Here is a 109851-nt window from a genome sequence, read left to right as displayed (position 1 = left end):
TCGACATTGCGCTTGGTGAGCTTGTTGCGCAGGATGTCTTCGACCTGCGTGAGCTGAAAGTCGGCATCGCCGAACATCGTGATCTCTTTGTCCTTGAGCTCGATGGCGGCGGAGGTGCCTTTGAAGTCGAAACGGGTGCCGATTTCCTTGGCAGAGGTGTCAACGGCGTTGCGCACTTCGACCATATTGGGTTCGCAAACGGTATCAAACGAGGGCATGGCTTGAAAAAGTCAAAGGTTACAGATGAGACAATTGTCCCATGATCCTGGAGAAAAATGTCCCTCTGCAGCCGTACAACACGTTCGGCATCGCCGCCAAGGCGCAGGCTTTGGTGCGGGTGCGCTCAGAAGCCGATCTCTTGGCTGTTTTAGCGGAGCCTCAGCTGGCCACCTTGCCCCGGCAGGTGCTGGGCGGCGGCAGCAACATCGTGCTCACGGGGGACGTCAAGGCGCTGGTGCTGAAGATGGAGGTGCCCGGCTTGCGCCTGGCGTCTGAGACCGACAAACACTGGATTGTCGAAGCTGGGGCAGGCGTGGACTGGCACGAGCTGGTGGCCTGGACGCTGGACCAGGGTTACCCGGGCCTGGAAAACATGGCCCTGATCCCGGGCACCGTGGGCGCTTCGCCCGTACAGAACATTGGCGCTTATGGCGTGGAATTGCAGGACCGCTTTGACTCGCTCGACGCCATGGACATGTTCACGGGTGAGCTGTTCAGCCTGAACGCTGCGCAGTGCGGTTTCAGCTACCGCGATTCGGTGTTCAAGCATGCATCGGGCGGCCCCGAAGGCCTGGGCCTGGCCGGGCGGGCCGTCATTTTGCGGGTGCGCTTTGCGCTGCCCAAACGCTGGAAGCCCGAGCTGGGCTACCTGGACCTGGAGCGCAAGATGGCCGAGACGGGCATCCGCAGCCCCGATGCCCGGCAGATTTTTGACTGGGTGGTGGCGATCCGCCGCGCCAAACTGCCTGACCCCAAGGTGATCGGCAACGCGGGCAGCTTTTTCAAGAACCCCACCGTGACCCCCGAGCAATGCGCCGACATCATCGCCCGCGACCCCAAGGTGGTGCACTACCCCATGCCGGATGGCACCATCAAGCTGGCGGCAGGCTGGTTGATCGACGCCTGCGGCTGGAAAGGCAAGACCGTAGGCCATGCCGGGGTCTACGACAAGCAGGCGCTGGTGCTGGTCAACCGGGGTGGGCCCGAGAACCCTTGCACGGGTGGTGAGGTGATGACCTTGGCCAAGGCGATTCAGACCAGCGTGTACGAGCGGTTTGGGATTCGGTTGGAGCCGGAGCCTGTGGTGATTTGAGGCTTGTTCGTGGTGGTTTGCCGCGCCGGGTTAAGGCCTGAGTGGTCGGCCTCATTCTCGCTGCGCTCGCCAAATCGGCCGATCCGCTCAGGCCCTAACCCGGCGCTGCGTTGATTGATCAACGAACAGTCCAGGTGTTTCGTCAGCGCAGCCTTGGCACTGCGGCCAGCCGGATCAGCCGATTTGGCGAGCGAAGCGAGTATGAGGCTGACCGGCTGGCCGCAGTGGCAAGGCGGACAACAGCTACAAAACCAAGCAAGACAATAAAAAACGGCCCGAAGGCCGTTTTTTATGGAGGTGCCAAAAGCATCACTTCTTGCCGTTGCCATCCAGCTTGTAAATGTGCGGACCATCGCCGACCGACAGCAAGCCCGTGTGGGCGTAGATGCCCAGCTTGGCGCGGGTGTCGGTGATGTCGAGGTTGCGCATGGTCAGCTGGCCGATGCGGTCGAGCGGGCTGAACGGTGCGTCTTCCACCTTTTCCATCGACAAACGCTCAGGGGCGTAAGTCAGGTTGGGTGAGTCGGTGTTCAGGATGCTGTAGTCGTTGCCACGGCGCAGTTCCAACGTCACGGTGCCGGTTACGGCGCGGGCCACCCAGCGCTGGGCGGTTTCGCGCAGCATGATGGACTGTGGGTCGAACCAGCGGCCTTGGTACAACAAGCGACCCAAGCGCAGGCCATTGATGCGGTACTGCTCGATGGTGTCTTCGTTGTGGATGCCGGACACCAGACGCTCGTAGGCGATGTGCAGCAATGCCATGCCGGGGGCTTCGTAGATGCCACGGCTCTTGGCTTCGATGATGCGGTTTTCGATCTGGTCGCTCATGCCCAGACCGTGGCGGCCACCGATTTCGTTGGCTTTGAGGAACAGCTCCACCGGGTCGGCGTATTCCACGCCGTTCAGCGCCACGGGCATGCCTTCTTCAAAGCGCACGCTCACTTCTTCGGCCTTGACCTCGACTTCGGGCTTCCAGAACGCCACGCCCATGATGGGGTTGACGATCTTCATGCCGCTGGCCAGGCTTTCCAGGTCTTTGGCTTCGTGGGTCGCCCCCAGCATGTTGCTGTCGGTGGAGTAGGCCTTTTCGGCGCTCATCTTGTAGCCAAAGCCGTTGGCGGTCATGAAGGCGCTCATTTCGGCGCGGCCACCCAGCTCGTCGATGAACAGCTGGTCCAGCCAGGGCTTGTAGATCTTGAGGCTCGGGTTGGTCAGCAGACCGTAGCGGTAAAAGCGCTCGATGTCGTTGCCCTTGAAGGTGCTGCCGTCGCCCCAGATGTTGACGTCGTCTTCCTTCATGGCGGCCACCAGCATGGTGCCCGTCACGGCGCGGCCCAGCGGGGTGGTGTTGAAGTAGGTGATGCCACCTGTGGAGATATGGAAGGCGCCGCACTGGATGGCGGCAATGCCTTCGTGGGCCAGCTGGGTGCGGCAGTCGACCAAGCGGGCTTTTTCGGCACCGTATTCCATCGCTTTGCGTGGAATTTCGTTGTAGTCGGCTTCGTCAGGCTGGCCCAGATTGGCGGTGTAGGCGTAGGGCAATGCGCCCTTTTGCTTCATCCACAGCAGGGCGGCGGACGTGTCCAGACCGCCCGAGAAGGCGATACCGACTTTTTGCCCCTTGGGCAGGTTTTGCAGAATGGTGCTCATGGGTCGGATCAGCCGAAGTGGCAGATGTAGTGGTAGGCCTCGCCCACGCGGATCTCAAAGCTGGAATTGGCCGGGACGCTGAACTTGTCGCCAGGGGTGGAGGTTTTCCACTCGGCGCTGCCTGCAACCTTGTACTCGCAGGAGCCGAACACGCATTCCATGATTTCGGCCGCGCCGATGTTGAACGTCAGGGTGGAGGGCAGGATCACGCCCACGGATTTGCGTGTGCCATCGGCATAGGTGATGGTGTGGCTGACGCATTTGCCGTCAAAGAAAACATTGCCTTTGGTGGTGACGGTCACGCCGTCGATTTTTTCGGTGGTCATGGTGTGCAGTTTCGGGAACGCGGCCAGGCCGCAAAAACAATCAGGGGCCCGATTTGGCCCCTGTCCGAGAGTCAACCCATGATTTTAGGCCAGATGCGTTGCTTCGGCCCGAAACGTCAACGCCAATGGCCATGGCGGTGACCGCCATTCCAGCCCCAGCCCATGTTGAAGACCGGATAAGCCGGTGCCCAGGCACCGCCATAGTAGCTGGGGGTGGGCACATAGACCACGCGTGGCTGTGTTGTCACGGTGGTGATGGTGTTGCTGGCCACCACGGTCGGGGGCGCATCTGGCGTGGCATCGGAGCGGGGTGCTCCAACAGGGGTCACCTGCAGCTGGATGGTGGGACCGGGGTCCTGGGGCAGCTGCACGGTGTACTGCTTGCCGCCGAATTCATACACCACGTTGTAGCCGACCAGTCGGTTTTCATAAATGTTCTGGGTGGTGCAGGTGGTCTGCGTTTGGGTTTGCGTTGCGCCGGGGCTTTCGATCTTGTCGCCCAGAATGGCGCCGCCAATGACCCCCGCCATGGTGGCCAGGGCGCGGCCGTCACCGCGGCCAATGGTGTTGCCCACAGCGCCGCCCGCGATGGCCCCCATCAGCGCACCTGCGCCGGAGGTTTGCGGCTGGACGGCGACCGGCGTCTGTGTGCAGCTTTGACGCGGCACCACCACCTGCTGGTACACAGGGGTGCGGGAAATCACCTGGCCGACCTCCTGAGCCTGGGCCAGGCTGCAGACGGCGAGCAGGGCGGAAGTAAGGGCAATCGATTTCATGGTGTTTCAGCGGTTGGCCAAAGATGGCTGAAGTTTAGCCAATGGCGGCCGTCGATCCCAGTGCCCAGTGGGTAAAGTTTCGTAACGAGATCGCTGTTGCCCTCAGGCTGGCCACTGATCGGGGGTGTAACCCACCGTGATCTGGCCAGATGGCCAGGCGATGACCGGGCGTTTGATCACACTGGCCTGGCTGAGCATCAGGGCCTGTGCGCTGGTGCTGTCCACCACGGCGGCCTGGATGGCGGGGTCCAGCTTGCGCCAGGTGGTGCCTTTGCGGTTGAGCACGGTCTCCCAGCCTGCAGCGGTCACCCAGCGGCCGAGTTCGGCTTCGGGCACGCCTTGCTTTTTGAAGTCGTGGAATTCGTAAGTCAGTCCTTGGTCGGTCAGCCAAGTTCGTGCTTTTTTGACGCTGTCGCAGTTGGGGATGCCGTAGACGGTGATGGGCTGGTTTTTCATGGTGTTTCGCGGCCAGGGCCGGTCAGGGTGAGCGCACTCGGCGACAATCGCCGACCATGAAGACTTTACAAGAATGGCTCGCTTTTTGTGAGCAGTTGCACCCAGTGGCCATCGACATGGGGCTGGACCGTGTCAAAGCGGTAGCCGAGCGCATGGCACTGCGCTTTGACTGTCCGGTGATCACTGTGGCGGGTACCAACGGCAAGGGCTCGACCTGCGCCATGCTCGAAGCCATCTTGCTCGAAGCCGGGTACAAGACCGGGGTTTACACCTCGCCCCATCTGGTGCACTTTGAGGAGCGCTGCCGCCTGCACGGTGAATCGGCCTCGGCTGCAGCCTTGGCCGAGGCGTTTGCCGTGGTCGAGTCGGCCCGGGCCGGTGTGAGCCTGACCTATTTCGAGTTCAGTACGCTGGCCATCCTGCACCTGATGGCCCGATCCGGGCTGGATGTGGTCATTTTGGAAGTGGGCCTGGGTGGGCGGCTGGATGCGGTCAACATCGTTGACGCCGATTGTGCGGTGATCACCAGCATCGACATCGATCACGCCGCCATTTTGGGCAAGGACCGCGAGAGCATCGGTTTCGAGAAGGCGGGCATCATGCGCGCCGGGCGACCCGTGGTGGTCAGTGACCCGGTACCGCCGCAAAGCGTGCTGAACCATGCTGCCGCTGTGGGGGCTGAGCTCTGGCGTTTTGGGCAGGACTTCAACTTTTCAGGTGACAAGCAGCAATGGGCTTGGGCGGGCCGGGGGCGTCGCTATGCGGGCATGGCTTATCCGGCGCTGCGTGGGGCCAATCAATTGGTCAACGCCTCGGGTGTGCTGGCCGCGCTGGAGGCTTTGCGCCAGCGCATCCCAGTGACGGCGCAGGCGGTGCGCAACGGCCTGGCTATGGTCGAGCTGCCGGGGCGCTTCCAGATCGTGCCCGGTCAGCCTGTTTTGGTGCTGGATGTGGCGCACAACCCCCATTCGGTGGCCGCATTGGCCGAGAACCTCGACGCCATGGGCTTTTACCCGACCACGCACGCCGTGTTCGGTGCCATGGCCGACAAGGACTTGGTACCCATGCTGGCACGGGTCAACCCCCTGATGGACCGCTGGTACTTCACGGATTTGCCCTTGCCCCGGGCGGCCAGCGCCGTGTCGCTTGAGCAGGCTTGGCAGGCCCAGAACACCCGCCAGGATGTGGTCAGCAGCGTGCACGCCGACCCCATGGCGGCCCTGCAAGCGGCCATCGAGGCGGCCGACCCGGCTGATAGAATCGTCGTCTTTGGCTCCTTCTATACCGTGGGCGGTGTTTTGCAAGACGGTATCCCCCGTTTGCAAGCCAAACACCTGAGCCCGTGAGCACCACGCCATGGCTTTTTTCAAGTTCCGTTTTCCTGGTCAGAGCGCAGCAACGTCCGCTGAGGGCGCTTCTGCCGGTGCCGCCGACAGTCTGGAAGTGGTGCGTCGACGTGCCCGTTACCGGCTCATCGGTGCGGTGGTGCTGGTGTTTGTGGCGGTGGTGGCTTTTCCCTTGCTGTTTGACACCCAGCCGCGCCCTGTGGCGGTGGACACGCCCATCCTGATTCCTGACCGCGACAGCACGGCTCCGCTGGTGAGCGCCAAAGCCGTGCCAGCCGCTCAGGCCCCGGCCAAGCCATTGCTGTCCGCGTCATCGGTGGTGCCCCCCCATGCCAGTCTGGATGCGGGCAAGGAAGAGGTGGTGTTGCCCAGTGCACCGGCTTCTGCGGTCGTGAGTGAATCCAAACCCCAGGCCAGCGCGCCTGCCAAACCAGATGCCGCCGCTTCGGCCGCGTCCACTGCTCCAGCCAAACCGGCTTCTGCAGCCGCCAAATCAGAAAAAGCCGACAAAGTGGCCCCAGCCAAGTCGGCTGACGATGGCGCCAAAGCCAAAGCATTGCTGGAAGGCAAGGCTGCGGCAGACCATGCCAAGGTGATTTTGCAGGTGGGGGCATTCAGCGATGCCGACAAGGTGCGCGAAGTTCGGCGCAAGCTCGAGCAAGCCGGGCTGAAGACCTACACCCAGGTGGTGGACAAGGATGGCAAGAAAAGCACACGTGTGCGTGTGGGCCCTTATGACAGCCGTGCAGAGGCCGACAAGGCTGCTGCCAAGATCCGCAAGTTGGACCTGCCTGTTTCCATACTGACGCACTGACATGAACCTGGTCACCACCGACTGGCTGCTGTGCGCGGTGTTGCTCTTTTCGACGCTGCTGGGGGCCTGGCGCGGACTGGTGTACGAGTTGATGTCTCTGGCTGCCTGGGTGGCGGCCTTTGTGCTGGCGCAATGGCTGGCGCAGGACGTGGCGCTGATGTTGCCTTTCCTCCAAGGCGCTGCCGAAAAAGTGCAATACGCGGCGGCTTTTGTGCTGGTGTTTGTGGTTTCCCTTTTTGCTGCCGGGCTGTTGTCCTGGGTGCTTAAAAAGGTGGTGGAGACCGTTGGCCTGCGTCCGGTGGATCGCGCTTTGGGTGCGGTGTTCGGTTTGGCGCGTGGCGTTTTGCTGCTGTTGGTGGCCACGGTCGTGATCCAGTTGATGGGCATGGCGCAACAGCCCTGGTGGCAAGGTGCCCAGGGCCCGGTCTGGCTGGATGTGCTGCTCAACGGCTTGAAGCCTGTGCTGCCCGAGGCCTTGCTGGCCTACCTGCCGCATTGATGCCCATCCAGGCCAGAAATTGAATTTGATTTTGTGAACGGACAAAGCTATGTGTGGAATCGTGGGCGTGGCCAGTGCCACTCCGGTCAATCAGCTGATTTATGACGCCTTGCTCCTGCTGCAACACCGTGGGCAGGACGCCGCAGGCATCGTCACCCAGCTGGACCGCAAGTTCTTCATGCACAAGGCCAAGGGCATGGTGCGCGACGTGTTCCGTACCCGCAACATGCGGGCCCTGCCGGGCAATTGCGGCTTGGGCCAGGTGCGCTACCCCACGGCGGGCAATGCCTTCAGCGAAGAAGAGGCGCAGCCGTTTTACGTGAATGCCCCTTTCGGTCTGGTGCTGGTGCACAACGGCAACCTCACCAATGCCAAGGTCCTGAAGGCCGAGCTGTTTTCCAACGATCACCGACACATCAACACCGAAAGCGACTCCGAAGTCCTGCTCAACGTGTTGGCGCACGAGTTGGAAAAAACCACCCGTGGCTTGCCGCTGGCACCGCAGGATGTGTTTGCCGCTGTGCGGGGCGTCAACCAGCGCATCAAGGGCTCGTACGCCGTGATTGCCCTGATCGCTGGGCACGGACTGTTGGCATTCCGTGATCCGCACGGCATCCGCCCGTTGTGCATGGGTCGCAGCAAGGATGGCACGGTCATGCTGGCCAGCGAATCGGTGGCGCTGGAAGGCACGATGCACCAGTTCGAGCGTGATGTGGCCCCTGGTGAGGCGGTGTTCATTGACTTGCAAGGTCAAGTCCACACCGCCATGTGTGCCGAAGGTGCGCAGCTGAGCCCCTGCATTTTTGAATATGTTTATCTGGCGCGCCCCGACTCGACGATGGACGGCATTTCGGTCTACCAGGCGCGTCTGAACCTGGGTGAAACGCTGGCCAAACGGGTGATCTCGACCGTGCCGCCGAACGAAATCGATGTGGTGATTCCGATCCCCGAGTCGAGCCGCCCAAGCGCCATGCAGCTGGCCCAGTTGCTGGGCATCCCTTACCGCGAGGGGTTTGTGAAAAACCGTTATGTGGGCCGCACCTTCATCATGCCGGGTCAGGGCGTTCGCAAGAAGTCGGTGCGCCAGAAGCTCAACGTGATCACCAGCGAGTTCAAGGGCCGCAACGTGTTGCTGGTGGACGATTCCATCGTGCGTGGCACAACCAGCCGTGAGATCGTGCAGATGGCGCGAGACGCAGGTGCCAACAAGGTCTACATGGCCAGTGCGGCGCCACCCGTGCGCTTTCCCAACGTCTATGGCATCGACATGCCCACGCCTGAAGAGCTGGTGGCGCATGGCCGCAGTCTGGAAGAAGTCCGTCAGCTCATCGGCTGTGATGCGCTGATTTACCAGGATGTGGATGCCATGAAGTCGGCCGTGGCGCAGGCGCGCATCTCGCAAGGTGAGCCGATCAAGACCTTTGATGCCTCCTGCTTCGACGGCGTGTACGTGACCGGCGATGTGTCGGCCGACGACATCGTGCGCATCAATGAAAACCGCCTGAAGGTAGAAGAGGGCGATGTCGACAATTCCCGTCTGGCCCTGCCCAACGCGTCTGAGTGAGGATCCGCATGACCACAAACACACGATTGGACGATCTGCACATCGAGACCTTGGCTGTGCGCGCCGCTGTGGAGCGCAGCCAGTACGGTGAGAACTCCGAAGCCCTGTACCTGACCAGCGGTTATGTGCAACCCACGGCCGCTGCAGCAGCAGCCCGCTTTGCGGGCGACGAAGAAGGCTACACCTATGGCCGTTACGGCAACCCCACGGTGGCCAGTATGGAGCAGCGTCTGGCGGCGCTCGAAGGCACCGAGGCGGCCATGGGCACGGCGTCGGGCATGTCGGCCATCCTGATGATGTGCATGGGCCTCTTGAAGGCGGGCGACCATGTGGTGTGCTCGCAGTCAATGTTCGGCTCGACCATCAAGCTGATTGGCTCGGACCTGGCCAAGTTTGGCGTGGAGTCCAGCTTTGTGTCGCAGACCGATCTGCAAGCCTGGCAATCGGCGATTCGCCCCAATACCCGCTTGCTGTTCGCCGAAACCCCTACCAACCCGCTGACCGAGGTGTGCGACATCCAGGCGCTGGCCGACATGGCCCACAACGCCGGGGCCTTGCTGGCCGTGGACAACTGCTTTGCCACCCCTGCATTGCAGCGCCCTGCTGCGATGGGCGCAGACATCATCATGCACTCGGGCACCAAGTACCTGGATGGCCAAGGCCGTGTGATGGCGGGTGCTCTTTGTGCCAGCCAGCAACTGATCACTGAAAAATTCCTGCCCGTGCTCAAAAGCGGGGGCATGACATTGGCCCCGTTCAACGCCTGGGTTGTGCTCAAAGGCCTGGAAACGCTGGATTTGCGCATGCGCGCACAAACCGTGCGTGCCGGCCTCTTGGCCGAATGGCTCGAAAAGCACCCCTCGGTGGCGCGGGTCTATTACCCGGGTCTGGCCAGCCACCCGCAGCACGAGCTGGCCATCCGCCAGATGTCGGGCCTGGGCGGCGCGGTCTTGTCGTTTGACGTCAAGGCCGATGGCCCTGAGCAGGCGCGCCAGCGTGCCTTTCATGTGCTCGACGCGATGAAGATGCTGTCGCTGTCGACCAACTTGGGCGACACCAAGACGCTGGTGGCGCACCCGGCCAGCACCTCGCATGGTCGCTTGACCGAGGCGCAGCGCCAGGCCGCTGGCATTGGTCAAGGCCTGATCCGTGTGGCCGTGGGTCTGGAATACCCGCAAGACGTGCAGGCCGATCTGGCCCGTGGCCTCGACACTTTTTGACACCCGAACAAGGGGCCGCAGGTGGCCCCTTCCTGAGCTGAAACCATGACCAAAATCCGCACCCGCATCGCCCCGTCGCCCACGGGGTTTCTGCATTTGGGCACCGCCCGTACCGCGCTGTATTCCTGGGCCTACGCACGCCACTACGGCGGTGAGTTTGTGCTGCGCATCGAAGACACCGATGTGGCCCGCTCCACGCAGGACTCGGTCGATCAGATCCTGCAGTCCATGCACTGGCTGGGCCTTGCCTATGACGAAGGCCCGATCTACCAAATGCAGCGCCTGGAGCGCTACCAGGCTGTGATCGACCAGATGCTGGCCGCTGGCACGGCTTACCGTTGCTACTGCACGCCCGAAGACCTGGAGGCCATGAAGGCCGCGCAGGAAGCGCGTGGCGAGAAGCGCCTGTACGACCGCACCTGGCGCCCCGCACCGGGCAAGGTGCTGCCGCCTGTGCCCGCGGGCGTGAAACCTGTGATCCGTTTTGCCAACCCCATCGACGGCGTGGTGAGCTGGGACGATCTGGTCAAGGGCCCGATCAGCATCAGCAACACCGAGATTGACGACCTGATCATCCAGCGCGCGCCGGAAGAGGGGGCGCCTGAAGGTGCGCCGGGCGTGCCCACCTACAACTTCGCGGTGGTGGTGGACGATTGGGACATGGCCATCAGCCACGTGTTCCGGGGAGACGAGCACATCAACAATACCCCTTGGCAGATCAATATGTACCGCGCTTTGGGCGCTGCGCTGCCGCAGTTCGGTCACTTGCCTGTCATTTTGGGCGACGATGGCCAGAAGCTGTCCAAGCGCCGTGGCGCGGTGGCGGTGTCCAATTACGACGAAGCCGGTTACCTGCCCGAAGCCATGAACAATTACCTGGCCCGTCTGGGCTGGAGCCATGGCGACGACGAGCTGTTCAGCCTCGATCAAATGGTGCAGTGGTTTGACGGCACCCATCTCTCCAAGAGCCCGGCGCAGTGGGATGCGGCCAAGCTGGCCTGGGTCAATGCGCAACACCTCAAGGCGATGGACGATGCCGTCCTGGCCACTCGGGTGCAACCGTTCCTCGTCAAGCTTGGGGTGACGGCCGATGAACGCCTGTCGGCCATCTGCGGTTTGTTCAAGGACCGTTGCGACACGCTGGTGGTGCTGGCCAAATGGATCAGTGCTTTCTACACCGAGGTGGTGCCCAACGCTGAAGAAAAAGCGCAGCATGTGACCGAGTCGGTCAAGCCTGCCTTGGCATTGCTGGCTGACAAGCTGGCTGTGTGTGCCTGGGACAAAGCCGCGATTGCAGCCGCCATCAAGGAAGTGCTGACCGCCACAGGGCTGAAAATGCCTCAACTGGCCATGCCTGTGCGGGTGTTGGTGATGGGCACCGCGCAAACACCGTCGCTGGATGCGGTGCTGGCCTTGAGCCAAAGAGAAAAAATTCTCTTGAGTTTGCAAAACGCGTAAAAACCTGTCTATAATTCAAGTCTCGACACCAACGAGGCATAACGAAAAGCAGCAATGCGAAGCGTTGTACCAACGGGGGGTATAGCTCAGCTGGGAGAGCGCTTGCATGGCATGCAAGAGGTCAGCGGTTCGATCCCGCTTACCTCCACCAAAGTGTCGAAGATTCGCAAGAATCACGTCCAGGTTATGACCCTATCGTCTAGAGGCCTAGGACATCACCCTTTCACGGTGAGTACCGGGGTTCGAATCCCCGTAGGGTCGCCAAGTTGTAGCACTTGGCTTTGACGCAAGTCGAAGCGAAGCTATCTACCAGGAGTGGTAGTTCAGTTGGTTAGAATACCGGCCTGTCACGCCGGGGGTCGCGGGTTCGAGTCCCGTCCACTCCGCCAAAATCAAAAACGCGTCCTCGGACGCGTTTTTTTTTGCAGGCAGTCCTTCCCCAAAAAGGACAACTTGCAGTAAGCTCCACCTCCCGCTCAGTTTTCAGCCCGTTTCCCCGCCCCGCTCCTATGGACAGTGTTCTTCCATCGATCCCCGCCAAGCGCTATTTCACCATCGGTGAAGTCGCCGAATTGTGCGGCGTGAAGACGCATGTGCTTCGCTATTGGGAGCAGGAATTCACGCAACTGCGGCCCGTCAAGCGCCGGGGCAATCGGCGCTATTACCAGCACCATGAAGTGCTGATGATCCGCCGCATTCGGGATCTCTTGTACGAGCAAGGCTTCACCATCAGCGGTGCGCGCAACAAACTGCAGGAACTGGCACAAGCGGCTCGTCCAAGCACACGTGCCAGCGGCGAAGTGATGGTTGGAGACATCGTGGTGGATCAGGACGATGACAGCGACATGGATGCCTTGCCATTGGCGGTAGCTGGCACTTTGGTGGTGCCGTCGGGTGACTTGAAAAAAGAGCTGCTCGAAATCCGCACGATGCTCACTTTTTGATGCGATTCTCAGGGTATAATTAAGGTCTTCGGCGTGTAGCGCAGCCTGGTAGCGCACTTGCATGGGGTGCAAGGGGTCGCGAGTTCGAATCCCGCCACGCCGACCAAAAACAAAAAGGGCTAGCAGTTTTGCTAGCCCTTTTTCTTTGTGCCTTCAAGACAGCGAAGTGCCTTGCACTTCGCCTGCTTCAGATCAGGCTTGGCGGCCCGCCATCATGGCCGCAAAGAAGCCATTGAACCAATGCATGTTCACGGGCTTGGCCATGAAGATGGTGCCTTCTGGCAGGCCGCCACGCGCCTCGATTTCTTCGGGCGACAAGGCAGACACCACCAAGCTGGTCATCTTGTTGAATTGCGGGTTGTTGCGCAAGGTGCGCAGCAATTCGAAGCCATCGACACCCGGCATGTTCAGGTCGGCAATCAACACATCGGGTTGGATGCTGGCGATGTCGATCAGGGCTTCCAGACCCGATGACATGGCGGTGCAGTCCACGGGCATGGCGCAGCGGTTGCAGAAGTCGCGCAGCATTTCACGCGTGACTGGATCGTCTTCCACGAGCAGCACACGCAAGCGGTTGTCACGCCCATCAGCAGGCGTCGTCAACATGTTGTGTTTGCGTTGGTACTCTCGGATCGAAGGCATAGAAATGCGACGATGCCCGCCTTGCGTTTTCCAGGCTTGCAACTCGTTCTTCTCGACCAGAGTCTGGATGGTGCCTACTGACAGACCCAACAGCTTGGCTGCATAGGTGGTACCGCAGTAGTCTTCGAGCGTATCGGGGGATGGATTCGTTTGCATACGCTCTATTTTAGTAACAAAAGCTTTTTAGATGTTAAATAGTAATCTTAAATGTTTATTAAATTAACGAATTGTGGAAAAACAATAAAAAATTCATCAAGGTCTCGCCTGCGACAAAGACGTGACCCGGTGGGCAGTGATGGCCGATTAACATGCAGTGGCATTTCACAAGGAGACAAAAGCATGCGTGCACACGAAGCGTTCTGGCCCTCCCGCCTGCCTGCGAGCTTGACGCCCGCGGCCACATCCCTGTGGATGAACCTGTGGGTCAGTGCGGCACGGTTTCCTGACAAAAATGCCTTGGTCTTCATGGGCCGCGCCTGGACTTACCGTGAAGTGGTGCAGGCGGCCGAAAAAATCGCCAGCCAGCTGGCGCAGTGCGGCGTGCAGCGCGGTGACCGCGTGGTGCTCGACATGCAGAACTGCCCGCAGCTGGTGATCACGCATTTCGCGATCCTGCGGCTCGATGCCGTGGTGGTGCCGGTCAACCCGATGAACCGGGCTGAAGAGCTCAAGCACTACATCACCGACCCTGACACCAAAGTGGCGGTGACCACAGCAGACCTGGCCTCTGAGTTGGTGCAAGCCAGCGAAGCCTTGCCCGCTGATCAGCGCTTGGCGCACCTCGTGGTGACGGCCTTCACCGATGTGTTTGACCCTGCGCAGGTGAGCCCGCAAGACCTGCCCGAAGCTTGGAAAGCCTGGTTGCTCACGCCACGGGATTTGCCTGCGCTTTCGTCGGGTCAGGTGCATGCCTGGAAAGATTGGCTGGACAGCCCGCAAGCCGCTGCGCTGCCTGCGACCCAGGCGACCAGCAATGACCTGGCCATCTTGCCCTACACCAGTGGCACCACGGGCCTACCCAAGGGCTGCATGCACACCCACAGCACCATCATGCACAACGCGATGGCCACGGCTGTGTGGGGCAACGGCACGGCCGAAAACGTCACGCTTTGCGTGGTGCCCATGTTTCACATCACCGGCATGGTGAGCGTCATGCACGCCAGCATCTTCATGGGTGCCAGTCTGGTGATCATGCCGCGCTGGGACCGCGATGTGGCGGGGCATCTGATTTCCAGATGGAAGGTGACCCACTGGACCAACATCCCGACCATGGTGATCGATTTGCTGGGCAGCCCGCACATGGACAAGTACGACCTGTCCAGTCTGGTCTATATCGGTGGCGGCGGTGCGGCCATGCCCGAAGCCGTGGCCCAGCGCTTGCTCGACCAGTTCGGTCTGCGTTACACCGAAGGCTATGGTCTGACCGAAACGGCCGCGCCCTCGCACAGTAATCCGCCCGATCACCCCAAGAAGCAATGCTTGGGCATTCCCTTCATGAGCGTGGACGCACGGGTGGTGAACCCCGACACGCTGGAGGAGTTGCCTCAAGGCGAGTCGGGCGAGATCGTGATTTGTGGCCCACAGGTGTTCAAGGGCTACTGGAAGCGACCCGACGCCACGGCGGCGGCGTTTTTTGAACGCGACGGCAAGTCGTTCTTCCGCTCGGGTGACATGGGTCGGGTCGATGAAGAAGGCTATTTCTTCATGACCGATCGCTTGAAGCGCATGATCAACGCCAGTGGCTTCAAGGTCTGGCCTGCCGAGGTCGAAGCGCTGATGTTCCGCCATCCAGCGATTCAGGAGGCCTGCATTATTGCAACGCGCGACGCCTACCGGGGTGAATCGGTCAAGGCCGTGGTGGTGCTGCGTGGCTCACACAAGGGCCAAGTGAGCGAGCAAGACATCATCGACTGGTGCCGTGAGAACATGGCCGTGTACAAAATCCCCCGTGTGGTCACATTCGCCGAGGCTTTGCCCAAGAGCGGCAGCGGCAAAGTCATGTGGCGTGCCTTGCAGGAAGCCGAAATGGCCGCCCTGGACACCGAAGCCAAATCCGAATGACTCTGAAGCTTTCCATTCTCGACCAGTCCGCTGCTGCTTACGGGCGCGGGCAGGACGAGACGATCCGACAGACTTTGGCGCTGGCCCAACAGGCCGAGGCCTGGGGCTACCACCGATTTTGGGTGAGTGAGCACCACAGCCACCCCAGCATCGTGGGGACAGCCCCGGAGGTCTTGATGGCGGCCATCGCGGCCCGCACCCAGCGCATCCGCTTGGGCAGTGCGGGCGTCATGCTCCCGCATTATTCGGCGCTCAAGGTGGCTGAACAGTTTCGCGTGCTCGACGCGCTGGCGCCTGGGCGGATTGATTTGGGTGTGGGCCGTGCGCCGGGCAGCGATGGACGCACCGCCCAATTGTTGAACCCGGACCGCAACGCTTCTGAGCGCTTTCCGCAGCAGGTCATGGAGCTGCAGGCCTGGGTGAACGGGCAGAACCTGCCCCCCAGTCACCCCGGGCATAACGTGTACGCCTACCCGCAGTCGGGCACGGCGCCCACGGTGTGGATGCTGGGCAGCTCGGACTACGGTGCCCAGCTGGCCGCGCATCTGGGCTTGCCCTATGCGTTTGCCTACTTCATCACCGACGGGCAAGGCGCTGACGAAGCGCTGCAGATTTACCGCGAAACCTTCCGGCCCAGTGCCGCTTTGCAAAAGCCAGCCGCCACCGTGTGCCTGTGGGCCTTGGCTGCTGACACCGACGAAGAGGCCCTGCGCCTGTTTGAAAGCCGTGCCCGCTGGAAGATGGACCGCAACCTGGGCCGCATCGGACCGCTCTTGCCGCCCGAAGAAGCGGCGCGTGATTACAGCCCGGCCGAGCAGTTCGCACTCGATCGGCTGCGTGACTCGGCCTTGATCGGCTCGCCCGCCAGCGTGGGGCGCAAGCTGCGCCAACTGGCGGCGCGGCTGGAGGTCGATGAACTGGTGGTGATCACCTGGACACATGACCCTGCAGCCCAAATGCGTTCTTATGAGCTGCTCGCCCGAGAATTTGCATTGACGGCAAACTCTCCGCTTTGATTTTCAAACCCCTAGGATTTTTGACATGTTCACCACCGCGATCGCTGGCAGCTTGCCCAAACCCGCCTGGCTGGCCGAGACCGAAAAACTCTGGCCCCAGTGGACCACCCAAGGCCCCGAGCTGCAGCAGGCCAAGGCCGATGCCACATTGCTCTGGATCAAGGCGCAGGAAGACGCGGGGCTGGACGTGATCGGCGATGGCGAGCAGGCGCGCCAGCACTTCGTGCACGGCTTTGTCGAGCAGGTCGATGGCATCGACTTCGTGAACAAGGTCACCATGGGCATCCGCAACAACCGCTACGACGCGCAGGTGCCGCAAGTCATCGCGCCGCTGCGCCTCAAGGGCCGGGTGCACGCCTTCGAGGCCCAGTTGGCCCGTGCCCACACGAAAAAGAAACTCAAATTCACCTTGCCCGGCCCGATGACGATCGTGGACACGGTGGCCGACCGCTTTTATGGCGACAAGGTCAAGATGGCCATGGCCTTTGCCGAGTTGCTCAACCAGGAAGCCCTGGCGCTGCAGGCCGATGGTGTGGACATCATCCAGTTCGACGAACCGGCTTTCAACGTCTACATGGACGAAGCCGCCGATTGGGGCGTCAAGGCGCTGGAGGTGGCTGCCCGGGGCCTGACCTGCACCACAGCCGTCCACATTTGCTACGGCTACGGCATCGAAGCCAACAACAAGTGGAAAGAAACGCTCGGCCACGAATGGCGTCAGTACGAAAAGGTGTTCCCGGCCCTCGCCAAAAGCAGCATCCAGCAGGTCAGCCTGGAGTGCATGCACTCGCATGTGCCGATGGAGCTGATGAAGCTGCTCGAAGGCAAGGACGTGATGGTGGGCGTGATCGATGTGGCCAACCCGGCCATCGAAACGCCCGAGGAAATCGCAGAGACCATTGGCCGTGCCTTGCAGTTCGTGCCCAAGCAGCACCTGATCGCCTGCACCAACTGTGGCCTGGCCCCGATGAGCCGCGCCGTGGCCGAGGCCAAGCTCAAGGCGCTGGCCGAAGGCGCCAAGCTGGCCAGCCAGCGTTACGCCTGATCTGGCACAGACCGCATGGGGCAGCAAGGCGCTATGCTTGCGCCTTTGCCTGTTTCAAGAGCTGCTCCATGCCCCAGCAAGACCTGTTGCCTCCTTTGACCTCTTCCGACCACTTGCTGGCTGACCTGCAGCGGCAAGGGTTTGCGGTGCTGGACGCCAGCAGCGTCTGCGCTCTGGCTGGGGTGTCTCTGCACGCCTTGCAGGCACTGGAGCCCAGCTGGAACGGTTTGCCCCCTGACCAGTACTTGAAAGACGGTGGCCGTTACCGTCGCCGCCGCCATGCCAGCCTCAAGGTGCGTGCAGACGGGGTGGAGACCATGCCGCACCGGGCGCATTGGCAGCCTGTGTCGTACAACGCCCTGCATGGCGGCATGCAGCGCTGGTTCGACCCCATGCAGGCCGAGGTGCTGGCGCAGCCCGCCTGGCAGGCTTTGCTGCAATGGTTGGGGTCGGTGGCCAGCCAGGCGCAGGGCGGCGCGACCTGGTTCACCGAAGCGCACCAGTTCCGCATCGACACCACCGACGGCATTGGCCGCCCCACGCCCGAAGGTGCGCACCGCGATGGTGTGGATTGGGTGGCGGTGTTCCTGATTGGCCGCCACGGGATCAAGGGTGGCGAGACGCGGGTGTTCGACATCGACAGCCCACGCGGCCAACGCTTCACTTTGAGCGAGCCTTGGTCTTTGCTATTGCTCAACGACCACCGGGTGATCCACGAGACCACACCCATCCAGCCGCTGTCTGATGCAGCCGCTTGGCGTGATACGCTGGTGATCACCTTGCGGGCCGACGGCTTTCTGGACGACCCGCAGTTGCAGACATTGGCGCTCTGAGCGCCACACCAGGCGCTTCAGACCCCCAGGTGCTGCTCCAGCACGCTGGGGTCGTCGTGCAGGGCCTGTGAGGAGCCTTCAAACACCACCTCGCCCTTGACCAGGATGACGTTGCGGTCGGTGATCTGGGTGACGTGCTTCCAGTTCTTGTCGACGATGATGGCGCTGATGCCGCTTTGCTTGATGACGCTGCAGATGCGCCAGATCTCGCGGGCGATCAGCGGAGCCAGGCCTTCGGTCGCTTCGTCAAGGATCAGCACATCGGGGTTCGTCATGAGCGCACGGCCAATGGTCAGCATTTGCTGCTCACCGCCTGAGAGCTGCTGGCCGCCGTGGTTCAGCCGCTCTTGCAGGCGCGGAAAGGTCTCCAACACGCGCTCATAAGTCCAGTCGCGCTGGCCACGGGTACCCGGGCGGGCCGCCATCTCCAGGTTCTCGACCACGCTCAGGTTGCCAAAGATCCCGCGCCCTTCGGGCACATAGGCGATGCCCAGTTGCGCCACTTCGTAGGTGGGGCGGCCATTCATGGTCTGGCTTTTGATTTGCACGGTGCCGCTTTGCGGCGGCACGATGCCCATGATGGACTTGAGCAGCGTGCTTTTGCCCATGCCGTTGCGGCCCATGAGGCCAATGGTTTCCCCCCGTGCCACCTGGAAGTCGATGCCGCGCAGGATGTGGCTCGCACCGTAATAGGTCTGGATGCCTTGGGCCTGGATCAACAGTTCGCTCATGTCAGTGTTCCTCGCCCACATCTTCACCCAGGTAGGCGGCTTGTACGCCCCGGTCGGCACGCACCACCTCGGGCTTGTCGCTGGCGATCACCTGGCCGTTGACCATCACCGTGAGGTGGTCGGCCAGGGTGAAGATGGCGTCGATGTCGTGCTCGACCAGCATCATGGCGTGGTCTTTTTTCAGGCGCAGCAAGAGCTGCACCATGCTTTCGGCCTCCATCACGCCCATGCCGGCCAGCGGCTCGTCCAGCAGCAGCACGACGGGCTCGGTGGCCAGCGTCATCGCGATTTCGAGCTGGCGCTGCTCGCCGTGGCTGGCTGCGCCCGCGATGGTGTGGCGGCGGTTTTGCAGGCCCGCCAGTTCGATGGCGCGCTCTGCGCGCTCGTTCACCACCTGCATGCGGGCGGCTTGGCTCAGCCAGCCCAAGGGGTTGAAGGGTGAGGGCTGCACACGCGACTGCGCGGCCAGGCGCACGTTGTCCCACACGGTGAAGGTGCGGAAGATGTTGGTCTTCTGGTAGCTGCGGCCCAGGCGGTGGCGCGAGATCTTCTCGGGCGTCCAGCCGGCGATGTCTTGGCCGTTCAGCGTGATGGTGCCGCTGGTCGGTGGCAAGTCGCCCGAGAGCAGGTTGGTCAGCGTGGACTTGCCTGCGCCGTTGGGCCCGATCACGGCATGGATACATCCTGGCCACAAATCGACGTTCACTTCATGCACCGCCGCCAAGCCACCAAAGCGTTTGGTCAGTTGGCGTGCCGACAGCAGGGCTTGGCGTTCACTCATGGCCCGACTCCTTGCCTGCAAAGGCCCTGTTGATGAGACCCAGAATGCCTTTGGGCGCAAACACGATCAGGGCCACGATGAACAGGCCCATCCACATTTGCCAGTGCTTGCCCAGGTTGAACTCGCCCACGGTGGGCAAGTCCTTGAAGACGTGCAGCAAGACCTCGAAGGTGAATGCACCCACGATGGCGCCTGCAAAGTTGCCCATACCGCCCAAGATGACCATCATGATGGCGTGGGCGCTCATGTGAAAGCCCATCAGTTCGGGGTTCACAAAGCCGCTTTGCGCAGCCCACAGGTAGCCGGCCAGCCCAGCCAGCGCCCCGGCCAGCGTGAAGGCGGCCAGCTTGTGGCTGAAAGTGCCAAAGCCCAAGGCGCGCATGCGGTGCTCGTTGACGCGGATGCCCGACAGCGCACGCCCGAAGGGGCTCCACAGCAGGCGGCGCAAGAAGGCGTACACACCCACCAGGCAAGCGAGGGTGAAGAAGTAGAAGACCTGCTTGTTTTCCAGATCGATCAGCACCGCATCGGGCTTGAAGTTCAAGAAGATGCCGTCCGAGCCGCCCAGCGCCTTGTTGTCAAAGAACAGGAAGAAGACCATCTGGGCAAACGCCATCGTCACCATGATGAAGTAGATGCCGTGCGTGCGCACCACCAAAAAGCCGATCACCAGCGCCGCCAGGGCCGAGGCCCCCACGGCGATGGGCAAGCTGCTGTACAGGCTGACGGGCTCACCCTGCGGCGTGAGGAAGGCCAGCGCGTACCCGGCAATGCCGAAGTAGGCCGCATGGCCCAGCGAGACCAGGCCGGTCACGCCTTGCAGCAGATCGAGGCTCATCGCGAAGATGGCCAGGATCATCATGCGGTTGACCATGTCGATGTAGAAGTTGCTGCCCACGAAGGGGAAGGCCAGCAGTGCCGCCAAGCCCAGCACCAGCACCAGCTGGATGCTGCGAGGCAGCTTTTCGATGTGTGTTTGCGGTGTGCTCATGGTGTGTTTGCCCGGATGCTCACTGTTTGAAAAGGCCTTCGGGCTTGTACAAAAGCACGGCCGCCATGAGCACGTAAACCAGCATGCCTGCCACCTGGGGCAACAGGACCTTGCCAAAAGTGTCCACCAGGCCCACCAGCAGCGCCGCGATCAAAGCGCCGCGCACCGAGCCGATGCCGCCAATGACCACGACCACAAAGCACATGATCAGCACCTGCGAGCCCATGTTGGGGTAGACGCTGGAAATGGGCGCCGCGATCATGCCGGCAATGGACGCCAGCCCCACACCCAGCGCGAACACCACGGCATGGATCAGGCTGATGTTCACCCCCAGGGCTTCGGTCATCTCGTGGTTGAAGGCCCCTGCGCGGATCTTCATGCCCAGACGGGTTTTGGAAATCAAGAGGTACAAGCCCAGGGCCAGCACCAGGCACACGCCCGACATGAACAGGCGGTAGACCGGGTAAGACAGCGTGTCGGTCAATGCGATGGACGCCGACAGGGCTTCGGGGATCTGCACGCCGTGCACATCGTCGCCCCAGAGCATGGAGCGCAGCTCTTCAAAGACATAAATCAGACCGAATGTCAGCAGCACCTGGTCGAGGTGGTCGCGGTGGTAGAAATGGCGAAACAGCAGTTTCTCCAGTGCCAGTCCGAACGCCACCGACAAGGCCGTGCCCACCACAATGGCCAGCGTGAAGCTGCCCAGCTGCCCGGCCAGCGACCAGGCCAAGTAGGCCCCCAGCATGTAGAAACTGCCGTGGGCCAGGTTGACCACGCCCATGATGCCGAAGATCAGCGTCAGGCCAGCCGCCAGCATGAACAGCAGCAGCCCGTACTGCACGCTGTTGAGCAGCTGGATCAGAAAATTCACGAAGTCCATCGGTGTTGGCTTTGCAGTGGGTTCAAAACAGAAAAGGCCTGTGCGGCAGGTGTGAAAACGGCGGAACCAAGTCCGCCGTTCATGGGGCGCATGGGCCACCGCCTCGCGGCGGGTGGCCCGCCGGGTTCACATGCGGCAGCCAGCGCCCGAGTCGGCCAGGGCCTTGGCGGCCACACCAATCACCTTGTTTTCCTTGTTGGACACTTCGCGCAGATAGATGTCCTGCACCGGGTTGTGGGCCTTGCTCATGGTCCACTTGCCGCGCGGGCTGTCGATCACGGCTGTTTCCATGGCCTTGATCATGGCGGCCTTTTGGCCCACATCGCCTTTGACGGCGTTGGCACCTTGCACCAGCAGCAAACCGGTGTCATACCCTTGCACAGCGTACACATCGGGCTGCATCTTGAAGGTCTTGGCGTAGTTCAGGCGGAACTCATTGTTGCGTTTGGTCTCGATGCCGTCACCGTAGTGCAGGGTGGTGAGCACGCCATCGGCTGCAGGACCCGCAGCGTCGAGCACGCCTTCGGTCAGGAAGCCCGAGCCGTACAAGGGGATCTTGCCCTTGAGGCCCGCTGCCGCGTAGTCTTTGAGGAATTTGGCTGCACCACCACCCGCAAAGAAGCAGGCCACAGCGTCGGGCTTGAGTGCAGCGATTTCGGTCAGCAGGGCCTGGAACTCGACGTTGGGGAAGGGCAGGCCCAGTTCCTTGATGATGGTGCCACCGGCCTTGGTGTAGCTCTCCTTGAAGCCTTCGTAGGCTTCGTCGCCCGCGGCGTATTTCCAGGTGATCCAGACGGCTTTCTTGTGGCCACGCTTGACCATGGCTTCGCCCAGCGCCATGGTGGGCTGGCTGTTGGAGAAGCTGGTGCGGAAGACGTTGGGCGCGCACTGGGCGCGGGTGGCGATGTGCACGCCCGCGTTGGGGATCAGACTGATCACGCCGCTGTCGCGGGCCACTTTGTGGATGCCCATTTGCACGCCCGAGTGCACGGTGCCGATGATGACGTCGACCTTGTCGCGCTGCACCAGTTTGTTGGCGTTCTCGATGGCTTTGGAGGGTTCCGATTCGTCGTCGACCTTGAACCACTCGATCTCGCGACCGCCAAGCTTGCCGCCTTGCTCGTTGATGGCCATGCGCACACCGTTTTCAATCGCCACGCCCAACTGGGCGAAGGTGCCGGTGTAGGGCAGCATGAAGCCCACGCGGATCTTGCCGCTTTGCGCCAGCACGTGCTGGGGCAGCAGCAAACCGGTGGAAGTGGCGCCCAACAGGGCAGCGCCCTGGGCCAGCATCTGGCGGCGGGATGTTGTGGAATCGGTCATGTGGTTTGTCTCCTGAGAATGCATTCAGACGTTGAACACCGCCATGCAAACAAGCGGTTGCTCTGATGGGAGCATAGCGGACATTGCCAAGTCTTTGATGCATTATGTTGCATGAATGGCGCCATGAAAACTCAGGACATACCCGAGCATTGGCGAGCCTCATGCAAAAAAGAGCATGTTGCAGCGATGGCGATGCATGGTGGAGGGGGTGGCCTGCCCGACAGGAATCGAACCTGTGACCCACAGCTTAGAAGGCTGTTGCTCTATCCAACTGAGCTACGGGCAGATGAGATGCAAAAACAAAAAAGGCCCAGACGGGCCTTTGATGCTGAGTGCCCTCGCGGGTCTTGAAGAATGGTCGGAGCGGCGGGATTCGAACTCGCGACCCTCTGCTCCCAAAGCAGATGCGCTACCAGGCTGCGCTACGCTCCGACTGCACGTATTCTAACCGCGTAATCGGGGTTTTCCGGCGCAGGCTTAACGTTTTTCGTATTGTGTGGCACCAAACAGGGTTTGTTTGGCCTGGTCGTCGAGCAGTGGCTTGCGCGCACCGGCCAGCACTTGCACGGCTTTTTGCACCGCTTTGCGCTCGCTGATGCGGTCAAACCAGGCCTTGAGGTGCGGGTAATCGGCCCAGTCAATGCCCTGGTTTTGCCAGCTGCGCAGCCAGGGAAAGATGGCCATGTCGGCAATGGAGTAGCTCTTGCCCGCGATCCAGGGATGGCTTTGCAGCTGCTTGTCCATCACGCCATACAGGCGCTTGGCCTCGTTGGTGTAACGGTTGATGCCGTATTCGATTTTTTCGGGCGCATAGATGCGAAAGTGGTGCGCCTGGCCAAGCATCGGGCCCACGCCGCCCATCTGGAACATCAGCCATTGCAGCACCTCATACTTGGCGCGGTCGCTTTTGGGCATGAACTTGCCGGTCTTGGCCGCTAGGTAAATCAGCATCGCACCCGACTCGAAAATCGAAATCGGTTTGCCATCTGGGCCGTCCGAATCCACCAGGGCCGGGATCTTGTTGTTGGGGCTGATTTGGAGGAACTCCGGCTGGAACTGGTCGCCCGTGCCGATGTTGACGGCATGCACCCGGTAGGGCAGCTTGCACTCTTCCAGCATGATGTGGATTTTGTGGCCGTTGGGCGTGGGCCAAGTGTAGAGATCGATCATTGGCTAATCCTTCAAGAAAAGAGCTTCGCATCATCGCAAAAAAACGGCCTGCCACACCGGGGTGGAGCAGGCCGTTTTGCAGGGGGCAGGTGTGATCAGCTGCCGCGGGTGATGGGCATGTCTACTTCACCGGGCATGGCCAGGTGTTTGGCCAGCTCCAGCTTGGCCAACGAGTTGCGGTGCACTTCGTCTGGGCCATCGGCCAGGCGCAGTGTGCGCTGGTGGGCGTAGGCATAGGCCAGCGGGAAGTCTTGCGACACGCCGCCACCGCCGTGGGCCTGGATCGCCCAGTCGATGATCTGGCAGGCCATCTGTGGGGCCACGATCTTGATCATGGCGATTTCGGCCTTAGCGACCTTGTTGCCCACGGTGTCCATCATGTGCGCGGCTTTGAGCGTCAACAGTCGAGCCTGCTCGATCATGCAGCGCGACTCGGCGATGCGCTCCTGCCACACAGTCTGACGCGCTACTTCACGGCCAAAGGCCACGCGGCTGTTGAGGCGCTTGCACATGAGTTCGAGCGCACGCTCGGCGCAACCAATGGTGCGCATGCAGTGGTGGATGCGGCCAGGGCCCAAGCGGCCTTGGGCGATTTCGAAACCACGGCCCTCGCCCAGCAGCAGGTTGCTGGCGGGTACACGCACGTTTTTGAGCACCACTTCCATGTGGCCGTGTGGGGCGTCGTCGTAGCCGAACACCGACAGGGCACGCACCACAGTGATGCCGGGGGTGTTGGCGGGCACGACGATCATGGATTGCTGTGAATGGCGCGGTGCATCGGGGTTGGTTTTCCCCATCACGATGTAGACCGCGCAGCGTGGGTCGCCCGCGCCGGATGACCACCATTTGCGGCCGTTGATCACGTACTCGTCGCCGTCGCGGCGGATCTCGCATTCGATGTTGGTGGCATCTGACGAGGCCACATCGGGCTCGGTCATCAGGAAAGCTGAACGGATCTCTCCCTTGAGCAGAGGCTCCATCCACTGGTCCTTGATGGCTTCGCTGGCATAGCGCTCCAGCGTTTCCATGTTGCCGGTGTCGGGGGCCGAGCAGTTGAAGATTTCGGCTGCAAAAGGCACGCGGCCCATGATCTCGCACAGGGGAGCGTATTCGAGGTTCGACAGGCCTTGGGGCGCGCGTGGCGACTTGGGCAAAAACAAATTCCACAGGCCTGCTTTGCGGGCCAGAGGCTTGAGTTCCTCGACGATCTTGGTGGGCACCCAGGCGTTGCCTTTGGCGCGGTTTTCGGCAATTTCATCGAAAAAGCGCTGCTCGTTCGGGTAGATGTGCTCGTCCATGAAGGCCAGCAAGCGCGCTTGCATCTCCTTGACCTTGGGGGTGTATTCAAAATCCATGGGGGTCTCCTTGTGGGTCAGGGGTGAAAAATCAGAATTTGCAAGCAAATTGCCAGGCCAGCTCGGCCATGGGGCGCGCGCCTGCGCCGGAAGCTTTGGCTTGGTCGCTCGATGCGGTGCCGTCCTCCACGCGCTTGGCAATGCCTTGCAAGATCGCGGCGATGCGGAACATGTTGTAGGCCAGGTAGAAGTTCCAGTCCTTGGCCAGCGCTTCGGGGGTGGTGAACCCGGTGCGCTCGCAATAGCGGCGGATGTACTCGGCCTCGGACGGGATGCCCAAGGCGGCGAAGTCCAGGCCGCCAATGCCACGGAATGTGCCCGGGGTGATGTGCCAGGCCATGCAGTGGTAGCTGAAGTCGGCCAGCGGGTGACCCAGCGTGGACAGCTCCCAGTCCAGCACCGCCAGCACACGCGGCTCGGTGGGGTGAAACATCAGGTTGTCCAGGCGGTAGTCACCGTGCACGATGCTGACCAGGCTTTCGCTTTTCGCGCTGTCGGGGATGTTTTGGGGCAGCCATGCCATCAGCTTGTCCATCTCGGGGATGGGTTGGGTGATGGAGGCCACGTACTGCTTGCTCCAGCGGCCAATTTGGCGCTCGATGTAGTTGCCCGGTTTGCCGTAATTGGCCAGGCCTTGCTTGGCAAAATCAACTTTGTGCAGCGCAGCCATCACACGGTTCATCTCGTCGTAGATCGCGCCGCGCTCGGCAGGGGTCATGCCCGGCAGGGACTGGTCCCAGAGCACACGGCCTTGCACGAACTCCATGACGTAGAAGGCGCGGCCAATGACCGATTCATCGTCGCACAGCACATGCATTTCGGCCACAGGCACGCCGGTGCCGTGCAGCCCCTTCATGACCGCGAATTCGCGCTCGATGGCGTGCGCCGAGGGCAGCAGCTTGGCCACTGGGCCGGGCTTGGCGCGCATCACGTATTGGCGTGTGGGTGTGATGAGTTTGTAGGTGGGATTGGACTGGCCACCCTTGAACATCTCGACGCTCAAAGGGCCTGCAAAGCCTGGCAAGCGCGTGCTCAGCCAGGCCTCCAAGGCGGGGACATCGAACGCGTGGGCGCCCGAGACGGGGCGGGTCCCCACGAAATGATCAAAAGCACTCATGGGGCACCTGTGGCGCGGCGGGCGCGCTGAAATGATGGGAAATCCGGGCCGTCAGTGGTCCGCGTTGACGATGCTCAGCAAACCCTCGCGATCGAGCACGACCAGACCACCCGGTTCGATGCGGATGATCAGCTCGCGCTCCATTTGCTTGAGCTCCTGGTTCACGCGCTGACGTGATGCCCCCAGAAGTTGGGCCAATTCTTCCTGCGCCAGCTGCAAGCTGATGCGGATGGCTTTGGCGTCCGACAGGCTGGGCGTGCCATAGCTGCGCAGCAAGTGGTTGAGCTGTTTGGCCAGGCGCGAACGCAATGGCAGGGTGTTGAGGTCTTCCACCAGACCGTAGAGTTGACGAATGCGTCGTGCATGCAGCCGCAGCATGGCTTCGGAAAATTCGACGTGCTGCGACAGGATCTTCTTGAAGTCGGCCTTGGCCACGTTCAGCGTGGTGGTGTCGCCGTGCGCATAGCAGTCGTGCGTGCGCCGGTCCCCGTCGAAGATCGACACGTCGCCAAACCAGATGCCCGGCTCCACATAGGTCAGCGTGATCTGCTTGCCCGACACCGAGGTCGAGCTGACCCTCACCGCGCCCTTGGCACAGGCGATCCACTGCTCGGGTGGATCGCCCCGTGCAGCAAGCATGTCGCCGTCTTTGTAGCGTTTGACGTAAGCGCATCGAAGAATGTCGTGCCGAAGCGATGGTGAAAGGGTTGAAAACCAGCGACCGTTGTTGATCGCTTCTCTTTCTTCCATTGTCAGAATGGGTTCGTCCATGGTCTGTCTTTTGAGTGACTGGTGATCCGATTTTTGTCGCCTGGGGGACCAGGCGGCTTATTCGTACCGCGGGGTTTGCTTGTTCAGGAAGGCGCCGATGCCGATGCCGGCATTGGCGTGGTGGAGGTTTTTCACAAAATGGTCGCGCTCGCGGGCCAATTGTGCGTTGAGACTGCTGCCGTCGGCTTCCGACAACAATTCCTTGACGCTGGCCAGCGCGTTGGGTGCGCGGGCGTTGAGTTGTTCGGCCCAGGCCACCGCTGCGCCGAGCGCCTGGCCCGGTTCGGTCAGGCGGTTGACCACGCCCAGAGCGTGCAGCCGTTCGGCGCCGATGCGCTCGCCGCCCATGAGCAGCTCGGTGGCCAGTTGGCGCGGCATCACGCGCGACAGGCTCCAGCTGCCACCACCGTCGGGCGACAGGGCAATGCTGCTGTAGGCCATCACAAACACGCTGTTGCGGGCCGCCACGATCAGGTCGCAGGCCAGGGCCAGCGAAAAGCCTGCGCCTGCGGCCGGGCCTTCGACGGCCGCGATCACGGGCTTGGGAAAGGTGCGGATCGCCTCGATCCAGCTGTGCAGGCCTTCGATGCTTTGCGCTTGGTGCTCGGGCGGCAGCTGGCGGTTGTTTTGCAGACGCTGCAGGTTGCCCCCGGCACTGAAGAGGCCGTTGTCACCGGTGATGATGACGCTGCGCACTTCGCGGTTGTTCTCGGCCACGCTCAGGGCTTCGACGCCCGCGGCGTACATCTCCGGCCCCAGCGCGTTGCGGAACTCGGGGTTGCTGAGGGTCAGGATCAGGGTTTGACCCTCGCTGGTGCTGAGCAGTTGAGCGGTCATGGCTTTCAGTCTTCGGTGTGCAGCAAGGACAGGCCAATGGCCCCACGGCGGCGCAGCCAGGGGCTGGGGCGATAGCGGGGGTCACCGTAGACGGTCTGCATGTTGAACAGCACCTCGAGGATGCTGTCTGGGCCAAAACGGTTGCCCATGGCCAGTGGGCCCATGGGGTAGGCCAGGCCCAGAGTCACAGCGGTTTCCAGGTCTTCGGGGGTACAGATGCGCTGCTGGCAGATGTCGGAGGCGATGTTCACGATGGTGGCCACCACGCGCTGGGTGACGAAGCCGCCGCTGTCCTTGATCACCGACACGGCCTTGCCGTCGCGGGCGAACAGGGCGTGTGCGGCATCGCGCATGTCCTTGCGGGTGGCCGGGTTGGTGGCCAGCACGCGGCGCTTGGTGGCACCGTCATCGATCAGCATGTCGATGCCCACGGTGCGGGCCGGGTCCAGCCGCTCGACCACCGCCACGGTGGTCACGTCAAAGCCCAGAGGCGCGACGATGGTCAGTGCCTCCGGTGAGGGCGATTGACCGGTCTCGATCTTGGCGCCCAGGTCCTTGAGCAACTGCAGCAATTCGGAGCGGCGCGCGGCGCGGGTCGACACCCACACCGGCGGCATGTTGTCCACCACAGGCACGGCAGGTTCGGCGGGCACCTGGGCCACGCCGCCTTCGTATTTGTAAAAGCCGTCGCCCACCTTCTTGCCCACCACGCCCGCAGCCAGGCGCTGCGCCGTGATCACGTTGGGGCGGTAGCGGGGCTCTTCGTAGTACTGGTGGTAGATCGACTCGATCACATGGTGCGAGACGTCCAGTGCCGTCAGGTCAAACAACTCGAAGGGGCCGAGCTTGAAGCCCATCTGGTCGCGCAGGATGCGGTCGATGGTGGCGAAATCGGCAATGCCCTCGCTCACGATGCGCAGCGCTTCCGTGCCGTAACCCCGGCCTGCATGGTTGACGATGAAGCCGGGCGTGTCTTGTGCGTTGACGGGCGTGAGGCCCATCTGGCGGGCGTAGTCGGTCAGGCGCTGGCACACGGCCGGGTCGGTCTTGAGACCCGCAATGACCTCGACCACCTTCATGAGCGGCACGGGGTTGAAGAAGTGGTAGCCCGCAAAATTGGCCGGACGCTGCAGGGCGGCGGCAATGGCGGTGACCGACAGCGAGGAGGTGTTGGTCACCAGCACCGCGCTGGGGGCCAGGACTTTTTCCAGGTCGGTGAAAACGGCTTTCTTGACCTCGATTTTTTCAACAATGGCCTCGACCACGAGCTCACACCCGGCCAGGTCTTGCAGGCTGGTGGCTTCGAGCAGGCGGGCTTTGTGTCCGGCCACAGCTTCGGCGGTGAGGCGGCCTTTTTCCAGCAGCTTGTCCCATTGCTGGCAAACAGCCTCGCGGGCTTTGCGGGTGGCTTCGGGCTGGGCGTCGTAGAGCCAGACCTGGCTGCCCGCCTGGGTGGCGATCTGGGCAATGCCACGGCCCATGGCCCCGGCGCCGATCACGGCGACTTTGTTGAATGCAAGCGTCATGTTCAAGAGGAAACGAAAATCGTAAACAGAGAAAGATCAAATGTAACTTGTCAGTAACCTGACAATTATGGCCCCACTTGAGGTCGCCTCAGTGCAGCGTTTTGACCGGGTGTTTACGCGCCATGCGTGAAGCCCACAGGCTCATCGCCAGCGCCATCACCAAGCCCAAACTGCCCACGCCCGGCAAAACCGACAAACCCTGGTGCAGGATCAACCATCCGCCCAAGGTGGCACCCAAAGCCTGGCCCAGGTACATGGCCGAGGTGTTGAGGGCGACCGAAGCGGACGCCAGCGCAGGCGCAATGCCCACCAGCCGGGCCTGCTGTGCCGAGTTGGAGGCAAACACCCCCAAGCCCCAGGGCAAGATGGCCGCCACCATCCAGCCAAAGGACTGCGTCTGGCTGACCAAGACCATGCCGATGGCGATCGAGCTCAGGGCCATGGCCATGGCGCGCTCGGCGCCAATCAGATCGATGCGCCGTGACAGCAAGGCGTTGCCCACAAAGCCACAGCCCCCATACGCCAGCAGCATCAGGCTGAACTCGGTGGGGGTGGTGTGAAAGCGTTGAAAGACATAGGGTGCCATGTAGCTGAACAGCACAAACTGCCCGGCCGCCGACATGACCGTGATGCTGAGTGTCAGCATCAGCGCAGGTGAAGACAAGGTCTGCCACCAGGCGGCCGCCGACAAGGCCGGAGGGGTCAGGCCACGCGGTAAACGCGCGGCCAGCCACAGGGCCGAGACCGCCGACAGCACCGCCAGCAGTGCCATGGACCACCGCCAGCCAAAGGTGCCACCGATCCAGGCTCCCAGCGGCGAACCCAGCACCGAAGCCACCGACCAGCCCAGAAAAACGAAGGTGATGGCCCGACCTCTTTGTGCCGGAGGGACCAGCATGCCGATGCAGGCGGCGGCCTGAGGGGTGTAGGCGGCAGCGGCCATCATGGCCAGCACACGCCAGCCCAGCAAGCTGTAAAAACCCGGTGCCAGCGCCGCCAGCGCATGAAAGACGGCGTACCAGACCATGCTGCCGACCAGCAATTGGCGACGGTCCCAGCGCCCCACGGAGGCTGCAATCAGCGGAGCACCGAGGCACACCACGAATGCAGACACCGAAATCAGTTGCCCAGTGGTGGTGATCGATACGTCGAGTGAGGTGTGGATGTCGTTGAGCAAGCCGGCCACCACCATCACGCCCATGCCGATCACCACGTTGCCGAACATCATCGGCCACAACACGCGGGGCAGGCGTTGCGGATCGGACGCCTGCGCGGGCTGCATCAGCGGCGAACCTGCAGTGCGCCGGGGTTGACGATGTTGGTGGGCGTGCCCTTGATGAAGTTCACCACGTTGTCAAATGCCGCACCAAAGTACAGCTCGTAGCTGTCTTTTTCAACATAGCCGATGTGCGGTGTGCAGATGCAGTTTTCCAGCCTGAGCAAGGCCGAGCCTTGCAAGATCGGTTCGGACTCGTAAACGTCGATGGCGGCTAGGCCGGGGCGTCCGCGGTTGAGCGCACCAATCAGGGCGTTGGGCTCGACCAGTTCGGCACGTGAAGTGTTCACGAAGAGTGCCGTGGGCTTCATGCGGCCCAGGTCGTCGGCGGTGACGATCCCTTGCGTGGCATCGTTCAGGCGCAGGTGCACCGACAGCACATCGCATTGCTCAAAAAACGCTTCGCGGCTGGTGGCGGCCTCATAGCCATCGCGTGCAGCGCGCACACGCGACTCGTCGCTGCCCCAGACCACCACCTGCATGCCAAAGGCCTTGCCGTAACCGGCCACCAGCTGACCGATCTTGCCGTAGCCCCAAATGCCCAGCGTTTTGCCACGCAGCACCACGCCCAGGCCAAAGTTGGCGGGCATGGAGGCGGCCTTGAGTCCCGACTGCTGCCAGGCACCGTGCTTGAGGTTGCCGATGTACTGGGGCAGGCGACGGGCTGCGGCCATGATCAGGGCCCAGGTCAGTTCGGCCGGGGCAATGGGCGAGCCCACCCCTTCGGCCACTGCGATGCCGCGTTCGGTGCAAGCGGCCAGGTCAATGTGGCTGCCAGCACGGCCCGTTTGGGCGATCAGTTTGAGGCGTGGCAGTTTTTCGAGCAGTGCGCGGTTCAGTGCGGTGCGCTCGCGGATCAGCACGATGATGTCAGCGTCCTTGAGCCGTACAGACAGTTGGCCCAGGCCCTTGATCGTGTTGGTGTACACCTTGGCGGGAAAGGCTTCGAGCTTGGCTGCGCAGTCGAGTTTGCGAACCACATCCTGATAATCGTCAAGGATCACAATGTTCATCCCTCCATTGTGCCTTGACGCAGACCCTGCACAGCCGTGCGGCTGCGTGTTTTTGAATTGGGCGGCTTGGGGCCCGGCTTCAGGCCGTCGCCCGGATCGGCAGGTCAGTGGCCGAGTGCAGCCGCTTCGCGGGCCGCCAGTCGGTCCAGCTCGGCGCAGACGTCCGCCATGCGGCCAGAGATCACCATGCGCCCGGCCGAATTTGGGCGTTCGCCGCCTTCGGACAAGCGGACCACGCGCAAAGGTGTGCTGGCCGCTGGGCGTGTTGGCCGGGCTGCCAGAGCCGATGCGCTGGCGGCGCGGTGGAAGGGGCTGCTGGCGCGGGCTGGGCGACCGCTGCTGAAAACGCTGGCGCGATTGGTCTGGCGCGCCGCAGGGGCCGGAGCCGCAGCGCGTTGCAAAGACGACAGACCCTGGAACAGGGTGGAGAAGGTGAGCAGAGCGATTCCCATGTGAAACCTTTCAGAAAATCATGAGGTTGGACACAGGCAGGATTGACAGAAAAAGCCGCTTGGCATCAGGGCTGACCCAGAGGAGGAGCAGCGCCCGCCACCTGATGCCAGCGGCAGGGTTTTTACATCAAGAGCGTGTTGCGGATCAGGCCCACGGCCAGACCTTCGATGTCGAAAGGCTCTTCGGGGTTGACCACAATGGTTTGGTAATCGGGGTTCTCGGGCAGCAGCTCGATCAGGTTGGCCGTCTTGCGCAGGCGCTTGACGGTGACTTCTTCACCCAGACGGGCCACCACGATCTGACCGTTGCGAACTTCCTTGGTGGCTTTGACGGCCAGCAGGTCGCCGTCCATGATGCCGGCGTCGCGCATCGACATGCCCCGCACGCGCAGCAAATAATCGGGCTGTTCGCTGAACAGACTGCTTTCGACGTGGTAGGTCCGGTCCACGTGTTCCTGGGCGAGAATGGGCGAACCGGCAGCCACGCGGCCGACCAGGGGCAAGCTCAACTGGGCCAGCCCTGGCAAGGCCAGGCTGAACAGGTCGGACGAGTTGCGCAGCGTGCTGCGCGAGCTGCCCTTGAGGCGGATGCCGCGAGAGGTGCCGCTGACCAGTTCGATCACGCCTTTGCGGGCCAGTGCCTTGAGGTGCTCTTCAGCGGCGTTGGCCGACTTGAAGCCCAGCGTGTTGGAGATTTCTGCACGCGTGGGGGGGGCACCGGTGGTGGCAATGGTGTTCTGGATCAGTTCCAGGATCTCTTGCTGGCGAGGTGTCAGTTTGGGGCTGTCGGACATGGTGGGTTCCTCTCGGGGACTGGATAAACATGTTTTTTTATCCAGTAACTGTATTTTTAACCAGCTTTTGGGATTGTGCAAGTGGTTCAGTCAAAAAAAATCAAACAATGGGTCGTTTTGGGCACAGGCGGCACCATCGCGGGCACGGCAGCCAGCGTGTCTGACCACACGGCTTACACCGCCGCCCAGCTGGGCGTGGCGCAGCTCATGTCGGCCTTGCCGGGCGTTGATCAGGTACTGGGCGGTGACACGCTGCAGGTAGAACAAGTCGCCCAACTCGACAGCAAGGACATGGACCACGCCACTTGGCAGCGGCTGGCGCTGCGTTGCCAGCACTGGCTGGCGCAGCCTGAGGTGGGCGGCATCGTCATCACCCACGGGACCGACACGCTCGAAGAAACGGCGTGGTTCTTGCAACAGGTGCTGCACGCTGCCAAGCCGGTGGTGCTGACCTGCGCCATGCGCCCGGCCACGGCTCTGGCGCCCGACGGCCCGCAAAACCTGCTGGACGCGCTGACCGTCGCGCACCACCCCCAGGCACAAGGCGTACTGGCCGTGTGCGCCGGTCGCATCCACAGCGCCCGAGAAGTGCAAAAAGTCCACCCCTATCGGCTTGACGCCTTCAGCTCAGGCGAGGCAGGCCCACTGGGTTGGGTGGAGCAAGGGCAGGTGCGCTGGTCAGGCCCGTGCCATGCGCCCGAGCCGCACGCCCATGCCAGCAAGGTCCTGGCACGGCCTGCCGCCGACTGGCCTTGGGTCGAGGTGCTGCACAGCCACGCAGGGGCCGATGCGCGGCAGGTGCGCGCCTTGGTGGCTGCGGGTGTGAAGGGTCTGGTGGTGGCAGGCACGGGCAACGGCACCGTTCACCAAAGCCTGCTGAACGCACTGGCTGAGGCCCAAGCGCAGGGTGTGGCCGTGCGCCTGACCACCCGCTGCGCCGAAGGTCAGATCGTTGGGCAGCCTGCAGCTCTGGCTTTGACCCCGTTGGGGCTCAATGCGTACAAGGCCGGGGTGAGCTTGTTGTTGGATCTGATGGCGTGAGGCCAGAAACAACAAAGCCCCGCACAGCGGGGCTTTGTCTTTGGCGTGCGCTGAAAAAGATCAGCTGGCCAGCGCCTCGAAGGCACGTGCAGTGATGTCTTCCACGCTGCCGGTGCCTTGAATCGCACGGTACTTGGGGGCGGCGGCGGCATCGGCCTTGGCCCAGCCGGAGTAGTAGTCCACCAGAGGACGGGTCTGGTCGCTGTAGACCTGCAGGCGCTTTTTGACGGTCTCTTCCTGGTCGTCGGCGCGTTGCACCAGCGGCTCGCCGGTCACGTCGTCCACGCCTTCGACTTTGGGTGGGTTGAATTTGACGTGGTAGGTGCGGCCTGACGCGGGGTGCGAGCGACGGCCGCTCATGCGTTCGATGATGGCGTCAAAAGGCACATCGATTTCAAGCACGTAGTCGAGCTTGACGCCTGCGGCCTTCATGGCATCGGCCTGGGGGATGGTGCGGGGGAAGCCATCAAAGAGGAAGCCTTTGGCACAGTCGGGCTGGGCAATGCGCTCCTTGACCAGGTTGATGATCAGGTCGTCACTGACCAGGCCGCCCGATTCCATCACGGCCTTGGCTTGCAGACCCAGGGGGGTGCCGGCCTTGACGGCGGCGCGCAGCATGTCGCCGGTCGAAATCTGGGGGATGCCGTACTTTTGGCAGATGAAGGTGGCCTGGGTGCCTTTGCCAGCGCCCGGTGCGCCCAACAGAATGAGTCTCATGGTTTTTTCCTGATAGCTTTTGGATTATTGCGTCAGGCGAGCCCGACAGATGGATTCGAGAATATCACGCGAGTCCCTAAACTGGCTTACGGCCCGTCACGCGGACAACAGGCGGCGCACGCGGGCCAGGTCTTCAGGGGTGTCCACCCCCGGGCCGGGGGCTGCATCGCTCACATGCACCGCAATGCGGTGGCCGTGCCACAGGGCGCGCAGCTGCTCCAGCGATTCGAGTGTCTCGATGGGCGCAGGTGGTAGCAGCGGGAACTGCTGCAAAAAGCTCGCGCGGTAGCTGTAGATGCCGATGTGGCGCAGTGGCGCAGGCGAAGGCAGGGCCTTGAAGCCTTCAGCCGCCTGGCCGTCGCGCCACCACGGGATCGGGGCGCGGCTGAAGTACAGCGCCATCTGGCGCGCGTCCATCACCACCTTGACCACATTGGGGTTGTTGAATTCGCTCAATTCGTGGATGGCGTGCGCTGCGGTGCCCATGCTGGCTCCGGGGCGCTCGGCCAGCACGCGGGCCACGTCGTTGATCAATTCGGGCGGGATCAGCGGCTCGTCGCCTTGCACGTTGACCACCAGCGCGTCGCCGTTCAGGTTCAGCAGCTGGCAAGCTTCGGCCAGGCGGTCGCTGCCGCTCACATGGTCCTGCCGCGTGAGGATGGCTTGCACGCCGTGGGCCTCGCAGGCCGTCACGATGCGGTCATCGTCTGCGGCCACCACCACTTGGCGGGCCTGGGACTGCGCCGCGCGCTGCGCCACGCGCACCACCATGGGCAGACCGGCGATGTCGGCCAGCGGTTTGTCAGGCAGGCGGCTCGACGCCATGCGCGCCGGGATGATGACGGTGAAGTCCACGGCTGCCCCTTCAGATGGCGGGTCGCAGGGCCGCGAGCTTTTCGATTTCTTCGTCGCTCAGGGTGCGGGCTTCGTTTTCCAGCAGGATCGGGATGCCATTGCGCACGGGGTAGGCCAGACGGGCGCTGCGCGAGAGCAGCTCCTGGCGTTCGCGGTCAAAGTCCAGCGGCCCTTTGGTGACCGGGCAGACCAGCAATTCAAGCAGTTTGTTGTCCATGGGTCGATGATACCGGGCTGCCTGCGCGCTCGGCCAGCAAGGCGTCGAGCGCTGTCCAAAAGCCCGGCTCGATGTCCAGTTGCAGCGGCACAGCCAGGGCCTCAGGCTGGCGCAGCCAGAGCTTGGCCGCGTCCTTTTCGGTGCACAGCAGGGGGCGCTGCAAAGCAGCGGTAGGCCAATCGGCAAAGTTGGCGTGGTCGGGCAGGGCATGGGTTTGGGCCAGTTGCAGGCCCGTGGCGCGCAGCATGCCAAAAAAGGCTTCAGGCCGGGCCAGCCCAGCCACGGCGTCCACCGCGTGGCCTTGAAGACTGGCCAGGGCCACCCGATCGCCATTGGCGCGCACGGCCCAGTCGGCCAGTTGGCGTTGCGCATGAAAGCCGTCAGCCATGGCCGACGGACCCGTGTGCAGCAGCAAATCCACTTGGCGTGGCCAGGGCTCGCGCAAGGGGCCGGCAGGCAGCAGGCAGCCGTTGCCCACGCCGCGTTCGTCCATGACGCAGATCTCGATGTCACGTGCCAGCGCCAGGTGCTGCAGGCCGTCGTCGCAAACAACGATCTGCGTGCCTGGGTGGGCCTGCAGCAGCTGGCGGGCCGCTTCGGCGCGCGACGCCCCCACCCAGACGGGCACGCCCGTGGCCTGAGCGATCAGCAGGGGTTCATCGCCCACCAGGGTTGGTGTGCTGTGTGCCAGCACGGGTCGGGTGTCGGTGGTTTGGCGGCCGTGGCCGCGAGAGACCACGCCCACGGTCCAGCCGCGTTGCAAGAGGTGTTGCACCAGAACGATGGTGGTGGGCGTTTTGCCCGCACCGCCCGCCACCACATTGCCGACCACGATCACGGTGGCCTCGACCCGCTGAGAGGCCAGCCAGCCTTGGCGGTAAGCCAGCCGTCTGGCCCAAGCCAGGGCGCCGTAGATCCAGGACACCGGTCGCAGGCACTGCACAGCCAGCCCACGGCCCAGCCATTGCTCGGGCAGCCATTGGTGAACGGGTCGGGGCATGGGCAGTGTGTGTGGTGGGATGGAGCGGGTGCTGGGTATGATGCCCAGTGCACATCAGACAGGGTGGAATTATCCCCCACGGCCCGCGCGGCGCACGGGCGTTGTTTGGGGCCTGTCAAGGTGTGGATAACTTTGTGAAGAACTTTGATTTTTTTGATTTTTTCAATGCCTTGGTTTTCAAAATTGATCTTAAATCTTGGTTTTGATCGTGAAAAACTTATTTGAAATCAATGGCTTACAAGTTTTCCCGCAAGCCCGTTCTGGCTTTGGGAAACATGCAAACCGGTGGGGAACTTCTGTGGAGTACTTGGAATGAGAACATGCGCTCTGGCGAGCCAAATGGCCGTGAAACACCCATGGAATCACGCTTGATGGCCTCCGGTCCCGATTTGACGCCACGCGCCTGGACGGTCTCGGCGCTGTGCCGCGCCGTGGCTGACACGCTGGACGCCCGTTTCAATCCGGTCACGGTGCGGGGCGAGGTTTCGGGCTTTTCACGCGCCGCCAGCGGGCATTGTTATTTTTCGCTCAAGGACGAGTCGGGCCAGATCCGCTGCGCCATGTTCCGCCGCGCCGCCAGCCTGATGGACTTCTCGCCGCGTGATGGCGAGCTGGTCGAGGTCCGTGGCCGCCTGGGCGTGTACGAAGCCCGGGGTGACCTGCAACTGGTCGTCGAGTCGATGGAGCGGGCCGGGCAAGGCGCCTTGTTCGAGCAGTTCCTGCGCCTCAAGGCCAAGCTCGAAGGCGAGGGTCTGTTCGACCCTGCCCACAAACGGGAGCTGTCCAGCCAGCCGCGCGCCATTGGCGTGGTCACCTCGCTCGGCGCAGCTGCTTGGCACGATGTGGTGACGGCCTTGCAGCGGCGCGTGCCGCACATCCCGGTGCTGATGGCCCCCGCGCTGGTGCAAGGCGTGGGCGCCGCACCCACGCTGGTGCAAGCCCTGCAGCAGATGTACGCCCTCACAGCCGAAGACAACCCGCTCAGCCCCCCGGTGGACGTGATCTTGCTGGTGCGCGGCGGCGGCTCGATGGAAGACCTCTGGGCCTTCAACGACGAGCAACTGGCCCGCGTGATCGCATCCAGCCCGGTGCCCGTCGTCAGCGGCGTGGGGCACGAGACCGATTTCACCATCGCCGACTTTGTGGCCGATGTGCGTGCCCCGACCCCCACCGCCGCTGCTGAAATGGCCGCCACCGAGCGGGGTGTGGGTCTGCAGGCCTTGACGGTGCTGGAACACCGCCTGACCCGTGGCCTGCTGCGCCAACAAGACCGCCAAGCCCAGCAGTTGGACAGCCTGGCCTCGCGTTTAAGTGTGGGTTTGGCCCGCCAGCAAGAGCGTCGGACCCAGCGCTTGAACGCCGTGGCCACCCGCCTGAGCCGTCCGCAGGCTTTGTTGGGGCAGCACCAGCAGTGGCTGGATCGGCTGGCACACCGTCTGCAGGCGGGTGCCCACAACCAGTTGACGGGCAGCCGCCATCGGCTCGAGCGCCAGCAAGACCGTCTGGACTTCAGTCGCGAACAGCAAATCCGCCAGCGCAGCGAACGGCTGGAGCGCTTGGCGCTGCGCCTGTCGTCGGTAGACCCGCACCGCGTGCTGGATCGTGGCTACGCCTGGCTGAGCGACGACCAAGGTCAGGCCTTGACCCAGGCGGCGCAGTTTCAGCCCGGGCAAAGCGTTCAGGCGACCCTGTCGGACGGCGTGGTGCCGTTGGTGGTCAAAGACTGAGTTACCACAGCGTTCGGTCAGGGCAGGGACGGGGCGACGATTTCTGGTACCCCAGTATGAGGAGCCCCGGCCCCGCCCTGACCGAATGCCCCGATACAGCCTCAGTGACCCCGCAAACCGCAAGGGGCATTGCGCTCCCCTAAAATGCGTCATCTCAAACCCAGTTACCCACAAGAGGACACCATGGAACACACCTTGCCCGCACTGCCTTACGCGATCGACGCTTTGGCCCCTCACTACAGCCAGGAAACCCTGGAGTTCCACCACGGCAAGCACCACAACGCTTACGTCGTGAACCTGAACAACCTGCAAAAAGGCACCGAATTCGAGAGCATGAGCCTCGAAGAGATCATCAAGAAGTCCAGCGGCGGCATCTACAACAACGCCGCCCAGATCTGGAACCACACCTTCTTCTGGAACTGCATGAAGCCCCAAGGCGGTGGTGAGCCCACAGGGGCACTGGCCGCAGCCATCAACGCCAAGTGGGGCAGCTACGCTGCGTTCAAGGAAGCCTTCGTCAAGAGCGCCGTGGGCAACTTCGGTTCCGGCTGGACCTGGCTGGTCAAGAAAGCCGACGGCTCGGTCGACATCGTCAACACCGGTGCTGCAGGCACCCCCCTGACCACCGCCGACAAAGCATTGCTCACGGTCGACGTGTGGGAACACGCTTACTACATCGACTACCGTAACCTGCGTCCCAAGTTCGTGGAAACCTTCCTCGACAAACTGGTGAACTGGTCGTTTGCCGAAGCCAACTTCGCCTGATCGAAGCAGCCTTCCAGCCAAAAAGCCCGCTGATGCGGGCTTTTTGCTTTTTGGAAGATTCGCTTTTGGTCAAACCACCGAGCTGAGTACGGGGTGGGGCCGGGCGCCGATTTCTGGTACCCCAGTATGAGGCGCCCGGCCCCACCCCGTGCTCAGCGGAGCACGCAAACGCTCAGCGAATCATCATCCCGCCATCCGCCACGATGGTCTGCCCCGTCACATACCGACCAGCTGGGCTGGCGAGGAACACCGCCACACCGCCAATGTCATCGGGCTCGCCCATGCGGCGCAAAGGCGTCTCGTTGTTGTACTTGGCACTCAGCACCGGGTCCTCGTGCAGGGCCTTGGCAAAGTCGGTCTTGATCAGGCCCGGCGCGATGCAGTTCACGCGGATGTTGTCCGGTCCCCATTCCACCGCCAGGTTGCGCGCCAGCTGCATGTCGGCCGCCTTGGAAATGTTGTACGCCCCGATGATGGCCGAGCCGTGCAGCCCGCCGATCGACGACACGATCACGATGGCGCCGTCCTGCTTGGCCTTCATGTCGGGGTAGACCATGGTGCACAGCCAGGTGTTGGACAGCACGTTGTTGCGCATGACCTTGTCGAACACCTCGTCGCTCATCCCTGTGGTCGGGCCGTAATAAGGGTTGGTGGCTGCGTTGCACACCAGGATGTCGATGGGGCCCCAGCTTGTGCGCGTCTGTTCGACCAGGTTTTGCAGCTGCTCCTTGTTCGAAATGCTGGCGGCAATCGCCATCGCTTCGCCGCCTGCGGCCTGGATTTCCTTGACCACCACCTCGCAAGCGTCCAGCTTGCGGCTGGACACGACAACTTTTGCACCTTGCTTGGCCAGCTGGTGCGCGATGGATCGGCCAATGCCCCGGCTCGATCCGGTGACGATGGCGACTTTGCCCTTGAGGTTGAACAGCGACATGAAACGGTCTCCTGGTTGAATGACTGGCAGTCTGCCTGCGCCTGGTGCCGCTGTCTGTCCTGCGTGTGTCACCCGATTGGCTGGGGCACGGCTGCGCCACAATGCGGGGCATGGAACACATTGACGCAGTGGTGATCGGGGCTGGGGTGGTGGGTCTGGCTGTGGGGCGTGCGCTGGCGCTGTCGGGCCGCGAGGTGATGGTGCTGGAATCGGAAAATGCCATCGGCACGGGCACCAGCTCGCGCAACAGCGAGGTCATCCACGCGGGCATTTATTACCCGGCGGGTTCGCTCAAGGCGCGGCTGTGCGTGCAGGGCAAGCAAATGCTCTACGCCTATTGCGCCGAGCGTGGCGTGGCGCACCAGCGTTTGGGCAAGCTGATCGTAGCGACGAGCCCCGAGCAAGTGCTGGCATTGGACGGCATTGTCGCCAAGGCCGCAGCCAACGGTGTGCATGACCTGCAAAAACTCAGCGCCGCCGAGGCCCGGGCGTTGGAGCCCGCACTGGCCTGCGAAGCGGCGCTGCTCTCGCCCAGCACAGGCGTGGTGGACAGCCATGGCCTCATGCTCGCTCTGCAAGGCGACATGGAAAACGCGGGCGGCCTGCTGGCGCTGGTTTCGCCCGTGCAGCACATCGGCGTGCGTCAAGGAACTGCCAGCCACCCGATCCGCGTGACCACGCAAGACGGTACCGAGCTGGCTTGCCGCGTGCTGGTCAATGCCGCAGGGCTGAACGCCGTGGCATTGGCGCGGGGCATGGATGGGCTGGACCACAGCCTGTTGCCTCAAGCTTATTGCGCCAAAGGCAACTACTTCACGCTGGCGGGCAAGGCCCCGTTTTCGCGCTTGATTTACCCCGTGCCCGAAGCGGCCGGGCTGGGCGTGCACCTCACGCTGGACCTGGGGGGGCAGGCCAAGTTCGGGCCTGACGTGCAGTGGGTGGATGACCCCACCGACCTGCAGGTGGACCCGCGCCGGGGGGATGCGTTTTATGCCGAAGTCCGCAAGTACTGGCCTGCATTGGCAGACGGTGCCTTGCAGCCAGGCTATGCGGGCATGCGCCCCAAGATCAGTGCCCCGCACGAAGCCGCGGCTGACTTCATGATCCAGGGGCCTGCCGAGCACGGGGTGCCCGGTCTGGTGAACCTGCTGGGCATCGAGTCCCCGGGGCTGACCAGTTCACTGGCCATCGCGGCCGAGGTTTGCGCACGTTTGAACTGATCGCTTGCGGGACAGCGCGGCATGTGCAGCTGCGCGATCATGTCGTCATGCATCCGTTTGACGAAGCCATTGATTTGCGTGCCTCTGCACTGCAGGACGCGCCCCACGAATTCACAGGCCAGACCCACCCGGCCTACGCCAACATGGTCGGGCCCTTTGGCGGCACCACCTCAGCGCAGTTGTTGCAGGCGGCCATGCTGCACCCCGAGCGCCTGGGTGAGCCGGTGGCGCTCACGGTCAATTTTGCGGCCCCGGTGGCCGATGGCGACATCCGGTTTGTAGCCCGGCCCATGCGCACCAACCGCTCCACTCAGCACTGGATCATCGAAGCCCACCAGACAGAAGGCGTGGTGGCCACCGCCACCGCCGTGTTTGCCGTGCGGCGCGAGACCTGGTCGGATGTCGAGGCCGTGATGCCCGCCCATGTGCCCGCGCCTGACGCCTTGCACCGCATGCCTGTCAAGGGCATGCCCGCCTGGCCGCAGCGCTACGACATGCGCTTTGTCGAAGGAGCTTTCCCGACGGCCTTTGACGAACAAGAACAAACCCACTCGCGCTCCACCCTGTGGGTGCGCGACGAGCCTGCGCGGGCGATGGACTTCGCCTCGCTGGCGGCCATGAGCGACAGTTTTTTCCCGCGCATTTTTGTTCGCCGTCGCCGCCGAGCACTCATCGGCACGGTGTCATTGACGACCTATTTCCACGCCGACAGCGCCTTGCTGGCGCAGGTGGGCGAGCGCCACGTGCTGGGCGTGGCCAAAGCGCTCAACTACCGCCACGGCTACTTTGACCAGACGGGCGAACTCTGGAGCCCCGAAGGTCAGTTGCTCGCGAGCACGCACCAGCTGGTGTATTTCAAGGACTGAACGCTCAGCGCTTCATCTGCTGCAGCGCACTCGCCACCTCGGTGACCAGTGCCGGGCCTTTGTAGATCAGTCCGGTGTAGATCTGCACCACATCGGCCCCGGCTTCGATCTTGGCGATCGCGTCGTGCCCGCTCAGGATGCCGCCCACGCCGATGATGGGGAAGTCTTTGCCCAGTGCTGCACGCAGCAAACGGATCACGCGGTTGCTGCCTTCGAGCACGGGGGAGCCGGACAGGCCGCCCATTTCTTCGGCATGCGGCAGGCCGCTCACCGCGTCCCGCGCCAGCGTGGTGTTGGTGGCGATCACGCCGTCCATGCCATGTTTTTGCAGCGTGGCGGCGATCACACCCACCTGGGTTTCGTCCAGATCGGGCGCGATTTTGAGGAACATGGGCACGCGGCGGCCGTGTTCGGCAGCCAGTTCTTCGCGCCGTGCCACCAGGGCCCCCAGCAGGCCGTCGAGCGCCTCGTCGCTTTGCAGGGCGCGCAGGTTCTTGGTGTTGGGGCTGGAGATGTTCACCGTCACGTAGTCGGCATGCGGGTACACGCCTGCCAGTGCGATCAAATAATCGTCGGTGGCGTTTTCAATCGGGGTGGCGGCGTTTTTGCCGATGTTCAGGCCCAAGAGGCGACCTTGCTGGCGGAACCTGGAGCGCTTGACGTTGGCGATGAAGGCGTCCAGCCCGTCGTTGTTGAAGCCCAGGCGGTTGATGAGTGCATTGGCCTCGGGCAGGCGGAACATGCGGGGCTTGGGGTTCCCGGGCTGCGCCTTGGGGGTGACAGTGCCGACTTCGACAAAACCGAAACCCATGGCGCCCAGGCCGTCGATGCAGCGGGCGTTTTTGTCGAGACCTGCGGCCAGGCCGACACGGTTCGGAAATTGCAAACCCGCCAGTGTGATGGGTTGGGCCACAAAGGGCTGGCGGTAGACACGGTCCAGGGGCGTATTTTGGGTGCGGGCCAGGCCCTCGATGGTCAATTCATGGGCCTCTTCGGGGTCCATCTTGAACAAAAACGAGCGGGCCAGGGCGTAAGGGATCAGGGACATTGGATAATTCCGGGTTGATCCCCAGATTGTCTCAGACCCGGAATTCCCCATGACCCAAGACGAACTCAAAGCCCTGGTGGGCCAGGCCGCCCTGCAATACGTTGTCCCCGGCGAAATCGTCGGCGTGGGCACGGGCTCCACAGTCAACAAATTCATCGACGCGCTGGCCTCGATGAAAGACCAGATCCAGGGCGCGGTGTCCAGCTCCGAAGCCTCCACCGTGCGCCTCAAGGCCCTGGGCATCCCGGTGTTCGACAGCAACGAGGTCGAAAGTTTGTCGGTCTACATCGACGGCGCTGACGAGATCGACCACCAGGGTCACATGGTCAAGGGCGGCGGTGCGGCATTGACCCGCGAAAAAATTGTGGCCGCGCAAAGCAAGCAGTTTGTCTGCATTGCCGACGAGAGCAAGCTGGTGGACGCCCTGGGCGCCTTTCCTTTGCCGGTCGAAGTGATCCCCATGGCCACGGCCCGGGTCATGCGTCAGTTCGCGGCCATGGGCGGCAGCGCCGCCGTACGCCTCAAAGACGGCCAGCCGCTGGTCACCGACAACGGTCAGCACATTGTGGACGTGAAGGGCCTGAAGATCACCGACCCGGTGGCCTTTGAAAACACCGTCAGCCAGTGGCCGGGTGTGGTCACGGTGGGCGTGTTTGCGCTGCAAAAAGCGCAGGTCTGTTTGTTGGGCACGGCGCAAGGCGTCAAGACCCTGAAGTTCTGATTTTTCTTCTACTGTTTTTTCATGCGAACGAACTTGTTTCGTCGTGCGGTGCTGGGCCTGGCCTGCGCTGCAGCGATGTTTCCTGCTTTTTCCCAGACATCCACACCCATTCGGCTCGCGTTGATCGAGAGCCTGTCCGGTCCCTTTGCCAACACAGGAGAGGCCGTGGTGCGCAACATCGCCTGGGCGGTGGAGCGGGTCAATGCCCGTGGGGGCGCCCGGACCGCCCAGGGCATGCGCCTGCTGGAGCTGCAGCGCTACGACAGCAAGGGCCAGAACGAAGAGGCCCTGTCGGCCCTGCGCTCGGCGGTGGACGATGGCGCGCAGGTCGTGCTGCAGGGCAATTCCTCGTCGAACGCGCTGGCGCTGGTCGACGCGATCAACAAGCACAACGAACGCGAACCGGGCAAACGGGTGCTGTTCCTCAATTACTCGGCCGTCGACCCTGTGCTGACCAACGAGAAATGCAGCTTCTGGCATTTCCGTTTTGACGCCCACGCCGACATGCGCATGACCGCCCTGATGCAGGTGCTCAAGGACGATAAAACGGTCAAATCCGCCTACCTGATCGGGCAGGATTACAGCTTTGGCCAGGCCGTGCTGCGCGAAGCGCGCCGACAGCTCGAAAGCCTGCGGCCCGACGTCAAAATCGTGGGCGACGAGCTGCACCCCATGGGCCGGGTGAAAGACTTTTTGCCTTATGCCTCCAAGATCAAGGCCTCGGGCGCGCAAGCCGTCATCACCGGCAACTGGGGCAACGACCTGACGCTCCTGGTCAAGGCTGCGCGCGAAGCCGGGTACGAGGGCAAGTTCTACACCTTTTATGGCAATGCACTGGGCGCGCCTGCAGCCTTGGGTGAGGCGGGCGTGGGCCGTGTGATCGCGGTGGCCGACTGGCTGCCCAATGTGCCGGGGCAAGCCAGCGAAGCTTTTTACCAGTCCTTCCGTCAGCGCTTTCCCAAGACCGCCGAGGACTATGTGCACCTGCGCATGCAGCTCCTGGTCGAGGCCTATGTCCAGGCGGTGGAGAAAGCCGGGACTGCCGAACCCCTGGCCGTGGCCCAGCAGCTGGAGAAAGCCCGCGTCAGCATGGCCGGGCGGACCGGCTTCATGCGCGCAGAGGACCACCAGTTCCAGCAGCCTCTGGCGGTGGGCGTCATGGAGCGTCAGGGAGCCCCAGGTGTCAAGTTCGACGTCGAGGGCTCGGGCTACGGCTTTCGCGTGATCCGCCAGGTCAGCGCCGAGCAGGCCCGCTTGCCCAGCAGTTGCAGCATGGCGCGTCCGGGTTGAAGCCGGTCATGGCTTGGATGTGGGGCGTTCGGCTTTGATGCGAACCCGGTAGTCCCAAGGCGGCTCGGGCGGGGTGTTGCCCTGCCAAAGGCCGCGTTGGTTCTGGCGGGCCAGTTGTTCGGTTTCGCTGTAGATTTGACGGTCTTCGGGGGACTGCTCGTGTTGGTATTGTCTGTAATGCCAAGCCCAACCAGGCTGGAGTTGGGCGGCCCCACTGAGGGCATGGCACGCCGTCAGCAGCCAAGCAAGCCAGCACCGCGCGCCTGCTGCACTGGACGGGTGAGGGGCGCAAGCCCGCATGGCGCGTCAGCTGGCTTCGCCGACAGCTTCCTTGACGCACTTTTGGATGTTGCTGTTCTTGGCTGCGCCTGCGAGTTTGCGTTCTGCGGCGGCCGCTTCGCATTTGGCCGTGGCGTCTTTTTCGCACTTTTTCAAAAACGCGTTTTTGGCGGCCCCGGCCAGTTTCTTGTTGGCAGCGGCGGCGTTGCAGGAACTCTCCTGCGCCCAGCTCAGACTGCTCAAACCGGCCAGCAAAACAAATGATAAAAATGATTTCATAGTGAATCTGTGGATTTATTCACCAAAATCATAATTCCATTTCGACGGTTTGTCCCGCATTTGCCATGCTGCGGTTCTGCGGGCTGATAACCTGAAACCATGACACCTCCAGCCGCCCCAGCGCACCTCATTGATTCCCGCTACGCGGCCTGGCGTTTGCTGGTCACCCTGGGCCTGATGACGCTGGGAGGCAGCTGCATGTATGTGGTGGCGGTGGTGCTGCCTGCGGTGCAGGCCGAGTTCGGTGTTTCGCGCGCCGATGCGTCCATGCCCTACACCGCCATGATGCTGGGCTTTGGCCTGGGCGGCATTTTCATGGGGCGCCTGGCCGATCGGGCAGGGGTGCACCGCACGGCGCTCATGGGCGGCGTGTTCATCGGGCTGGGGTTCATTCTGGCCGGGCTGTCCACCAACATCTGGTGGTTTGCCGCAGCCCATGCGCTGCTGCTCGGTCTTTTGGGCAGTTCATCGACTTTTGGTCCTTTGGTGGCCGACACTTCGCTGTGGTGGGACAAGCGCCGGGGCATCGCGGTGGCGGTGTGTGCCAGCGGCAACTACGTGGCGGGCACGATCTGGCCCGCTTTGGCCCAGCGCGGTGTCGAGACGCACGGCTGGCGCAGCACCTACATTGCGCTGGGGGTGGTGTGTGGCGTGGGCATGGTGTTGCTGAGTTTTCTGATGCGCCAGCGGCCACCGCGGGTCGCCATGCCCGCCGCAGGCAGTGCGCAGGCCCTGCAGTCGCAGCGGCCTTTTGGGCTGTCGTTGGGCAAGGCTCAGACGCTTTTGTGCGTGGCCGGGCTGGCTTGTTGCGTGGCCATGGCCATGCCGCAGGTGCACATCGTGGCCTATTGCACCGACCTGGGGTTTGGCGCAGCACGTGGTGCGGAAATGCTCTCGCTCATGCTCGCCTGCGGCATCGTCAGTCGCCTGATTTCCGGAGCGATTTGCGACCGCATTGGTGGCCTGCGCACCTTGCTGATGGGCTCGATCCTGCAAGGGGTGGCCTTGCTGCTGTTCCTGCCGTTTGACGGGCTGGTGTCGCTCTATGTGATTTCGGCCCTGTTCGGTTTGTTCCAGGGCGGGCTGGTGCCGTCTTACGCCATCATCGTGCGCGAGCATTTCCCGGTGGCCGAGGTGGGTGCCCGTGTGGGGGCCATCATCATGGCCACGCTGGTGGGCATGGCGCTGGGCGGCTGGATGTCGGGCAAGGTGTTTGACCTCACCGGCTCCTACCATGCGGCCTTCATCAATGGCGTGCTGTGGAATGCGCTCAACCTCGGCATTGCGGTGTGGCTGTTGTGGCGCGCCAGACGCCTGTCACACAGGGCATGAAAAAGGCCTCTCGCTTGCGCGAGAGGCCTTTGAGCACATGGTCATCGACTGTGACCATTCATGAACTGCTTCAGAAGGGCAAGTTCATGTTTTTCAGGTCTTTGCGGGTTTCCACCAGAACCAGGGGGCCCGCGTCAATGACCACTGCAGGGGGACGTTCGCGTGGGACATGCACAGGCTTGGGCTCCGCAGCGATGGCCGCCTGCACGGCAGCGATCTTGTCGGCGTCGGAGTTCACCCACTGCAGACCTGAGTCCTTGGCGATCTGGTTCAGTGACTCGATGGGCAGGGTGTAACTGCCCACGCGGGGCATGCCCGATGTGGATGCCGCAGGTGCGCCTGCTGAAGGCGTTGGCGCAGCTACCGATGCGGAACTGGCCACCGCGGGTTCAGCCACCATGGGGGCGGTTGCAACAGGCTCGGCTGCAGGAGCGGCAGCGCTGTCAACGGCCGTCGTCTGGGCTGCGCGCTCGAAGTACGAGCGTTGAGGGCGGTCGTTGCCTGCCGCTTCGGGCGCGTCGGCAGAGGTTTCTGACGGGGCTGTGCCATCGGCAGCAACATCTGCGCGGGGCTCGCCTGTGCGCTCGCGGCGGTCACGGCCGTAACGGTCGCGTGAGCGGCGCTCACGGCGTTCGCCGTTGTTCTCTGGCGTGCCCGCGTTGTCGCTCGGGGCGTTGTCCTGGCCTTCGGTGGTGGCCACCGGAGTCTCGGCTGTCAGGGCCTCGGCGGGGGCGCGTTCCTGGCGACGCTCGCCGCGTTCACGGCGACCGCCTTCACCACGTTCGCCACGGCCGCTTTCGCTGCGTTCACGGCGGCCACCTTCGCCGCGCTCGCCACGTGCGGGGCGTTCGTTGCGCTCGGTGGACTCTGTGCCAGCTTCGTTGTTGCCCAGGGCTTCGCGGGCTTCACCGCGTGGTTCCTGGCGGCGACCGCCGCGTTCACCACGCTCCGAGCGTTCACCGCGTGGTGCACGTTGTTCGCCTTCGACCTTGTCGCCACGGCCTTCGCCGGCTTGGCGGCGGCCATTGCGGCCTTCGCCTTGCACGCCTTCGCCGCGTTCAGTGCGCTCGCCACGGCCACCACGGCGGCCATCGCGACCGCCTTCGCGGCCACCCTCACGTCGGCCATTGCGGCCTTCGCGCTTTTCTTCTTTCTTTTCAGGTGCGGCAGGCGCAGCGCTGGTGCTGCTGCCACCGAACAGGCTCTTGAGCCAGCCAAAGAAACCACCGCTGGCGGCAGGCGCTGGTGCAGCCGCTGCTGGCTTGGCCTTGACCGCTGCAGGGGCAGGTTCTGGCTTGGGAGGAGCCACTGGCGCGGGCGCATCGGGCAGCACCCCTTTGATGACAGGCGTTTGCTTGTTGGTGGGCTCTTGCGAACGACGGGTCACGGTGGTGGCGTCTTCGATTTCCTCGGCCATCTTGTAGCTGGCCTCGATGCGGTCCAGGCGCGGGTCGTCGTGTTTCAGGCGCTCGAGTTTGTAGTGCGGGGTTTCCAGCGACTTGTTGGGGACCAGCAGCACACTGATGCGTTGCTGCAGTTCGATCTTGGCAATTTCGGGGCGCTTTTCGTTGAGCAGGAAGGCGGCCACTTCGACGGGCACTTGGGCGTGCACGGCGGCGGTGTTGTCCTTCATGGACTCTTCCTGGATGATGCGCAGGATTTGCAGCGCCGAGCTTTCGGTGTCGCGGATGTGGCCAGCGCCGCCGCAGCGGGGGCAGGGGATGGACGCGCCTTCGGACAGGGCAGGCTTCAGACGCTGGCGGCTCATTTCCATGAGGCCGAACTTGCTGATGGTGCCGAATTGCACACGGGCACGGTCCTGGCGCAGGGCGTCGCGCAGGCGGTTTTCCACTTCGCGGCGGTTTTTCGACTCTTCCATGTCGATGAAGTCGATCACGATCAGGCCACCCAGGTCGCGCAGGCGCATTTGGCGGGCCACTTCGTCAGCGGCTTCCAGGTTGGTGCGCGTAGCGGTTTCTTCGATGTCACCACCCTTGATGGCGCGCGCCGAGTTCACGTCCACGCTCACCAGCGCTTCGGTGTGGTCGATCACGATGGCGCCGCCGGAGGGCAGCTGCACGGTGCGGGCATAGGCCGACTCGATCTGGTGCTCGATCTGGAAGCGGCTGAACAGCGGCGCGTCATCGCGGTAGCGCTTCACGCGCGGGGCGAACTCGGGCATCACGTGGCTCATGAACTGCTGAGCCTGTTCGTAGATGTCGTCGGTGTCGATCAGGATGTCGCCGATGTCGTTGTTGAAGTAGTCGCGGATGGCGCGGATCACCAGGCTCGATTCCTGATAGATCAGGAAAGCGCCTTTGCCTTGTGAGGCACCGTCAATCGCACTCCACAGCTTGAGCAGGTAGTTCAGGTCCCACTGCAGCTCGGGCGCGGAGCGGCCAATGCCTGCGGTGCGGGCGATGATGGACATGCCCTTGGGGTATTCCAGCTGGTCCATCGCTTCTTTGAGCTCGGCCCGGTCGTCGCCCTCGATGCGGCGACTGACGCCACCGCCACGGGGGTTGTTGGGCATGAGCACCACGTAGCGGCCAGCCAGGCTGACGAAAGTGGTGAGCGCCGCGCCTTTGTTGCCACGCTCTTCTTTTTCGACCTGCACCAAGAGGGACTGGCCTTCCTTGATGACGTCCTGGATGCGCGCTTGGCTGACGGACACGCCTTCGGCAAAGTATTGGCGAGAGATTTCTTTGAAGGGCAAAAAGCCGTGGCGGTCTTCACCGTAGTCCACAAAGCAGGCTTCGAGCGAGGGCTCGACGCGGGTCACGATGGCTTTGTAGATGTTGCCCTTGCGCTGTTCGCGCCCTTCGATTTCGATTTCGTAGTCGAGGAGTTTTTGTCCATCGACGATGGCCAGGCGGCGCTCTTCAGCTTGCGTGGCGTTGATCAGCATCCGTTTCATGATGCGTTCCTTCTTTATCAGTGTCGGCCGGGGCTGCTGTCTTGGACAGCTTGCGCACGGCACGGTTTACAACCGACCCATTGACGGGTCCACGTTGCCAAAGCTGACGCCGAGAAACGAAGGGAATTGCCGTAGGCGAACGCCATTCAGCAGAGCGAAGGCTCTGGAATGGGGTTCAGGGCGCGTGGATGGGGCGAGGTCAGGGGGGTGTTCAGGTGTGTCCACTGCCGCAGGCGTTCTGCGGTGTCCAGGACAGGTTCGGCAACGCAGGGCATGACGGTGGCCTGTGGCTTCATGAGCCACTCCAGCCAGGTCAGCAAGGTTCCAAACAACACAACCATCTCGCTTTGATCCGCCGGGCAGCTCCACCACAGGGGTTGGGCTGCTCGGCTTGGGTATTCCGTATCGGTGTTTCAGGGCGTCGGCCCATCCTTCGGGGTGCTTGGCCACTGTCGGCTCTGGGCCTTCAGTCTGCAAATCACGCCGGGGGTGGCATCGACCTTCTGGTGAGGCTTGTCATGGTGGGTGGACTAAACTCCTGTCCTCAGGAATTCATTTCCATTCAAATCAACCACTTACAGCCAAAAGCCAGTGAATCACATTATAGGGGGCAAGCCGGGCGTTTCGGCGCCAGCGGTCAAATGGCTGGTGGTGGACGAGGATTCGGCCGGACAGCGGCTGGACAATTTCCTCATGCGCCACCTCAAAGGGGTGCCCAAAACCCACGTCTACCGGATCATCCGCAGCGGCGAGGTGCGCATCAACAAAGGCCGCGCCTCGGCCGAGACGCGGGTAGAGGCGGGCGACGAGGTGCGTCTGCCGCCCGTGCGCATCTCTGAAAAAGTAGCCGAAAAGGCCGCACGGCCTGCGCCGGGCCGCGAATTCCCGCTGTTGCACGAAGACGACAGCCTGCTGGCCATCGACAAGCCCGCCGGGGTGGCAGTGCATGGCGGCTCGGGTGTGAGTTTTGGCGTGATCGAGCAGCTGCGCCAGGCCAGGCCCCAGGCCAAGCTGCTGGAGCTGGTGCACCGCCTGGACCGGGAAACCAGCGGCATTTTGCTGGTGGCCAAAAAGCGCAGCGCCCTCAAGCACCTGCAGGACCAGTTCCGCGAACGCGAAACCGGCAAGACCTACCTGGCCCTGGTGCAGGGCGACTGGCCCGCCAGGCTCAAGGTGATCGACCAGCCCCTACACAAGTTTTTATTGCCCGACGGGGAGCGCCGCGTCAAGGTGACCACGCCCGAAGATCCGGACGGCATGCGCTCCATCACGCTCGTCAAGGTGGCCGAGCGTCTGCCGGGCGCCACGCTGCTGGAGGTCACGATCAAGACCGGGCGCACCCACCAGATCCGGGTGCATCTGGCCAGCAACGGCCACCCGATTGCGGGCGACGACAAATACGGCGACTTTGAGTGGAACAAGGCGTTGCAAAAGCAGGGGCTCAGGCGCATGTTCCTGCACGCTTGGCGTTTACAGTTCAACCACCCGGTCACGGCCGAGCGCGTGGCGCTGCAGGCCGACTTGCCGCCGGAACTCCAACAGCACATCGACCGGATCCGTCCCCATGACTGACTTTCGCCCCCGCCAGTTTGACCTGATCGCTTTCGATTGGGACGGCACCTTGTTTGATTCGACGGCCATCACCACCACCTGCATCCAGCGCGCGGTGGTCGATGTCGGCGGAGCCATGCCCACCCGCGAAGCCGCCTCGTACGTGATCGGCATGGCCTTGATGCCTGCGTTGGCGCATGCCGCGCCCGATGTGCCCAAAGACAAGTACCCGTTGCTGGGTGAGCGCTACCGCCACCACTACCTGACGCACCAGCACGACATCAGCCTGTTTGAGGGCGTGCTGCCCCTGCTGGCGGATCTGAAGGCGCGCCACCATTGGCTGACGGTGGCCACAGGCAAGAGCCGCGCCGGGCTCAACGAAGCCTTGCAGGCGGTGGAGCTGCGCGATGTGTTCGATGGGTCACGCACGGCCGACGAGACGGCGGGCAAGCCCCATCCGCGCATGCTGCACGAGCTGATGCGCGAGTTTGGTGTGGAGCCCGAGCGCACCTTGATGATCGGTGACACCACGCACGACCTGCAGATGGCGCTGAACGCAGGTTGCGCCAGCGTCGGCGTCAGTTACGGTGCCCACGAGCCCGATGCCTTTCACGCCCTTCAACCGCGCCATGTGGCGCATTCGGTGGCCGAATTGCGCGACTGGTTGCTGACCCACGCCTGATCCCGGGAGAGCCTCATGGATGCCATGATTCCTTTGTGCAACAGCGCTGACCTGGTGGATTCCGGTCTGGCGGTGCCTTTCGATGTGGTGTATGCCGGGCAGACCTGCCGGGCATTCGCCATCCGCTTTGAAGGACAGGTCCATGCCTACCTCAACCGCTGCACCCATGTGGCGATGGAGATGGATTACCAGCCGGACCGTTTTTTCGATGCCACAGGGCAGTGGTTGATGTGTGCGACCCATGGTGCCACTTACCGCCCGGACACCGGGGCCTGCTCGGGCGGACCCTGCCGTGGCGGCTTGATCAAGATTGACCTGAGCGAGCACGGGGGCGTGGTGCACTGGCATACTGCCTACAACCTCAAACCTTTTGAATTCTGAGCATGCAAGACACACAGGCCCCAGAGGCCCAGCAGACGACAGCCCACGCGTCAACAGCCACTTCTGATCCCCATTGGGAGCGGCAGACCCTGGAGCGGCTGGCCATGGCCAACCTGGCCGAGCAGCAGGCCGCACGCCGCTGGAAAAATGGCTTTCGTCTGGCGTGGCTGGTGTTCCTGGTGGTGGTCGCGGGCCTGCTGTTCAGCCGCAATGCCCCCAGCAGCGACCCTAGCCAGCCACACACGGCGATGGTGGCGATCAAGGGCGAAATTGGCTCAGAGGGCGAGGCCAGCGCTGAAAACGTGATGGCCGCCATGCGCTCTGCGCTGGAAGATTCCGGCTCCAAAGGCCTGGTTCTGTTGATCAACTCGCCCGGTGGCAGCCCCGTGCAGGCGGGCATGATCAACGATGAAATCCACCGCCTCAAAAAGCTGCACAACAAGCCCGTGTATGCGGTGGTGGAAGAGTCCTGCGCCTCTGCGGCGTATTACATTGCTGCTGCGGCCGACAGCATTTATGTCGACAAGGCCAGCATCGTGGGCAGCATTGGCGTGCTGATGGACGGTTTTGGTTTTACGGGTCTGATGGACAAGCTGGGCGTGGAGCGCCGCCTGATGACCGCCGGAGAGAACAAGGGTTTCATGGACCCGTTCAGCCCGCAGACCGAGGCGCAGCGCAAGCACGCGCAGGCCATGCTCAACCAGATCCACCAGCAGTTCATTGCGGTGGTCAAGCAAGGCCGGGGTGAGCGCCTCAAGGAAACGCCCGACATGTTCTCTGGCCTGTTTTGGACTGGCCAGCAGGCCGTGGACATGGGACTGGCCGATGGTCTGGGCAGCCTCGACAGTGTGGCTCGGGATGTCGTCAAGGCCGAAGACGTGATCGACTACAGCCGCCACGAAAACGTGGCCGAGCGCCTGGCCAAGCGTTTTGGCGCGGCGCTGGGCGAAGGCGCTGTGCAGGCCATGCGCCGCGTGCCTGGTTTGCGCTGAATCTCTGTGCTCGGCCTCAGGGGCCGATGGCGTACACCGCTGGGGTTTGGCCATTGGGCCCGGTGATCCCTTTTTTCCAGGCCGCCACCGTGTGGCTTTGCACCCGGGCGCTGGGCAGGGTCAGGCCGCTGGCCACCGACAGGCGCGTGCCTGGCTGCAAGGCCTGCAATAGGCTGCTCAGCATGGCGGCGTTGCGGTAAGGGGTCTCGATCCACAACTGGGTTTGGCCGGTTTTTTGCGCCAGGCTCTCCAGTTGTTTCAGGCGGACCGCGCGATCGGCCGCGTCTTGCGGCAGGTAGCCCACAAAGGCAAAGTTCTGCCCGTTCAGACCACTGGCCGCCAAGGCCAGCAGCAGTGACACAGGCCCCACCAGCGGCACCACCTCGATGCCCAGGTCGTGCGCTGCGCGCACCACCGAACTGCCTGGATCGGCCACGGTGGGCATGCCCGCTTCGCTCACCAGACCTATGTCATGGCCTTGCAGGGCCGCAGCCATCAGGGGGTGCGCGTCAAACCCGCCTTGGTGGTCGCCTTTTTTGTGAACCTCGCGGGGCAGCTCGGTGATGTGTTGTGCCTGGATCGGGGCACTCAGAGCGTGGACTTCGCCCACGCGCTTGAGGAAGGCCCGGGTCGACTTGGCGTTTTCGGTGATCCAGTGCTGCAGACCACTGGCGCAGCGCAGCGTGGCCTCTGGCAGCGCGTCCTGGATGGGGGCTTGTTCGGCGCAGCCAAAGTCCAGTGGTGTGGGCACCAGAAAGAGGCGGCCATGCGGGGGGCGGGTGGGGGTGTTCACAGCAGTTGCACTCCAGCGGCGCGCAGCATGCGGGCGGTGCGGATCAGGGGCAGGCCCACCAGTGCCGTCGGGTCGTCGTTCTCGATGGCTTCGAGCAGGGCGATGCCCAGGCCTTCGCTCTTGGCACTGCCTGCGCAGTCATAGGGTTTTTCGGCCTGCAGGTAATTTTCAATCTCGTCGTCGCTCAGCGGGCGGAACAGCACCTTGACAGGGGCGAGGTCGACCTGCTCAAAGCCTGTGGCCAGGCAGACCACGGCCAGCGCCGTCTGGAACACCACGGTTTGGCCACGCATCTGGCGCAGCTGTTCTACGGCCCGGGCGTGTTCGCCCGGTTTGCCCAGGGGTTGGCCTGCGAGGTCGGCGACCTGGTCGGAGCCGATCACCACCGCTTGCGGAAAGCGCTCAGCCACTGCGCGCGCCTTGGCCAGCGCCAGGCGCAGGGCCAGATCGCGGGGGGATTCGCCGGCCTGTGGGGTCTCATCGACGTCCGGGGCGGCGACTTCGAAGGGCAGGTTCAGGCGCGAGAGCAATTCGCGCCGGTAGCGGGAGGTGGAGCCCAGCACCACGGTGCGCTGGACGGTTGGAGGGGTGTTCTGGCTCATGGGGCGATTCTCTTACACTCTCCGCATGGAGAAAAAATTCGCCCCCTCACATCTGGACGTCAAAGCCTTCGCCCAAGCCGAAGGCGAACTGCAGGGCGACTTGCCGTTGGACCAATGGCCGCGTCTGAGCCTGGAGCAGGTGGCGGGCGGCGAAACGGCCAGTGCTGTGCGCTGGCGCCTGCAGGGCCGCACCGAACCGGTCTCGGCCGGGCCCGACGAGGTCTGGCTCGACCTGGACGCCGCAGTGGATTTGCCGATGCAGTGCCAGCGCTGCCTGCAACCGGTGTTGAGCCCCGTGCTGGCCCAGCGCTCTTTCCGTTTTGTGGCCGATGAGGCCACGGCCGCGGCCCTGGACGACGAGGCCGAAGAGGACCTGTTGGTGATCAGCCGCGACTTTGACGCGCTGGCGCTGGTGGAGGACGAATTGATCATGTCGCTGCCCTTGGTGCCTTTGCACCAGGCCTGCCCCGAAGTGTTGCCTGCGTCGGCCATGGACCCTGAATTTGAGCAAGCAGCCGAGCGACCCAACCCGTTTGGCGTGCTTGCGGGACTGAAAACAGGCCGGGCCTGATTTTTTGCCGGGTGCCGTCCTGGCCAAAGCGGCTGGCTTAGGCTATAATTGCTGGCTTGGCTCGGATGTCCGGGCAATACTCTGTCATTAACCAGAAGCTGCGTCTTCGTTTGCGCGGCCTCCATGCTTCCAAGGAGCCATCATGGCTGTTCAGCAAAACAAAAAGTCGCCTTCCAAGCGCGGTATGCACCGCTCGCACAATGCCCTGAATGTGCCGGGCATCGCTGTGGAACCCACCACTGGTGAAACCCACCTGCGTCACCACATCAGCCCCAACGGTTTCTACCGTGGCCGCCAAGTGCTGAAAAACAAATCCGAAGCCTGATCGGCGTCAGCCCTCAAGCCTGCAGAGGCCCGGCGCTACTTTTTGAGTAGCATCGGGCTTTTGTATTTGGGGCTTTTGATTTGTCTTGTCCGGTTTTGAATTCAAGGATGCCATGACTGCGCCCAACCCGATCACTGTGGCTGTCGATTGCATGGGCGGCGACCATGGTCCCCGCGTGACGCTGGCCGCTTGCCGTCGTTTTCTGTCGACTCACCCCGATGCACGTTTGCTGCTGGTGGGGCGTGCCGAGGCGTTGGCCGGGTTGGATGACCCCCGTGTGGCGGTGGTGGCCACCACAGAAGTGGTCGAGATGGACGACCCGCTTGAAGTCGCTTTGCGCAAGAAAAAAGACTCTTCGATGCGCGTGGCCATCGAACAAGTGCGTGATGGCAATGCCGCTGCTGCGGTGTCTGCGGGCAACACTGGGGCTCTGATGGCCATTGCCCGTTATGTGCTCAAGACCATGGACGGCATCGACCGTCCGGCCATTGCAGGACAGATGCCCAACTTCAAGGGCGGTGGCACCACCATGCTCGACCTGGGGGCCAATGTGGACTGCACGCCCGAACATTTGCTCCAGTTTGCCGTCATGGGCTCGGCCCTGGTGTCGGTCTTGCAAAACAAGGATCAGCCCTCGGTGGGCTTGCTCAACATCGGTGAGGAAGCCATCAAAGGCAATGAAATCATCAAGAAATCTGGTGAATTGCTGCGATCTGCAGCCAATTCGGGTGATCTGAATTTCCATGGCAACGTGGAAGGCAACGACATTTTCAAGGGCACGGTGGACATCGTGGTTTGCGATGGGTTCGTGGGCAATGTGGCCCTGAAAGCCAGCGAAGGGCTGGCCACCATGATCGGCGGCTTCCTGAAAAACGAGTTTTCGCGCAATATTTTCACGAAACTTGCTGCCATCTTGGCTTATCCGGTTTTATCTGCCTTTAAAGATCGCGTGGATCATCGCCGTTACAACGGTGCGGCCTTGCTGGGTCTGCGGGGTCTGGTGTTCAAGAGCCACGGCTCGGCCGACGAGATTGCTTTTGAGACGGCCCTGAACCGGGCTTATGATGCAGCCCGAAACCAATTGCTGGACCGCGTTCGTGAACGCATCGCGCATGCAGCCCCTCTGTTGATGGGCGCGCAGGCCGAGCGGGCAGAAGCGGTCCCCTCTGTATGAGCATTTATTCCCGCATTCTGGGCACCGGCAGTTACCTGCCTGAAAAACGCCTGACCAATGCCGATCTGGCGGCCGAGCTCGCGCAGCAAGGCGTCGAGACTTCGGACGAGTGGATCGTTGAGCGCACAGGCATTCGCGCCCGCCACTTTGCGGCCGACCAGCAGGGCAGCAGCGATCTGGCGACCGAAGCCGCCCGCCAAGCACTGTCGGCAGCCGGCATTTCAGCCGACGACCTCGACCTGATCATTGTGGCCACGTCCACCCCCGACATGGTGTTTCCTTCGGTGGCGACCATGGTGCAGCACAAGCTGGGCACCGCGGGCTGCCCGGCGTTTGACGTGCAGGCCGTGTGCAGTGGTTTCATTTATGCGTTGACGATCGCTGATTCGATGATCCAGTCCGGCTCGGCCAAGCGCGCTTTGGTGATCGGCTCGGAAGTGTTCAGCCGCATCCTCGACTTCAAGGACCGCACGACCTGTGTGCTGTTTGGTGACGGCGCAGGTGCGGTCGTGCTCGAAGCTTCGGAGCAACCCGGCATTCTGGCCACCGACCTGCACGCCGACGGCAAATACAAAGATATTTTGTGTGTGCCAGGGCATGTGAACCGGGGCGGCATTCTGGGTGATCCGGTGCTCAAAATGGATGGCCAGGCCGTGTTCAAACTGGCCGTGGGCGTGCTCGAAGAAACCGCCCGAGCCAGCCTGGGCAAAGCCAACTTGACCGATGCCGACATCGACTGGCTCATCCCGCACCAGGCCAACATCCGCATCATGCAAAGCACTGCCAAGAAGCTCAAATTGGGCGCCGACAAGGTGGTGGTGACCGTTGATCAGCACGGCAACACCTCGGCCGCTTCGATCCCGCTGGCGCTGGACACGGCTGTGCGCGACGGGCGCATCCAACGCGGTCAAACCCTGATGCTCGAAGGTGTCGGCGGCGGCTTCACCTGGGGCTCCGTGCTCTTGCGTTATTGATCCGCTATCGATTTGACAGGCCCGGGTCAGCGATGCGCGGCACCCTTTCCCGGATTCTTTCCAGATACAGAATTTGCACATGACCTCATTTGCTTTTGTTTTCCCCGGTCAAGGCTCCCAATCGGTGGGTATGCTGGACGCTTGGGGCGACCACCCTGTGGTCCTTGAAACTTTGAAAGAAGCCTCAGACGCCCTGGGCGAAGACGTCGCCAAACTGATCCACGAAGGCCCCAAGGAAGCCTTGGCCATGACCACCAACACCCAGCCCGTGATGCTGGTGTCGGCCGTGGCCGCCTACCGCGCTTGGTTGGCCGAAGGCGGCGCCAAGCCGTCCGTGGTGGCGGGGCACTCGCTGGGCGAGTACAGCGCCCTGGTGGCTTCGGGTGTGTTGACGCTGGCGCAAGCCGCGCCGCTGGTGCGCTTGCGCGCCGCCGCCATGCAAGAAGCCGTGCCCGTGGGTGTGGGGGCCATGGCCGCCATTCTGGGTCTGGCGTCTGACAAAGTCATCGCAGGCTGCAAGGAAGCGCAAGCCACTTTTGCCGCCGACAGCGCCGAAGTGGTGGAAGCGGTGAACTTCAACGATGCGGCGCAGACCGTGATCGCGGGCAGCAAGGCCGCCGTGGACAAAGCCTGCGAAGTACTCAAAGGCCTGGGTGCCAAGCGTGCGCTGCTTTTGCCTGTGTCGGCACCTTTCCATTCGAGCCTGATGAAACCCGCTGCCGAAAAGCTGCGTGAAAAACTGGGCACATTGACTCTGGGTACGCCGCAGATTCCGGTGCTCAACAACATCGACGTGGCCATCGAAACCGATGCCGACCGCATCCGTGACGCTTTGTACCGCCAGGCTTTTGGCCCGGTGCGTTGGGTGGAGTGCGTGCAGGCCATCAAGGCCCGTGGCGTCACCACTCTGGTCGAATGCGGCCCCGGCAAAGTGCTGGCGGGCATGACCAAGCGGATTGATGCGGAATTGAACGGCGTGGCGCTGTACGACCCCGCCACACTGGCCGAAGTGAAAGGACTTCTCGGATGAGCGAAGCACAAAAACAAGTTGCCCTGGTCACAGGGGCGTCCCGTGGCATTGGCGCATCGATTGCCCTGCATCTGGCCCAACAAGGTTTTGTGGTCATTGGCACCGCCACCAGCGACGACGGTGCCGCCAAGATCAGCCAGGCCCTGTCGGCCTTCCCCGGCAGCCGGGGGGCGAACTTGAATGTGAACGATGCCGCCGCGGGTGAAGCCCTGATCGACGCCATCGTCAAAGAGCATGGCGGTCTGCAGGTGCTGGTCAACAACGCGGGCATCACCCGTGACACCCTGGCCATGCGCATGAAGGACGACGATTGGGACGCGGTGCTCGACACCAACCTCAAAGCGGTTTTCCGCATGAGCCGCGCTGTGATTCGCCCCATGATGAAGCAGCGCTATGGCCGCATCATCAGCATCACCAGCGTGGTGGGCGCGTCGGGCAACCCCGGGCAGGCCAATTACGCCGCTGCCAAGGCGGGTGTGGCGGGCATGACCCGTGCGCTGGCGCGCGAGCTGGGCAGCCGTGGCATCACGGTCAACTGCGTGGCCCCTGGTTTCATCGAAACCGACATGACGGCCAGCCTGCCCGAAGAGCAACAAAAAGCCTTGTTGGGCCAGATTCCTCTGGGCCATCTGGGCAAACCCGATGACATCGCGCACGCGGTGGCCTACCTGGCTGGAAGCCACGCGGGCTATGTCACCGGGCAAGAATTGCATGTCAATGGTGGCATGTTCATGGCCTGATTTTCGGAAACCCCTTCCGGACAGGTAAAATCTTCATTTTTCACAACCCTCAGAGGGACCCCATGAGCGATATCGAAGCACGTGTCAAAAAAATCATTGCTGAACAACTCGGCGTTGAAGAGTCACAAGTCACCAACGAAAAAGCCTTCGTGGCCGATTTGGGTGCTGACTCCCTGGACACGGTGGAATTGGTGATGGCACTCGAAGACGAGTTCGGCATCGAAATTCCTGACGAAGACGCAGAAAAAATCACCACGGTGCAAGCTGCGATCGACTACGCCCAAAGCAAGAAGGCCTGATCGACGATGACCCGGCGCCGCGTTGTTGTCACGGGTTTGGGATGCATCAGCCCCGTGGGCAACACGGTCGCCGATGCATGGTCCAACCTGCTTGCTGGCCAGTCCGGCATTGGTCCGATCACCCGTTTTGACGCTTCAGCCATGTCCTGCCGGATCGTGGGTGAAGTCAAAAACTTCGATCTCGAGTCCTACATCAGCGCCAAAGAAGCGCGGACGATGGACCGCTTTATCCATTACGGCATTGCCGCAGCCGCCCAGGCCATACAGGACTCCGGGCTGCCCACAGGCGATGCACTGAGTGAAGAAGAGGCCTGCCGCATCGGTGTGGTGATCGGTTCGGGCATTGGTGGCTTGCCGCTGATCGAGGACACCCACATCGAGTACACGGCGCGCGGCGCGCGTCGCATTTCCCCATTTTTCGTCCCGGCCTCGATCATCAACATGATCTCGGGCCATGTGTCGATGCGCAGTGGTTTCAAAGGCCCCAACCTGGCCGTGGTGACCGCTTGCACCACAGGTTTGCACAGCATTGGCGAAGCCGGTCGTCTGATCGAATACGGCGACGCGGATGTGATGATTGCTGGTGGCTCCGAAGGCACAGTGTCGCCACTGGGTGTGGGTGGTTTTGCCGCCATGCGCGCCTTGTCGACCCGCAACGACGACCCCACAGCGGCATCGCGCCCCTGGGACAAAGACCGTGACGGTTTTGTGTTGGGCGAAGGCGCGGGCGTCATGGTGCTCGAAGAGTACGAACACGCCAAAGCCCGTGGCGCCAAAATCTACGCCGAGCTCGGTGGCTACGGCATGAGTGCAGATGCTGGTCACATGACCGCGCCGAGCATGGACGGCCCCCGCCGAGCCATGCTCAACGCCATGCGCAATGCCGGTGTCAATGCCGACCAGATCAATTACCTCAACGCACATGGCACCTCCACGCCGCTGGGTGACATCAACGAAACCAATGCCATCAAAGCGGCTTTGGGTGATCACGCCTACAAAACCGTGGTCAGCTCCACCAAGTCCATGACCGGTCACCTTTTGGGTGGCGCGGGCGGCATCGAGAGCGTGTTCACTGTGCTGGCGCTGCACCACCAAAAGGTGCCGCCGACCATCAACCTGGTCAACCCCGATCCCGAGTGCGATCTGGACTACTGTGCCAACACGGCGCGCGATCTGAAAATCGATGTGGCCCTGAAAAACAACTTCGGTTTCGGCGGCACCAACGGCTCTCTGGTGTTCAAACGCATCTGACGCGTTTCACGGCAGGTTTCCGCCATGCACAACGCCCCACCTGTGGTCTTCCCGGTGGGGCGTTTTGTTTGGGGGCCACGCTCGGCCCAGGCGCTGGCCGCCACAGTTTCGGGCGCTTTGGCACTCTGGCTGGCATGGACTGACGCGTCTGCATACGTGTTGGCGTGGGCGGTGTGTGTCTGGCTTGTGGCGGTGCTGGCCACAGCCTGGTGGTTGCCGCGCGAATTCCAGCAAGAGGGCGAACTGACCTGGGATGGCGAAGCCTGGCATGCCCCCAGCGCAGCTGTGGGCACAGACCCGGTCCATTTGTCTTTGACGCTCGATGGCGGGCACTTCATGCTCGTGTCACTGCGCTCCACAGGTCAGTCGGGTTTCGGCGCTGGGGTGCGGCATGCCTGGGTGCGCCGCGCGGACATGCCCACACGCTGGCACGGTTTTCGATGCGCGGTATATTCGCGCCGAACGGCTGTGGCACGCACGGCTTGATCCTGCGCCGGGCGCCCCCATGTGCTGAAGCTGGACGTTGGACAACAAGGAGGACCAAGTGGTTTCAACAACAACCCGAAACATCACCGCTGCCCTGATGCTGGGCTTGGCCAGCAGTGCGCTGCTGGTGCCTGCAGCGCAAGCGCAGGCCGCCGCTTCGGTGCGTGGCTTGCCGGATTTCACCGAACTGGTCGAACAGGTGGGCCCCTCGGTGGTGAACATCCGCACTTCCGAAAAAGTCCGGGCATCGCCAGGGCAGGGCTCGGACGAAGAGATGCAAGAGCTGTTCAAGCGCTTTTTTGGCGTGCCGATGCCCAACGCCCCACGCCAGTCACCGCGTCAGAATCGCCCGCAAGCCGAGGAATCTCAGCCCAAAGGTCAAGGTTCGGGCTTTGTGCTCACATCAGATGGCTACATCATGACCAATGCCCATGTGGTTGATGGTGCGGACGAGGTGCTGGTCACCTTGACCGACAAGCGCGAGTTCAAGGCCAAGATCGTGGGCGCTGACAAGCGCACCGATGTGGCGGTGGTCAAGATCGCGGCCACCGGCTTGCCTGCGGTCAAGGTGGGTGATGTCAGTCGCCTCAAGGTGGGTGAATGGGTCATGGCCATCGGCTCGCCCTTTGGGCTCGAGAATTCGGTTACTGCGGGTATCGTGAGCGCCAAGCAGCGCGACACGGGCGAGTACTTGCCCTACATCCAGACCGATGTGGCCATCAACCCCGGCAATTCGGGCGGCCCGCTCATCAACATGCGTGGTGAAGTGGTGGGCATCAACAGCCAGATTTACTCCCGCTCTGGCGGCTACATGGGCATCGCGTTTGCCATTCCGATGGACGAAGCCATTCGTGTGAGTGAACAGTTGCGCAGCAGTGGCCGCGTCAGCCGTGGCCGCATCGGTGTGCAGATCGACCAGGTGACCAAGGACGTGGCCGAGTCCTTGGGTCTGGGCAAGGCGCAAGGCGTGCTGGTGCGTGGCGTCGAGGAGGGCTCGCCAGCCGACAAGGCAGGCATCGAGGCCGGAGACATCATCTTGCGCTTCGACGGCAAAGCGTTGGAAAAAGCCGCCGACCTGCCGCGCATCGTGGGCAACACCAAGCCTGGCAGCCGTGTGGGCCTCACGGTATTCCGTCGTGGCGCGAACAAGGACCTGACCGTCACGGTGGCCGAGGTCGAGCCTGAGAAAACCGTGGCGCAGCGCAGCAGCGACAAGAAAGCCTCGCCAGCTTCAGCGGAGCATTTTGGCCTGGTGGTCGCTGATCTGACCGATGCACAGAAAAAAGAGTTGCGCGTGCGCGGCGGGGTTCGCATCGAATCGGCAGCAGAGCCAGCCTCGCGTGCAGGTTTGCGTGAGGGCGATGTGATCCTGGCCATTGCCAATCAGGAAGTGCTGTCTGCCAAGGACTTCGACAGCATCATGGGCCGCGTGGACAAGGCGCGGCCTGTGAGTTTGTTGATCCGCCGGGGAGACAGCGCGCAATATGTGCTGATCCGCCCGGCCAAATGACCGCCACGCGCTTGTCAAGAGTCCCCCGAAGCTTCGGGGGCTTTGGCAGCTCGGGGCGGCATGAATGCAACAGATGAAAATTTTTTATGCTGTTTTTTCAACTCTTCGAAAGTGTGCGACTGCTAACTTTTTGAGCTGTTCATGACGAATTTCGTTAAAATTCGGTGTCTTGACCCATCATTCATGGCATAAAGCGCAGGTCTGGATTCACGATACGGGATGTTCAACAACAGTCCACCCGTGATCCACAAGTGGCCCACAAGTTGTTCAATCAGATATCCCCTGAATTGTGAATAAACTGTGGATAATCTTGGTGTTGCATCACCGCAACGACCCGCCAAGCCGATTTTCGGGGCTGTGCGAACGGGGCAATTTGCCTACAATGAAGTCCCAACTATCGCAGTTGCCATTGATTGTTGGTTCAGGGCGCGTCAACACCAGACGCGCCCTTTTTTCTTGTGTGGATCGTTGATCCTCAACTACTTGCAGACCGTCCTTGATGAATCACATCAGAAATTTTTCGATCATTGCGCACATTGACCACGGCAAATCCACGCTGGCCGATCGCTTGATTCAACGCTGCGGTGGACTCGAAGCCCGCGACATGGAAGCCCAGGTGCTGGACTCCATGGACATCGAGAAAGAACGCGGCATCACCATCAAGGCGCAAACCGCTGCACTCCAATACAAAGCCAAAGATGGGCAGGTCTACAACCTCAACCTGATCGACACGCCTGGACACGTGGACTTCTCTTATGAAGTGTCGCGTTCATTGTCGGCGTGCGAAGGCGCCTTGCTGGTGGTCGACGCCAGCCAGGGTGTGGAAGCGCAAACCGTGGCCAACTGCTACACCGCACTCGACCTGGGTGTGGAAGTGGTGCCCGTGCTCAACAAGATGGATTTGCCCAACGCCGATCCGGACAATGCCCGCGCCGAAGTGGAGGACGTGATCGGCATCGACGCGACCGATGCGATCCCTTGCTCGGCCAAGACCGGCATGGGCATCGACGAAATCCTCGAAGCGATTGTGGCCAAGGTGCCCGCACCCCAAGGGCAGGCCGATGCGCCTTTGCGCGCCATGATCATCGACAGCTGGTTTGACAGCTATGTGGGTGTAGTCATGCTGGTGCGTGTGGTCGACGGTCAACTGATCAAAGGCGAACGCATCCGCATGATGGCCAGCAATGCCGTCTACGAAGCGGGCAGCCTGGGTGTGTTCACCCCGGCCAACCAGCCACGAGAGATGCTCAAGGCCGGCGAGGTGGGTTACATCATCGCGGGCATCAAGGAGTTGCAAGCGGCCAAAGTGGGTGACACCGTCACACTCGAAAAGAAATTGCCCAACAACCTCGGCCCGGCCACCGAAGCGCTGCCTGGCTTCAAGGAAATTCAGCCGCAGGTGTTTGCCGGTTTGTACCCGACCGAAGCCAACCAGTACGATGCCCTGCGCGACGCACTCGAAAAGCTCAAACTCAACGACGCGTCTTTGCACTATGAACCTGAAGTCTCGCAAGCGCTGGGTTTTGGATTCCGTTGCGGTTTCCTCGGTTTGCTGCACATGGAAATCGTGCAAGAGCGCCTGGAGCGCGAGTTCGACCAGGACCTGATCACCACCGCGCCCAGCGTGGTCTACGAAGTGGTCAAGGGCGACGGCGAAGTGATCATGGTGGAAAACCCCTCCAAGATGCCGGATCAGGGCCGCCTGCAGGAAATCCGTGAGCCCATCGTCACCGTGCACCTGTACATGCCGCAAGACTATGTGGGCCCCGTGATGACGCTGGCCAACCAAAAGCGCGGCGTGCAGATCAACATGGCCTACCACGGCCGCCAGGTCATGCTGACGTATGAGATGCCCCTGGGCGAGATCGTGCTGGACTTCTTTGACAAGCTCAAATCGGTCAGCCGGGGTTACGCCTCGATGGACTACGAGTTCAAGGAGTACCGCGCGTCCGACGTGGTCAAAGTCGACATCATGCTTAACGGCGAGAAGGTCGATGCGCTGTCCATCATCGTGCACCGCACACAGGCACAGTATCGGGGCCGTGCCGTGGCGGCCAAGATGCGCGAGATCATTTCCCGCCAGATGTTCGACGTGGCGATTCAGGCGGCCATTGGCGCCAACATCATTGCCCGTGAGACCATCAAGGCCTTGCGCAAGAACGTGCTGGCCAAGTGCTATGGTGGCGACATCACGCGCAAACGCAAATTGCTGGAAAAGCAAAAGGCGGGTAAAAAGCGCATGAAACAAATCGGTTCGGTCGAGGTGCCTCAAGAGGCGTTCCTGGCCATTTTGCAGGTGGAAGATTGATGCAGTTCCTGACCTCTTTGGTGCTGGCCGCGTTCGTGGGCTATGCGGGCTCCTGGTACCTGGGTTACATCGAGGGCAACTTTGCGTTGCTCTTGCTGCTGGCCACCGTGGTGACCGGTATTTACTGGCTGGCCGAACGCTTTTATTTCTTGCCGCAGCGTGAAGCCGCTGCAGCCAGACTCGATGAAGCCACGGCCCAGCGCCGCAGCGAACTCACCCGCATGGGCATCGAAAAAATCGACACCGACACGGCCGAAGCCCGCGACAAGCTGCTGATGCAGCCCTGGTGGCTGGACTGGACCGCTGGGCTGTTCCCGGTGATCGTGGTGGTGTTCATCCTGCGCTCTTTCCTGTTCGAGCCCTTCAAGATCCCCTCAGGCTCGATGATCCCGACGCTGCAAATCGGTGACCTGATCCTGGTCAATAAATTCCATTACGGCGTTCGTTTGCCGGTGGCCAACATCAAGCTCACCGAGGGTACCCCGGTGCAGCGCGGTGACGTGATGGTGTTCCGTTTCCCGCCGCGCCCTAGCCAGGACTACATCAAGCGGGTGATCGGCATCCCGGGCGACGAAGTGGCTTATCTGAACAAGAAGCTGACGATCAACGGCCAGCCCGTGGCCAGCGAGAGCCTGCCCGATTACTTTGACGAATCGGTGATGCGTTACTTCAAGCACCAGCGCGAGAACCTGCCCGGCAAAACCCACAACCTGATCATTGACAACGATCGACCCGCCTTCATCCCGGGAACGGACGAATTCCCTTTCCGTGACCAATGCCGCTACAGCGTCGAAGGCGTGGTCTGCAAGGTGCCCGCCGGGCACTACTTCATGATGGGTGACAACCGCGACAACTCGCTGGACTCCCGTTACTGGGGCTTTGTGCCCGACGCCAACATCGTGGGCAAGGCCTTCTTTGTCTGGATGAACTTTGGCAACCTCAAGCGCATCGGCGCTTTTGACTGACGTGGCCAACCCCGATCTTCTGTCCGCCCTGCAAGTGCGCTTGGGCTATGCATTCAAGCAGCGCGCCTTGCTGCAGCAGGCCGTGACCCACCGCAGCTTCAGTGCCGACCACAACGAGCGGCTCGAATTTCTGGGCGACTCGGTGCTCAACCTGGCGGTGGCGCACCTGCTCTACACCCAGCTGAGCGACCTGCCCGAAGGCGACCTCTCGCGCGTGCGGGCCAATCTCGTCAAGCAGGACACGCTGCACCAGCTGGCCCAGCAGATGGAGTTGCCTGCGGTCTTGCGTCTGGGCGAAGGCGAGCTGCGCTCCGGCGGGCAAAAGCGCCCGTCCATCCTGGCCGATGCGCTCGAAGCCCTGATCGGTGCGGTCTACCTGGATGGCGGCTATGCCGCTGCACAGCCCCTGGTGGAGCGCCTGTTCCAGAAGGTGGACATCAACCCGACCATGCAGGCGGCTGCCAAAGACCCCAAAACCGAACTCCAGGAGTGGTTGCAAGGCCGCAAGCTGGCGCTGCCGCAATACACCGTGGTGGAAACGTCGGGTGCGGCGCACCGCCAGACCTTCGAAGTGGCCTGCGAAGTGCCTCAACTGCGCCAGTCCCAACGTGGACTGGGCCCCTCCCGCCGAGCTGCCGAACAGGCCGCAGCCCAGGCCCTGCTCGACATCCTCAAGAAATCCGCATGAACGCCAAACACACGCCAGACGAGACAGGCTCCGAACCCCAGGTGGACTTGTCACCCAAGGTGGCCCGCCGTGCCATCGAGATCCCGGGGGTGACGGTCGAGCCGCGTTCGGACGCCGAGGCGCAAGCCGCAGGTGTGGCGGGCGATGCCCCGCTGTCCACCCAAGGCCAGCGCTGCGGCCTGGTGGCCATTGTGGGCAAGCCCAACGTCGGCAAGTCCACCTTGCTCAATGCTTTGGTGGGGCAAAAGATCAGCATCACCTCGCGCAAGGCGCAAACCACGCGCCACCGCATCACGGGCATCCGCAACCAAGACCAGACCCAGTTCGTGTTTGTGGACACCCCGGGCTTTCAGACCCGCCATGGCACCGCGCTCAACAAGTCGCTCAACAAGACCGTGGTTGGCGCGGTGGGCGATGTGGACCTGGTGCTCTTTGTGGTCGAGGCGGGCAGCTTCAACCTGGCCGATGCCAAGGTGCTGTCGCTGCTCAAGCCTGGCATCCCCGCGCTTTTGATCGCCAACAAACTTGACGCTGTGAATCGCCGTGCAGAAATTGCCCCCTGGTTGCGGGACATGCAGGAGCGCCACGCGTTTGCCGAGTTCGTACCCATGTCGGCCAAGCAGCCTAAAGACATCGAGCGCCTGTTGGGCATTTGCGAGAAATACCTGCCCGAGCAAGGCTGGTGGTACACCAACGACGAGTTGACCGACCGCAGCGAGAAATTCCTCGCCAGCGAAATTGTGCGCGAAAAGCTCTTCCGCCTCACGGGCGATGAGCTGCCTTACACCTCCACCGTCGTGATCGACAAGTTCGAGGAAGAACCTGCCCACACCGCCAAGCGCATGGTGCGCATCGCCGCCACCATCGTGGTCGAGCGCGATGGCCACAAAGCCATGGTCATCGGCGACAAGGGCGAAAAACTCAAGCGCATCGGCACCGAGTCCCGGATGGAACTTGAAAAACTGCTCGACGCCAAGGTGTTCATCGAGTTGTGGGTCAAGGTGCGCTCTGGCTGGGCCGACGACGAGGCGCGCGTGCGCTCCTTCGGTTACGAGTAATTTCGCTGCCAATGGCCACCCAGCGGATCGCAGACGAGCCAGCCTATGTGCTGCACCGCTACGACTGGAGCGAAACCAGCCTGATCCTGGAAGTCTTCACCCGCCACCATGGCCGGGTGGCGGTGGTGGCCAAGGGGGCCAAGCGGCCCAGCTCCAGCTTTCGCCCCGTTTTGCTGCCACTGCAGCCGCTGTCGCTCAGCTTTGGCGGTGACGGCGACATCCGCACCCTCAAGTCGGCCGAATGGGTGGGCGGCCACGTCATGCCCACGGGCGAAGCACTGCTCTCGGGCTACTACCTGAACGAGCTGCTGATGCGCCTCTTGGTGCGCGACGACCCCCATCCGCACCTGTTCGAGGTGTATGCCGCTGCCGTGCGCTTGCTGGCCAGTGGCGACCCGGACGCCATGCAATGGGCCTTGCGCGCCTTTGAATTGCTGGTGCTCAAGGAGACAGGTCTCTTGCCCGCACTCGACGTGCAGACCTTGACCATGAAACCGCTGGAGCCTGAGGCCTGGTATGCCCTGGTGCCTGAGGCCGGGCTGCAATGGGTGCCACAAGACAGCCGCCACGCCCTGCAGGGCCAGCAGTGGCTGGCGCTGCAGCACGCCCTGAACGCCCCCAGCCCGTTGGCCGCGCTGTTGCGCGAATGCGCCGAGCTGCTCAGCCAGATGCAGCGGCCGATGCGCTCCCTCCTCAACTACCATTGCGGTGTGGGAGCCTTGCGCACCCGCCAAATGATGCTGGACTTGCAAACCTTATGACCACCACCCCTGAACGCGTTGCCCTCTCGGTCAACGTCAACAAAGTCGCGCTGCTGCGCAACTCGCGCCACCTGGGCATCCCCAGCGTCACTCGCGCGGCCGAGCTGTGCCTGAAGGCGGGTGCGCAGGGCATCACCATCCATCCTCGGCCCGATGAGCGCCACATCCGCGCGAGCGACGTGCCCGAGTTGACGGCCCTGATGAAGGCCTGGCCCGAGCGCGAGTTCAACATCGAAGGCAACCCCTTCCACAACCTGATTCAGCACGTGCGTGCCGTGCGCCCGCACCAGGTGACCTTTGTGCCCGACAGTGAAGGCCAGTTCACCAGCGACCACGGCTGGACGTTTCCGCAAGACGCCGAGCGGCTGAAACCCCTGATCGACGAATGCAAGGCCCTGGGCGTGCGCGTGAGCCTCTTCATGGACCCGATTCCAGAGCAAATGGCTGCAGCACGCGCCGTAGGGGCTGACCGGGTGGAGCTGTACACCGAGCCTTATGCGGCTTCGTTTGGCACCCCGGACAACGCGTCCCAGTTGCAGCGTTACGCCGATGCGGCCGAGGCCGCGCTGCAGGCCGGCCTTGGCCTGAACGCAGGCCACGACCTGAACCGGGATAACTTGCCCGCCTTTGTGGCGGCGGTGAAGGGCCTGCAAGAAGTCTCGATTGGCCACGCCTTCATGGCCGATGCGCTGGAGCTGGGCTACAGCGCCACGGTGCAGGCCTACCTCGCTTGCCTGAAAAAATGATCTACGGCATCGGCACCGACATCTGCGACATCCGGCGCATCCAAGCCAGCCTGGAACGGCACGGCGAACGCTTTGCCGCCAAGGTCTTGAGCGATGCCGAAATGGCCACCTGGAAAGCCCGCAGCGCCCGTTGGCCCGAGCGGGGCGTGCGCTATCTCGCCACCCGGTTTTCGGCCAAAGAGGCCTTCAGCAAGGCCATTGGTCTGGGCATGCGCATGCCCATGACCTGGCGCCTGTGCGAGATCGGTAAACTGCCCAGTGGCCAGCCGGTCATCGTGCTGCACGGTGTTTTGAAAGAGTGGTTTGAAGCCAAGGGCCTGAGCGCACACATCACCGTGACCGACGAGTCCGAATACGCGGCCAGTTTTTGCGTGGTCGAGACCTCCAGCACCGTGCGCCCTTGATTTGCCGCGTTGGCGCCCCACATTGAATGGACACCCCATGTCACAGCACGCCCCCCTGATCATCGACATTGCCGGCACCACCCTGTCCGCTGTGGACCGCCGCCGTCTGGCGCATCCGCTGGTGGGCGGCATGATCCTGTTTGGCCGCAACTGGCACAGCCGTGCGCAGCTGACCACGCTGTGTGCCGACATCAAAAACCTCCGACCCGACCTCTTGATCGCGGTGGACCACGAAGGCGGCCGTGTGCAGCGCTTTCGCACCGACGGCTTCACCCATTTGCCGCCCATGCGCGCCTTGGGCGAGCTTTGGTGTCAGGACGACAAAGGCCAACCTGGCTCAGGCGTGCTCAAGGCCTGCGAAGCGGCCACATCGGCGGGCTTTGTGCTGGCCAGTGAGCTGCGCGCTTGCGGCGTGGACTTCAGCTTCACGCCCGTGCTCGACTTGGACCACGGCGAGAGCGGCGTGATTGGTGACCGCGCTTTTGCACGCGACCCGCGCGTCGTGAGCCTGCTGGCCCGCAGCCTGATGCAAGGCCTGCTGCAGGCGGGCATGGACAATTGCGGCAAGCATTTTCCCGGGCACGGTGCCGTCAAGGCCGACTCTCACGTGGCGCTGCCGGTGGACAAGCGCAGCCTCAAAACCATCCTGGCCGACGATGCACAACCTTACCGTTGGCTCACCAGCGTGCTCACTGCCGTCATGCCCGCCCATGTGATTTACAGCAAGGTCGACAGCCGCCCTGCGGGCTTTTCGCCGCGCTGGTTGCAAGACATCCTGCGTGCTCAGCTGGGCTTTCAGGGTGTGGTCTGTACCGATGACTTGTCGATGGCTGCCGCACGCCAGATGGACGGGCGCACCCTCAGCTACACCGAAGCCGTGATCACCGCGCTGCAGGCTGGCTGCGACCTGGCCCTGCTGTGCAACCGCTCGGCGGTGAACGACGGCGCTGAGCTGGATGAAGTGCTGGACCAGCTGGCCGAGGCCCAACTCAAAGGCCACTGGACACCCAGCGAGATCAGCGAAGAGCGGCGCTTGAACCTCTTGCCCCGTTCACCTGCCCGCCCCTGGGACGAGCTGGTGCGCTCGAGCGATTACATGCAGGCGCTTGACCGCCTGCCTTGAACTGAACAGGACACTGGAATGAACTCGATTGCACGCATCGTCATGGGCCTGTTCACGGGTCTTCTGGGGCTCGCGTTTCTGGCGGGCCTCCTGGCGGCGCTGGGCCTCTACATCGTGTTCGCTACCGTGCGCTGGTTGCTCACTGGCCGCAAGCCCCAGGTGGTGATGGTCTGGCAACAGTTCAGCGAGTTGCGCAAGGGCGCACGCTGGGGCGGTCAGCGCGGTTTTGGGGCGGGTTCCGAAGTGCCACGCCAGGACGACATCGTCGATGTGGAAGTGCGCGAGGTGGTGGACGATGCGCCCCGTTTGCCACCCCGGCAACAGGGCTGACGATCTGCCTGAATGAAACAACAAACCCGGCCAAGGCCGGGTTTGTTTTGGGGGCTGGGTGCGCTTATTCCTGCACGTGACGCAGGGCTGGGAACAGGATCACATCACGGATGCTGGGGCTGTCGGTCAGCAGCATCATCAGGCGGTCAATGCCGATGCCGCAGCCGCCTGCGGGGGGCATGCCGTATTCGAGGGCCCGCACAAAGTCGTGGTCGTAATACATGGCTTCGTCGTCGCCATCGTCCTTGGCGGCCACTTGGGCGTGAAAACGTGTTGCCTGGTCTTCGGCATCGTTCAACTCACTGAAACCGTTGCCAAATTCGCGTCCGGTGATGTAGAGCTCAAAGCGCTCGGTCACTTCGGGCCGGTTGTCGTTGGCGCGCGCCAGTGGGCTGATCTCGGTCGGATGTTCCATGATGAAGGTGGGCTCCCAGAGCTTGTCTTCCACGGTTTCCTCAAAGTAAAACACCTGCAGGCTGGCCAAGCTGCGGGTGGACAGCTTGTCCTTGGCTTCGCTCATGCCCAGCTTCTTCAGGGCGTTGATCAGCCACTCGGCGTTGTCCACGTTGTCACCCGCTTCGGTGTGCTTCACGATGGCTTCGCGGATGGTCATGCGGGCAAAAGGCTTGTTCAAATCCACCGGCTTGCCGTTGTAGGTCAGGTCGAGCGTGCCCGCTGCCGTCATGGCTGCGTCGCGGATCAGGGCCTCGGTGTAGCTCATCAGGTCCTGGTAGTTCCAGTACGCTGCGTAGAACTCCATCATGGTGAACTCGGGGTTGTGGCGCACCGAGATGCCTTCGTTGCGGAAGTTGCGGTTGATCTCGAACACGCGCTCAAAGCCGCCCACCAGCAAGCGCTTGAGGTACAGCTCGGGCGCGATGCGCAGGAACATGTCCTGCTCCAGCGCGTTGTGGTGCGTCACAAAGGGGCGGGCATTCGCACCGCCGGGGATGGGGTGCAGCATGGGTGTCTCGACTTCGAGGAAGCCGTGTTTGACCATGAACTCGCGGATGCCGCTGACGGCCTTGCTGCGGGCCACAAAGCGCTTGCGGGCGGCTTCGTCGGTCATCAGGTCCACATAGCGCTGGCGGTATTTGACTTCCTGGTCGGCCACACCGTGGAACTTGTCGGGCATGGGGCGCAGGCTCTTGGTGAGCATGCGGATCGATGTAGCGTGGATGGACAGCTCGCCCGTGCGGGTCTTGAACAGGTGGCCTTCGACGCCCACGATGTCGCCCAAATCCCAGTGTTTGAACAAGGCGTACAGGTCTTCGCCCACATCGTCGCGGGTCACATAGACCTGGATGCGGCCTGTGGCGTCTTGCAGCGTGGCAAAGCTGGCCTTGCCCATCACGCGCTTGAGCATCATGCGGCCAGCGACTTTGGCGGTGGTCTTGGCCACGCCTTCGCCGTTCAGGTCTTCGGCTTCTTTGCCGCCGTGGGCTTCGTGCAGGTTGGCGGCGTGGTGTTCAGGTTTGAAGTCGTTGGGGAAGGCCACGCCCTTGCCATCGGCCTGCGCCTGGCGCATGGCCTTGAGCTTCTCGCGGCGCTCGGCGATCAGTTGGTTTTCATCCTGGGGCGCTGGGATTTGCGCAGCAGCGGCTGGAGCGTTGGCAGTCGTGTCAGACATGGCGAGGTGCGGTTGGGACCTGGGCGCACAGGCGCCCGATCCGGGGGTTGAAATGTGCGCGAAGGCGCAAAGCCTTCTATTTTAAGAGTTTGCAGGCGGTTTCCCGCCCGAGGCGGCATCAGAAGTTGGCGCGACCAGATCGCCGATCAGTTCCAGCCGCATCAGGGGCTCGGGCAGGGCAAACAGGCGGTATTTCATGGCCAGGGGCAAGGGCAACAACTCACCGTAGCGGTGGGACAGCCAGCCGCAGTCCTGCAGCCGCCAGGCTTCGTTCCAGTGCGGCACCACACTGGGCTGGCCGCTCAACTGGCGCAGGGCTTCGTGCATCTGGGTCGATAAGTGTTGCAAGTCTTCGGGCACTTGCACGTCGGGCTCGGGCGGCAAGGCGTGTACCCGGCCCAGCCACAAGCCATCACTGCGCTGCTGGGTGGCCTCGATGCGAAATTTATCCATCCCACGGCACCAGACCCTCACCAGGCCCGCCTGGGGGCGTTCAATGCGCTCGATCTGCACGCGGGTGCCGATGGGTTCGAACTGCTCGGTCTCGCCGGGCCGATGGACTTCTCGGCCTTGGGTCAGAGTGACGACGCCAAAGCCGGTGCCTTGGCGCTCGCACTCGCCGATCATTTGCAAGTAGCGCAGTTCAAACAACTGCAAAGGCAGCAAGGCCCCCGGAAACAGCACCGTGCCCAGCGGGAACAGGGGCAATTCCGTCAAGGTTGTGGGGGAAGGGGCATCGCGTTCAGGCATCTGGGTATCATCGCACGAGCAGGAGAAAACGATGTTGTTTCAGATGGTGAGTTTGGTCTTGGATGTGGTGGCCGGCTTGATCGCAGGCACCTGTTTGCTGCGTTTCTGGATGCAGCGGCAGCGGATCTCTTTCCACCAGCCCTTGGGACGGTTTGTGTTTGCTGTCACCGACTGGTTGCTCCTGCCTTTGCGACGTGTGATTCCCCCGTGGTCGTCCTGGGATGTGTCGAGCCTGGTGGGTGCCTTCCTCATCAAGCTGGTGCAGTACACGCTTTTGTGGCTGGTGGCGGGTGGCCGAGGCGCATGGGGTTTGTTGCCGCTGGTGACCGTGGTGGGCCTGGCCCAACTGGTGGTGTCTGCGCTCAGTGCGCTGGTGCTGGTGCTGGCGTTGTTGTCCTGGGTCAACCCTGGCTCGCCCATGTACGGCCTGACCGCCCGTTTGTGCGACCCGTTCTTGAAGCCGTTTCAGCGCGTGGTGCCGCTGATCGGTGGGGTGGATTTGTCACCGATCGCCTTGTTGCTGGTCTTGCAGTTGGCGGGCATGGCGCTGGCCCAGTTGCAGATGGGCTGGATGTACTGAGCCACTCGGCAAGCCCCCAAAACAAAGGCCCTCCGAAGAGGGCCTTTGTTTTGGGGGTGCTGGCTTGCTCAGCTGACGGCGTCGGCGCTTTGGCGCTGCAGCATTGCCAGCACGCTGGAGATGGTCTTGCGCAGCTCGCGGCGGTCGCAGATGAAGTCCACGGCGCCCTTGGTCTGCAAAAACTCGGCACGCTGGAAGCCCTCGGGCAGCGTCACGCGCACGGTGGTCTCGATCACGCGGGGGCCGGCAAAACCGATCAGGGCCTTGGGCTCGGCGATCACCACGTCACCCACAAAGGCAAAACCGGCCGACACACCACCCATGGTCGGGTCGGTCAGCACGCTGATGTAGGGCAGGCCTTTCTTGGCCAGACGGGTGAGGGCCGCATTGGTTTTGGCCATCTGCATGAGCGAAAGCAGGCCTTCCTGCATGCGGGCGCCGCCTGTGGCGGTGAAGCAGACGAAAGGCACTTTTTGCTCGATGGCGGTCTCGACGCCACGCACAAAGCGCTCACCCACGACCGAACCCATGGAGCCGCCCATGAAGTCGAACTCGAAGCAGGCCGCGACCAGCTCGATGCTCTGCACCGCACCGCCCATGACCACCAGCGCGTCGGTCTCGCCGGTGTTGTCCATGGCCTCTTTCAGGCGCTCGGGGTACTTTCGGCTGTCCTTGAATTTGAGGGCGTCGACCGGCACCACTTCCTGGCCGATCTCATAGCGGCCTTCGCCGTCGAGGAAGGCGTTCAGGCGGGCACGTGCGCCAATGCGGTGGTGGTGACCACAGCTGGGGCAGACGTTGACGTTTTCTTCGAGGTCGTTCTTGTACAGCACGGTCTCGCAGCTGGGGCATTTGATCCACAGGCCCTCGGGCACCGAGCGGCGGTCGGCCGGGTCGGTGTGAACAATCTTGGGCGGCAGCAGTTTTTCAAGCCAACTCATGCGGGTTTCTCCTTAAGTTGGGATTATCGCCGTTCAGGCGTCCAGTGCCTGGCGGATGCCAGACAGGAAGTCGGCAGCGACCGTGTTGACCCGGTCGGCCGGCTCGTTTTCGATCAGCTGGATCAGGCGTGAACCGATCACCACCGCGTCGGCCACGCGACCAATCGCCTTGGCCGTGGCCGCATCTCGGATGCCAAATCCCACGCCCACCGGCACGCTCACATGCTGGCGGATGCGCGGCAGCATGGCTTCCACGGCGTCGATGTCCAGGGCGCCAGAACCCGTCACGCCCTTGAGCGACACGTAATACACATAGCCGCTGGCGACTCGGGCCACTTGCTGCATGCGTTCGTCGGTCGAGGTGGGTGCCAGCAAGAAAATCAGGTCCATGCTGTGGGCGCGCAGCTTGGCGGCGAATTCCACACATTCTTCAGGCGGGTAATCCACGATCAGCACACCGTCCACGCCCGCAGCAGAGGCATCGCGGATGAAGCTGTCCGCGCCGTGCTTCTGGTCGTAACGCTCCACCGGGTTGGCGTAGCCCATCAGCACCACGGGGGTGCTGGCGTTGGTCTGCCGGAACTCTCGCACCATGGCCAGCACCTGCACGAGGCCAATGCCCATGGCCAGAGCTTTGTCGCCCGCCTTCTGGATCACCGGGCCGTCGGCCGAGGGGTCGGAAAACGGCACCCCCAACTCGATGATGTCGGCACCCGCGCCTGCCATGGCGTGCATCAGGGCAGGGGTGCTGTCTGCGAAGGGGAAGCCTGCGGTCACGAAAGGGATCAATGCCTTGCGGCCTTGGGCCTTGAGCTGGGAGAGGGTGGTGTCAATGCGGCTCATCTGTACAGCCCTCACTTCACGATGTTGACGGGCTGCTCGCCGCCCTTGACCGACTGGCCGCGGCAGCTGGGACGGCAATAGAAGTCGGCCTGGCTCAGGTCGGCCACGGTGCCGATGTCCTTGTCGCCACGGCCCGACAGGTTGACGAGGATCGACTGGTCAGTGCGCAGGGTTTTGGCCAGCTTCATGGCGTAAGCCACGGCGTGGCTCGACTCGAGCGCAGGGATGATGCCCTCGGTGCGGCACAGGTAGTGGAAGGCCTCGAGCGCTTCCTTGTCGGTGATGCCCACGTACTCGGCGCGGCCGATGTCCTTGAGGAAGGCGTGTTCGGGACCGACACCGGGGTAGTCCAGGCCCGCGCTCACGCTGTGGGTTTCGGTGATCTGGCCGTTGTCGTCTTGCAGGATGTAAGTGCGGTTGCCGTGCAGCACGCCGGGGCTGCCCAGCTGCAGCGAGCAGGAATGCTTGCCGGAGTCCATGCCTTCGCCTGCGGCTTCCACGCCGATCAGACGGGTGTTTTCGTGGGCGATGTAGGGGTAGAAGATGCCCATGGCGTTGCTGCCGCCACCCACGCAGGCAATGACCGCGTCGGGCTGCTGCTCCGCCATGTGCAGGCTTTTAAACATCTCGGGCATTTGCGTGAGGCATTCTTCGCCGATCACGCTTTGGAAGTCGCGCACCATCATGGGGTAGGGGTGCGGGCCCGCCACGGTGCCGATGATGTAGAAGGTGTTGTCCACATTGGCGACCCAGTCACGCATGGCTTCGTTGAGGGCGTCCTTGAGGGTTTTGCTGCCCGACTCGACCGGAATCACGGTCGCGCCCAGCAGTTTCATGCGATAGACGTTGGGGCTTTGGCGCTTGACGTCTTCGCTGCCCATGTAGACCACACATTCGAGCCCATAGCGGGCGCAGATGGTGGCGGTGGCCACGCCGTGCTGGCCCGCGCCGGTCTCGGCAATGATGCGTGTTTTGCCCATGCGCTTGGCGAGCATGGCTTGGCCGATGGTGTTGTTGATCTTGTGCGCACCCGTGTGGTTGAGGTCTTCGCGTTTGAGGAAGATCTGTGCGCCGCCCATCTCACGGCTCATGCGGGCCGCGTGGTAGACGGGGGAGGGGCGGCCCACAAAATGCGCCAACTCGGACTTGAATTCGGCGATGAATTCGGGGTCGTGCTGGTACTTGGCGTAGGCGTCTTTGAGCTCGTTGATGGCATGTGTCAGCGTCTCTGACACAAAGCTGCCGCCGTAAATGCCGAAATGCCCCTTGGCATCGGGCTGTTGGTAGTCGTACATGGTGACCTTGGAAAAACGGATTTCAGGAGGCGTTGTCGGCGGCGCGCACGGCAGCGACAAACTGCTGCATTTTTTCGGCATCTTTCAGGCCTTTGCCTGCTTCGATGCCCGAGCTCACGTCAACGGCCAGTGAGCGGCCGTGTGAGCGCAGTGTCCGAATGCCATCGGTCACGTTTGCAGGTGTGAGTCCACCAGACAAAACGAGGTGAGCTTCGACGTTTGGAGGCAGCTGTGACCAAGGGAATGTTTTTCCGCCGCCACCAAAACCGTCGACATGGGCATCGAGCAATATGGCTTGGGCTGTGCTGTGGGATTGGGCAAATTTTACCAAGTCAAAGTCGCCAGCCGATTCCAGGGGGATTCGGGCGGCTTTGAGGTGTGGGCGGCCTGTGGCCAGGCTCATGGCGGCGCAAAACTCGGGCGTCTCGTCGCCATGGAACTGCAGCACCGCGCCGGGCACGGAAGCGCAGGCTTGGGCAATCCGTTCGGGCCTGTCGTTGACGAACAGCAGCACGGGCGTGACAAAGGCAGGCAAGCGTGCGGCCAGCTCAGCGGCGCGTTCGATGGGCACGTTGCGCGGGCTGGGCGGGTAGAGCACGAAGCCGATGGCGTCGGCGCCCGCTTGAACAGCGGCGTCGACATCGGCTTCGCGGGTGAAGCCGCACATTTTGATGCGGGTGCGTTGTGGATTGCTCATGGCAGCCAGTCAAAAGCCGGGGTGGTCGTGGGCAGACCCCATTCTGGCCCATAGACCGGGCCCGCAAAATACAGGCCATCGGGTGAGAAGGTGGGCGCTGCGGCATCGCGGCTGCGTGCGTCGATCACCTCGTGCAGCCAGCTGGGCGGGTGCATGCCCTGGCCCACATAGACCAGACAGCCCATGATGTTGCGGATCATGTGGTGCAAAAAGGCGTTGCCTTCGAACTCGAAGCGCCAGTAAGGCCCCCGGCGGTGGATGTCGATGCGGTGCAGCGTCTTGACCGGGCTGAGCGCCTGGCAGGCGCTGGCGCGAAACGAAGAAAAGTCGTGCTCGCCCAGCAGGTGCTGCGCGGCTTCGCGCATGGCGACTTCGTCGAGCGGGCGAAAGGACCAGCCGACCCGGCCCGACTCGAGCGCAGGGCGCACGGGCGATTCTAGCAGCACGTACACATAGCGCCGGGCCACCGCGCTGCCCCGGGCATGGAAATCGCTCGGCATTTCCTGGGCCCATTGCACGGCAATGTCGGGTGGCAGGTAGCGGTTGGTGCCCCGCACCCAGGAGTGCATGTCGCGCGCCAAAGGGGTGTCCAGGTGCACCACCTGCATCAAGCCGTGCACACCCGTGTCGGTGCGGCCTGCGCAGTGGGTGAGCACGCGCTGGTCGCAGAACTGCGACAGCGCTTTTTCGAGCTGGTCCTGGATGGTTTGGCCCGAGGGTTGGCTTTGCCAGCCCAGATAAGGCTGGCCGTTGTAGCTGACCCCCAAGGCCAAACGCATGGGAATCAGGCTTCCAGCAAGATGCGCAGCATGCGGCGCAGCGGCTCGGCCGCGCCCCACAGCAGCTGGTCACCGATGGTGAACGCGCCGACGTATTCGGGGCCCATGGCCAGCTTGCGCACACGGCCCACGGGGATGGTCATGGTGCCGGTCACGGCCACAGGGGTCAGGTCTTGGATGGTGGCTTCGCGGGTGTTGGGCACCACTTTGACCCACTCGTTGTCGGCAGCGATCATGGCTTCGATGTCGGCCACGGGCACGTCTTTTTTGAGCTTGAAAGTCAGGGCCTGGCTGTGGCAGCGCATGGCACCCACACGCACGCAGAAACCGTCAACCGGGATGGCGGTGGAGTTGAAGCCCTCGCCGAGCCCCAAGATCTTGTTGGTTTCGGCCATGCCTTTCCACTCTTCCTTGGACATGCCATTGCCCAGGTCCTTGTCGATCCAGGGGATCAGCGAGCCACCCAGGGGCACGCCAAAGTTGGCGGTCTCGGCACCGGTCAGGGCGCGTTGCTTGGCGATCACCTTGCGGTCAATCTCGAGGATGGCGCTCTTGGGGTCGTCCAGCAGGGCTTTGACTTCGGCGTTGAGCGTGCCGTATTGGGTCAGCAGCTCGCGCATGTGTTGTGCTCCGCCGCCGGATGCCGCTTGGTAAGTCTGGGTGCTCATCCATTCGACCAGACCGGCTTTGTACAAGGCGCCCACGCCCATCAACATGCAGGAGACGGTGCAGTTGCCGCCCACCCAGTTGTTGCCGCCATGCGCCAAGGCGTTCTTGATCACGGGCATGTTGACCGGATCGAGAATGATCACGGCGTCTTTTTCCATGCGCAGGGTCGATGCCGCGTCGATCCAGTGGCCATTCCAGCCGGCAGCGCGCAGCTTGGGGAAGACTTCCGAGGTGTAGTCGCCGCCCTGGGCCGTGATGATGATCTCGCAGCGCTTGAGCTGTTCGATGTTGAAGGCGTCTTGCAGCGTGGTTTCGTTCTTGGCCATCGAGGGGGCTTTGCCGCCCGCATTCGATGTGGAGAAGAACAAGGGCTCGATCAGGTCAAAGTCTTTTTCCTGAATCATGCGGTCCATCAGAACCGAGCCGACCATACCGCGCCAGCCGACCAAACCTACCAACTTGCTCATTTCATTGCCCTTTCAAAGTTAAACAGTGTGAGACCTGACTGTTTGCCCCGGCTCGTCTGGCCGGGGAGGGCGCACGACGAACCAGAGCCGTTAGCCCTTAATGGTCGTCGTTTTGGTGGTGATTGCACGCGCACCGGCAGCCACTGCAGCGGCAGCGGTCAGGTTCAGGCAGAACAGGTGGGCGTGGAACATGGGGTGGGATTGTACCGGATTGGCTTGTATGAGCCTGACGCGGCCTTGCCGCAGGGACAGGCGCTTGCGCGTAAACCCTTTGCCCTCAGGGTCCAGGTGTTGTCTATACTTTTTGAAAGGAAGCACGCATGACCACACAACAACTGATTTTGAGCCTGGTGCTGGCGACCATGGTGTTTTCTGTCTCGCTGGAGCTGCGGATCGATGACTTCCGGCGCGTGGCCCAAACCCCGCGTGCCGTGGTGTGCGGCCTGATCCCCCAGTTCATCCTCTTGCCTGTGGGCACTTGGCTTGCCACGCTGGTGCTGGATTTGCCCGCCAACATCGAGGCGGCCATGATTTTGGTGGCGGCTTGCCCCGGCGGCAGCCTGAGCAATGTGGTCACCCACATGGGGCGCGGCAACACCGCGCTGTCGGTCAGCATCTCGGCCGTGGCCAGTGTGATCGCGCTCTTTGCCACGCCCTTCAACTTCAGCTGGATGATCGCGGCCAACCCCGAAACCGCGTCTTGGTTGCGCCAACTGTCGATCGACCCGTCCGGTATCTGGCTGAGTCAGGTGGCGCTGCTGGGCATCCCCTTGGCGTTGGGTTTGGTTTTCTCGCATCGGCTGCCAGCGCTGACCGAGCGCATCCGCAAGCCGCTGGGCCACTTTGCGGTGGGCGCTTTGATTTTGTTCATCGTGGCGGGGCTCATCAAGGAGCGGCAATTGCTGACTCTGGGCCTGTTGCCCACCTTGCTGCTGGTGGTGCTGCACAATGCCAGCGGCCTGTTTTTGGGCTGGGCCACAGCCAAGGCCATGCGCGTGAGCGAGCGCGACCGCCGGGCCATCATGATCGAAGGCGGCATGCAGAACTCGGGCCTGGCGTTGGGCATCATCGCGGTGCAGTTTGGCAGCGACTTGGGCATGGTCACTTTGGCCAGCCTGTGGGGCATTTGGCACATCGTGAGCGGCATGGGCCTGGCCCTGTATTGGAGAAGAAAAGATGCTCGACTGGTTGATTAAAAACGGCACTGTGGTCGACGGCACGGGCGCGCCTGCGCGTGTGGCCGATGTGGGGGTGCGCGGCGGCCGCATTGTGGCGGTGGGCCAGGTGGACGAGCCCGCCCGGCAAACCCTGGACGCGACAGGTTTGTGGATCACTCCCGGTTTTGTGGACATCCACACCCACTACGACGGGCAAGTGACCTGGGACGAGTGCTTCACACCCAGCATTTACCACGGTGTGACCACCCTGGTCATGGGCAACTGCGGTGTGGGTTTTGCGCCCAAACGCCCCGGTCATGAAGACGATCTGATCAAGCTGATGGAAGGTGTGGAGGACATCCCGGGCGCGGCACTGCATGAAGGCATCCGCTGGAACTGGGAGACCTTTCCGCAGTACATGGACGCGCTGGCGGCCACGCCGCGCAGCCTGGACTACTTGGTGCAGGTGCCGCACGACCCCTTGCGCATGTATGTGATGGGTGAGCGGGCGCAGGCCCACGAGCAGGCCAATGCCGACGACATCCGGGCCATGCAGGCCCTGCTGCGCGAAGCGCTGCAGGCGGGCGCTGCCGGTTTCAGCACCGGGCGCAGCGACAACCACCGCACCTCCGAGGGCAAGGACACGCCTGCGGCCAACGCAGGCCACGACGAGCTGACCGGGCTGGCGCAGGCCTTTGAAGGTTTGGACCATGGGGTGATCCAGATCGTCAGCGACTACAACCTGCTGAGCGGCCCGGACCCCTTCGACGCCGAGTTCGATTGCGTGGAGGCGCTGGCGCGGGCCAGCGGCAAGCCGGTGTCACTGACCTGGTTGCAGCGTGACCCGGGCGGTGAGCAGTACCTGAAGATCCAACAGCGGGTCGAGGCCGCCGTCCAGGCCGGTTTGCCCCTGTACATGCAGGCTGCCGTGCGCGGCATCGGCGTGATCAATGGGCTGGACGCCAGCTTTCACCCTTTCATGGGCTTCCCGTCCTACAAGGAGGTGGCCCACCTGCCGCTGGCGCAGCGGGCCGAAGCCCTGCGCGATCCGGCCCGCAAGGCGCGCATCCTGTCCGAGAAGTCCGAACGCCTGGCCGGGGACGGCAGCGCCATTCCGCCGCTGGTGGACATCCTGCTGGCCAAGATCGACCTCATCAGCGGACGCATGTTCGCGCTCGAAGACACGCTCAACTACGAGCCCTCGGTGATGCAGAGCTTCTTGGTGCGCGCCAAGCAAGCGGGCGTCTCGCCTTTGGCGGTGATTTACGACCACCTGTGTGCGGGCGATGGTTCGGGCCTGATTTACTTCCCGATCTTCAACTACAACGAAGGCTCACTCGACACGGTGCGCCGCATGCTGGGGCACCCCAGGGCACTCAGCAGCCTGAGCGATGCGGGGGCGCACGTGGGCACCGTGTGCGATGCCAGCTTCACCACCTTCATGCTCACCCATTGGGTGCGCGACCGCGGGCGTGAGGCCATCGCACTCGAAACCGCGGTGGAGATGCTCACCAGCCGCAATGCACGGTACCTGGGCTTGACGGACCGGGGCGTGATCGCCGAGGGCATGCGGGCCGATCTGAATGCCATCGACCCGGCCCGCCTGAGCGTGGGCGTTCCCCGGTTGGTGCGCGATTTGCCTGCAGGCGGCAAGCGCTTTGTGCAAAAGGCCGAAGGCTATGTGACCACCTGGGTGGCGGGCGAGGCGGTGCAGCAAGGCGGCACGATCACCGAGGCCCGCCCTGGGCGGCTGGTGCGCATGGGGCAGCACTGACGCGCTGCGCGGTGTCTGGAGCGAAAAAAAAGCCCGGCCACCTTCACAGGTGCCGGGCTTTCTTGCAGGAGATGGATCAGCCGAGGGCCTTGACCACCGCATCACCCATTTCGCGGGTGCTGACTTTGGTGGTGCCTTCGCTGTAGATGTCGCCAGTGCGCAGGCCCTGGGCCAGCACCTTTTGCACAGCCGCTTCGATGCGCTGGGCGGCTTCTTCCTGATTCAGGCTGAAACGCAGCATCATGGCGGCGGACAGGATGGTGGCCAGCGGGTTGGCGATGCCTTTGCCCGCGATGTCGGGGGCACTGCCGTGGCTGGGCTCGTACAGCCCCTGATTTTTCGTGTTCAGGCTGGCCGAGGGCAGCATGCCGATCGACCCGGTGAGCATGGAGGCTTCGTCGGACAGGATGTCGCCGAACATGTTGCCGGTCACCACCACGTCAAAGCGCTTGGGTTCCTTGACCAGCTGCATCGCCGCATTGTCCACGTACATGTGGTCCAGCGCCACGTCGGGGTACTGCTGGCCGACTTCGGTGACCACGTCTTTCCAGAGCTGGAAGGTTTCGAGCACGTTGGCCTTGTCGACGCTGGTCAGGCGCTTGTTGCGCTTGCGGGCGGCCTGGAAGGCGACGTGGGCGATGCGCTCGATCTCGGGCTTGGAGTAGCGCATGGTGTCAAACGCTTCCTCGGCGCCGGGAAAGTGACCGTCGGTGGCCACACGGCGACCGCGTGGCTGGCCAAAATAGATGTCGCCGGTCAGCTCGCGGATGATCAGGATGTCCAGGCCCGCGATCAGCTCGGGCTTGAGGCTGGATGCGCCCACCAGTTGCTCGTAGCAGATGGCCGGGCGGAAGTTGGCGAACAGGCCCATGTTCTTGCGCAGGCCCAGGATGGCCTGCTCAGGACGCAGGGGGCGATCGAGCTTGTCGTATTTCCAGTCGCCCACCGCGCCAAACAGCACCGCGTCCGAATCCATCGCGAGCTTGAGCGTGGCTTCGGGCAGGGGGTGGCCATAAGCGTCGTAGGCGGCACCGCCGACCAGCGCGGTTTCCATCTCGAACTTGAGGTCGAGCGTGTTCAGGACTTTGACGGCTTCGGCGACGATTTCGGTGCCGATGCCATCACCGGGGAGGACTGCGATTTTCATGGGGTTTCCAGTGTGTTCTTGGGGGCTCAGGCGTTGGTGGCGGTGTGGGCTAGCCAGGGTTTGGTGGCCAGTCGTTCGGCCTCGAAAGCCTGGATCTTGTCGGCGTGGCGCAGGGTCAGGCCGATATCGTCCAGACCATTGAGCAGGCAGTACTTGCGGAAGGCCTGCACCTCGAACGGAATTTCTTCACCTTGGGGGCGCACCACGACCTGGCGCTCCAGATCCACGGTCAGCTCGTAGCCGGGAAAAGCGGCCACTTCGTCGAACAGCTGGGCCACCACGGTTTCGGGCAGCACGATGGGCAGCAAGCCATTCTTGAAGCAGTTGTTGAAGAAGATGTCGGCAAAGCTGGGCGCGATCACGCAGCGAAAACCGTACTGGTCGATGGCCCAGGGCGCGTGCTCACGCGAGGAGCCGCAGCCGAAGTTCTTGCGTGCCAGCAGAATGCGGGCACCTTTGTAGCGCGGCTGGTTCAGCACGAAGTCGGGGTTGGGTTTGCGGTCGGATTCGGGCACGCCGGGCTCGCCCTTGTCGAGGTAGCGCCATTCGTCGAACAGGTTGGGGCCAAAGCCCGTCTTGCGGATCGACTTGAGGAACTGCTTGGGGATGATGGCGTCGGTGTCCACGTTGGCGCGGTCCATTGGGGCCACGATGCCTTTGAGGAGGGTGAATTTCTGCATGCTGTGATTCCTCGATCGCTTCAGGCGAATTTGCGAACGTCAACGAAGTGACCGTGCACGGCTGCGGCTGCGGCCATGGCGGGGCTGACCAGGTGGGTGCGGCCACCCGCGCCTTGACGGCCTTCAAAGTTGCGGTTGGACGTCGAGGCGCAGCGCTCACCGGGCTCCAGACGGTCGGCGTTCATGGCCAGACACATGGAGCAGCCGGGCTCGCGCCACTCAAAGCCTGCGGCCTTGAAAATCTGGTCCAGGCCTTCGGCTTCGGCTTGCGCCTTGACCAGACCCGAGCCGGGTACGACCATGGCCAGCTTGACGTTCTTGGCGACCTTTTGGCCGAGCTTTTTGACCACAGCAGCGGCTTCGCGCATGTCTTCGATGCGGCTGTTGGTGCACGAGCCGATGAAGACCTTGTCGATGGTGATGTCGGCCAGTGCCTTGCCGGGTTGCAGGTTCATGTAGGTCAGGGCGCGCTCGATGGCATCGCGTTTGATGTCGTCCTTTTCCTTGTCGGGGTCGGGCGTGTGGCCGTCGATGCCCAGCACCATTTCGGGCGAGGTGCCCCAGGTGACTTGGGGCACGATGGTGCTGGCGTCCAGTTCCACCACGGCGTCAAAATGCGCGCCGGGGTCGGACTGCAGCGTCTTCCAGTACGCCACGGCCTGGTCCCACTCCACGCCCGTGGGCGAGAGCAAACGGCCTTTGACGTACTCGATGGTCTTGTCGTCCACCGCCACCAGGCCTGCGCGTGCGCCGCCTTCGATGGCCATGTTGCAGACCGTCATGCGGCCTTCCATGCTCAGGCTGCGGATGGCCGAGCCTGCGAATTCAATGGTGTAGCCGGTCCCGCCAGCAGTGCCGATTTTGCCGATGATGGCCAGCACCACGTCTTTGCCGGTCACGCCTTTGGCCAGCGTGCCCTCGACCTTGATGAGCATGTTTTTGGCTTTTTTGGCCAGCAGGGTTTGCGTGGCCATGACATGCTCAACTTCGGAGGTGCCGATGCCATGGGCTAGCGCGCCAAACGCCCCATGGGTGGACGTGTGCGAATCGCCGCAGACCACGGTCATGCCGGGCAGGGTGGCACCGTTTTCCGGGCCAATGACGTGCACGATGCCCTGGCGCTTGGACATGAAGGGGAAGAAGGCTGCGGCGCCGTATTCCTTCATGTTGGCGTCGAGTGTGGTGATTTGTTCTTTGCTGATCGGGTCGGTGATGCCGTCGTAGCCCAGTTCCCAGCCGGTGGTGGGGGTGTTGTGGTCGGCGGTGGCGACGATGGAGCTGACGCGCCAGACTTTGCGACCGGCTTGGCGCAGGCCCTCAAAGGCCTGAGGGCTGGTGACTTCGTGCACCAGGTGGCGGTCGATGTACAGGACGGAGGTGCCGTCTTCTTCGGTGTGGACGACGTGTTCGTCCCAGATCTTGTCGTAGAGCGTGCGTGCCATGAAGCTTCCTTGCTGTGCAGCCTGCCATTTTATGCGGATAGGCGGCCTTGATCGGGCCGTCTGCCATGGCCTTTTGGTCGCTGCGGGGACTTGAGCGGCCGGGGCCCGGGGCTGTCAGGCCTCATCAGTCGCTTCGCGCCAGCAAATTGGCCTGACAGTCCCAGGCCCTACTCGCTCAAGTGGTGGTTTATGACATGAAAAAGCCCGCACAAGGCGGGCTTTCGGGGTTCGGTTGAAAACCGATCAACGCTGCACGTCGCGGCGTGGGGAGCCTGTGAACAGTTGACGTGGGCGACCGATCTTGTACTCGGGGTCGCTGATCATTTCGTTCAACTGGGCAATCCAGCCGACGGTGCGGGCCAGGGCGAAGATGCCGGTGAACAGGTTCACAGGGATGCCGATGGCGCGCTGCACGATACCGGAGTAGAAGTCCACGTTCGGGTAGAGTTTGCGGCTGACGAAGTATTCGTCTTCCAGCGCGATCTTTTCCAGCTCTTTGGCCAGCTTGAACAGCGGGTCGTTTTCCAGGCCCAATTCGGCCAGCACTTCGTTGCAGGTTTCCTGCATGAGTTTGGCGCGGGGGTCGTAGTTCTTGTAGACGCGGTGACCGAAGCCCATCAGCTTGACGCCGGAGTTCTTGTCTTTCACCTGGTTCATGAATTCGCCGACCTTGGAGACGCCACCCATTTTCTGGATGTCTTCCAGCATGTTCAGGCAGGCTTCGTTGGCGCCGCCGTGGGCCGGGCCCCACAGGCAAGCCACACCCGCCGCGATGGCGGCGAACGGGTTGGTGCCGGACGAGCCGCACAGACGCACGGTGGAAGTGGAAGCGTTTTGCTCGTGGTCAGCGTGCAGCGTGAAGATGCGGTCCATGGCGCGCTCGAGCACGGGGTTGACCTTGTACTCTTCGCAAGGCGTGCCGAACATCATGCGCAGGAAGTTGCCAGCGTAGGACAGGTCGTTGCGGGGGTACATGAAAGGCTGACCCACGCCGTATTTGTAGGCCATGGCCACCAGGGTAGGCATCTTGGCGATCAGGCGGATCGCGGCGATTTGGCGGTGGTCCGGGTTGTTGATGTCGGTGCTGTCGTGGTAGAAGGCCGACAGGGCGCCCACCAGACCGGTCAGCACGGCCATGGGGTGTGCATCACGGCGGAAACCGCGCAGGAAGAACTGCATCTGCTCGTTCACCATGGTGTGCTGGTTCACCAGGTTGTGGAAGTCCTTGCTTTGCTGGCCGACGGGCAGCTCGCCGTTGAGCAGCAGGTAGCAGGTGTCGAGGTAGTCGGCCTTGTTGGCCAGCTGCTCGATGGGGTAGCCGCGGTACAGCAGCTCGCCCTTGTCACCGTCGATGTAGGTGATTGCCGATTGGCAGGAAGCCGTGGACAGGAAACCGGGGTCGTACGTGAACATGCCGCTTTGAGCGTACAGCTTGCGGATGTCGATCACATCAGGACCGATGTTGCCCGAGTACACGGGCATGTCGATGCTGGGGCTGCCGTTGGAGAACGACAGGGTGGCTTTGTTATCGGCGAGTTTCATGGTGGGTTTCCTCAAAAATTCAGGGGCGTGAACCAAATGGGGTCACGCTCTCAACATGTCCAGGACTTCGCGCACCTCTTCGGTGCTGATCTCGGGCTGCAGTTCCTTGCGGCGCAACAGCAAGTCCATGAGATCGTTGTCAGACAGGTCCATCAGCACATACATGCCTCGGGCTTGACCCACGGTCAAGCGAGAATCATGCCGAGCGAAGAAGCGTTCGATGAACAAATCGTTCTCCAGCAAACCACGGCGGCTGCGCCAGCGCAGTTTGCTGAGTGACCGCTCGCTCAAAGGTGCGTGGCGGTCAGCGCCGAACAAGGACGCATCTTCGAGCAGTGCTGTTTCAGTCATCAGACAGCGCGGCGGACCATCATCTCTTTGATCTTGCCGATGGCCTTGGTGGGGTTCAGACCCTTGGGGCAGACATCGACGCAGTTCATGATGGTGTGGCAGCGGAACAGGCGGTAGGGGTCTTCCAGGTTGTCCAGACGCTCGCTGGTCGCTTGGTCACGGCTGTCGGCGATGAAACGGTAGGCTTGCAACAGACCGGCTGGGCCCACGAACTTGTCGGGGTTCCACCAGAAGCTGGGGCAGCTGGTCGAGCAGCTGGCGCACAAAATGCACTCGTACAGACCATTCAACTCGTCACGCTCTTCAGGGCTTTGCAGGCGCTCGGTCTGAGGCGGTGGCGTGTCGTTGATCAGGTAAGGCTTGATCGAGTGGTACTGCTTGAAGAACTGGGTCATGTCCACGATCAGATCGCGCACGACTGGCAGGCCAGGCAGGGGCTTAAGGACGATGTCGCCCTTGAGCGTGTTCAGGTTGGTCAGGCAGGCCAGACCGTTCTTGCCGTTGATGTTCATGGCGTCGGAGCCGCACACGCCTTCGCGGCAAGAGCGGCGGAACGACAGGGTGGGGTCCACGGCCTTGAGTTTGACCAGGGCGTCCAGCAGCATGCGCTCGGAGCCGTCGAGCTCCACGTCGATGGACTGCATGTAAGGCTTGGCGTCTTTTTCCGGGTCGTAGCGGTAGATCTTGAAGGTGCGTTTTGCCATTTTTCAGATTCCTTGTGTTCGTGCAGGCCGCTCAGAAAGTGCGGGGCTTGGGTGGCACGGTTTCGGCCGTCAGAGGCTTCATGCGCACGGGCTTGTAGGTCAGGCTGTTGTTTTCGCTGTGCCACAGGGTGTGTTTCATCCACTCGGCATCGTTGCGGCCCAGAGGGCAAGTGGGGTGGGTCACATCGTGTTCGTAGTCGCGCACCAGGTGGGCACCACGGCATTCCTGGCGAGCAGCAGCGCTTTCCATGGTGGCTTGGGCAGCTTCCATCAGGTTTTCCACTTCCAGCGCTTCGATGCGGGCGGTGTTGAACACTTTGGAGTTGTCTTGCAGACCGATGTTGGCGACGCGGGCGCGCAGCTCAGCGATCTTCTTGACGCCTTCGTTCATGACTTCTTGGCTGCGGAACACGCCAGCGTGGGCTTGCATGATGGCGCGCATGTCGTTGGCCACATCCTGGGCGTATTCGCCGCTTTGAGCGCTTTCGAGGCGGTTCAGGCGGGCCAGCGTCAGGTCGGTGGCGTTGGCGGGCAGGTCCTGCACGGGGGTGCCCGGCTTGTTGTTGGCGATGATGTGGTCGCCAGCGGCCTTGCCGAAGACCAGCAGGTCCAGCAGCGAGTTGGTGCCCAGGCGGTTGGCGCCGTGCACCGACACGCAAGAGCATTCGCCCACAGCGTAGAGGCCGTTCACAGGGCGGTCTTCACCGTTCACGGTGTGGACCACCTGGCCATTGATGTTGGTCGGGATGCCGCCCATCTGGTAGTGAATGGTGGGCACCACAGGGATGGGCTCGCGGGTCACGTCGACGTTGGCGAAGTTCACGCCGATTTCGTAGACCGATGGCAGGCGCTTGTGGATGGTGTCGGCACCCAGGTGGTCCAGCTTCATGTGGATGTAGTCCTTGTTAGGACCACAGCCGCGACCTTCCAGGATTTCCTGGCCCATGCAGCGCGACACGAAGTCGCGTGGGGCCAAGTCTTTCAGTGTGGGCGCATAGCGCTCCATGAAGCGCTCGCCATTGCTGTTGAGCAAGATCGCGCCTTCGCCACGGCAGCCTTCGGTCAGCAGCACGCCAGCGCCGGCCACGCCGGTGGGGTGGAACTGCCAGAACTCCATGTCCTGCAGCGCGATGCCTGCGCGGGCAGCCATGCCCAGGCCGTCACCGGTGTTGATGAAGGCGTTGGTGGACGACTGGTAAATCCGGCCAGCACCGCCCGTGGCCAGCAGCACGGTTTTGGCTTGCAGGGTGTACAGCTCGCCGGTTTCCATTTCGAGGGCGGTCACGCCCACGCAATCGCCAGCTTCGTTGCGGATCAGGTCCAGCGCCATCCATTCCACGAAGAACGTGGTGCGGGCTGCGACGTTGGCCTGGTACAGCGTGTGCAGCATGGCGTGACCGGTGCGGTCAGCAGCGGCGCAGGCGCGTTGCACGGGCTTTTCGCCGAAGTTGGCGGTGTGACCACCAAACGGACGCTGATAGATGGTGCCGTCAGGGTTGCGGTCGAAAGGCATGCCCATGTGCTCCAAGTCGTACACGACCTTGGGCGCTTCACGGCACATGAATTCGATGGCATCCTGGTCGCCGAGCCAGTCGGAGCCTTTGACGGTGTCGTAAAAGTGGTATTCCCAGCTGTCTTCGCTCATGTTGCCCAGCGATGCGGACACGCCGCCTTGCGCTGCCACGGTGTGCGAGCGGGTGGGGAACACTTTCGACAGGACGGCCACGTTCAGGCCGGCGCGGGCCAGCTGCAACGAGGCACGCATGCCGGAGCCGCCAGCGCCGACGATCACGACGTCGAACTTGCGGTTGGAGATTTGATCTTTGGTGTAGCTCATGGTTCTTTATCTTGGTGTGAGATCAACGCGGTGACAAACGTTCAGACGCGCCACAAGGCCTGGACAGCCCAGCCAGCACAGCCGACCAGCCAGACGAGGGTGAAAACGTGCAGCACAAGGCGCACGCCCACGGGCTTGATGTAGTCCATCCAGATGTCGCGCATGCCGACCCACACGTGGTAGAGCAGGGCGATGATGACCGCGAAGGTCAGGAATTTCATGCATTGGCCGGCGAAGATGCCTGCCCATTGTTCGTAGCCGATGGGGCCGGACGTGGTCAGGACCTGCACCAGCAAGATGATGGTGAACAAGGCCATGAGGGCGCCGGTCACGCGCTGGGCCAGCCAGTCGCGAAAGCCATAACCTGCACCGGTGACGATGCGCTTGGAGCCGTAATTGACGGACATGGATGTGCTCCTGTAGATGAATTAGTAGAGGCCGAACAGCTTGGCGCCCAGAGCGGCTGTGAGGCTCAGGCTCAGCACCAGGGTGACGATGGCCGAGGACTTGCCGAACTCTTTGGTCACGGCGTGGCACACATCCATGTACAGGTGGCGCAGACCAGCGATGAAGTGGTGCAGATAGCCCCAAATCAGGGCCAGTGCCACCAGCTTCATGAACCAGCCGGGAACAAAGCCGATACCGACGTTGAATGCGGCAGAGAACTTGGCAAACGAGATCTCGGAGGTGATCGAGTTGTCGAACAGCCAGATGATCAAGGGCATCAGGATAAACATCAGCAAACCGCTCACGCGGTGCAGGATCGACACCCAGCCCGCGGCCGGCAGACGGTAGGTCGGCAGGTCTTTGAGGGCATTGATGTTGCGGAATTCGGGCCGCTTTCTTGCAAGTTCAGTCATGGTGGTGCTTTTTCGTTGGTAACGGGTTTGTAATTAACAAATGACAAACTCTCATATTCTATTGCAACGCAGCAAACTGACATGAGCATTTCACACTTGTTGTCGAAACCGCCACAATGCTGTCAGCTCAGTGCGTTGTGGTAGTGGTGCTTATGGGTCAGGTACAGGCCCCGGCGCAGTTCCATCGGGGTGTCGTTGTAGGTGTAGGCCACCCGCTCCACGCTCAGCAGCGGGGTGCCAATCGCCACGCGCAGCAGCGCTTGCTGCGAGGCATCGGGCAAAACCGCCCGGATTTTCTCTTCGGCCCGCACCATGCGCACACCAAACTCGGTTTCAAACAGGGCGTACATGGGGCCGTGGTAGTCCGACAGGCGTTCAGCCGTCAGCCCCTTGAAGGGGTTGCCGGGCAGCCAGAGGTCTTCGAGGATGGTGGGCTCGCCTGCAAATGAAAGTACCCGACGCACCTGCAACACGGGGTCGCCCGAGCGCAGGGCCAGCGTGCGGGCAATGTCGGCCGTGGCCCGCAGGCGCTTGCAGTCAACAATTTCTCGCTGGGCCGGGCCTTCGCTGTCGAGGTTGCCGGTGTCGGGCACCAGTTTCAGGAAGCGGTACTGAACATGCTGCTCGGCATGGGTGGCCACAAAGGTGCCTTTGCCCTGGCGCCGCACCAGCAGGTTGTCGCTGGCGAGTTCGTCAATGGCTTTGCGCACCGTGCCCTGGCTGACCCGGTAACGGCTGGCCAGCTCGATTTCGCTGGGAATGGACTCGCCTGGTTTCCACTCGCCCGATTGCAGGCTTTGCAGGATCAACCCCTTGATCTGTTGGTACAGGGGGCTGAAAGCGGGCGTTGCGGCCTGCGTTTCGGCGCCTGACGGGGTGTCTGGCAGTGAAGTTGAGTTGTTCATGAAGGCTTTTTGACCCCGCAGGTCAGGGTCGTGTCAGGTGCGCAATCATATCTTATATAAGACATAAGACAAATTGACGATTGAGGGTTTTCGCGGGTACACTCGCAGGTTGTTTCCATCTATCACTTCTGGAGTTTTTCAATGAGCAAAAAGCCCGTCCGCGTTGCCGTTACAGGCGCAGCAGGTCAAATTGGTTACGCACTGTTGTTCCGCATCGCTTCTGGCGAAATGCTGGGCAAAGACCAGCCCGTCATCTTGCAATTGCTGGAAGTGCCTGCTGAAGGCCCCCAGAAAGCGCTCAAGGGCGTGATGATGGAGCTGGAAGACTGCGCATTCCCATTGCTGGTGGGTATGGAAGCCCATGGCGACCCCATGACCGCCTTCAAGGACGCTGACTACGCCTTGCTGGTGGGTTCGCGCCCACGTGGCCCAGGCATGGAGCGTGCCGAATTGCTGGCCATCAACGGCGCCATCTTCACCGCCCAAGGCAAGGCCCTCAACGCCGTGGCTTCGCGCGACGTCAAAGTGCTGGTCGTGGGCAACCCCGCCAACACCAACGCTTATATCGCCATGAAGGCCGCCCCTGATCTCAAGCCCGGCAACTTCACCGCCATGTTGCGCTTGGACCACAACCGCGCTGCTTCGCAAATCGCTGCCAAGACCGGCAAAGCCGTGGCCGACATCGAAAAACTGTGCGTGTGGGGCAACCACTCGCCCACCATGTACGCCGACTACCGTTTCGCCACCATCAAAGGCGAATCCGTCAAGGCCATGATCAACGACCAGGAATGGAACGCCAACGTGTTCCTGCCCACCGTGGGCAAGCGCGGCGCGGCCATCATCGAAGCCCGTGGCTTGTCCTCGGCTGCTTCGGCTGCCAACGCTGCCATCGACCACATGCGTGACTGGGCCTTGGGCACCAACGGCAAGTGGGTCACCATGGGCATCCCGTCGCAAGGCTGGTATGGCATTCCCAAGGACGTCATGTTCGGCTTCCCCGTCACCTGCGAAAACGGCGAATACAAAGTCGTTGAAGGTCTGGAAATCGATGCGTTCAGCCAGGCTTGCATCGACAAGACCCTCAAAGAGTTGACCGACGAGCAAGCTGGCGTGGCCCACTTGATCTGATTGCCTCTCCGAGACATTCAGTGAGCCATCCTCGCGACGTCCTGTTGGGTGCGCAAGCCGCAAGCGTTCAGCTGCCGGTTTGCGACCATTACAGCGGTGTCGACGCGAGGATGCGCAAAAGCTTGCAACTGCAGGCTGAAATGACGCAGGAGTTTGGAACCTGCGTCTTTGATGTGACCCTCGATTGCGAAGACGGTGCCCCTGTGGGCGGTGAGGCAGAACATGCCGCGCTGGTCACCGAGCTGGCGCTGGGCGCGGCGCCCAATGCCCGTGTGGGTGTGCGTGTGCACCCCGTGGATCACCCCAGTTTCCAGGCCGACATGGCCACCATTGCAGGCCAGGCGGCCCAACGCTTGACGCACATCATGGTGCCCAAGGTCGAGTCAGTGGCCGATGTGCAGCTGGCCGAGCAGGCCTTGATTCAGGCCGGTGCGCACGATCTGCCTTTGCATGTGCTGATCGAGTCGCCCGCTGCCGTGCACCGCGCCTTTGACATTGCCGCCCACCCGCGTGTGCAGTCGATCAGCTTTGGCCTGATGGACTTTGTGTCGGCCCATGGCGGGGCGATTCCTGCCGACGGCATGGGCATCCAGGGGCAATTCACCCACCCGCTGGTGCTGCGCGCCAAACTCGACATTGCCAGCGCGTGCCACGCCCACGGCAAGGTGCCCTCGCACTGCGTGGTCACCGAATTCAAGAACACCGATGCCATCCGCGTGGCCGCCCAGAAAGCCGCCCGCGAGCTGGGTTACACCCGCATGTGGAGCATCCACCCCGACCAGATCCGTCCGATCCTGAAGGCCATGGCCCCCAGCGAAGCGCAGATCGACCAGGCCAGCGAGATCATCCTGGCCGCTGTCGCCGCCGATTGGGCGCCGATCAGCCATGCCGGTCAGCTGCATGACCGGGCCAGCTACCGTTTCTTCTGGCAGTTGCTCGAGCGCGCGCACCAGACGGGGCGCGCATTGCCCGCTGCTGTTCAGTTGTTTTTTGCAGCACCTGGCCAAGCGGCCGTGCTCGGTTCATGATGTGGGTTTCACTCTTTCAGGGGCGTTCCATGCATAAAGCGGCTGTGCTGGCGGTGCTGACCGTGTGGTCGGCTTGGGCAGGGGCGCAAACCCCGGTGAACAAAAACAAAACCGTGGCCAGCAAGGCTGCGAGCAAACCCAAAACGTCGGCCAGCGAAGAAGCGACCGCAGCTGCGCAAGCCGAAGCGATTGCCGCGGCTGCAGGCCAACGACCCGCTGCTGCAGTGGGCCAGATGCAGAGCGCCAACCGCCCTGTGCCAGCGCCTGTTCAGGTTGTTGCGCCATCGGTCAGTGCGCCTGTGCCCGTCAAAGCCCTGACCGCGGCCGCACCGTCAGCTGCGCTGGCTTACGCATCTGCGGGTGCGCCGCATGATGCGGTGAGCGCCGAAGAGCTGGCGATTGCCCAACGCGTGCACCAGGGGCATCTGCCTTGCGAGCTGGGCACCAGCATCCGTGTGGAGCACGATGCGGCGCAACCAGGCCATTTCAATGTGCAAGGCAAGGGCTTTCGCTACCGCATGCGGCCCGTGGTCACCAGCACCGGGGCGATCCGACTGGAAGACGCCAAGGCCGGCGCTGTCTGGTTGCAGCTGGCCAACAAGTCGATGCTGATGGACCAGAAAAAAGGCCGACGTGTGGCGGACGAGTGCGCACACCCTGACCAAGTGGCCTACGCCGAGAGCATGAAAACCAATCCCCCGCCCAAGCTGTTCGACACGACCGGCATGGGGCGATAACCCTTTTGATTTTGTTTGACAGGAGAAAAAACCATGTTGCAAGCCTACCGTGAACACGCCGCCGAACGCGCGGCCCTCGGCATCCCACCTTTGCCGCTGGACGCCAAACAGGTCGCCGATCTGATCGAGCTGATCAAGAACCCGCCCGCAGGCGAAGACGCTTTCCTGATGGACCTGCTGACGCACCGCGTGCCCCCAGGTGTGGACGATGCGGCCAAGGTCAAGGCCTCGTTCCTCGCTGCCGTGGCGCATGGCGAAGTCAAGGTGGGTCTGATCTCCAAAGCCAAGGCCACCGAGCTCTTGGGCACCATGGTGGGTGGCTACAACGTGCACCCCCTCATCGAGTTGCTCGACGACGCCGAAGTCGCAGGCGTGGCTGCTGAAGGCCTGAAGAAGACACTGCTGATGTTCGACTTCTTCAACGACGTCGCCGAAAAAGCCAAGGCAGGCAATGCCAAGGCCAAGGAAGTCATGCAAAGCTGGGCCGATGCCGAGTGGTTCACCAGCCGCCCTGAAGTCGAGAAAAAAATCACCATCACCGTCTTCAAGGTGCCTGGCGAAACCAACACCGACGACCTGTCTCCCGCGCCCGACGCCTGGAGCCGTCCTGACATCCCGCTGCATTACCTGGCGATGCTCAAGAACACACGCGAAGGCACTGCGTTCAAGCCTGAAGAAGATGGCAAGCGCGGCCCGATGGCCTTCATTGAGGAGCTGAAGAAAAAAGGCCATCTGGTGGCCTATGTCGGCGACGTGGTGGGCACAGGCTCCAGCCGTAAGTCGGCGACCAACAGCATCATCTGGGGCTTTGGCGAAGACATCCCGTTTGTGCCCAACAAGCGTTTCGGCGGTGTGACCCTGGGCGGCAAAATTGCCCCCATCTTCTTCAATACCCAGGAAGACTCCGGTGCTTTGCCCATCGAAGTCGATGTGACCAAGCTCGAAATGGGCGATGTCATCGACGTGCTGCCCTACGATGGCAAGATCGTGAAGAACGGTGAAACCGTCACCACCTTCCAGCTCAAGAGCGATGTGCTGTTTGACGAAGTGCGCGCTGGTGGCCGTATCAACCTGATCATTGGCCGCAGCCTGACGGCCAAGGCACGTGAATTCCTGGGTCTGCCTGCATCGACCGTGTTCCGCCTGCCTACAGCACCGGTTTCGACCAAAGCAGGTTTCACACTGGCCCAGAAGATGGTTGGTCGCGCCGTGGGTCTGCCAGAAGGCCAGGGCGTGCGTCCCGGCACTTACTGCGAACCCAAGATGACCACCGTGGGCTCGCAAGACACCACCGGCCCGATGACCCGTGACGAGCTGAAAGACCTGGCCTGCCTGGGTTTTTCGGCCGACATGGTCATGCAGTCTTTCTGCCACACCGCGGCTTACCCCAAGCCTGTGGACGTCAAAACCCACCGCGAACTGCCTGCGTTCATCAGCAACCGCGGTGGCGTGGCCCTGCGCCCGGGTGACGGCGTGATCCACAGCTGGCTCAACCGCCTGCTGTTGCCTGACACCGTCGGTACCGGTGGCGACTCGCACACCCGTTTCCCCATCGGCATCAGCTTCCCCGCTGGCTCCGGTCTGGTGGCTTTCGGTGCCGCCACAGGCGTGATGCCACTGGACATGCCCGAGTCCATCCTGGTGCGTTTCAAAGGCGAAATGCAGCCTGGCGTGACCCTGCGTGACCTGGTGCACGCGATCCCGCTGTACGCCATCAAGCAAGGCCTCTTGACCGTGGCCAAGGCTGGCAAGATCAACGAGTTCTCGGGCCGCATTCTGGAGATTGAAGGCCTGCCCAACCTCAAGGTCGAGCAAGCGTTTGAGTTGTCCGACGCGTCTGCCGAGCGCTCTGCCGCCGGTTGCACGATCAAGCTCAACAAGGAGCCTGTTGAGGAATACCTGAAGTCGAACATTGTTCTGATGAAGAACATGATCGCCGACGGTTACAAAGATGCCCGCACGTTGGCTCGCCGCATCGAGAAGGTCGAGCAATGGCTGGCTGCCCCCAACCTGCTCGAAGCCGACAAGGACGCCGAATACGCGCACGTCATCGAGATCGACCTGGCCGAGATCAAGGAACCCATCGTTTGCTGCCCGAACGATCCGGACGACGCCAAGTTCCTGTCGGAAGTGGCCGGCACCAAGATCGACGAAGCCTTCATTGGTTCTTGCATGACCAACATCGGCCACTTCCGCGCAGCCGCCAAGCTGCTGGGCGGCCAGCGCGACATTCCCGTCAAGCTGTGGGTGGCACCGCCCACCAAGATGGACGAGAGCGAGCTGATCAAGGAAGGCCATTACGCCGCCTTTGGCACCGCCGGTGCGCGCACCGAAATGCCCGGCTGCTCGCTGTGCATGGGCAACCAGGCGCAGGTCAAGGAAGGCGCTACCGTGGTGTCCACCTCGACCCGTAACTTCCCCAACCGTCTGGGCAAGAACACCAACGTGTACCTGGCCTCGGCCGAATTGGCCGCGATCGCGTCCAAGATGGGCCAATTCCCCACGGTGGCCGAGTACCACGCCGCCATGGGTGGTGTGAATGCCGATGGCGCAGCGATCTACAAGTACCTGAACTTCAACCAGATTGAAGAGTACGTGGAGACCGCCAAGGGCGTGACCGCCTGATCAGGCCTGACCTGAACCCAGGCCCCGCCAGTGAAAACTGGCGGGGCTTTTTTTCTGGGGTTGGGTGTTGTTGTTCCGTTGCTGGGCGATCTCAATCGGCGATGCGCGATGTCGTGTCGCAGCCGATGCCGCTGGCGATCCAGCGGCGCGCCAGGCGGGCCAGCCAGGGGCTGAACCATTTCAGTCCCCACGGCAAGACATTTTGCGGTTCACTCATGGCGCCACACAGGTAGCGGCGCTCTGTGTCGCTCCAGCGCAGGGCGTTGCAGCGGCCCATGCGCTTGTGCGAGAGGACGATGCCCAAGGGGCAGGGGAACATCAGGCAGCACACCCCGCAGCCATTGCAGGGCTCGCCCGTGCGGGGTTGCGCAGGGGCCTGGGGGTGGATCTCGATGACCGAGACGATGGGGCGGCGGGCCATGTGCGGCTGGGTCAGAACATCCGAGCGATCAGCGCGCCTTCAGCCGGGCCGTCCAGCGGAATCCACACCTTGAGCGGGCTGCCCGGGGCCACGTCGATGGCTTGGCCTTTGGCGTTTTTCATGGCGCTCAGTTGCACCTTGCGGTTGCCGCTGGGGTGGATGACCTCGATCGTGTCGCCCACCGAGAATTTGTTTTTGGTCTCCACTTCGACCCAGCCGTCCTGCACAGCGCGCACCTCGCCCACGAACTGGCTGCGGTGGCCCACCGAGTGACCGGTTTCGTAGTTTTGGTAGTCCTGCGCGGGGCGGCGCTCCAGAAAGCCCGATGTGTAACCGCGCGAGGCCAGGCCGTCGAGTTCGCTGATGAGTTCGGGGTTGAAGGGGCGTCCAGCCACGGCGTCGTCGATGGCGCGGCGGTACACCTGCGCGGTGCGGCTCACGTAATACAGGCTCTTGGTGCGGCCTTCGATCTTGAGCGAGTCCACACCGATCTTGACCAGGCGCTCGATCAGCTCGACGGCACGCAGGTCCTTGCTGTTCATGATGTAAGTGCCGTGCTCGTCTTCCATGATGGGCATGAGCGCACCGGGGCGATTGGCTTCTTCGATCAGGTACACCTTGTCAGCAGCAGGGTGACGCTGACCGTCGCCGCAGGCCGAGAAGTTTTTCTCGGCAGCTTCTTGCTCTTGTTCAAAGCTGAAGTCGCCGTCCATCTTGATCGGTTTGACTTCACCCGAATCGGTCTCGTCGGTGGCCTCTTGCGTGCCGTAGCTCCAGCGGCAGGCGTTGGTACAGGTGCCCTGGTTGGGGTCGCGGCGGTTGAAGTAGCCCGACAGCAGGCAGCGGCCCGAATACGCGATGCACAGCGCGCCGTGCACAAACACTTCGAGCTCCATGTCCGGGCATTCCTGGCGGATTTTTTCCACTTCGTCCAGGCTCAATTCGCGTGACAAGATGATGCGGGCCACGCCCATTTTTTGCCAGAACTTCACGGCCGCCCAGTTCACGGTGTTGGCCTGCACCGAGAGGTGGATGGGCATCTCGGGCCACTTCTCGCGCACCATCATGATCAGGCCGGGGTCGGCCATGATGAGCGCATCGGGCTTCATGGCGATCACCGGCTCGATGTCGCGCAGGTAGGTGCGCACCTTGTCGTTGTGCGGCAGCAGGTTGCTGGTGACGAAAAACTTTTTGCCCCGGGCGTGCGCTTCGGCAATGCCGATGCCGATCTGCTCCAGCTTGAATTCGTTGTTGCGCGCACGCAGGCTGTAGCGGGGCTGGCCTGCGTAAACAGCGTCGGCACCAAAGTCGTAAGCGGCGCGCATTTTGTCGAGCGAGCCGGCTGGCAACAAAAGTTCAGGGGATTTCATCGTCGTCATGCCCTCTATTGTCCAATTTTTGAGGGTCGGTTCACCTTACGGGCACAATCGGCGCATGACTTGGCAGGCAACAGACATCCTGGTGGCGGGCGGCGGCATTGGCGGCTTGGCCGCTGGCGTGGCGCTCGCGCGCACGGGGGCTTCTGTGCGGCTGATCGAGCGCTCTGAGCGCTGGGGCGAAGTCGGCGCGGGCATCCAGATCGGGCCCAACGTGACCCGAATCCTGCAAGGCTGGGGCTTTGCGTCGGAGCTGGCCCAGCTGGCCGCCATGCCCACACGTTTGCAAGCCCGCGACGCCCGCACGGGTCAGGTGCTGGGCACTTTGCCGCTGGGCGAGCGCTCTGTGCGCCTCTATGGCGCGCCCTACGCCTGCATCCACCGCGCTGACCTGCATGCGCTCTTGCTGGCTGCCGCCACGCGCCAGGGTGTGGACCTGCAACTGGGCCAAGGTGCGGCGGGGCTCACACAACAGGGCGATGCGCTGACCCTGCAGACCGATCAAGGCGAGTGTTGGACGGCTTCGGCACTGGTCGGCGCTGACGGTTTGTGGAGCCGCACCCGAGCCGAGTTGGGTTTGACAGATGCGCCCCGGTTTTCAGGTCACCTGGCCTACCGCGCCTTGGTGCCGCAGGACAGCTTGCCCGCGCAGTGGCGCACCGACCAGGTCACGGTCTGGATGGGGCCGCGTCTGCATGTGGTGCATTACCCGGTGCAGGCCGGGCGCGGACTCAATCTGGTGGCGATTGTCCATGGCAGCTTGCCCGCCGATGCACAAAGCTGGGACGCCATGGCACAGCCCGCCAGCCTGTTTCATGCCTTGGGGCCTGTGGCGACGGAATTGCGAGAGCGGCTGCAGGCCATGCAGGGCTGGCGCTTGTGGGCCTTGCATGACCGCCCGCCTTTGAGTGGTCCTGCGCATATGGCAAGGGGCCATGTGGCTTTGCTGGGCGATGCTGCGCACCCGATGCGGCCCTACTTGGCGCAAGGCGCGGGCATGGCGATCGAAGATGCGAATGCCTTGGCCGAGGCCTGGATCGGATCAGGCAGCGTGGCCGAACGTTTGCATCGCTATGCGCAGGTGCGCTGGCAGCGCAATGCCCGCGTGCAGGCGCGGGCAATCCGCAACGGTGAAATTTTCCATGCCCAAGGGCCTGTGGCCTGGGGGCGCAATGCCTCCATGCGCCTGCTGGGTGAGCGGGTCATGGACGTGCCCTGGTTGTACGCAGGGCCTTGAGGGGTCTTGGCTAGAGCGCGTCCAGCTCGCGGTGGCGCTTGAGCGTGAGCCAGCGGGCCTTGAAGGCCTCGGCCAGTTGCTCCACCAGGAACACCGAGCGGTGCTGGCCACCCGTGCAGCCAATGGCCACCGTCACGTAGCTGCGGTGGTCTTTTTCGATCACCGGAATCCATTGCAGCAAAAAATCCTGGATCTGCTGTTGCATGCGCTCGACTTCGGCCGATTGGCGCAGGTAGTCCTGCACCGGGGCGTCCCGACCCGTGAGGGGTTTGAGCGCGCTTTCGTAGTGCGGGTTGGGCAGCATGCGCACATCGAACACATAGTCGGCGTCGGTCGGGATGCCGCGTTTGAAGGCAAACGATTCAAACACCAGGGTCAGTTGCGAAGCGGGGGCACTCACCATGCTCTTGACGTAGGTCTGCAGCTGGGCCGAGCGCAGCAAGCTGGTGTCGATCACGTGGGCGCGCTCGCGCAGGTTGGACAGCAAATCCCGCTCGAACTGGATGGTCTCGATCAGGACTTTTTCGCTTTGCGGCTTGGACTCGCCCGACAGCGGGTGCTTGCGCCGGGTTTCGGAGTAGCGCCTGAGCAAGGTGTCCGAGGTGGCGTCCAGAAAGATCGACTTGACGGTCATGCCCATGTCGCGCAGGGCGTTGAGCTGCTCGGGCATGAGGTGCAGTGATGCCGCGCTGCGCACGTCGATGGCGATGGCCAGACGGGTTTCCTTTTGCTGCTCTTCGAGTTGCACAAAAGAGATCAGCAGCTCGGGGGGCAGGTTGTCGACGCAATAGTACCCAGCGTCTTCGAGGGCATGCAGGGCGACCGACTTGCCGGAGCCGGACATGCCGGTGATGAGGATGATGTCCATGGTCAGCGCTCGGTGGCTTGGCGGGTGGGGGCAGGGGTGAGCATTTCGCGGGCGTGGGCCAGGGTGGTGGCCGAGAGTTTTTCGCCGCCCAGCATGCGCGCGATTTCGCTCACGCGCTCTTCGCCCGTGATGGCGGCCACGCCGCTTTGCACCTGGCCTGCGACCAGGCGCTTGCTCACCACCAGGTGGTGGTCGGCGCAGGCGGCGACCTGGGGCAGGTGCGTGACAGCCAGCACCTGGCGGTGGCGACCGAGTTGCTTCATCAGGCGGCCCACGGTTTCGGCCACAGCGCCACCCACGCCGGAGTCCACTTCGTCAAAGATCAAGGTGCCGGCTTCGCCCAGCTCGCTGGTGGTGACGGCAATGGCCAGGGCAATGCGCGAGAGTTCGCCGCCCGAGGCCACCTTGCCCACGGGGCGTGGCGTGCTGCCCGCGTGGCCTGCCACCAGAAAGCCGATGTCTTCGAGCCCATGCTGCGCTGGGGCTTCGCTTTTTTGCAGGCTGACCTCGAAGCGGCCGCCTTGCATGCCCAGCTGCTGCATGGCGCTGGTGACGGCTTCGCCCAAAGGCTTGCACGCTTTCTGACGCTGCTTGGACAGTTCTTGTGCGGCTTTCAGGTAGGCCGCATGCGCCATTTGCTCGGCCGCTTCCAGGCTTTGCAGGTCGCTGGCTGCATCGAGTTGTGCCAGCTCTTGCCGCCATTGGGCCAGCACGGCAGGCAACTCTTCAGGTGGGCGTTTGTAGCGCCGGGCCAGCGATATCCACAAGCCCAGCCGTTCGTCCAGCCGGGCCAGGCCTTCGGGGTCCAGATCGGTGTTGCGCAGGTAAGCGTGCAGGCTGTGGGCCGCGTCTTCGGCCTGGGCCTGGGCCGAGGCCAACACTTCGGCCAGGCTCTGGAATTCGGGCTCCACCGCCGCCAGGTCTTGCAGGCTTTGCGCCGCGCGAGCCAGCAGCGCCAGGGCACCGCCGTCGTCCTCTCCTTCCAGGCTGGACGCGGCTTGCTGTGCCGCTTCGATCAGGGCCTGAGCATTGGACAAACGGCTGTGCTGCTGGTTGAGCTCCTCCCACTCGTCGGGCTGCGGCCGGAGCTTGTCCAATTCACCAATTTGCCAGGCCATGCGTTCGCGTTCGTTGGCCAAGGTGTTCTGGGCTTGCCGGGCGGCTTCCAGGGTGCTGAGGGCTTGGCGCCATGCGTACCAGGTGGTTTTGACCGGGCGGGAGTCCGCACCTGCATAGGCATCGAGCAGACCGCGCACGGCGTCTGGCCGGGTCAGGCTTTGCCAGGCGTGCTGACCGTGGATGTCCAGCAGCAGTTCGCCCAGTTCCCTCAGCTGCGTGGCGGTGGCGGGGCTGCCGTTGATCCAGCCGCGGCTTTTGCCACTGCTGTCGACGGTGCGACGCAGCAGCAGGGCGTCTTCGTGCCCAAAGCCAGCGTCCTGCAGCCAGGCGGTGGTGACGGGGGATGTCTCAAACTCGGCACAAATGTCGCAGCGGCTGGCGCCTTCGCGCACCACGCTGGCTTCTGCGCGCGCGCCCAGCGCCAATTGCAGGGCATCGATCAGGATGGACTTGCCTGCGCCGGTTTCGCCAGTCAGTGCACTGAAGCCGCTGGACAGGTCCAAACTGAGTTCGTGCACGATCACAAAATCGCGCAGGGTGATGTGCGTCAGCGCCACGGCTCAGTTGCCTCCCTCGTTCCAGTGCATTTTCTTGCGCAGCGTGTCAAAGTAGTTCCAGCCCTCGGGGTGCAAAAAGCGCACCTTGTGTTCGGACCGGCGCACGGTGATGCGGTCACCGATCATCAGCTCGGCCAGCGACTGCATGTCGAAGTTGGCACTGGCGTAGCGGCCAGACACGATCTCCAAGCTCACCTCGGAGGTCTCGGGCAAAACGATGGGGCGGTTGGACAGGGTGTGCGGGGCGATCGGCGCCATGACCCAGCCGCCAATGGAAGGGTGCATCAGGGGGCCGCCCGCCGACAAGGAATACGCGGTGGAACCTGTGGGGGTTGAAATGATCAAGCCGTCGGCCCGCTGGTTGGCCACAAAACGCCCGTCGACCTCGACCCGCAACTCCAGCATGCCCGAGGTACCGCCCCGGTTGACCACCACATCGTTGAGGGCCAGGGCATCGAACACGCAATGTTGGTCCCGCACGACCTTGGCATGCAGCACGCTGCGGTCGTCAATCTGGTAGCGGCCTTGCAGCATAGGTGCCAAGGTGTTCTGGTAACCCCCGATGGGGATGTCGGTGATGAAACCCAGCCGCCCCTGGTTGATGCCGATCAGGGGGAGGCCATGGCTGGCCATCTGCCGACCCACACCCAACATGGTGCCATCGCCACCGATCACCAGCCCCAGGTCGCACTGGGCCCCAATCTGCTCCATGTTCAGCGCAGGAAAGCCGCTCAAACCCGTATGAACAGCGGTGTCTTTGTCCAGAACCACCTCGCAGCCCTGGCGCGCCAGAAATTGCGCCACATCGTCGAGCACCTTGCGGGAACTCTCCAGAGCACCCCCGGTGACGGTGGCGTGGTATTTGCCAAACAGCGCAACATGACGGAATTTGGATTTCATGGGCAAATTACATCATTAAAATGAGCCCATGCTCGATGATCGTGCCAAGTTATTGCTCAAAGCGCTGGTCGAACGCTATATCTCCGACGGCCAACCTGTGGGGTCCAGGACTTTGTCCAAGGCCTCGGGCCTGGATTTGTCGCCAGCGACCATCCGCAATGTCATGGCGGACCTGGAAGAGCTGGGGCTGATCGCCAGCCCTCATACCTCTGCTGGGCGCATTCCGACCACGCGGGGTTACCGCCTGTTTGTGGACACCATGCTCACGGTTCAGCGCGACGAGTTGCAAACACCAGCGCTCACGCCCGACCAGCCGCAGCGGGTGATTGCCAACGCTGCCCAGCTGCTGTCCAACCTGTCGCAGTTTGTTGGGGTGGTGATGACCCCGCGCCGTGCTTCGGTGTTCCGCCACATCGAATTCATGCGCTTGTCCGAGCGCCGCCTGCTGGTGATCATCGTGTCGCCCGAAGGCGATGTGCAGAACCGCATTCTGTTCACCGATACCGATTACACGCACAGCCAGCTGGTCGAGGCCTCCAATTACCTCAACACGCACTTCGCGGGCATGGCGATCGAGCAGGTGCGGGGCCGTGTGCAGCAGGACCTGATCAAGTTGCAAGGCGAGATCGCGGCCTTGATGCAGGCCGCCGTGCAGGTCAGCACCGAAGCCCTGACCCAGGACCAGAACGAGGTGGTCATCTCGGGTGAGCGCAACCTGTTGTCGGTCAGCGACTTTTCGAGTGACATGGGCCATTTGCGCCGGGCGTTTGAGTTGTTCGAGCAAAAAACCCAGCTCATGCGCTTGCTCGATGTTTCCAGCCAGGCCGAAGGCGTGCGCATTTTCATCGGCGGAGAAAGCCAGATTGTGCCCATGCAGGAGCTCTCGGTGGTGAGTGCGCCTTACGAGGTCGACGGCCAGGTGGTGGGCACGCTGGGCGTGATTGGCCCCACGCGCATGCCTTATGACCGCATGATCCAGATCGTGGACATCACCTCCCGGCTGGTCAGCAACGCGCTCAGCCAGTCCAAGTGAGCTCCGGCGGCCCACTACAATCAGGGCTTCGGTTGGGGCGTTAGCTCAGTTGGTTAGAGCAGAGGACTCATAATCCTTTGGTCCACGGTTCAAGTCCGTGACGCCCTACCATTTACCACCCATGAACTGTTCTCTAAACCGTTCATGCATCTCGTTGCGGCCCTGTAATGGCGCCATTTCTGAAAAAGTCTCTTGGCCGTGGATGGCCAGGAAATCGAGGATGGCCGATTTTTTTCCCTCGAAATCTCTCTCTTTCTCTGTTTTCTCTTGGTCGAGGCCAAGAGGTGAGCCTAGGTTTCATGCGGGTTGCAGCTCAGTAGTTTGATGTAAATCTTGCTTCCCACGATTGACTAGAGTACAAAATTCATCGCTGACTTGGGGGGAGGCAGAGTCCGAACAGGCTGGCTTCGGGCGCTAAAGTTTCACAGCCCCATAACCACGATTGCCGAGGCCTGAAGTTCACCACATTGTGAAAAACGCCTGACCTTTGTCTCCTATAAATCGGACGTTCGTTGGTTGCTGGTGTTGTCGATAGGCTGACCGGAAGAGGCACCTTCCAGCGGCCCTGCCATTGATGGTGAAAACGCCGTGATTCGTTGAATTGAACAACAAGACCGCCCACATCCGGTCATACACTCGCCTTTGGGCAAGCGAAGCGTGCAAGCCCGGATCAACAAGCCGAGCCGGAGGATGTATCCGAGGGTAGGGTCGAATGGCCGCGATTCGACACGAAGCGGGAGGTGCAGCCTGCGAGCCCAACAACGGAACGCCGGGACGGCGTTGATGTGGTTGGTAGCTATTCCACAGAGGTAAGCACCGAACCACGACCTGAACTCTGTACCAATTCGACATACAGAGCTTTTCGCCCGACGATAACAGCAAGCATTGGCCGCTTGTCCTGCCGCTTCGCAGATAAGCGGCCCCATTCCAATCTATCGAGACTAGATGGATGAGGATGGTCTTCCGGATGGGAATGCCATTCGCCCAGATAACGAACGGTTCCCTGACTCGCCATCCATCGAGACAGGGCGATGGCTTCATGGCCAAACGGCATTCGCTCGAACAGGTGGCGAAACCGTTTGTCCCAAGCCGTGGGGACCGTTGCTTGCTGAATGAGCATATGTGCTCCGTGAACCGATCCGAGCAGAAGCCCGCCAGCTTCGCAGTCGGTATCACTGGCTTGAACATATTGACAGAAAGTCTCCAGCGTTGGCTCCGAGAAATGCAGCAACGCTTTTTTGTCGTCAGTTGCCCAAGAACTCATGAATTGCATATAGGGCACTCCCGATCCCGTAGTGGATCGCAATCGGGCGTGGCAAGCTGATGGGTGCGATCAATTAGTCTGGTTCGCAACCCAGGGAAATAGACGCCGTTGGCCCAGTCAAGTGCCATTTCAGCGCCCAGGCTGGCAGCATGCACCGATACCGATGCCGGAAAAGGCACATACAAGCCCTCGCATCCATGGCCCGCCAAGATGGTGGGAAGAGGATCAAGGGTCGAGCGAAGTTCGCCTCTCCTGTTGCTGTGCCAAAGGCATCGGTAGCACGCACCTGATGCGTTCGTTCTTAAGAGCGCACGCACAGTCGTGCCCGGCCCTTCGATCCAGATGGAAAGCATCGGCGTTGGAGCCCGATAGCGGCCAGACAGCCAATGTCCGAGAGATTCTTCACCGGTGGCATCGATGAGCAGATCCAGCTGTCCCAGTTGGGCCTTCCTGACATCCACGGGGAGCGCATGAACCTCAGCGCCTGGTGCCAGGCGCTTGAGTTCTTTCGCCATCGCCTCGGCCTTGTTCGATAACAGGTCTGGGAACCCAAGTCGATGCCGCCCGATGTTCTGCGGAAGCAGGCTATCAAAATCTACCAGCGTGAGCTTGCCTCCGCAGGTGCCTGCCCCAGCCTTGACCAACATGTCCGAGAGGTACCCGCCGATTGTGCCGCAACCCACAAGTGCGATTTTTTTGCCCGCCAGCGTATTCGACTTGGGAATGTTGCGCTGGGCCAGATACCGGTCATCGATCCGGATCACTGTGACGGGCATCGCCTTCAGCCCATAGATCGAATCCCTGCGGTCAGCGAGCTTGGTTTTCTGCGTCAACGTTTGGTGATCAAAGAGCACAGCAAAGCCATAGGTCATCAGCGGCGATTCGATGATGATCAAGACGCCATTGGCTTTTTTGTTTTGCCCTTCCTTGATCCGTTCGTGAATCTTGCGCCGGCACCGAGGGTCTAGGGTGCTTTGCCAAGCCAAGATGTCTCCCACGGTTTCGGGTGGCCAGTGGCTAGTCAGCGGTCGGGGTTGTGCCGTGGTCTTGACCCGGTAGGTCAGCACCGTTTTGTCGGTGACCTGGTAGCCGAGTGACTGCAGCTTTTTTGTTGTTCGATTTTCGTTGTCGGTGATAAACCAGAGAGGATTTCCATTGGCTTGCGCGACGATACAGTTTTGCCTTCCCAGATTTTCACCTTGCATGTCCACGAAGCAAAGCCAGCCGTTCCAGTAGGCAAAGAACTCTTCGACAAGATCCTCGACCATTTCGCCTTTCAACATCTGCCCGAGCACCGCGGCCGCACGTTGTAGGCATGCCAGGGATTGTCCTACAGGGTCGTAGATGTCCAGCACGACGGTCCCCTTGGCTAGATAGCAAAGGCCGCCATCCGCGCCAAGGTGAGGAACTACGTTAGGCAGTGCATGCGGTATTTCAAGCAGCCGAATGCGAGGCAGATCGAAGAAGGTGGGGTCGAGCTGAACCTCACACGGAAACCCCTTGTCTAATCCGGGCGGGGTCAACGGCCCCCGCAGCTTGAACCAGCCGTCGTCCGTCTTACCGACAAACGTGAAGCTTTGCTGCTTGAAGGCTTCGATAACGTCCGCGACTGCGGCGACGCTGCTCATCCGGCTTTCGTTCGCCCGACCAATTCACTCGGACCAGCCGCGGCCGGAGCTGCAGCGATGGTGGCGGCAACGGATACCACCTTGACCCGATCTGGTTCGTTCGGAAAACGTGGACCGAATTCGCCTTGCATCCAGATGCAAGCCTGTGAAGGGCTACCGGCGTCGGTAGCTCCGCGCAGCACCTTTTCCAATGCTTCGAACGCTTTCGCGGCCTCTTCGACGCTCTCTTTACCAAGGCGTGCAGTAAGCGACTCTGAGTCATCAACGGGATTGTTCACCCCCGCACGCAGCCTGGCCGGCAATGCTGCGACGACATCTAGCAGCGCCAGATCGTCACGCCGTTCCCGTTTCTCGAACAGCGGAGCCGCAGCGGCCATCAGCAGAATCGAAGCCGGCCCGCTGCTGGGCCATCGCCAATCGCGGAACGCCTTCAAGTAGCGAATTACGCGGCGGAACTGTTCGCCCTTGGCCTCCACTTCGCCCAGGAACCATTCTTTGACAGTCCTGGGGTCGGAGGGCATCCAGTTGCACTCGCGGTGAGCCAGGAGCACTTGGTCAGCGGGCAATGCTGTCCAAGCATCCCGCTCTGCCATATTCACCGCCTCCGACAGCGAATCGTAGCCGTATCGCTCCGTCGAGGCTTTCGTAAGCGTGGCGAATTCTTCGTCGGGAATGGCGTACAGCGGAATGTCGATGTGGGCATACGCTGCAATGACGATCCGGATGCAGGTTGGCTTGTCGGTGACGAGCTTCCAACGCTTTTCCTCGACCAGCGGCTTCAATGCTTCTTCTGCTGCGGCAAAGAGCACCGTTGTAGCCCTGCTGGGGCGCTTCGTCTGCGAGACGAAATTCAATGGCAGATAGCAACCATCATCGACATCAGCCTGCTGGGGCTGTTGTGCCGGGCCATTCAAGGTCTTGTAAGCCCACGACCCTTGCGTGAAGA

Annotated in this window: 111 protein-coding genes and 7 tRNA genes (2 of these 118 cut by a window edge); 57 read left to right on the top strand and 61 right to left on the bottom strand. The window is 62.4% G+C overall.

Annotated elements, in window-relative coordinates; genetic code table 11:
* On the bottom strand, positions 1 to 218 hold the 5' end (the start) of the coding sequence (locus tag IC609_RS15355) for a YajQ family cyclic di-GMP-binding protein (RefSeq protein ID WP_191820400.1). Its footprint begins 268 nt before the window's first position; 218 of the gene's 486 nt are visible here — the first part of the coding sequence; the start codon lies at positions 216 to 218; the stop codon falls past the left edge of the window.
* Between the two features lie 41 nt (positions 219 to 259).
* Here IC609_RS15355 and murB point away from each other — a divergent pair, with 41 nt between their 5' ends.
* On the top strand, positions 260 to 1312 hold the full coding sequence (gene murB / locus IC609_RS15350) for a UDP-N-acetylmuramate dehydrogenase (protein WP_191820399.1): 1053 nt from the start codon (positions 260 to 262) through the stop codon (positions 1310 to 1312).
* A 309-nt stretch (positions 1313 to 1621) separates the two neighbouring features.
* Here murB and argG read toward each other — a convergent pair whose 3' ends face one another.
* The 4 genes from argG to IC609_RS15330 form a co-directional block, all read right to left on the bottom strand.
* On the bottom strand, positions 1622 to 2962 hold the full coding sequence (gene argG, locus IC609_RS15345; protein WP_191820398.1) for an argininosuccinate synthase: 1341 nt from the start codon (positions 2960 to 2962) through the stop codon (positions 1622 to 1624).
* An 8-nt stretch (positions 2963 to 2970) separates the two neighbouring features.
* Complete coding sequence (gene ppnP, locus IC609_RS15340; protein WP_191820397.1) at positions 2971 to 3288, bottom strand: pyrimidine/purine nucleoside phosphorylase; 318 nt, start codon at positions 3286 to 3288, stop codon at positions 2971 to 2973.
* A 116-nt stretch (positions 3289 to 3404) separates the two neighbouring features.
* Positions 3405 to 4064 (bottom strand): glycine zipper 2TM domain-containing protein, encoded by a 660-nt coding sequence (locus IC609_RS15335; protein WP_191820396.1) that lies wholly within the window; start codon positions 4062 to 4064, stop codon positions 3405 to 3407.
* A 102-nt stretch (positions 4065 to 4166) separates the two neighbouring features.
* Positions 4167 to 4520, bottom strand: coding sequence for an ArsC family reductase (locus IC609_RS15330; RefSeq protein ID WP_191820395.1), 354 nt, complete (start codon positions 4518 to 4520; stop codon positions 4167 to 4169).
* Between the two features lie 56 nt (positions 4521 to 4576).
* Between IC609_RS15330 and folC the strand changes: the two genes are divergently transcribed.
* The 11 genes from folC to IC609_RS15275 all read left to right on the top strand — a co-directional run bounded on the left by folC (position 4577) and on the right by IC609_RS15275 (position 12471).
* Positions 4577 to 5866, top strand: a complete 1290-nt coding sequence (gene folC, locus IC609_RS15325) for a bifunctional tetrahydrofolate synthase/dihydrofolate synthase (RefSeq protein WP_191820394.1) — start codon at positions 4577 to 4579, stop codon at positions 5864 to 5866.
* A 10-nt stretch (positions 5867 to 5876) separates the two neighbouring features.
* A complete protein-coding gene (locus IC609_RS15320) occupies positions 5877 to 6680 on the top strand; it encodes an SPOR domain-containing protein (RefSeq protein WP_191820393.1) in 804 nt (267 codons plus the stop codon).
* A gap of 1 nt (position 6681) precedes the next feature.
* A complete protein-coding gene (locus tag IC609_RS15315) occupies positions 6682 to 7179 on the top strand; it encodes a CvpA family protein (RefSeq protein ID WP_408611054.1) in 498 nt (165 codons plus the stop codon).
* Positions 7180 to 7228: 49 nt separating this feature from the next.
* Positions 7229 to 8743: an amidophosphoribosyltransferase gene (gene purF / locus IC609_RS15310; protein ID WP_191820392.1), complete on the top strand. Its 1515-nt coding sequence runs from the start codon at positions 7229 to 7231 to the stop codon at positions 8741 to 8743.
* An 8-nt stretch (positions 8744 to 8751) separates the two neighbouring features.
* On the top strand, positions 8752 to 9963 hold the full coding sequence (locus tag IC609_RS15305) for an O-succinylhomoserine sulfhydrylase (protein ID WP_191820391.1): 1212 nt from the start codon (positions 8752 to 8754) through the stop codon (positions 9961 to 9963).
* A 45-nt stretch (positions 9964 to 10008) separates the two neighbouring features.
* A complete protein-coding gene (gene gltX, locus IC609_RS15300) occupies positions 10009 to 11421 on the top strand; it encodes a glutamate--tRNA ligase (protein WP_191820390.1) in 1413 nt (470 codons plus the stop codon).
* Positions 11422 to 11496: 75 nt separating this feature from the next.
* Positions 11497 to 11572, top strand: a tRNA-Ala gene (locus tag IC609_RS15295).
* Between the two features lie 37 nt (positions 11573 to 11609).
* A tRNA-Glu gene (locus IC609_RS15290) sits at positions 11610 to 11685 on the top strand.
* Positions 11686 to 11733: 48 nt separating this feature from the next.
* Positions 11734 to 11810 (top strand) — tRNA-Asp (locus IC609_RS15285).
* A 120-nt stretch (positions 11811 to 11930) separates the two neighbouring features.
* Positions 11931 to 12365 carry a MerR family transcriptional regulator gene (locus IC609_RS15280; protein WP_191820389.1) on the top strand — a complete coding sequence of 145 codons (435 nt, stop codon included), beginning with the start codon at positions 11931 to 11933 and terminating at the stop codon, positions 12363 to 12365.
* Between the two features lie 29 nt (positions 12366 to 12394).
* Positions 12395 to 12471 (top strand) — tRNA-Pro (locus IC609_RS15275).
* 86 nt (positions 12472 to 12557) lie between these two features.
* Here IC609_RS15275 and IC609_RS15270 read toward each other — a convergent pair.
* Positions 12558 to 13163 carry a response regulator gene (locus IC609_RS15270; RefSeq protein WP_191820388.1) on the bottom strand — a complete coding sequence of 202 codons (606 nt, stop codon included), beginning with the start codon at positions 13161 to 13163 and terminating at the stop codon, positions 12558 to 12560.
* A 183-nt stretch (positions 13164 to 13346) separates the two neighbouring features.
* Between IC609_RS15270 and IC609_RS15265 the strand changes: the two genes are divergently transcribed.
* The 4 genes from IC609_RS15265 to IC609_RS15250 all read left to right on the top strand — a co-directional run bounded on the left by IC609_RS15265 (position 13347) and on the right by IC609_RS15250 (position 17962).
* Complete coding sequence (locus IC609_RS15265; protein ID WP_191820387.1) at positions 13347 to 15068, top strand: long-chain fatty acid--CoA ligase; 1722 nt, start codon at positions 13347 to 13349, stop codon at positions 15066 to 15068.
* Complete coding sequence (locus IC609_RS15260) at positions 15065 to 16084, top strand: LLM class flavin-dependent oxidoreductase (protein ID WP_191820386.1); 1020 nt, start codon at positions 15065 to 15067, stop codon at positions 16082 to 16084. Before IC609_RS15265 ends, IC609_RS15260 begins: the two co-directional genes overlap by 4 nt.
* Before the next feature lie 25 nt (positions 16085 to 16109).
* On the top strand, positions 16110 to 17129 hold the full coding sequence (locus IC609_RS15255) for a methionine synthase (RefSeq protein WP_191820385.1): 1020 nt from the start codon (positions 16110 to 16112) through the stop codon (positions 17127 to 17129).
* A gap of 68 nt (positions 17130 to 17197) precedes the next feature.
* Positions 17198 to 17962, top strand: a complete 765-nt coding sequence (locus IC609_RS15250) for a 2OG-Fe dioxygenase family protein (RefSeq protein ID WP_191820384.1) — start codon at positions 17198 to 17200, stop codon at positions 17960 to 17962.
* Positions 17963 to 17979: 17 nt separating this feature from the next.
* Here IC609_RS15250 and IC609_RS15245 read toward each other — a convergent pair whose 3' ends face one another.
* From IC609_RS15245 to lexA, 17 genes are all read right to left on the bottom strand, one after another.
* A complete protein-coding gene (locus IC609_RS15245) occupies positions 17980 to 18693 on the bottom strand; it encodes an ABC transporter ATP-binding protein (RefSeq protein ID WP_191820383.1) in 714 nt (237 codons plus the stop codon).
* Position 18694: 1 nt separating this feature from the next.
* Positions 18695 to 19474, bottom strand: coding sequence for an ABC transporter ATP-binding protein (locus IC609_RS15240; RefSeq protein ID WP_191820382.1), 780 nt, complete (start codon positions 19472 to 19474; stop codon positions 18695 to 18697).
* Positions 19467 to 20465, bottom strand: coding sequence for a branched-chain amino acid ABC transporter permease (locus tag IC609_RS15235; protein ID WP_191820381.1), 999 nt, complete (start codon positions 20463 to 20465; stop codon positions 19467 to 19469). The genes IC609_RS15240 and IC609_RS15235 overlap by 8 nt, the downstream gene beginning before the upstream one ends.
* A 19-nt stretch (positions 20466 to 20484) precedes the next feature.
* Entirely contained in the window at positions 20485 to 21348 is an 864-nt protein-coding gene (locus tag IC609_RS15230; protein WP_191820380.1) for a branched-chain amino acid ABC transporter permease, read from the bottom strand.
* A 126-nt stretch (positions 21349 to 21474) separates the two neighbouring features.
* Positions 21475 to 22671 carry an ABC transporter substrate-binding protein gene (locus IC609_RS15225; protein WP_191820379.1) on the bottom strand — a complete coding sequence of 399 codons (1197 nt, stop codon included), beginning with the start codon at positions 22669 to 22671 and terminating at the stop codon, positions 21475 to 21477.
* 209 nt (positions 22672 to 22880) lie between these two features.
* A tRNA-Arg gene (locus IC609_RS15220) sits at positions 22881 to 22957 on the bottom strand.
* A gap of 69 nt (positions 22958 to 23026) precedes the next feature.
* Positions 23027 to 23103 (bottom strand) — tRNA-Pro (locus IC609_RS15215).
* Positions 23104 to 23148: 45 nt separating this feature from the next.
* Positions 23149 to 23841: a glutathione binding-like protein gene (locus IC609_RS15210; protein ID WP_191820378.1), complete on the bottom strand. Its 693-nt coding sequence runs from the start codon at positions 23839 to 23841 to the stop codon at positions 23149 to 23151.
* Positions 23842 to 23936: 95 nt separating this feature from the next.
* The gene (locus IC609_RS15205; RefSeq protein WP_191820377.1) at positions 23937 to 25196 is read right to left on the bottom strand and encodes an acyl-CoA dehydrogenase family protein; all 1260 of its coding nucleotides are present in this window, start codon (positions 25194 to 25196) and stop codon (positions 23937 to 23939) included.
* A gap of 31 nt (positions 25197 to 25227) precedes the next feature.
* Entirely contained in the window at positions 25228 to 26313 is a 1086-nt protein-coding gene (locus IC609_RS15200) for a phosphotransferase (RefSeq protein ID WP_191820376.1), read from the bottom strand.
* Positions 26314 to 26364: 51 nt separating this feature from the next.
* A complete protein-coding gene (locus IC609_RS15195; protein ID WP_191820375.1) occupies positions 26365 to 27084 on the bottom strand; it encodes a Crp/Fnr family transcriptional regulator in 720 nt (239 codons plus the stop codon).
* 57 nt (positions 27085 to 27141) lie between these two features.
* Positions 27142 to 27921, bottom strand: a complete 780-nt coding sequence (locus IC609_RS15190) for an oxepin-CoA hydrolase, alternative type (RefSeq protein ID WP_191820374.1) — start codon at positions 27919 to 27921, stop codon at positions 27142 to 27144.
* Positions 27922 to 27926: 5 nt separating this feature from the next.
* Positions 27927 to 29447 (bottom strand): 3-hydroxyacyl-CoA dehydrogenase, encoded by a 1521-nt coding sequence (locus IC609_RS15185; protein WP_191820373.1) that lies wholly within the window; start codon positions 29445 to 29447, stop codon positions 27927 to 27929.
* An 88-nt stretch (positions 29448 to 29535) separates the two neighbouring features.
* Positions 29536 to 30729, bottom strand: a complete 1194-nt coding sequence (locus IC609_RS15180) for an MFS transporter (protein ID WP_191820372.1) — start codon at positions 30727 to 30729, stop codon at positions 29536 to 29538.
* The gene (locus IC609_RS15175; RefSeq protein WP_191820371.1) at positions 30729 to 31736 is read right to left on the bottom strand and encodes a D-2-hydroxyacid dehydrogenase family protein; all 1008 of its coding nucleotides are present in this window, start codon (positions 31734 to 31736) and stop codon (positions 30729 to 30731) included. Before IC609_RS15175 ends, IC609_RS15180 begins: the two co-directional genes overlap by 1 nt.
* Before the next feature lie 104 nt (positions 31737 to 31840).
* Positions 31841 to 32188: a hypothetical protein gene (locus IC609_RS15170; protein ID WP_191820370.1), complete on the bottom strand. Its 348-nt coding sequence runs from the start codon at positions 32186 to 32188 to the stop codon at positions 31841 to 31843.
* A gap of 122 nt (positions 32189 to 32310) precedes the next feature.
* On the bottom strand, positions 32311 to 32982 hold the full coding sequence (gene lexA / locus IC609_RS15165) for a transcriptional repressor LexA (RefSeq protein ID WP_191820369.1): 672 nt from the start codon (positions 32980 to 32982) through the stop codon (positions 32311 to 32313).
* A gap of 75 nt (positions 32983 to 33057) precedes the next feature.
* Here lexA and IC609_RS15160 point away from each other — a divergent pair, with 75 nt between their 5' ends.
* The gene (locus IC609_RS15160) at positions 33058 to 34023 is read left to right on the top strand and encodes an asparaginase (RefSeq protein ID WP_191820368.1); all 966 of its coding nucleotides are present in this window, start codon (positions 33058 to 33060) and stop codon (positions 34021 to 34023) included.
* 60 nt (positions 34024 to 34083) lie between these two features.
* Here the strand turns inward: IC609_RS15160 and adk are convergent, their stop codons facing one another.
* From adk to lpxK, 4 genes are all read right to left on the bottom strand, one after another.
* The gene (gene adk / locus IC609_RS15155; protein ID WP_191820367.1) at positions 34084 to 34740 is read right to left on the bottom strand and encodes an adenylate kinase; all 657 of its coding nucleotides are present in this window, start codon (positions 34738 to 34740) and stop codon (positions 34084 to 34086) included.
* A 96-nt stretch (positions 34741 to 34836) separates the two neighbouring features.
* A complete protein-coding gene (gene kdsB, locus IC609_RS15150; protein WP_191820366.1) occupies positions 34837 to 35595 on the bottom strand; it encodes a 3-deoxy-manno-octulosonate cytidylyltransferase in 759 nt (252 codons plus the stop codon).
* Between the two features lie 10 nt (positions 35596 to 35605).
* Positions 35606 to 35812, bottom strand: coding sequence for a Trm112 family protein (locus tag IC609_RS15145; protein WP_191820365.1), 207 nt, complete (start codon positions 35810 to 35812; stop codon positions 35606 to 35608).
* Positions 35793 to 36812, bottom strand: coding sequence for a tetraacyldisaccharide 4'-kinase (gene lpxK / locus IC609_RS15140; RefSeq protein WP_191820364.1), 1020 nt, complete (start codon positions 36810 to 36812; stop codon positions 35793 to 35795). The genes IC609_RS15145 and lpxK overlap by 20 nt, the downstream gene beginning before the upstream one ends.
* Before the next feature lie 356 nt (positions 36813 to 37168).
* On the opposite strand from lpxK, the gene xseA reads away from it, so the two are divergent.
* Positions 37169 to 38539, top strand: coding sequence for an exodeoxyribonuclease VII large subunit (gene xseA, locus IC609_RS16155; protein ID WP_225224234.1), 1371 nt, complete (start codon positions 37169 to 37171; stop codon positions 38537 to 38539).
* Between the two features lie 183 nt (positions 38540 to 38722).
* A complete protein-coding gene (locus IC609_RS16150; RefSeq protein ID WP_225224233.1) occupies positions 38723 to 39304 on the top strand; it encodes a superoxide dismutase in 582 nt (193 codons plus the stop codon).
* Between the two features lie 172 nt (positions 39305 to 39476).
* Here IC609_RS16150 and IC609_RS15130 read toward each other — a convergent pair whose 3' ends face one another.
* Positions 39477 to 40238, bottom strand: coding sequence for an SDR family NAD(P)-dependent oxidoreductase (locus tag IC609_RS15130; protein ID WP_191820363.1), 762 nt, complete (start codon positions 40236 to 40238; stop codon positions 39477 to 39479).
* 110 nt (positions 40239 to 40348) lie between these two features.
* On the opposite strand from IC609_RS15130, the gene IC609_RS15125 reads away from it, so the two are divergent.
* A complete protein-coding gene (locus tag IC609_RS15125; RefSeq protein WP_191820362.1) occupies positions 40349 to 41458 on the top strand; it encodes an NAD(P)/FAD-dependent oxidoreductase in 1110 nt (369 codons plus the stop codon).
* A 47-nt stretch (positions 41459 to 41505) separates the two neighbouring features.
* Positions 41506 to 42324 carry an acyl-CoA thioesterase gene (locus tag IC609_RS15120; RefSeq protein WP_191820361.1) on the top strand — a complete coding sequence of 273 codons (819 nt, stop codon included), beginning with the start codon at positions 41506 to 41508 and terminating at the stop codon, positions 42322 to 42324.
* Between the two features lie 4 nt (positions 42325 to 42328).
* On the opposite strand, the gene IC609_RS15115 is transcribed toward IC609_RS15120, so the two are convergent.
* A complete protein-coding gene (locus tag IC609_RS15115; RefSeq protein ID WP_191820360.1) occupies positions 42329 to 43372 on the bottom strand; it encodes a quinone-dependent dihydroorotate dehydrogenase in 1044 nt (347 codons plus the stop codon).
* Between the two features lie 49 nt (positions 43373 to 43421).
* On the opposite strand from IC609_RS15115, the gene rpiA reads away from it, so the two are divergent.
* On the top strand, positions 43422 to 44093 hold the full coding sequence (gene rpiA / locus IC609_RS15110) for a ribose-5-phosphate isomerase RpiA (protein ID WP_191820359.1): 672 nt from the start codon (positions 43422 to 43424) through the stop codon (positions 44091 to 44093).
* A 21-nt stretch (positions 44094 to 44114) separates the two neighbouring features.
* Positions 44115 to 45383, top strand: a complete 1269-nt coding sequence (locus IC609_RS15105) for a branched-chain amino acid ABC transporter substrate-binding protein (protein WP_191820358.1) — start codon at positions 44115 to 44117, stop codon at positions 45381 to 45383.
* 6 nt (positions 45384 to 45389) lie between these two features.
* Here the strand turns inward: IC609_RS15105 and IC609_RS15100 are convergent, their stop codons facing one another.
* Positions 45390 to 45683 (bottom strand): thermonuclease family protein, encoded by a 294-nt coding sequence (locus tag IC609_RS15100; RefSeq protein ID WP_191820357.1) that lies wholly within the window; start codon positions 45681 to 45683, stop codon positions 45390 to 45392.
* 6 nt (positions 45684 to 45689) lie between these two features.
* Positions 45690 to 45941 carry a hypothetical protein gene (locus tag IC609_RS15095; RefSeq protein WP_191820356.1) on the bottom strand — a complete coding sequence of 84 codons (252 nt, stop codon included), beginning with the start codon at positions 45939 to 45941 and terminating at the stop codon, positions 45690 to 45692.
* 99 nt (positions 45942 to 46040) lie between these two features.
* On the opposite strand from IC609_RS15095, the gene IC609_RS15090 reads away from it, so the two are divergent.
* Positions 46041 to 47273, top strand: a complete 1233-nt coding sequence (locus IC609_RS15090; RefSeq protein ID WP_191820355.1) for an MFS transporter — start codon at positions 46041 to 46043, stop codon at positions 47271 to 47273.
* Positions 47274 to 47343: 70 nt separating this feature from the next.
* On the opposite strand, the gene IC609_RS15085 is transcribed toward IC609_RS15090, so the two are convergent.
* Positions 47344 to 50190: an Rne/Rng family ribonuclease gene (locus IC609_RS15085; RefSeq protein WP_191820354.1), complete on the bottom strand. Its 2847-nt coding sequence runs from the start codon at positions 50188 to 50190 to the stop codon at positions 47344 to 47346.
* A gap of 146 nt (positions 50191 to 50336) precedes the next feature.
* Positions 50337 to 50531 (bottom strand): hypothetical protein, encoded by a 195-nt coding sequence (locus tag IC609_RS15080; protein ID WP_225224232.1) that lies wholly within the window; start codon positions 50529 to 50531, stop codon positions 50337 to 50339.
* Between the two features lie 250 nt (positions 50532 to 50781).
* Between IC609_RS15080 and IC609_RS15075 the strand changes: the two genes are divergently transcribed.
* From IC609_RS15075 to IC609_RS15060, 4 genes are read left to right on the top strand one after another with little or no spacing between them, the layout of a single operon-like run.
* The gene (locus IC609_RS15075) at positions 50782 to 51762 is read left to right on the top strand and encodes an RluA family pseudouridine synthase (protein WP_191820352.1); all 981 of its coding nucleotides are present in this window, start codon (positions 50782 to 50784) and stop codon (positions 51760 to 51762) included.
* Entirely contained in the window at positions 51755 to 52423 is a 669-nt protein-coding gene (locus IC609_RS15070; RefSeq protein ID WP_191820351.1) for an HAD family hydrolase, read from the top strand. Before IC609_RS15075 ends, IC609_RS15070 begins: the two co-directional genes overlap by 8 nt.
* Positions 52424 to 52438: 15 nt before the next feature.
* Complete coding sequence (locus IC609_RS15065; protein ID WP_191820350.1) at positions 52439 to 52804, top strand: Rieske (2Fe-2S) protein; 366 nt, start codon at positions 52439 to 52441, stop codon at positions 52802 to 52804.
* 2 nt (positions 52805 to 52806) lie between these two features.
* Positions 52807 to 53796, top strand: coding sequence for a S49 family peptidase (locus tag IC609_RS15060; RefSeq protein ID WP_191820349.1), 990 nt, complete (start codon positions 52807 to 52809; stop codon positions 53794 to 53796).
* Positions 53797 to 53812: 16 nt separating this feature from the next.
* Here IC609_RS15060 and IC609_RS15055 read toward each other — a convergent pair whose 3' ends face one another.
* Together IC609_RS15055 and IC609_RS15050 are read right to left on the bottom strand one after the other, a co-directional pair.
* Positions 53813 to 54589 carry an SAM-dependent methyltransferase gene (locus IC609_RS15055; protein ID WP_191820348.1) on the bottom strand — a complete coding sequence of 259 codons (777 nt, stop codon included), beginning with the start codon at positions 54587 to 54589 and terminating at the stop codon, positions 53813 to 53815.
* The gene (locus IC609_RS15050) at positions 54586 to 55191 is read right to left on the bottom strand and encodes a Maf family nucleotide pyrophosphatase (protein WP_191820347.1); all 606 of its coding nucleotides are present in this window, start codon (positions 55189 to 55191) and stop codon (positions 54586 to 54588) included. The genes IC609_RS15055 and IC609_RS15050 overlap by 4 nt, the downstream gene beginning before the upstream one ends.
* Before the next feature lie 25 nt (positions 55192 to 55216).
* Between IC609_RS15050 and IC609_RS15045 the strand changes: the two genes are divergently transcribed.
* The 19 genes from IC609_RS15045 (at position 55217) to IC609_RS14955 (ending at position 71934) form a co-directional block, all read left to right on the top strand.
* Positions 55217 to 55762, top strand: coding sequence for a YceD family protein (locus IC609_RS15045; protein ID WP_191820346.1), 546 nt, complete (start codon positions 55217 to 55219; stop codon positions 55760 to 55762).
* Positions 55763 to 55904: 142 nt separating this feature from the next.
* Complete coding sequence (gene rpmF, locus IC609_RS15040; RefSeq protein WP_005794249.1) at positions 55905 to 56087, top strand: 50S ribosomal protein L32; 183 nt, start codon at positions 55905 to 55907, stop codon at positions 56085 to 56087.
* Between the two features lie 112 nt (positions 56088 to 56199).
* Complete coding sequence (plsX, locus tag IC609_RS15035; protein WP_191820345.1) at positions 56200 to 57261, top strand: phosphate acyltransferase PlsX; 1062 nt, start codon at positions 56200 to 56202, stop codon at positions 57259 to 57261.
* Complete coding sequence (locus tag IC609_RS15030; RefSeq protein ID WP_191820344.1) at positions 57258 to 58235, top strand: beta-ketoacyl-ACP synthase III; 978 nt, start codon at positions 57258 to 57260, stop codon at positions 58233 to 58235. The genes plsX and IC609_RS15030 overlap by 4 nt, the downstream gene beginning before the upstream one ends.
* Positions 58236 to 58314: 79 nt before the next feature.
* Positions 58315 to 59265: an ACP S-malonyltransferase gene (gene fabD / locus IC609_RS15025; RefSeq protein WP_191820343.1), complete on the top strand. Its 951-nt coding sequence runs from the start codon at positions 58315 to 58317 to the stop codon at positions 59263 to 59265.
* Entirely contained in the window at positions 59262 to 60005 is a 744-nt protein-coding gene (gene fabG / locus IC609_RS15020; protein ID WP_191820342.1) for a 3-oxoacyl-ACP reductase FabG, read from the top strand. Before fabD ends, fabG begins: the two co-directional genes overlap by 4 nt.
* A gap of 62 nt (positions 60006 to 60067) precedes the next feature.
* Complete coding sequence (gene acpP, locus IC609_RS15015; protein ID WP_019427049.1) at positions 60068 to 60304, top strand: acyl carrier protein; 237 nt, start codon at positions 60068 to 60070, stop codon at positions 60302 to 60304.
* Positions 60305 to 60310: 6 nt separating this feature from the next.
* Positions 60311 to 61555, top strand: a complete 1245-nt coding sequence (gene fabF / locus IC609_RS15010; protein WP_191820341.1) for a beta-ketoacyl-ACP synthase II — start codon at positions 60311 to 60313, stop codon at positions 61553 to 61555.
* A 24-nt stretch (positions 61556 to 61579) separates the two neighbouring features.
* Positions 61580 to 62041, top strand: coding sequence for a hypothetical protein (locus tag IC609_RS15005; RefSeq protein WP_191820340.1), 462 nt, complete (start codon positions 61580 to 61582; stop codon positions 62039 to 62041).
* 97 nt (positions 62042 to 62138) lie between these two features.
* Positions 62139 to 63551: a DegQ family serine endoprotease gene (locus IC609_RS15000; protein ID WP_191820418.1), complete on the top strand. Its 1413-nt coding sequence runs from the start codon at positions 62139 to 62141 to the stop codon at positions 63549 to 63551.
* A 499-nt stretch (positions 63552 to 64050) separates the two neighbouring features.
* Entirely contained in the window at positions 64051 to 65859 is a 1809-nt protein-coding gene (gene lepA, locus IC609_RS14995; protein WP_191820339.1) for a translation elongation factor 4, read from the top strand.
* The gene (lepB, locus tag IC609_RS14990; protein ID WP_191820338.1) at positions 65859 to 66824 is read left to right on the top strand and encodes a signal peptidase I; all 966 of its coding nucleotides are present in this window, start codon (positions 65859 to 65861) and stop codon (positions 66822 to 66824) included. The genes lepA and lepB overlap by 1 nt, the downstream gene beginning before the upstream one ends.
* A gap of 1 nt (position 66825) precedes the next feature.
* Positions 66826 to 67512 carry a ribonuclease III gene (rnc, locus tag IC609_RS14985; RefSeq protein WP_191820337.1) on the top strand — a complete coding sequence of 229 codons (687 nt, stop codon included), beginning with the start codon at positions 66826 to 66828 and terminating at the stop codon, positions 67510 to 67512.
* Positions 67509 to 68570 (top strand): GTPase Era, encoded by a 1062-nt coding sequence (gene era / locus IC609_RS14980; protein ID WP_191820336.1) that lies wholly within the window; start codon positions 67509 to 67511, stop codon positions 68568 to 68570. The genes rnc and era overlap by 4 nt, the downstream gene beginning before the upstream one ends.
* 11 nt (positions 68571 to 68581) lie before the next feature.
* The gene (gene recO, locus IC609_RS14975) at positions 68582 to 69331 is read left to right on the top strand and encodes a DNA repair protein RecO (protein WP_191820335.1); all 750 of its coding nucleotides are present in this window, start codon (positions 68582 to 68584) and stop codon (positions 69329 to 69331) included.
* Positions 69328 to 70077 (top strand): pyridoxine 5'-phosphate synthase, encoded by a 750-nt coding sequence (locus tag IC609_RS14970; protein WP_191820334.1) that lies wholly within the window; start codon positions 69328 to 69330, stop codon positions 70075 to 70077. Before recO ends, IC609_RS14970 begins: the two co-directional genes overlap by 4 nt.
* Positions 70074 to 70481, top strand: a complete 408-nt coding sequence (acpS, locus tag IC609_RS14965) for a holo-ACP synthase (RefSeq protein WP_191820333.1) — start codon at positions 70074 to 70076, stop codon at positions 70479 to 70481. Before IC609_RS14970 ends, acpS begins: the two co-directional genes overlap by 4 nt.
* 37 nt (positions 70482 to 70518) lie before the next feature.
* On the top strand, positions 70519 to 71604 hold the full coding sequence (gene nagZ, locus IC609_RS14960) for a beta-N-acetylhexosaminidase (RefSeq protein WP_191820332.1): 1086 nt from the start codon (positions 70519 to 70521) through the stop codon (positions 71602 to 71604).
* Between the two features lie 18 nt (positions 71605 to 71622).
* Complete coding sequence (locus IC609_RS14955; protein ID WP_191820331.1) at positions 71623 to 71934, top strand: hypothetical protein; 312 nt, start codon at positions 71623 to 71625, stop codon at positions 71932 to 71934.
* Positions 71935 to 71998: 64 nt separating this feature from the next.
* On the opposite strand, the gene lysS is transcribed toward IC609_RS14955, so the two are convergent.
* Both lysS and IC609_RS14945 read right to left on the bottom strand, forming a co-directional pair.
* On the bottom strand, positions 71999 to 73564 hold the full coding sequence (lysS, locus tag IC609_RS14950) for a lysine--tRNA ligase (protein WP_191820330.1): 1566 nt from the start codon (positions 73562 to 73564) through the stop codon (positions 71999 to 72001).
* 81 nt (positions 73565 to 73645) lie between these two features.
* Complete coding sequence (locus IC609_RS14945; protein ID WP_191820329.1) at positions 73646 to 74314, bottom strand: LON peptidase substrate-binding domain-containing protein; 669 nt, start codon at positions 74312 to 74314, stop codon at positions 73646 to 73648.
* Between the two features lie 31 nt (positions 74315 to 74345).
* Between IC609_RS14945 and IC609_RS14940 the strand changes: the two genes are divergently transcribed.
* Positions 74346 to 74894: a YggT family protein gene (locus IC609_RS14940; protein ID WP_191820328.1), complete on the top strand. Its 549-nt coding sequence runs from the start codon at positions 74346 to 74348 to the stop codon at positions 74892 to 74894.
* A 68-nt stretch (positions 74895 to 74962) separates the two neighbouring features.
* On the opposite strand, the gene accD is transcribed toward IC609_RS14940, so the two are convergent.
* The 6 genes from accD to asd are packed head-to-tail and all read right to left on the bottom strand — an operon-like array spanning position 74963 to position 80585.
* Positions 74963 to 75835, bottom strand: a complete 873-nt coding sequence (gene accD / locus IC609_RS14935) for an acetyl-CoA carboxylase, carboxyltransferase subunit beta (protein WP_191820327.1) — start codon at positions 75833 to 75835, stop codon at positions 74963 to 74965.
* A gap of 33 nt (positions 75836 to 75868) precedes the next feature.
* Positions 75869 to 76678, bottom strand: a complete 810-nt coding sequence (gene trpA / locus IC609_RS14930) for a tryptophan synthase subunit alpha (RefSeq protein ID WP_191820326.1) — start codon at positions 76676 to 76678, stop codon at positions 75869 to 75871.
* Between the two features lie 11 nt (positions 76679 to 76689).
* The gene (gene trpB, locus IC609_RS14925) at positions 76690 to 77973 is read right to left on the bottom strand and encodes a tryptophan synthase subunit beta (RefSeq protein ID WP_191820325.1); all 1284 of its coding nucleotides are present in this window, start codon (positions 77971 to 77973) and stop codon (positions 76690 to 76692) included.
* Between the two features lie 22 nt (positions 77974 to 77995).
* Positions 77996 to 78670 (bottom strand): phosphoribosylanthranilate isomerase, encoded by a 675-nt coding sequence (locus IC609_RS14920; RefSeq protein WP_191820324.1) that lies wholly within the window; start codon positions 78668 to 78670, stop codon positions 77996 to 77998.
* Positions 78667 to 79449, bottom strand: coding sequence for a tRNA pseudouridine(38-40) synthase TruA (gene truA / locus IC609_RS14915; RefSeq protein WP_191820323.1), 783 nt, complete (start codon positions 79447 to 79449; stop codon positions 78667 to 78669). Before truA ends, IC609_RS14920 begins: the two co-directional genes overlap by 4 nt.
* A 5-nt stretch (positions 79450 to 79454) precedes the next feature.
* On the bottom strand, positions 79455 to 80585 hold the full coding sequence (gene asd, locus IC609_RS14910; RefSeq protein WP_191820322.1) for an aspartate-semialdehyde dehydrogenase: 1131 nt from the start codon (positions 80583 to 80585) through the stop codon (positions 79455 to 79457).
* Between the two features lie 320 nt (positions 80586 to 80905).
* Between asd and IC609_RS14905 the strand changes: the two genes are divergently transcribed.
* A complete protein-coding gene (locus IC609_RS14905; RefSeq protein WP_191820321.1) occupies positions 80906 to 81781 on the top strand; it encodes a bile acid:sodium symporter family protein in 876 nt (291 codons plus the stop codon).
* Positions 81762 to 83516, top strand: coding sequence for an N-acyl-D-amino-acid deacylase family protein (locus IC609_RS14900; protein WP_191820320.1), 1755 nt, complete (start codon positions 81762 to 81764; stop codon positions 83514 to 83516). The genes IC609_RS14905 and IC609_RS14900 overlap by 20 nt, the downstream gene beginning before the upstream one ends.
* A 76-nt stretch (positions 83517 to 83592) precedes the next feature.
* Here IC609_RS14900 and leuB read toward each other — a convergent pair whose 3' ends face one another.
* The 10 genes from leuB to IC609_RS14850 all read right to left on the bottom strand — a co-directional run bounded on the left by leuB (position 83593) and on the right by IC609_RS14850 (position 92984).
* The gene (gene leuB, locus IC609_RS14895; protein WP_191820319.1) at positions 83593 to 84663 is read right to left on the bottom strand and encodes a 3-isopropylmalate dehydrogenase; all 1071 of its coding nucleotides are present in this window, start codon (positions 84661 to 84663) and stop codon (positions 83593 to 83595) included.
* Between the two features lie 26 nt (positions 84664 to 84689).
* Entirely contained in the window at positions 84690 to 85343 is a 654-nt protein-coding gene (leuD, locus tag IC609_RS14890) for a 3-isopropylmalate dehydratase small subunit (RefSeq protein WP_191820318.1), read from the bottom strand.
* 20 nt (positions 85344 to 85363) lie between these two features.
* Positions 85364 to 86785, bottom strand: coding sequence for a 3-isopropylmalate dehydratase large subunit (gene leuC / locus IC609_RS14885; protein ID WP_191820317.1), 1422 nt, complete (start codon positions 86783 to 86785; stop codon positions 85364 to 85366).
* A gap of 243 nt (positions 86786 to 87028) precedes the next feature.
* Positions 87029 to 88327 carry a citrate synthase gene (gene gltA / locus IC609_RS14880; protein ID WP_191820316.1) on the bottom strand — a complete coding sequence of 433 codons (1299 nt, stop codon included), beginning with the start codon at positions 88325 to 88327 and terminating at the stop codon, positions 87029 to 87031.
* 42 nt (positions 88328 to 88369) lie between these two features.
* On the bottom strand, positions 88370 to 88678 hold the full coding sequence (locus IC609_RS14875; protein ID WP_108371716.1) for an FAD assembly factor SdhE: 309 nt from the start codon (positions 88676 to 88678) through the stop codon (positions 88370 to 88372).
* On the bottom strand, positions 88678 to 89382 hold the full coding sequence (locus tag IC609_RS14870; RefSeq protein ID WP_191820315.1) for a succinate dehydrogenase iron-sulfur subunit: 705 nt from the start codon (positions 89380 to 89382) through the stop codon (positions 88678 to 88680). The genes IC609_RS14875 and IC609_RS14870 overlap by 1 nt, the downstream gene beginning before the upstream one ends.
* A gap of 31 nt (positions 89383 to 89413) precedes the next feature.
* Positions 89414 to 91219 (bottom strand): succinate dehydrogenase flavoprotein subunit, encoded by a 1806-nt coding sequence (sdhA, locus tag IC609_RS14865; protein ID WP_191820314.1) that lies wholly within the window; start codon positions 91217 to 91219, stop codon positions 89414 to 89416.
* A 41-nt stretch (positions 91220 to 91260) separates the two neighbouring features.
* Positions 91261 to 91626, bottom strand: coding sequence for a succinate dehydrogenase, hydrophobic membrane anchor protein (gene sdhD / locus IC609_RS14860; RefSeq protein ID WP_191820313.1), 366 nt, complete (start codon positions 91624 to 91626; stop codon positions 91261 to 91263).
* Positions 91627 to 91647: 21 nt separating this feature from the next.
* Positions 91648 to 92079: a succinate dehydrogenase, cytochrome b556 subunit gene (gene sdhC, locus IC609_RS14855; RefSeq protein WP_191820312.1), complete on the bottom strand. Its 432-nt coding sequence runs from the start codon at positions 92077 to 92079 to the stop codon at positions 91648 to 91650.
* A 122-nt stretch (positions 92080 to 92201) separates the two neighbouring features.
* Positions 92202 to 92984 carry a GntR family transcriptional regulator gene (locus tag IC609_RS14850; RefSeq protein ID WP_191820311.1) on the bottom strand — a complete coding sequence of 261 codons (783 nt, stop codon included), beginning with the start codon at positions 92982 to 92984 and terminating at the stop codon, positions 92202 to 92204.
* Between the two features lie 141 nt (positions 92985 to 93125).
* Between IC609_RS14850 and IC609_RS14845 the strand changes: the two genes are divergently transcribed.
* From IC609_RS14845 to acnB, 4 genes are read left to right on the top strand one after another with little or no spacing between them, the layout of a single operon-like run.
* Entirely contained in the window at positions 93126 to 94112 is a 987-nt protein-coding gene (locus IC609_RS14845) for a malate dehydrogenase (protein ID WP_191820310.1), read from the top strand.
* A gap of 20 nt (positions 94113 to 94132) precedes the next feature.
* On the top strand, positions 94133 to 95140 hold the full coding sequence (locus IC609_RS14840) for an HpcH/HpaI aldolase/citrate lyase family protein (protein WP_191820309.1): 1008 nt from the start codon (positions 94133 to 94135) through the stop codon (positions 95138 to 95140).
* A 29-nt stretch (positions 95141 to 95169) separates the two neighbouring features.
* Positions 95170 to 95877 carry a hypothetical protein gene (locus IC609_RS14835; RefSeq protein WP_225224230.1) on the top strand — a complete coding sequence of 236 codons (708 nt, stop codon included), beginning with the start codon at positions 95170 to 95172 and terminating at the stop codon, positions 95875 to 95877.
* A 33-nt stretch (positions 95878 to 95910) separates the two neighbouring features.
* Entirely contained in the window at positions 95911 to 98502 is a 2592-nt protein-coding gene (gene acnB / locus IC609_RS14830; protein ID WP_191820308.1) for a bifunctional aconitate hydratase 2/2-methylisocitrate dehydratase, read from the top strand.
* Between the two features lie 91 nt (positions 98503 to 98593).
* Here acnB and IC609_RS14825 read toward each other — a convergent pair whose 3' ends face one another.
* Both IC609_RS14825 and trhP read right to left on the bottom strand, forming a co-directional pair.
* A complete protein-coding gene (locus IC609_RS14825; protein ID WP_191820307.1) occupies positions 98594 to 98923 on the bottom strand; it encodes a hypothetical protein in 330 nt (109 codons plus the stop codon).
* An 11-nt stretch (positions 98924 to 98934) separates the two neighbouring features.
* Positions 98935 to 100302 (bottom strand): prephenate-dependent tRNA uridine(34) hydroxylase TrhP, encoded by a 1368-nt coding sequence (trhP, locus tag IC609_RS14820; RefSeq protein ID WP_191820306.1) that lies wholly within the window; start codon positions 100300 to 100302, stop codon positions 98935 to 98937.
* Positions 100303 to 100357: 55 nt separating this feature from the next.
* Here trhP and IC609_RS14815 point away from each other — a divergent pair, with 55 nt between their 5' ends.
* A complete protein-coding gene (locus IC609_RS14815) occupies positions 100358 to 101536 on the top strand; it encodes an FAD-dependent monooxygenase (protein WP_191820305.1) in 1179 nt (392 codons plus the stop codon).
* Between the two features lie 10 nt (positions 101537 to 101546).
* Here IC609_RS14815 and rapZ read toward each other — a convergent pair whose 3' ends face one another.
* The 3 genes from rapZ to IC609_RS14800 are packed head-to-tail and all read right to left on the bottom strand — an operon-like array spanning position 101547 to position 104980.
* Positions 101547 to 102410 carry an RNase adapter RapZ gene (gene rapZ, locus IC609_RS14810; RefSeq protein WP_191820416.1) on the bottom strand — a complete coding sequence of 288 codons (864 nt, stop codon included), beginning with the start codon at positions 102408 to 102410 and terminating at the stop codon, positions 101547 to 101549.
* Positions 102407 to 104080 (bottom strand): DNA repair protein RecN, encoded by a 1674-nt coding sequence (gene recN, locus IC609_RS14805; RefSeq protein ID WP_191820304.1) that lies wholly within the window; start codon positions 104078 to 104080, stop codon positions 102407 to 102409. The genes rapZ and recN overlap by 4 nt, the downstream gene beginning before the upstream one ends.
* 3 nt (positions 104081 to 104083) lie before the next feature.
* Positions 104084 to 104980: an NAD kinase gene (locus tag IC609_RS14800; protein ID WP_191820303.1), complete on the bottom strand. Its 897-nt coding sequence runs from the start codon at positions 104978 to 104980 to the stop codon at positions 104084 to 104086.
* A 28-nt stretch (positions 104981 to 105008) separates the two neighbouring features.
* On the opposite strand from IC609_RS14800, the gene hrcA reads away from it, so the two are divergent.
* Both hrcA and IC609_RS14790 read left to right on the top strand, forming a co-directional pair.
* Positions 105009 to 106013, top strand: coding sequence for a heat-inducible transcriptional repressor HrcA (gene hrcA, locus IC609_RS14795; protein ID WP_191820302.1), 1005 nt, complete (start codon positions 105009 to 105011; stop codon positions 106011 to 106013).
* A 34-nt stretch (positions 106014 to 106047) separates the two neighbouring features.
* Positions 106048 to 106124: transfer RNA gene (locus IC609_RS14790), tRNA-Ile, on the top strand.
* 685 nt (positions 106125 to 106809) lie between these two features.
* On the opposite strand, the gene IC609_RS14785 is transcribed toward IC609_RS14790, so the two are convergent.
* The 3 genes in view from IC609_RS14785 to IC609_RS14775 are tightly spaced (each overlapping or abutting the next) and all read right to left on the bottom strand, a layout consistent with a single transcriptional unit that may run on beyond the window.
* Complete coding sequence (locus IC609_RS14785) at positions 106810 to 107286, bottom strand: Mov34/MPN/PAD-1 family protein (RefSeq protein ID WP_191820301.1); 477 nt, start codon at positions 107284 to 107286, stop codon at positions 106810 to 106812.
* Positions 107274 to 108905, bottom strand: a complete 1632-nt coding sequence (locus IC609_RS14780) for a ThiF family adenylyltransferase (RefSeq protein WP_191820300.1) — start codon at positions 108903 to 108905, stop codon at positions 107274 to 107276. The genes IC609_RS14785 and IC609_RS14780 overlap by 13 nt, the downstream gene beginning before the upstream one ends.
* Positions 108902 to 109851, bottom strand: the 3' portion of a protein-coding gene (locus IC609_RS14775; protein ID WP_191820299.1) for a CBASS cGAMP synthase. Its footprint extends 193 nt past the window's final position; the window shows 950 of its 1143 coding nt (coding positions 194-1143); the start codon falls outside the window, past its right edge — the gene reads right to left on this strand; the stop codon is at positions 108902 to 108904. The genes IC609_RS14780 and IC609_RS14775 overlap by 4 nt, the downstream gene beginning before the upstream one ends.

This window comes from Limnohabitans radicicola (assembly GCF_014837235.1).
In the GTDB taxonomy this organism is placed as follows: Bacteria; Pseudomonadota; Gammaproteobacteria; order Burkholderiales; family Burkholderiaceae_C; genus Limnohabitans_A; species Limnohabitans_A radicicola.
This window is presented reverse-complemented; position numbering and strand designations above follow the sequence as displayed.

What these genes read in the sequence shown, in the direction of transcription:
- murB (WP_191820399.1), top strand. Translation starts at nt 260, where the DNA reads ATGATCCTGGAGAAAAATGTCCCTCTGCAGCCGTACAACACGTTCGGC.
- argG (WP_191820398.1), bottom strand. Translation starts at nt 2,962, where the DNA reads ATGAGCACCATTCTGCAAAACCTGCCCAAGGGGCAAAAAGTCGGTATC.
- ppnP (WP_191820397.1), bottom strand. Translation starts at nt 3,288, where the DNA reads ATGACCACCGAAAAAATCGACGGCGTGACCGTCACCACCAAAGGCAAT.
- IC609_RS15335 (WP_191820396.1), bottom strand. Translation starts at nt 4,064, where the DNA reads ATGAAATCGATTGCCCTTACTTCCGCCCTGCTCGCCGTCTGCAGCCTG.
- IC609_RS15330 (WP_191820395.1), bottom strand. Translation starts at nt 4,520, where the DNA reads ATGAAAAACCAGCCCATCACCGTCTACGGCATCCCCAACTGCGACAGC.
- folC (WP_191820394.1), top strand. Translation starts at nt 4,577, where the DNA reads ATGAAGACTTTACAAGAATGGCTCGCTTTTTGTGAGCAGTTGCACCCA.
- IC609_RS15320 (WP_191820393.1), top strand. Translation starts at nt 5,877, where the DNA reads ATGGCTTTTTTCAAGTTCCGTTTTCCTGGTCAGAGCGCAGCAACGTCC.
- IC609_RS15315 (WP_408611054.1), top strand. Translation starts at nt 6,682, where the DNA reads ATGAACCTGGTCACCACCGACTGGCTGCTGTGCGCGGTGTTGCTCTTT.
- purF (WP_191820392.1), top strand. Translation starts at nt 7,229, where the DNA reads ATGTGTGGAATCGTGGGCGTGGCCAGTGCCACTCCGGTCAATCAGCTG.
- IC609_RS15305 (WP_191820391.1), top strand. Translation starts at nt 8,752, where the DNA reads ATGACCACAAACACACGATTGGACGATCTGCACATCGAGACCTTGGCT.
- gltX (WP_191820390.1), top strand. Translation starts at nt 10,009, where the DNA reads ATGACCAAAATCCGCACCCGCATCGCCCCGTCGCCCACGGGGTTTCTG.
- IC609_RS15280 (WP_191820389.1), top strand. Translation starts at nt 11,931, where the DNA reads ATGGACAGTGTTCTTCCATCGATCCCCGCCAAGCGCTATTTCACCATC.
- IC609_RS15270 (WP_191820388.1), bottom strand. Translation starts at nt 13,163, where the DNA reads ATGCAAACGAATCCATCCCCCGATACGCTCGAAGACTACTGCGGTACC.
- IC609_RS15265 (WP_191820387.1), top strand. Translation starts at nt 13,347, where the DNA reads ATGCGTGCACACGAAGCGTTCTGGCCCTCCCGCCTGCCTGCGAGCTTG.
- IC609_RS15260 (WP_191820386.1), top strand. Translation starts at nt 15,065, where the DNA reads ATGACTCTGAAGCTTTCCATTCTCGACCAGTCCGCTGCTGCTTACGGG.
- IC609_RS15255 (WP_191820385.1), top strand. Translation starts at nt 16,110, where the DNA reads ATGTTCACCACCGCGATCGCTGGCAGCTTGCCCAAACCCGCCTGGCTG.
- IC609_RS15250 (WP_191820384.1), top strand. Translation starts at nt 17,198, where the DNA reads ATGCCCCAGCAAGACCTGTTGCCTCCTTTGACCTCTTCCGACCACTTG.
- IC609_RS15245 (WP_191820383.1), bottom strand. Translation starts at nt 18,693, where the DNA reads ATGAGCGAACTGTTGATCCAGGCCCAAGGCATCCAGACCTATTACGGT.
- IC609_RS15240 (WP_191820382.1), bottom strand. Translation starts at nt 19,474, where the DNA reads ATGAGTGAACGCCAAGCCCTGCTGTCGGCACGCCAACTGACCAAACGC.
- IC609_RS15235 (WP_191820381.1), bottom strand. Translation starts at nt 20,465, where the DNA reads ATGAGCACACCGCAAACACACATCGAAAAGCTGCCTCGCAGCATCCAG.
- IC609_RS15230 (WP_191820380.1), bottom strand. Translation starts at nt 21,348, where the DNA reads ATGGACTTCGTGAATTTTCTGATCCAGCTGCTCAACAGCGTGCAGTAC.
- IC609_RS15225 (WP_191820379.1), bottom strand. Translation starts at nt 22,671, where the DNA reads ATGACCGATTCCACAACATCCCGCCGCCAGATGCTGGCCCAGGGCGCT.
- IC609_RS15210 (WP_191820378.1), bottom strand. Translation starts at nt 23,841, where the DNA reads ATGATCGATCTCTACACTTGGCCCACGCCCAACGGCCACAAAATCCAC.
- IC609_RS15205 (WP_191820377.1), bottom strand. Translation starts at nt 25,196, where the DNA reads ATGGATTTTGAATACACCCCCAAGGTCAAGGAGATGCAAGCGCGCTTG.
- IC609_RS15200 (WP_191820376.1), bottom strand. Translation starts at nt 26,313, where the DNA reads ATGAGTGCTTTTGATCATTTCGTGGGGACCCGCCCCGTCTCGGGCGCC.
- IC609_RS15195 (WP_191820375.1), bottom strand. Translation starts at nt 27,084, where the DNA reads ATGGACGAACCCATTCTGACAATGGAAGAAAGAGAAGCGATCAACAAC.
- IC609_RS15190 (WP_191820374.1), bottom strand. Translation starts at nt 27,921, where the DNA reads ATGACCGCTCAACTGCTCAGCACCAGCGAGGGTCAAACCCTGATCCTG.
- IC609_RS15185 (WP_191820373.1), bottom strand. Translation starts at nt 29,447, where the DNA reads ATGACGCTTGCATTCAACAAAGTCGCCGTGATCGGCGCCGGGGCCATG.
- IC609_RS15180 (WP_191820372.1), bottom strand. Translation starts at nt 30,729, where the DNA reads ATGCAGCCCGCGCAGGCGTCCGATCCGCAACGCCTGCCCCGCGTGTTG.
- IC609_RS15175 (WP_191820371.1), bottom strand. Translation starts at nt 31,736, where the DNA reads ATGAACATTGTGATCCTTGACGATTATCAGGATGTGGTTCGCAAACTC.
- IC609_RS15170 (WP_191820370.1), bottom strand. Translation starts at nt 32,188, where the DNA reads ATGGGAATCGCTCTGCTCACCTTCTCCACCCTGTTCCAGGGTCTGTCG.
- lexA (WP_191820369.1), bottom strand. Translation starts at nt 32,982, where the DNA reads ATGTCCGACAGCCCCAAACTGACACCTCGCCAGCAAGAGATCCTGGAA.
- adk (WP_191820367.1), bottom strand. Translation starts at nt 34,740, where the DNA reads ATGAGACTCATTCTGTTGGGCGCACCGGGCGCTGGCAAAGGCACCCAG.
- IC609_RS15145 (WP_191820365.1), bottom strand. Translation starts at nt 35,812, where the DNA reads ATGGACAACAAACTGCTTGAATTGCTGGTCTGCCCGGTCACCAAAGGG.
- lpxK (WP_191820364.1), bottom strand. Translation starts at nt 36,812, where the DNA reads ATGCCCCGACCCGTTCACCAATGGCTGCCCGAGCAATGGCTGGGCCGT.
- xseA (WP_225224234.1), top strand. Translation starts at nt 37,169, where the DNA reads ATGGAATCACGCTTGATGGCCTCCGGTCCCGATTTGACGCCACGCGCC.
- IC609_RS16150 (WP_225224233.1), top strand. Translation starts at nt 38,723, where the DNA reads ATGGAACACACCTTGCCCGCACTGCCTTACGCGATCGACGCTTTGGCC.
- IC609_RS15130 (WP_191820363.1), bottom strand. Translation starts at nt 40,238, where the DNA reads ATGTCGCTGTTCAACCTCAAGGGCAAAGTCGCCATCGTCACCGGATCG.
- IC609_RS15125 (WP_191820362.1), top strand. Translation starts at nt 40,349, where the DNA reads ATGGAACACATTGACGCAGTGGTGATCGGGGCTGGGGTGGTGGGTCTG.
- IC609_RS15120 (WP_191820361.1), top strand. Translation starts at nt 41,506, where the DNA reads ATGCATCCGTTTGACGAAGCCATTGATTTGCGTGCCTCTGCACTGCAG.
- IC609_RS15115 (WP_191820360.1), bottom strand. Translation starts at nt 43,372, where the DNA reads ATGTCCCTGATCCCTTACGCCCTGGCCCGCTCGTTTTTGTTCAAGATG.
- rpiA (WP_191820359.1), top strand. Translation starts at nt 43,422, where the DNA reads ATGACCCAAGACGAACTCAAAGCCCTGGTGGGCCAGGCCGCCCTGCAA.
- IC609_RS15105 (WP_191820358.1), top strand. Translation starts at nt 44,115, where the DNA reads ATGCGAACGAACTTGTTTCGTCGTGCGGTGCTGGGCCTGGCCTGCGCT.
- IC609_RS15100 (WP_191820357.1), bottom strand. Translation starts at nt 45,683, where the DNA reads ATGCGGGCTTGCGCCCCTCACCCGTCCAGTGCAGCAGGCGCGCGGTGC.
- IC609_RS15095 (WP_191820356.1), bottom strand. Translation starts at nt 45,941, where the DNA reads ATGAAATCATTTTTATCATTTGTTTTGCTGGCCGGTTTGAGCAGTCTG.
- IC609_RS15090 (WP_191820355.1), top strand. Translation starts at nt 46,041, where the DNA reads ATGACACCTCCAGCCGCCCCAGCGCACCTCATTGATTCCCGCTACGCG.
- IC609_RS15085 (WP_191820354.1), bottom strand. Translation starts at nt 50,190, where the DNA reads ATGAAACGGATGCTGATCAACGCCACGCAAGCTGAAGAGCGCCGCCTG.
- IC609_RS15080 (WP_225224232.1), bottom strand. Translation starts at nt 50,531, where the DNA reads ATGGTTGTGTTGTTTGGAACCTTGCTGACCTGGCTGGAGTGGCTCATG.
- IC609_RS15070 (WP_191820351.1), top strand. Translation starts at nt 51,755, where the DNA reads ATGACTGACTTTCGCCCCCGCCAGTTTGACCTGATCGCTTTCGATTGG.
- IC609_RS15065 (WP_191820350.1), top strand. Translation starts at nt 52,439, where the DNA reads ATGGATGCCATGATTCCTTTGTGCAACAGCGCTGACCTGGTGGATTCC.
- IC609_RS15060 (WP_191820349.1), top strand. Translation starts at nt 52,807, where the DNA reads ATGCAAGACACACAGGCCCCAGAGGCCCAGCAGACGACAGCCCACGCG.
- IC609_RS15050 (WP_191820347.1), bottom strand. Translation starts at nt 55,191, where the DNA reads ATGAGCCAGAACACCCCTCCAACCGTCCAGCGCACCGTGGTGCTGGGC.
- IC609_RS15045 (WP_191820346.1), top strand. Translation starts at nt 55,217, where the DNA reads ATGGAGAAAAAATTCGCCCCCTCACATCTGGACGTCAAAGCCTTCGCC.
- rpmF (WP_005794249.1), top strand. Translation starts at nt 55,905, where the DNA reads ATGGCTGTTCAGCAAAACAAAAAGTCGCCTTCCAAGCGCGGTATGCAC.
- plsX (WP_191820345.1), top strand. Translation starts at nt 56,200, where the DNA reads ATGACTGCGCCCAACCCGATCACTGTGGCTGTCGATTGCATGGGCGGC.
- IC609_RS15030 (WP_191820344.1), top strand. Translation starts at nt 57,258, where the DNA reads ATGAGCATTTATTCCCGCATTCTGGGCACCGGCAGTTACCTGCCTGAA.
- fabD (WP_191820343.1), top strand. Translation starts at nt 58,315, where the DNA reads ATGACCTCATTTGCTTTTGTTTTCCCCGGTCAAGGCTCCCAATCGGTG.
- fabG (WP_191820342.1), top strand. Translation starts at nt 59,262, where the DNA reads ATGAGCGAAGCACAAAAACAAGTTGCCCTGGTCACAGGGGCGTCCCGT.
- acpP (WP_019427049.1), top strand. Translation starts at nt 60,068, where the DNA reads ATGAGCGATATCGAAGCACGTGTCAAAAAAATCATTGCTGAACAACTC.
- fabF (WP_191820341.1), top strand. Translation starts at nt 60,311, where the DNA reads ATGACCCGGCGCCGCGTTGTTGTCACGGGTTTGGGATGCATCAGCCCC.
- IC609_RS15005 (WP_191820340.1), top strand. Translation starts at nt 61,580, where the DNA reads ATGCACAACGCCCCACCTGTGGTCTTCCCGGTGGGGCGTTTTGTTTGG.
- IC609_RS15000 (WP_191820418.1), top strand. Translation starts at nt 62,139, where the DNA reads ATGCTGGGCTTGGCCAGCAGTGCGCTGCTGGTGCCTGCAGCGCAAGCG.
- lepA (WP_191820339.1), top strand. Translation starts at nt 64,051, where the DNA reads ATGAATCACATCAGAAATTTTTCGATCATTGCGCACATTGACCACGGC.
- lepB (WP_191820338.1), top strand. Translation starts at nt 65,859, where the DNA reads ATGCAGTTCCTGACCTCTTTGGTGCTGGCCGCGTTCGTGGGCTATGCG.
- era (WP_191820336.1), top strand. Translation starts at nt 67,509, where the DNA reads ATGAACGCCAAACACACGCCAGACGAGACAGGCTCCGAACCCCAGGTG.
- recO (WP_191820335.1), top strand. Translation starts at nt 68,582, where the DNA reads ATGGCCACCCAGCGGATCGCAGACGAGCCAGCCTATGTGCTGCACCGC.
- IC609_RS14970 (WP_191820334.1), top strand. Translation starts at nt 69,328, where the DNA reads ATGACCACCACCCCTGAACGCGTTGCCCTCTCGGTCAACGTCAACAAA.
- acpS (WP_191820333.1), top strand. Translation starts at nt 70,074, where the DNA reads ATGATCTACGGCATCGGCACCGACATCTGCGACATCCGGCGCATCCAA.
- nagZ (WP_191820332.1), top strand. Translation starts at nt 70,519, where the DNA reads ATGTCACAGCACGCCCCCCTGATCATCGACATTGCCGGCACCACCCTG.
- IC609_RS14955 (WP_191820331.1), top strand. Translation starts at nt 71,623, where the DNA reads ATGAACTCGATTGCACGCATCGTCATGGGCCTGTTCACGGGTCTTCTG.
- lysS (WP_191820330.1), bottom strand. Translation starts at nt 73,564, where the DNA reads ATGTCTGACACGACTGCCAACGCTCCAGCCGCTGCTGCGCAAATCCCA.
- IC609_RS14945 (WP_191820329.1), bottom strand. Translation starts at nt 74,314, where the DNA reads ATGCCTGAACGCGATGCCCCTTCCCCCACAACCTTGACGGAATTGCCC.
- IC609_RS14940 (WP_191820328.1), top strand. Translation starts at nt 74,346, where the DNA reads ATGTTGTTTCAGATGGTGAGTTTGGTCTTGGATGTGGTGGCCGGCTTG.
- accD (WP_191820327.1), bottom strand. Translation starts at nt 75,835, where the DNA reads ATGAGTTGGCTTGAAAAACTGCTGCCGCCCAAGATTGTTCACACCGAC.
- trpA (WP_191820326.1), bottom strand. Translation starts at nt 76,678, where the DNA reads ATGAGCCGCATTGACACCACCCTCTCCCAGCTCAAGGCCCAAGGCCGC.
- trpB (WP_191820325.1), bottom strand. Translation starts at nt 77,973, where the DNA reads ATGTACGACTACCAACAGCCCGATGCCAAGGGGCATTTCGGCATTTAC.
- IC609_RS14920 (WP_191820324.1), bottom strand. Translation starts at nt 78,670, where the DNA reads ATGAGCAATCCACAACGCACCCGCATCAAAATGTGCGGCTTCACCCGC.
- truA (WP_191820323.1), bottom strand. Translation starts at nt 79,449, where the DNA reads ATGCGTTTGGCCTTGGGGGTCAGCTACAACGGCCAGCCTTATCTGGGC.
- asd (WP_191820322.1), bottom strand. Translation starts at nt 80,585, where the DNA reads ATGAGCAAGTTGGTAGGTTTGGTCGGCTGGCGCGGTATGGTCGGCTCG.
- IC609_RS14905 (WP_191820321.1), top strand. Translation starts at nt 80,906, where the DNA reads ATGACCACACAACAACTGATTTTGAGCCTGGTGCTGGCGACCATGGTG.
- IC609_RS14900 (WP_191820320.1), top strand. Translation starts at nt 81,762, where the DNA reads ATGCTCGACTGGTTGATTAAAAACGGCACTGTGGTCGACGGCACGGGC.
- leuB (WP_191820319.1), bottom strand. Translation starts at nt 84,663, where the DNA reads ATGAAAATCGCAGTCCTCCCCGGTGATGGCATCGGCACCGAAATCGTC.
- leuD (WP_191820318.1), bottom strand. Translation starts at nt 85,343, where the DNA reads ATGCAGAAATTCACCCTCCTCAAAGGCATCGTGGCCCCAATGGACCGC.
- leuC (WP_191820317.1), bottom strand. Translation starts at nt 86,785, where the DNA reads ATGGCACGCACGCTCTACGACAAGATCTGGGACGAACACGTCGTCCAC.
- gltA (WP_191820316.1), bottom strand. Translation starts at nt 88,327, where the DNA reads ATGAAACTCGCCGATAACAAAGCCACCCTGTCGTTCTCCAACGGCAGC.
- IC609_RS14875 (WP_108371716.1), bottom strand. Translation starts at nt 88,678, where the DNA reads ATGACTGAAACAGCACTGCTCGAAGATGCGTCCTTGTTCGGCGCTGAC.
- IC609_RS14870 (WP_191820315.1), bottom strand. Translation starts at nt 89,382, where the DNA reads ATGGCAAAACGCACCTTCAAGATCTACCGCTACGACCCGGAAAAAGAC.
- sdhA (WP_191820314.1), bottom strand. Translation starts at nt 91,219, where the DNA reads ATGAGCTACACCAAAGATCAAATCTCCAACCGCAAGTTCGACGTCGTG.
- sdhD (WP_191820313.1), bottom strand. Translation starts at nt 91,626, where the DNA reads ATGTCCGTCAATTACGGCTCCAAGCGCATCGTCACCGGTGCAGGTTAT.
- sdhC (WP_191820312.1), bottom strand. Translation starts at nt 92,079, where the DNA reads ATGACTGAACTTGCAAGAAAGCGGCCCGAATTCCGCAACATCAATGCC.
- IC609_RS14850 (WP_191820311.1), bottom strand. Translation starts at nt 92,984, where the DNA reads ATGAACAACTCAACTTCACTGCCAGACACCCCGTCAGGCGCCGAAACG.
- IC609_RS14845 (WP_191820310.1), top strand. Translation starts at nt 93,126, where the DNA reads ATGAGCAAAAAGCCCGTCCGCGTTGCCGTTACAGGCGCAGCAGGTCAA.
- IC609_RS14835 (WP_225224230.1), top strand. Translation starts at nt 95,170, where the DNA reads ATGCATAAAGCGGCTGTGCTGGCGGTGCTGACCGTGTGGTCGGCTTGG.
- acnB (WP_191820308.1), top strand. Translation starts at nt 95,911, where the DNA reads ATGTTGCAAGCCTACCGTGAACACGCCGCCGAACGCGCGGCCCTCGGC.
- IC609_RS14825 (WP_191820307.1), bottom strand. Translation starts at nt 98,923, where the DNA reads ATGGCCCGCCGCCCCATCGTCTCGGTCATCGAGATCCACCCCCAGGCC.
- trhP (WP_191820306.1), bottom strand. Translation starts at nt 100,302, where the DNA reads ATGACGACGATGAAATCCCCTGAACTTTTGTTGCCAGCCGGCTCGCTC.
- IC609_RS14815 (WP_191820305.1), top strand. Translation starts at nt 100,358, where the DNA reads ATGACTTGGCAGGCAACAGACATCCTGGTGGCGGGCGGCGGCATTGGC.
- IC609_RS14800 (WP_191820303.1), bottom strand. Translation starts at nt 104,980, where the DNA reads ATGAAATCCAAATTCCGTCATGTTGCGCTGTTTGGCAAATACCACGCC.
- hrcA (WP_191820302.1), top strand. Translation starts at nt 105,009, where the DNA reads ATGCTCGATGATCGTGCCAAGTTATTGCTCAAAGCGCTGGTCGAACGC.
- IC609_RS14785 (WP_191820301.1), bottom strand. Translation starts at nt 107,286, where the DNA reads ATGCAATTCATGAGTTCTTGGGCAACTGACGACAAAAAAGCGTTGCTG.
- IC609_RS14780 (WP_191820300.1), bottom strand. Translation starts at nt 108,905, where the DNA reads ATGAGCAGCGTCGCCGCAGTCGCGGACGTTATCGAAGCCTTCAAGCAG.